Below are 113369 nucleotides of genomic sequence, written 5' to 3' on the forward strand. Positions count from 1 at the left end.
TGAGCCAGGCGCCGTTTTCCAGCAAGCCGACCCACGGCGCCGACAAAAAGCGCATCTTCGAAGCCAGTTGCCCGGCCTGTTTGCAGCGGTAATCGAAGTCCACCGCCAGGTCGTGGTCGAAAAACAGGATCGCTTCGCCCACCGCCATGCCGTTTTTGGTCCCGCCAAAACACAGCACGTCCACGCCCGCTTTCCACGACAGCTCGGCCGGGGTGCAGCCCAGGTAGGCGCAGGCATTGGAGAAACGCGCGCCGTCCATGTGCAGCAACAGGCCGAGTTCTTTGCAGGTGGCGCTGATGGCGCGGATTTCTTCCGGGCTGTAGACACTGCCCACTTCAGTGGCCTGGGTGATGGTCACCACGCGAGGCTTGGGGTAGTGGATGTCTTTGCGCTTGAGGGCGATCTCGCGGATGGATTCGGGGGTGATCTTGCCGTTTTCAGTGCGGGCGATCAGCAGTTTGGAGCCGTTGGAGAAGAACTCCGGGGCGCCGCATTCGTCAGTTTCGACGTGGGCCGTTTCGGAGCAGATGACGCTGTGGAAACTTTGGCACAACGCCGACAGCGCCAGCGAGTTGGCCGCCGTGCCGTTGAAGGCGAAGTACACCTCGCAGTCGGTTTCGAACAGTTTGCGAAAGTCGTCCGCCGCGCGCAGGGTCCATTGGTCATCGCCATAGGAACGCTGGTGGCCGTGATTGGCCTTTTCCATCGCAGACCAGACTTCGGGGCAGATACCGGAGTAGTTGTCGCTGGCGAATTGTTGGCTCTTGTCAGTCATTTCCCGGTTCCATGGTCAAAGTTGTCGTGCACTTTAGCCAAGAAATCTGCGGGTGCACAGGCACTGCTTAAGTCGCGGAAATCTCTTACGCCCAAACCGGCGAATGACCGGTCTGGCTTGTAGGAGCACGCCTGCCTTGCACGGTGCGTCGCGGGTTCGCCAGGCAATCTCACCGGCATGTCGTAAACGCACCACTGCGTGGCGCGCGTGGGCATTTGATCGCCCCGCGCCGGCCCTACCATCGGTCTCACAGGGCAAGCCCTCATCCAGACCAATGGCGCGCTGGCGCCGGGAGAACGCGATGTTCAGCAAGCAGGATCAGATACAGGGGTACGACGACGCCTTGTTAGCGGCCATGAATGCCGAAGATCAGCGTCAGGAAGATCACATCGAACTCATCGCGTCCGAAAACTACACCAGCCAGCGCGTCATGCAGGCCCAAGGCAGCGGCCTGACCAACAAGTATGCCGAGGGCTATCCGGGCAAGCGGTACTACGGTGGCTGCCAGCATGTGGATAAAGTCGAGCAATTGGCCATCGACCGCGCCAAGCAACTGTTCGGCGCCGATTACGCCAATGTTCAGCCGCACTCAGGCAGCCAGGCCAACGCGGCGGTCTACCTGGCCTTGCTCAATGCCGGTGACACCGTGCTGGGCATGAGTCTGGCCCATGGTGGCCACTTGACCCACGGCGCCAGTGTGAGTTTTTCCGGCAAGCTCTATCACGCCGTGCAGTACGGCATCGACACCGCGACCGGGTTGATTGACTACGACGACGTGGAGCGGCTGGCCGTCGAGCACCAGCCCAAAATGATCATTGCCGGTTTTTCGGCTTACTCCAAAACCCTGGATTTTCCACGCTTTCGTGAGATTGCGGACAAGGTGGGCGCGTACCTGTTTGTCGACATGGCCCACGTCGCCGGGCTGGTGGCCGCAGGCTTATACCCCAACCCGGTGCCGTACGCCGACGTGGTGACCACCACCACCCACAAAACCCTGCGCGGGCCACGGGGCGGGCTGATTCTGGCCCGTGGCAATGAAGCCCTGGAGAAAAAACTCAATGCCGCCGTGTTCCCCGGCGGGCAGGGCGGGCCGCTGATGCACGTGATTGCGGCCAAGGCCGTGTGCTTCAAGGAAGCCTTGGAGCCTGCGTTCACCACCTATCAACAGCACGTGATCGACAACGCTCAGGCGATGGCCGAGGTGTTTATCAAACGCGGCTATGACGTCGTGTCCGGTGGTACGGACAACCATTTGTTTCTGGTCAGCCTGATCCGTCAGGGCTTGACCGGCAAAGACGCCGATGCCGCGCTGGGCCGCGCCCACATCACCGTCAACAAGAACGCAGTGCCCAATGACCCGCAGTCGCCGTTCGTGACCTCGGGGTTGCGCATCGGCACCCCGGCGGTCACCACCCGCGGTTTCAAAGTGGCGCAATGCACCGAGCTGGCTGGCTGGATCTGCGACATCCTCGATCACCTCGGCGATGCCGACATTGAGGCGGACGTGGCGCGGCAAGTGACGGCGCTGTGCAAAGACTTCCCGGTTTATCGCTGAGCGCGGTTTTGGAGTAGATCCTATGCAACGGTATTCAGGCTTCGGCCTCTTCAAGCACTCCCTCAGCCACCACGAAAACTGGCAGAAGATGTGGCGCACACCGACGCCGAAAAAGGTCTACGACGTGGTCATCGTCGGGGGCGGCGGGCACGGGTTGGCCACTGCGTATTACTTGGCCAAGGCACACGGCATCACCAATGTGGCCGTGGTCGAGAAAGGCTGGCTGGGGGGCGGCAATACAGCGCGTAACACCACCATCGTGCGTTCCAACTATTTGTGGGACGAGTCGGCGCACTTGTATGAACACGCGATGAAACTCTGGGAAGGCCTGTCCCAGGACCTCAACTACAACGTCATGTTCTCCCAGCGCGGCGTCTACAACCTGTGCCATACCCTGCAAGACATGCGCGACTCGGAACGCCGGGTCAGCGCCAACCGCCTCAATGGCGTGGACGGCGAACTGCTCAACACGCAGCAGGTGGCCGATGAAATCCCGTACCTGGATTGCTCAAAAAACACCCGCTACCCGATCCTGGGCGCCACCGTGCAACGTCGCGGCGGCGTGGCGCGTCACGACGCCGTGGCCTGGGGCTTTGCCCGGGCAGCCGATGCGTTGGGCGTGGACTTGATTCAACAAACCGAAGTGCTGGGCTTTCGCAAGGAAAACGGCGTGTGCATCGGCGTCGAAACCAGCAAAGGCTTTATCGGCGCCAAGCGCGTGGGCGTGGTCACGGCGGGCAATTCGGGGCACATGGCGCGTCAGGCCGGGTTCCGCCTGCCCATCGAGTCGCACCCGCTGCAAGCGCTGGTGTCCGAGCCGATCAAGCCGATTATCGACAGCGTCATCATGTCCAACGCTGTCCACGGCTACATCAGCCAGTCCGACAAAGGCGACCTGGTGATCGGCGCGGGGATTGACGGCTGGGTCGGCTACGGCCAGCGCGGCTCCTACCCGGTGATCGAGCACACGATCCAGGCGATTGTGGAAATGTTCCCGGTGTTGTCCCGCGTGCGCATGAACCGCCAGTGGGGCGGCATCGTCGACACCACGCCCGACGCGTGCCCGATCATCTCCAAAACCCCGGTGCCCAACCTGTTTTTCAACTGCGGCTGGGGCACGGGCGGCTTCAAGGCTACCCCAGGCTCGGGCAACGTGTTTGCCGCCAGTCTGGCCAAGGGCGAGATGCACCCGCTGGCCGCCCCGTTTTCCCTTGAGCGCTTCCACAACGGCGCGCTGATCGACGAACACGGCGCTGCTGCCGTCGCTCACTAACAGGAGAAAGACCTATGTTGCATATCTTCTGTCCCCACTGCGGCGAGTTGCGCTCTGAAGAAGAGTTCCACGCCTCAGGGCAAGCACACATCCCGCGCCCGCTGGACCCCAATAGCTGCACCGATGCCGAGTGGGGCGATTACCTGTTCTTTCGCGACAACCCGCGCGGCCTGCACCACGAGTTGTGGAACCACGTGGCCGGGTGCCGTCAGTTTTTCAACGCGACCCGCAACACCGTGACGTACGAAATTCTTGAGACCTACCGCATCGGCAGCCAGCCGCAGTTCACTGAACAGTCGCCTGCGCCAGCCCCGACAACGGCCCCCCGCGAGCTGGGAGAAAAGGTATGAGCCAGACCCATCGCTTGGCCCATGGCGGCCGTGTTGATCGCACGCGCGTGCTGACCTTCACCTTTAACGGGCACACCTACACCGGTTACGAAGGCGACAGCCTGGCGGCCGCGTTGTTGGCCAATGGCGTACACATCATCGGCCGCAGTTTCAAATATTCCCGGCCACGGGGCATCTATGCCGCAGGCGCCGAAGAGCCCAATGCCGTGCTGCAAATCGGGGCGACCGAGGCCACGCAAATCCCTAACGTGCGCGCCACACAACAAGCGCTGTACCAAGGGCTGGTGGCCACCAGCACCAACGGCTGGCCCAACGTCAACACCGACATGATGGGCATCTTGGGCAAGGTGGGCGGCAAGCTGATGCCGCCGGGGTTCTACTACAAAACCTTCATGTACCCGAAGTCGTTCTGGATGACCTACGAGAAGTACATCCGCAAGGCGGCCGGGTTGGGCCGTTCACCGACGCAAAACGACCCCGACACCTACGACTACATGAACCGTCACTGTGACGTACTGATTGTCGGCGCCGGGCCTGCCGGGCTGGCGGCAGCGCTGGCGGCGGCGCGCAGTGGCGCCCGGGTGATCGTGGCCGATGAACAGGAAGAGTTCGGTGGCAGCCTGCTCGACAGCCGCGAAAGCCTGGACGGCAAACCGGCCATGGACTGGGTCGCCAGCGTGGTGGCCGAGCTGCGCGGCATGCCGGACGTGGTGTTGCTGCCACGGGCCACCGTCAACGGTTATCACGACCACAACTTTCTGACGATTCACGAACGCCTGACCGACCACCTGGGCGACCGCGCGCCGATTGGCCTGGTGCGTCAACGCATCCACCGGGTGCGTGCCAAACGTGTGGTGCTGGCCACGGGCGCCTGCGAACGGCCATTGGTGTATGGCAACAACGACGTACCGGGCAACATGCTGGCCGGTGCGGTGTCCACCTATGTGCGGCGTTACGGCGTGGCGCCGGGGCGCACGTTGCTGCTGAGCACCAATAACGATCATGCCTATCGCGTGGCGCTGGACTGGCTCGACGCCAGCCTGCCAGTGGTGGCCATTGCCGATGCCCGCAGCAACCCGCGCGGCGCGCTGGTGGAAGAAGCCCGCGCCAAGGGCATCCGCATTCTGACCGGCAGCGCCGTGATTGAAGCCCGTGGCAGCAAACACGTGACCGGTGCCCGGGTGGCGGCGATCGACCTCAACACCCACCGCGTCACCAGCCCCGGCGAACTGCTCGATTGCGACCTGATTGCCACCTCGGGCGGCTACAGCCCGGTGGTGCACTTGGCGTCGCACTTGGGCGGCAAACCGGTCTGGCGCGAAGACATCCTCGGGTTTGTGCCCGGTGACGCACCGCAAAAACGTGTGTGCGTGGGCGGGATCAATGGCGTCTATCGCTTGGGCGACTGCCTGGCGGACGGCTTTGAAGGCGGCGTGCGTGCGGCCTGTGAAGCCGGGTTCAACGCCGTGGAAGGCGTGTTGCCCAAAGCCCTCAATCATCACCAGGAACCCACGCTGGCGCTGTTTCACGTGCCCCACGAAAAAGGCACGGCACGGGCGCCGAAACAATTTGTCGACCTGCAAAACGACGTCACGGCGGCTGCCATCGAACTGGCCACCCGCGAAGGGTTTGAGTCGGTCGAGCACGTCAAACGCTACACCGCGCTGGGGTTTGGCACCGATCAGGGCAAGCTCGGCAACGTCAACGGGCTGGCCATTGCGGCGCGTTCGTTGAACGTCAGCATCCCGCAAATGGGCACCACCATGTTCCGCCCCAACTACACGCCCGTGACCTTTGGCGCGGTGGCGGGGCGTCATTGCGGGCACATTTTCGAGCCCGTGCGCTACACCGCATTGCAGGCGTGGCACGTCAAACAGGGCGCAGCGTTTGAAGACGTCGGGCAGTGGAAGCGGCCGTGGTACTTCCCGCGTCCCGGTGAAGACCTGCACGCAGCCGTCAAGCGCGAGTGCCAGGCCGTGCGTGACAGCGTCGGCATGCTGGATGCCTCGACCCTGGGCAAAATTGACATTCAGGGGCCGGACGCGCGGGAATTCCTCAACCGCATCTACACCAACGCCTGGACCAAACTGGACGTGGGCAAGGCGCGCTACGGGCTGATGTGCAAAGAAGACGGCATGGTCTTCGACGACGGCGTGACCGCCTGCCTGGCCGACAACCATTTCGTGATGACCACCACCACGGGCGGCGCGGCGCGGGTGCTGCAATGGCTGGAGCTGTACCAGCAGACCGAATGGCCGGAGCTGAAGGTGTACTTCACCTCGGTCACCGACCACTACGCGACCCTGACCTTGTCCGGCCCTAACAGCCGCAAACTGCTGAGCGAAGTGACCGACATCGACCTGGACCGCGACGCCTTCCCGTTCATGAGCTGGAAAGAAGGCCGGGTGGCCGGCGTGCCGGCGCGGGTGTTCCGCATCTCGTTTACTGGCGAATTGTCGTACGAGGTCAACATCCAGGCCGACTACGCCATGGGTGTGCTGGAAGCCATCGTCGAGGCCGGCAAAGCCTACAACCTGACCCCCTACGGCACCGAGACCATGCACGTGTTGCGGGCCGAGAAGGGGTTCATCATCGTCGGCCAGGACACCGACGGCTCCATGACCCCGGATGACCTGAACATGGGCTGGTGCGTGGGTCGCAACAAGCCATTTTCATGGATTGGCTGGCGCGGCATGAACCGCGAAGACTGCGTGCGCGAGGCGCGTAAACAACTGGTGGGGCTCAAGCCGGTGAACCCGACTCAATGGCTGCCGGAAGGTGCACAACTGGTGTTCGACCCCAAGCAGGCGATCCCCATGAGCATGGTCGGCCACGTGACCTCCAGTTACACCTGCGGCTCGCTGGGGTATTCATTCGCCATGGGCGTGGTCAAGGACGGTCTCAAGCGTATGGGTGAACGGGTATTCGCCCCGTTGGCCGATGGCAGCGTGATCGAAGCGGAAATCGTGTCTTCGGTGTTTTTCGACCCCAAAGGCGAACGGCAGAACATTTGATGGGTGATCACATGACTAGCGCAAACGTATACCAACAGCGTCCGGAGTCGGGCGCTAAAGCTGAGTCATCCTTGCACCACGCCCGGTTGTCGGCGCTCATCGGCCAGGGGCGGCAAAACCCCGGCGTCACGGTGCGTGAGAAAAAGCTGCTGGGCCACCTGACCTTGCGTGGCGACGCGCGCGATCCGGCGTTCAGCGAAGGCGTACACCAGGCCCTGGGCCTCGAACTGCCGGTGGCGCTGAGCCTGGTGGCCAGCGGCGAAACGTCCTTGCAATGGATGGGCCCGGACGAATGGCTCCTGATCGTGCCGGGCGGTGAAGAGTTCAAGGTGGAACAGGCGTTGCGCGAGGCGTTGGCGGGTCAGCACATTGCCGTGGTGAACGTCAGCGGCGGGCAACAACTGCTGGAGCTGCGCGGGCCGAACGTGCGCGAGGTGCTGATGAAATCCACCAGCTACGACGTCCACCCTGACAACTTCCCGGTGGGCAAAGCGGTGGGCACGGTGTTTGCGAAATCGCAGCTGGTGATCCGGCATACGGCCGAAGACACGTGGGAACTGCTGATCCGCCGCAGCTTCTCGGATTATTGGTGGCTCTGGTTGCAGGATGCGGCGGCGCAATATGGGTTAAGTGTTGAGGCCTGAGTCGCGGCTGGCCCTCACCCTAAGCCTCTCCCGTTAGGAAAGGGTTAGGGTGAGGGGCTTTTGCTTTTCACATCAGAACACTAAAAGGAGCCCTTCATGAGCCGCGCCCCGGACACCTGGATTCTCACCGCCGATTGCCCCAGCAGGCTGGGCACGGTCGACGCCGTGACGCGTCACCTGTTTGAACACCAGTGCTATGTCACTGAGCACCATTCCTTCGACGATCAACGTTCCGGCCGGTTCTTTATCCGGGTCGAATTTCGTCAGCCACAAGGTTTTGACGAACCGGCCTTTCGCCGCGGGCTCAGCGAGCGCGGTCAATCCTTCGGCATGGCCTTCGAACTCACCCCGCCGCATTACCGGCCCAAAGTGCTGATCATGGTGTCCAAGTCCGACCACTGCCTGAACGATTTGCTGTATCGCCAGCGCATCGGGCAGTTGTCGATGGACGTGGTGGCCGTGGTCTCCAATCACCCGGACCTGGAGCCGCTGGCGCAGTGGCACGGTATCGCCTATCACCACTTCGCCCTCGACCCCAACGACAAACCCGCGCAAGAGGCGCGGGTCTGGCGCGTGATCGAAGACACCGGTGCCGAACTGGTGATCCTTGCCCGTTACATGCAAGTGCTCTCACCTGAGTTGTGCCGCAAGCTCGATGGCAAGGCGATCAACATTCATCACTCGTTACTGCCCGGCTTCAAAGGCGCCAAGCCGTATCACCAGGCCTACGAGAAAGGCGTGAAACTGGTGGGCGCCACGGCGCACTACATCAACAACGACCTCGACGAAGGGCCGATCATCGCTCAGGGCGTCGAGGTCGTGGACCACAGTTACTACCCCGAAGACTTGATTGCCAGAGGCCGCGACATTGAAGCCCAGACATTGGCCCGGGGTGTGGGTTATCACATAGAGCGGCGCGTTTTCCTAAATGGAGGTCGTACCGTGGTGCTGTGACACGCCAGCGCCCACTAAGCTGCAAGCAGATCGGCGGGCGGCTGGCCGGTCATCCCGCTCCATAACAACAAGGGTGAACTCAATGGCGGACAATCGCGGTGTGGTGTACCTGGGCAACGGCCAGGTTGAAGTGCAGAGCATTCCGTTTCCCAAGATGCAAAACCCTCAAGGCAAGCCCATCCACCACGGGGTGATCTTGCGCGTGGTGTCGACCAATATTTGCGGCTCAGACCAGCACATGGTGCGCGGCCGTACCACGGCGCAAACCGGGCTCGTACTGGGGCACGAAATTACCGGCGAGGTGATCGAGGCCGGGCGTGACGTGGAGCATCTGAAGGTCGGGGATTTGGTATCGGTGCCGTTCAACGTGGCCTGTGGGCGGTGCCGCAGTTGCAAAGAGCAAAACACCGGCGTGTGCCTGACCGTCAACCCGGCCCGTCCCGGCGGTGCTTATGGTTACGTGGACATGGGCGACTGGGTGGGCGGTCAAGCGGAATATGTATTGGTCCCTTATGCGGATTTCAACCTGCTCAAACTCCCGAACCGCGACGCCGCGATGGAGAAAATCCGCGACCTGACTTGCCTCTCTGACATCCTGCCCACCGGTTACCACGGCGCCGTCACGGCGGGCGTTGGCCCCGGCAGCACGGTCTACATTGCGGGCGCCGGGCCGGTGGGGCTTGCGGCGGCGGCGTCCGCGCGTTTGCTGGGCGCCGCCGTGGTGATCGTGGGGGACGTGAACCCGATTCGCTTGGCCCACGCCAAGGCGCAGGGCTTTGAAATTGCCGACCTGTCCAAAGACACCCCGCTGCATGAACAAATCGCTGACTTGCTGGGTGAGCCTGAAGTGGACTGTGCCGTCGATGCCGTGGGCTTTGAAGCCCGAGGCCACGGGCACGACGGCGTCAAGCACGAAGCCCCGGCCACCGTGCTGAACTCACTGATGGGCGTGGTGCGGGTGGCGGGCAAAATCGGCATTCCGGGGTTGTACGTGACCGAAGACCCCGGCGCTGTGGATGCCGCCGCCAAAATGGGCAGCCTGAGCATCCGCTTCGGACTGGGCTGGGCCAAATCCCACAGCTTTCATACCGGGCAAACCCCGGTGATGAAATACAACCGCCAATTGATGCAAGCGATCATGTGGGACCGGATCAAAATTGCCGACATTGTCGGGGTCGAAGTCATCAGCCTCGATGAGGCACCTCGCGGCTACGGGGAGTTTGATGCGGGCGTGCCGAAGAAGTTTGTGATTGATCCGCATCGGTTATTGCGCACCTGCACGTGAACTGAAAATGAAACAGTGGCAATTTAAATTGCCACTGTTTGATATCTCAACTAAAGCAGCTCACCCTCTGATCATAGATACGCTTACAGGAATGCTAGTTGGCGAAGGGCGTGGTAGCGCGGTTGCCGATTGTGAGGCGCTTGAAGTTGCAATGTTAGATGAGACGGGTGAATAAGTGAGTGTTGATGAACCAGCTGAAAGCGTTTTCCGCCCTGCACTGACGGGCCCAAAATACTCGACGGCCCCGCGGGGCATTAGCGTACTCCGAGGGATTCTATTTGGATCTTCAAGGGCGGTTGCCACTTTTGCTAAGTATTTGTTCCGCATAGCCGCATCTATTCCGGAACTACTTTCAAGCTTTGTCAGCGAAGTCTTCATCACTGTAGGTTGCGCGGGCATGCTGGGTTGAGCTGCTTTCGCTGCTTTCGCTGCTTTCGCTGCTTTCGCTGCTTTCGCTGCTTTCGCTGCTTTCGCAGTGCCAGGTGTTCTGGCACCGATTGAATTAAGAAGGCCTTTAAGGCCGCGTCTTAAAAAAACCCAAAAGTGCCCAGTTGGATCTTGCATCATTAAAGGGTTTGTAGGATACGCATACGCATTATTCTCCCCCTCCCCAAACGGGCTCCAACTGTCCGGGCTATTAAAGCGCATTAACACCGGGTTATAAGCCCGATAACCCTGGCCCAACAAATAATGCCCGGTGACGGCTTCCGGGTGCTCGCCATTGAAAGCCAGGAGCCGGGTGATGCCATTTTCGGCCGGGTGATGGCCATAAGGGGTATAGGCATACGCCTGTGTGCCTGCCGCGCTGGCGTGTTGCAGCACCGAGGTTTGCAGGTCGGTGGCCAGCAGGCTAGTGGTCTGCCCTTCTTGCACGGCTAAAGGTTGTGCGTCGAATTCCATGAAGCGGCGGGTGTTGGCCCCTTCAACCTCGGTGGCAATGCGATCGTTTTGATAAAACCGATGCGTGGCGTTGCGGGTGGTCAGGCGGTCCAGTGCGTCGTATTTGTAATTGTCTTGAAGCGTGGCGGGGGACTTTTTCATGCTCAATACCGAATCAGTGGTTGGATACGCTTTGAGCATCCATACGTATTCGGGGGATGTATAGCTGGCAGAAGTGATAGGTATGCGGCCTCACGGGCGGGCTCAAGTGCTGCAGGCGCGTGCGCTGCTCCCGTTCGGGCGAGCAGCAGACATCCCTTATTGCCCGTGCGGCCACCCCTGTCGGCTGTGGCAGTTATAAACATCGTCTGGGCTATTCGTCGTTCAGCGCTTGCTGGTCGAGGGCCAAGGAGTGAGTGTTTTTAATGATCGCTAGAGTGACGTTCTGATTGTATTGAGTGCTGCAATCTGTTCTTTATAACGAGTGACTTTTCTCATAAGGCGACGCTCAAGTAAGTCTTGATAGGCCAAGCCTAGTTGCACTCTGTAATAGAGTTCATCGCTCTGCAACGAGCTGATGGCTTTTTCAGCGTCTGCTTTAATGATCTTCTTTAGGGCGTCGTATTCACGATGGTATTGATCGAGTTTTGCTTGTTGCTTTGGTGTTATACCATCATAGTCGTAGTTCTTAGTATAGGGGCCTTTTATGTCAGGTGATTTGTTTATCCAGTATCTTTGAGAACCCAGATTTTTGTTCAGTTTATTTTGATAATGTTTTATGGCTAGATCATGTCGGCCCCCAAAGTTTTGGGGGGGCTCTGGAGACTGGCGTGGCCTTGTTACGCCTTCATCGAGTAAATATCTTATGTCTCTGCGGTTATAAAACTGATCTGTTAATAAAGCGTTGGTTTTGACTGTTGATTTTTCCATGAGGCCCAACGCCCTTAACAGCGGTTTAAATGAGAAGTGTCCAGAGGGGTCCACTTCGTCCAGCGGCTTATGACTGTACGCATACGCATTAATCCCCCCCTTTCCGAACGGGCTCCAACTGTCCGGGCTAATAAAGCGCATTAACACCGGGTTATAAGCCCGATAACCCTGGCCCAATAAATAATGCCCAGTGACGGCTTCCGGGTGCTCGCCATTGAAAGCCAGTAGCGGGGTGATGCCATTTTCGGCCGGGTGATGGCCATAGGGGGTATAGGCACAGGCCTGTGTGCCCGCTGCGCTGACCTGTTGCAGCACCGAGGTTTGCCGGTCGGTGGCCAACAGGCTAGTGGCCTGCCCTTCTTGCACGGCTAAAGGTTGTGCGTCGAACGCGATGAAGCGGCGGGTGTTGGCCCCTTCAACCTCGATGGCAATGCGATCGTTTTGATAAAACCGATGCGTGGCGTTGCGGGTGGTCAGGCGGTCCAGTGCGTCGTATTGGTAATTGTTTTGAAGCGTGGGAGGGGACTGTTTCATGGTCAATACCGAATCAGAGGTTGGATACGATCCAAGCATCCACACGCATTCGGGGGGTGTATAGCTGGCAGAAGTGATAGGTCAGCAGCGCCCGTTGCCGGGCACTGCCTGAGTCACGGCCTGTCTTGACTCAGGTTGACACGTGCAAACGCCGGCCCAGTACGTCCAGCAGGTCGCAGCCGTCGCGCAGCAAGATGGCGCAGGCGTGGGTGAGGTGTTTGAGGTCGACGCTGTCAGCGTCGTTGAGTTCGAGCCGGTCAAGGCTTTCGAGCGCCTGGGTCACGGCCAGAATGCGCGCCGCCGCGTTGGCATGCAGCACGTCGGGCGGGCTTTGGGTGTCTATCAGCAGGCTGGGGATCAAGCAGTCGATGGCGGTCAGCGGGATGTAGGGGTTCATGGTGAAGCCTCGTTGTAGTGGTTGAGACTGCCACCCAATCGTCGCCAAACGAATAGGTGGCAGCTGCACGCAGGTTGGCGAACCGGCAACGAGACACCCGGCAGACCCGAAGGTCTCCCACGCGCAGCTGCCATAAAGCAACTTCGCGGATACGAATCATCCTGCAAAAAACAGGAGTTTTCGCACTCGTTGGTCAGGTCGCCAAACCCGGTCGTCATGAGGACGACCGGCGGACTATAAGCCGCTGGCCCGCAACCGGCAAACCTCAATTGCTGTAGGCCGTAGCGCTTTTGCATTAAGCTTGCCGGCCGTGGGACCGGCGACGGGCGTTGGGAACAACGGCCGGGGCGGCAGGTCTTACACACAGTTTCACTGCTCCGCCGGGAGTGGTCTTTGGCTTTTAAGAGGTGGACGCAATGAAGAAGTTGAGCGCCGTAGCACTGGCAACATGGATGACCGTGGCCGCGAGCCCGGTGTTTGCAGGGGGCTTTAGCCTGAACGATGCCGCAGGCATTTTGAATCAGGTTCAGGGCGGCAACAGCGCGAAGTCCGACCAGACCGTTCAGGCCCTGGCCCTGCTGAATAAAGCCCAACAGATGGGTGTTAAGCCTGAGCAGGCAGCCGGTGGCGTGGGCGCGATGTTGAGCTTGGCCAAAAACCAGCTCACCACCAATGATTACGCGGCCTTGACGCAGCAAGTACCGGGCATCAACAAAGTCACCGGTGCCGGTGCCTTGACCCAACTGAGCCAGTTCAGCGCCAAGAACCCGCAGATTGAGGCCCTCGTGGGGCAGATCAACCCGGTCAGCAAAGATGCCAAAGTGGCAGTGAGCAACGTGACGAATCAGTCGCAGCTCAACAGCGCGTTCGAAGCGCTGGGCATGAACAGCAGCCTGATTCAGGAGTTCGCACCGTTGATCACTCAGTACTTGGGCCAACAGGGCGTAGCCAGCCCGCTGTTGACCACGTTGAGTACGCTGTGGGGCGCTTAAAGGTCAGTTGCGCTCGGCACGCAAGGTGCTGATGCGCTGGTCCTTCTTGATCCAGAGCTGGTTGACCCAGCTCTGGACAACCTCACGAAACACCGGGTCGTTTTCGTAATCACCCTGCCACAACGCCGGGTCCAGCTCACGGGTCTGGATGTCGACAATCACTTTGGGCACTTGCCCGCTGATCAACTCCCAAAACCCCGGAATCCTGGCCTGTGGGTACACCACGGTCACGTCGAGTACGGCATCCAGTTGTTCACCCATCGCCGCCAGCACAAACGCCACGCCGCCCGCCTTGGGCTTGAGCAGGTAGGTGTAGGGCGAGTGTTGCAGCGCGCTTTTGGCCGGGGTGAAGCGCGTGCCTTCCAGGTAGTTGACCACCGTCACTGGCTGGCGCTTGAACAATTCGCAGGCGGCGCGGGTGATTTTCAGGTCTTGCCCTTTGAGCTCGGGGTGCTTGGCCAGGAACGCTTTGGAATAGCGCTTCATGAACGGGTAATCGAGCGCCCACCAGGCCAGCCCGAGAAACGGCACCCAGATCAGTTCCTTCTTTAAAAAGAATTTGAAGAACGGCGTGCGGCGATTCAGGCCCTGCATCAACGCCGGGATGTCGACCCACGATTGGTGATTGCTGATGACCAGATAAGAGGTGTCGCGGCTCAAGCCCTCGGCGCCGCGGATGTCCCATTGCGTTGGCAGGCACAGGGCGAAAATGCGCTTGTCGATGTCGGACCACGTTTCAGCGATCCACATGACCGCCCGCGAGTTGTAATCGCGCAGACGCCCCGGCGAGATCAGCTTGAGCAGGGCAAACAGCATCAGCGGACCAAATAAAACCAGGGTGTTGCACAGCAGCAAAAACGTGACCAAACAGCCGGTGAGCAGGCGGCGCATAAGCGACTCTTGACGATGTGAGGGTCGCCAATGATAAGCAGCACGTCACAGAACGCCAAACGGGAGTGTGGACAAATGTTTCACAGGCGATGAACTAGGCTGCGCGCACACCCGAACACGTGCCGCCCAAACGCGCTGCGTGCGATCGCCAGCGACCACGCCCAACGACCGGTTGCCCTTTGCCCGCGGGAACCAAGGCGCAAACCGGGGTCTAACCCGCAACCTCTACAGGAAACTGCCACCATGAAATCCGTTTTCGTTTTGTTGTCCGTTCTGGCTTTGCCGGTGATGGCGGCCGAGCCCACGCTGTACGGGCGTTATGAATACATCAAGCTCCCGGAAATCGGTGAAACCTTGCAGGCCAAGATGGACACGGGCGCGCTGACGGCGTCGTTGTCGGCCAAGAACATCGAAACCTTCACCCGCGATGGCGAGCCCTGGGTGCGTTTCCAGCTCGCGACCAAAGGCGCGAGCGACAAGGTGTACGAGCACAAAGTGGCGCGCATCAGCAAAATCAAAAACCGCGCCGATGAAGACGACGACAAGGAAGAGCCCGCGAGCGCCAAGCGCCCGGTGGTTGACCTTGAAATGTGCCTGGGTAGTGTCAAGCGCACCGTGGAGGTCAACCTGACCGACCGCAGCAGTTTCAACTACCCGCTGTTGATCGGCGCCAAGGCACTCAGGGAATTTGGCGCGGCGGTCAACCCGGCCCGTCGCTACACGGCCGATAAGCCGGACTGTTAAACCGATGTCGAGCATTACTGGCGAATGCTCGACGCTAGGCCCTCTGTTTTAACGGTGGGATTGTCAGGCGAAGGTCGGATATTTAGGGTCAATTTTCGTTCTTTTTTTGATTTTTTAGCGGTGAGCTGAAGAACGATTTCTCTTTTTCTATCTAAATTATTGGACTCGACAAACTCAACCAGTAGTGGTTTGTTTTTCCTGATAAACGTATGAAGTTTTAAATTTTGTTTTTGGCTTCGCGGAAAAATCCTCAGGTCTTTTGTCAGTTCAAGTTGGCTTTTATCAATCCTGGTGGTGAAAGATGTCACTGCTTCGTTCTCTGGAATAGCATCCAGGCTGTTGGCAAATGCCCACGTGCGGGGCGGTTTCTTTGCTAAACCATCCGTAATAATCGTAAACGCCCGGCTCAGCATCAGTGCGCTGATATTACCGTCGGGATCGATACGGTTTATAGGGTCGCCCAAGCAATACGCATACGCATTAATCCCGCCTTTGCCAAACGGGCTCCAACGGTCGGGGCTGTTAAAGCGCATCAATATCGGGTTAAACGCCCGGTAGCCGCTGCCCAGCAAGTAATGCCCAGTCAGCGGGTCCGGGCGTTCACCATTAAAGCCGGGCACCCTGTGTGTGCCGGGCGTTAAGGGCTGATGCCCATATGGTGTAAAAGTCACTGATGCCTGTTGGCTGTGGTTCAGAACCGACAGTGTTGAACGTTTAGTGTCCCCGGCGATCAGTGACGTCGTGAGTCCCTCACCCTGATGGACTCTATAAGCCAGTACCGCCTCTTCACACTCAAAGACTTGCGCACGGGTATGGTCTCTGATTTCAGTGGCCACACGTTCACGACAATAAAACAGGTGAGTGGCTGGGTCTTCAGCAGTGCCGGTACTCACATGACGGTCTAGCGGGTCAAAGGCGTACTGGTGCAGTTGCAGGGGCTTTTGCGCTGACATGGCATTTACCGTATTGCTTGCTCAATGAACAGGCAGTGTTAGCGGCTAAATGCCGTGAGCGGTACTGATAGAACGGCTAGGTTTGTGTGCCGTTGGTCGCCAAGCGATAGGGGTAGCGCACCGGTCAACGCTTAAGCAACCCGCGCACGCTGAGCCACACCGGTATGCCCAGGCCGATCCAGCTCAGGACATCCCACGCGCCGTCGTCCAGCAATGCGCTGAACAGGCCCATGGCGCTGAGCAGGCCGATGGCCAGCGGGATGGAGAAGACTTTCCAGAAACTCGACTGACGCGGTTTCATCGCGTGTGCTCCTTCGCGGCGGTGCGTCGTACCCACCATAAATACAGGCCGCTGCCGAGCACGATGACGGTCAACACGTCGAGCGCTGCCCAGAGGATTTTCATCGGCATGCCGCCGTAGTCACCGAAGTGCAAAGGCTGGGACATGCCCATGGCGTCCATGTACCACGGTCGCGTGCCCACGGCCGTTACCTGCAGGGTGCTGGCGTCGATCAACACCGGCGTGAGCAAGTGTGAGGTCAGGTGCGTGCTGCCTTTCATGAACACCGCGTAATGGTGCTCGCTGGAAAAACGCGTGCCGGGGAAGGCGATGAAGTCCGGGCGCATGCCGGGGGCGGCGGAGGCAGCGATGTCCAGCAGGTGCGTGGCCGGGGCCAGTTGGGTCAACGGGGGTGCGTTGCGGTAGGGCTCGACCATGGCCGTGAGGCTGTCGGTGCGCCATGCGGCAATGATCAAGTCGGCGCACGCGCTGATCACGCCCGTGACGCCGACCACCAAGGCCCAGGTCAGCGTCACGACGCCAATCAGGTTGTGCAGGTCGAGCCAGCGCAGGCGTGTGGATTTGTCAGTGCGTACGGTGGCGAAGGTGTGTCGGCGCATGAACGGCAGGTACAACACCGCGCCCGAGACAATCGCCAGCACGAACAGAATGCCCATGAAGGCCAGCAACAGCTTGCCCGGCAGCCCGGCGAACATGTCCACGTGCAGGCGCAACATGACCATCATCAGGCCGCCATTGGCCGACGGCATTTCCAGGGCTTCGCCGGTACGGGCGTCGAGCATGAACGTGTGCGAGGCATTAGGCTCGGTGCCCGCCGTGGGGGCCATGATGGCGATCACCGCGTTGGGTTCGTCGTCTTCACTGCCGAAGTACTGCATGACCTCGCCGGGCCGGTGTGCCTCGGCGGCCTTGACCAGTTGTTGCAGGTTCAGGCGCGGGGTATCGGCGGGCATTTCCCGAAGCTGCGGGCTGTCGCCCAGCAGGTGATCGATTTCATGATGAAAAATCAGCGGCAAACCGGTCAGCGCCAGCAACAGCAAAAACGCGGTGCAAATCAGGCTGGTCCACGTGTGGATAAAGGACCAGCGACGGATGGTTTTGCTTTTCATGACATTCCAAAAATGACGCAGGCTGCGAGGGGGCGCCGGGCAGCCCGTTTATCGAGACTTCAGCCCGGTGAGGGCGGGCGGGGTGATTAGAACTCCAACTGCGCCGAGAACTGTACAGTACGCGGATCACCCAGGTAGTGGCTGTTGAGCCAGTAGTCTTTGTTGGCCAGGTTGCTGACGTTCATGCGCAAGGTCAGGTCGTTCTGCGACACCTTCATGCGGTAGCGCGCACCGGCGTCAAACGTGGTGAACGAGGGCAATTGGTAGTCATTGGCTTCGTCGGTGTATTGCTTGCCGGTGTAGAACGCACCGCCGGTCAGCGCCAGGCCGGGCACCGCGTTGATGTCGTATTCGGCGTAGACCTTGGCCAGTTGTTTGGCCACATCGACCGGGGCATTGCCGTCGTTGGCCTTGACGTTGGCGTCTTTGATTTTCGGGTCCAGCAGGGTGAAGCCGCCGACCACGGTCAGTTCGGGCGTGACCTTACCCGTCACGCTGAACTCCAGGCCGTTGTTCACCTGTTTGCCGCTTTCGCTGTAGACCATCGACTCATTCAGAAAACCGTTGGGCTTTTCAATGTTGAACAGCGCAAGGGTGAGCAAGGTTTCGCCCACGGTCGCTTTGGCGCCCACTTCGTATTGTTTGCTGACTTGCGGCGCGAAAATTTCGCCCACGTTGACGGCGTTGTACGGCGCCGTGCCGCCCGCCTGCAACCCTTCGATGTACGTGGCGTAAGTGGTCAGCCAGGGCACGGGCTTGTAGATCAACGACACACTGGGGGAAGTTTTAGTGGCGTCGTAACGGGTTTTCTTGTCCGTGGCGGAGTACACGAAGTCATTGGCGTAGGACTTGATCTGGGTGCGGGTGACCCCCAGGATGCTCGACCATTGATCGTTGAAGGTGATGATGTCGCCGATCAGGACATTGTTGGTCTCGGAGGTGTTTGCCAACCGCTGGTTGCCATGCCCGATGGAGTAAGCCGGTTTGCCCACTTGCAGGGAGGTGCCAAACGGCAAAGGCCCGCCGCCGACATCGCCGTACTGCGCGCCGTTGGTGGGAATGTGATCCTCGTACATGCGCACGCGCGAGTTGTTGCCCTGATAACCGAGGGTCATCTGGTGGCCGATAGCGCCCGTGTTGAAGGCGGCGTCGAGGAACAGATACCCGGAGTTTTCCTGATGCTCGATGGGCGCGAATGCGTACAACGGCTGGGTGTAAACACCGGCGCTGGACACGGTCGGCCCGGTGTAGGTGTTTTCTTCGGTGAATGTTTGCGCGGCGAAGGCGGCTCGCAGGGTGAAGGTGTCGTTCAAGCGCCATTTGGCGCGAACGCCGCCCTTGTCGGTTTCGTTGTCCGAGAACGACCAGCGCTGGCTGTACAGTTTGTCGTTATCCAGCACTGAAGCCCGAGGGCGCAGCGCCTGGTCGCTGAAGTACCAATAACTGGTCAACCCGCGCACTTGGTTTTTTTTGTGCGAGGCGTCGAACTGGATTTGCAGGTCGTCGCTGACGTTCCAGTCGACCGCCAGGCTGATCAGTTCGCGGCGGCGTTTCTGCATATCGATGGCGGTTTCGCCATCTTGAGTGAGCAGGTTCAAGCGATAGGCAAACTGGCCTTCGTCGTCGAGCTTGCCGCCAAAATCGCCGTGCAGGTAATAGTTATCACCGCCCGCATTGCCCAGCGTCACGCTGCGGTACGTCTGGTAGGTGGGGCGCTTGAGCACGTAGTTGACCAGACCGCCGGGTGACGCAGGCCCATACAGAAACCCGGTGAGGCCGGTGACGACTTCCAGTTGTTCGGTTTCTTCGAGGAAGTTACCGGCGTCGGCCAGGGTCGAAAACCGCAGGCCGTCGTTGGCAATGCTCAAGTTGCCCGGTGCGCTAAACCCCCGAATGTTCACCGCGCTGGCGTATCCCGCGCCCGTGGGGGAAAACACCTGGGTGAAGGGGTTACGTTTAAACACGTCATCCAGTGAGGTGGCCTGCGTGTTTTTCAGAAAGGCCTGTGAGGTCACGCTCATCGAGTAGGGCGCGTCTTGCAATTTCATCCCGCCCAGCGCGCCGACATTGTTGACGTTTTCACTGACATAGCCCGCGGCCTCGGAGCCTTCGGCCGCGGCGGTGGCGTTGATGTTCACATCACCCAGCGTCAGGGTGCCTGTTTCGATGGGCAGCAGGGTGTAGGTGCCGCTGCCACTTTGTTGCAACTGCAAACCGCTGCCTTGTAACGCCTCGCGCAGTGCGGTGGTCGGCTCGAACTGGCCGTTGACCGGCGCCGAGGTTTTGCCTGCCAGTAAGGACGAGTCGATGGCCAGCGTGATCCCCGCCTGACTGGCGATCTGGTTCAGGGTCGAGGCCAGTGGGCCGGCGGGCAGGTTATAGCTGCGGGCGGTTGTGCTGTGTTCGGCGGCCATCAGCACGCTGCTGGTCAACGGGACGCTGAACGCAATGGCGACGGCTAGCAGGCTGGGGCGCAACAACGTGTCGAGGGTACGGGACATTCGGCAGATTCCTGAATGGAAATGTTTCTCAATGCCTGTATGCCGAACGAGTCTGGAAAAGTGATAGGGCTAAGCGAAATAAATGTGCAGGGGGGTCGTGCGCAGCCGCAAACGCTGGCGCAGGCAGTACAGCACCTGCGCCAGCGGATGTGCCTATGGTTTAAGCGCGAGGTCGGCCCGCAGGTCAAGGGCGTTTTGGGTCAGAGGCGCATAGGTCCGCGCACCGGGCAGGATTTTGCTGACGCAGCGAGCCATGTAGCCGTTGCCGCCCAAATCGATGAATAACGGATTGTGGATGGCACGGCTCAGGACGCTCAGGGTGTTGGGCAGGTGGCAGGGTTTGATCGTGTTGTCGGTCATCCCTTCGACCAAGTCATCCTGCGGGGTGTAGGCCCGTTGTTGCACGGTGGAGTAGAGCGCGAGTTTGAGCGGCACTTGGGGAATGCCGGGCATGGTGCGCAACGCAGCCTGTTTGATGGCTATGTGCTGCGGATGGTGGGCGGCATAGCCGATGTTGAGTTCGCGCGGGGGCGGCCCGCCCGCCGGGGTGGCGTCGATCATGGCTTGCAACGCGTCATGGGGGCCGCTGACCACGGTGTGGGTCGGTGAGTTGACGGTGGCGAGCATCAGCTGCGGGTGGTTGATTTCACGCAGCACGGCGCGGGTCTGCTCTTCGCTGGCGCTGACCAGCAGCATGTCGCCTTGATCCAGCACCGCGCGGTACGCGTCGTTCAACGCACACGCCGTTCGGGCGCCATTGATGACCGTTATGTTGCCTGCACATTCGCGGGCGGCGATTTCACCGAAGCTCTCCCCGAGCGCGGCATCCGGTTCAATCCCTGCGCGGCGCAACACCTGGCTCACGGCCACTGCGCTGGTGTAGAGGCCCAGTTGCTTGAGCCCGTAAGGCAGCGTCGTGCCGGTGTCCGGGGTGAGCAACAGCGTGCGCACCATGCCGGGAGCAAGGGCGTGGCCCTGTTGCTGGCGTTCTTCGACCACGCTGTCGACGGCTGTCAGCACGTCGTCGATGGTGTGTCGGATGTCCTCACTCAGGCCATATAACGCTTGCAAGCTCCCTTGTGGGCTCCCGCCTTGGCCAGGGTACAAAAAGACGATGGGTCGACTGCTGATTTCAGGTAATAGCGGCATGGATCCTTCCTCGGCTATTGAGCGTTAGCGCTGCGAATACACAGCGCGCACGAGCTTAGCCGCAGAGGCGAAACCTGCTCTAACGCGTGGCCTTGGGGCGATAGCCGGTAGCCGTTACCCGATCACCGGGCTTCCGGTTTGCCGCTGACCGTGACCCACCACGGGGTGCGTTGGGTGATTTGCACCGGCAGGGTCGGCAGCAGTGCGTTGAGTGCCAGTTCAATGTTGTTCAACGGGAAGCTGCCGGTGATGCGCAGGTCAGCGACGTCCGGGTCAACCCCCAGGTGGCCGCGCCGGTAGCGGTTGAGCTCGCTGACCATGTCACTCAGGCGCACGTTGTCGAGCACCAGCATGCCGCGGGTCCAGGCGTCTGCGCCGGGGTTGAGCGCCAGCCGCTGGCCCAGACCGTCGCGGTGCATCACCACTTGCTGGCCTTCGGCGTAGACAGTTTCGTCGGCGGTGTGTTCGGGGTGCGCAGCCACTCGCGATTGCAGGACGCTGAGGCGGGTGCCGTCGTCTTCGCGCTTGACCATAAACCGGGTGCCCAGGGCGCGCAGGCTGCCGTCGCGGGTTTTGACGATAAACGGGCGGGCGTCGTTGTGGCCGGTTTGCACCATGATTTCACCCTCGTACAGCACGATCAGGCGCGTGGTTTCGTCAAACCGCACGTCCACCGCGCTGTGGGTGTTGAGGTTGAGCCGGGTGCCGTCGGCGAGTGTGACCACGCGTTGCTCGCCCGTGGCGGTGCGTTGATCGGCCATCCAATAATCAATCGGCAGGTGGTTTTTGCCCACCAGTAAGGTCAACCCGACCACCAGCGCAAGGCTGGCCAGCCCGCTGCCGATTTTGCGCATCCGGTGGTGGGCGCTGTCACGGGCCTTGAGCAAGGCATTGCGCGCCGGGACGCTGGCGGTGCTGAAACGGTGGTCGAGCATGCCCAACTGCAGCCATGCGCGGGCGTGTTCTTCACTGGCGGCGTACCACTTGGCGAATTCGGCCTGTTCAACCTCACTGCCGTTGCCGCAGTCCAGGCATAACTGCCAGGCAATGGCGGCGTCGAGCACGCGAGCGGACACCGGTTTGCTGTTGGCCTGGCTCATGTCGGTTCGCCATACAGCGCGATGTAGCACTGGCGAATGCCTTGGGCCAGGTACTGGCGCACCCTGGGCACCGATACGCCCAGGCGCTCAGCGATGTCGGCGTGGGTCAGGCCGTCGAGGCGGCTGTACAAGAAGGCCGCGCGGGACTTGCTCGACAGCTTGCCCAGCAAGCGATCAATGGCCTTGAGGTCTTCGAGGATCAATTGCTGTTCTTCAGGCGAAGGCTGCTCGGCTTCGGGAATCAGCATCAATTCGTTGAGGTAGGCCTGTTCCAGTGCGGCGCGCCGGAAGTAATCGAACAGCAGGCCTTTGGCGATGGCCGCCAAAAAGGCGCGCGGTTCGCGGGGGGCTTGCAATTGGGGTCGGCCCAGCAGGCGCACAAAGGTGTCCTGGCTCAAGTCTTCAGCCCGCTGCGGGCAGGCGACATTGCGCCGCAACCACGCCAGCAGCCAGCTGCGATGGTCGCGATAAAGCGATCCAACCAGCTCACTGTGGGGATTTTGGACTGACGACAAAGGCATCACCGAATGCAAGTTTTAACTAACGATAATTATTCGCGATTGTGTCAGAGCCAAAAGCCATGCGCAATTGACGCTCATCGGATGAACGCCCTCACGCTGACCTTCGCGCAACGGGAAAGAAGAGAGGCGGCGTCAGTGCAAGCGCCCCCGACATCAGGCTTGGGCAGGGGGGTTAGAAGCTGTGCATCTGCTTGCGCCGCTGCCACTGATTGAGCCGCTGTTGCAGGGCCAAGGGGCTGTCGAGGTGTTGAGCGCGGGCGCGGCTGAACAGGATCAGCGCCAGTTCGGCGGTGGCCAGTGCATCGGCACTGGCGTTATGACGGTCTTCAACCTGCAAGTTGAAGTGCCGAACCCAGTGGTCCAGCCCCGCATCCCGCACGTCGGCGTGCGGGCACAACAGGGGCGCCAGGGCCGCCACGTCCATGAACGGGTGCTGTAAGCGATACCCCAGGCTGTCTTTCAAGGCCCGCCCCAGCATGTGCTGGTCAAACGGGGCATGGAACGCCAGCAGCGGGCTGTCGCCCACAAACGTCATGAAGTCGAGCAGGGCATCAGCGGGGTCGCACCCGGCGGCAATCGCTTCGGGGCCCAGGCCATGCAGTAACACGCTGGGGTTCAGCGGGTTGTGGGTGCGCAGCAAGGTGCGCTCAAACGCTTGGCCCAGATCAATTGCGCCATCCTCAATCACCATGGCGCCAATCGACAGCACTTGGTCGCGATTGAGGTTCAGCCCGCTGGTCTCCAGATCCACCACCACCCAACGCTGGCTGCGCAAGGACGCCTCACCCAGCCCCGGCGCGGGCGGCAGTTGCAGCAGGCGCTGTTGCTGGTCAAGGCTCAAGACCGGGGTCTTGCGTGGCAGCAACCAGGAAAACAGGCTCATAGCTGATACCGCAGCGCCAGACTGCTTTGCAGACGCTGGGCCTGACGCAGCGCTTCGCGCAGGATGCGTCGGTCAAGCTGGTTGAGGTTGTCCGGGTCGACCCGGTTGGAGTACGGGCGGTTTTCCCGCGTTTGCAATTGGTGCTGTTGCATGCGCGTTTGCTGAATGAAGTGATACGCCTCTTCGTAGGCCGCGCCGTCCAGCGTTTCGATCACGCCGAGCGTCACCAGCTGGCGCAAACGCTCCAGCGTATTAATGGCCTCGACGCCATGGGCCAGCGCCAGTAGTCGGGCACCGTCCACAAAAGGCGTCAGACCTTGCACTTTAAGGTCGAGGGTGGCTTTGTCGCTGCCTTTGCGCTCCAGCACAAATTCGCGGAAGCGCCCCACGGGCGGGCGATGGCGCAAGGCGTTGTCGGCCATCATGCGCTGGAACAGGCGATTATCAGCCACCTGTTCAAGGATGCCGCGCCGCAGTTGCCGGCAGCCGCTTTCGTCGCCCCACACCACGCGCAGGTCGAAATAGATGCTCGATGCCAGCAGGTTTTCGGGCGTGGCTTCGCGGATAAACGCGGCGAAGCGGCGCGCCCATTCGGCTCGGGATAAACACAGGTCGGGGTTGCCGGCCATGATGTTGCCTTTGCACAGGGTAAAACCGCAGGCCGCCAGGTGCGTGTTGATGAGCTGGGCGATGGGCAGCAAGCGCTGACGTATCTCGGCCGCCTGCGCCGCATCGGCCGCTTCGAACAGGATGCCGTTGTCCTGATCGGTGTGCAGTGTCTGCTCCCGTCGCCCTTCGCTGCCGAAGCACAGCCAGGTAAACGGCACGCCGGGGTCGCCTTTTTCGGCCAGCACCAGCTCGATGACGCGGCACACGGTGTGGTCGTTGAGCAGGGTGATGATGTGGGTGATTTGGGTCGATGACGCACCGTGGGCCAGCATGCGCTCCACCAGTTGACCGATTTCGCCGCGCAGGTTGATCAGGTTGTCCAGTCGCGGGGCATGGCGAATGGTGCGCGCCAGGTGCACCAGGTCGACCCGTTGCAGGGAGAACAGGTCGCGTTCGGACACCACGCCGCACAAACGGTGTTCCTTGACCAGGCACACGTGGGCAATGTGGCGTTCGGTCATGGCGATGGCGGCATCGAACGCGCTGTGGTCGGGGGACAAGTAGAACGGGCCGGGCGTCATGTGCTGTTCGATGGCTTGCTCAAAATCCTGCGTGCCGTCGGCCACCACTTGGCGCAAATCGCGCAGGGTGAAAATCCCCAGCGGCGCTTTGTCCTCGTCCACCACCACGATGCTGCCCACCTGTTGTTCGTGCATCAGCCGCACGGCTTCGCGCAGGGCCGTGCCGGGCAGGCAGGTCACCGGATGGCGCATGGCCAGTTCGCCCAGGCGGGTGTTGAGCGAGTATTGCGTGCCGAGGGTTTCGACGGCCTTTTGCTGAACTTGCTGATTGACCTTGTCGAGCAGGCTGCTGACCCCGCGCAGGGCGAAGTCGCGGAACTCTTCGGACAGGGCGAATAACTTGATAAACGCAGGCTTGTTTAATTGAAGACAAAACGTGTCTTCGGCCGCGCGATGTTCGGTGCGCGTGGCGCGCTCGCCCAGCAACGCGGCGAGGGGGAAACACTCGCCGGCCGTGATTTCAAACGTGGTCTCGGCCTCCTGACGCCCCACATGGGTACGTTCGCCCACCACGCGGCCCTGCTTGACGATGTAGAAGTGTTCGACCGGGCCATCGGCGGGTCGAATGATGCTTTCACCGGGGCCATAGAAGCGCAGTTGGCACTGCTCGACCAGAAACGCCAGGTGAGTGTTTTCCATTTGGTTGAAGGGCGGGAATCGCTGCAAAAACTGCATGGTGCCGTGAATGTTCTGCAACACCGCGGTTTTTCCTGCCTGGAGAAACGCATCCGATTTACTCATTGACCGTTACCGCATGTCTGACCGTTGTTGTTATGGCGGGGTCGTGCCCCCTGTCGTCTTGATGCGCTTCATGCTCGGTTGTCTGCGCCCACGTGCCCATTGGACGTAAGTCTATGGCAGGCCTTACAGGGGTAATGGCCTATTGATATTTTTGAATCACCTCACAGAAAACAGGTCCGTTTATTGTGTTGCAAGACTTGGAAATGCAGCTTTGCGAGTGCACATTGGGCGTAGAGCTTAGGGAAAGCTGACTGCACCGGTGGGATATTTGACTCAACCACGCCGTTTGAGAACCGTATGACCGAACACGACATCTTGAGTGACGCCGAGCGGGAGGCCCTGAGTGAGGTGATGAAAGCGCCTGCTCCGGTACAGCCTGTGCAGTGTGTATTGATTGTCGAAGACGATCAGTTTGCACGCGATCTGCTCAGTGAATTGCTGCAGATGCATGGCATCCCCTCCATCAAGGCGGCCAGTGCCCGACAAGCCATTCGCGCGTTGATGACGGAAAAAACCATTGGCTTGATCCTCACCGATTTACGCATGCCCGAGCGCGACGGTTTGCACCTGATTCGCAAGGTGCGCAGTTCGCAATGGGCCAATTTGCCGGTGATCATCATGTCGGGCGACGCCGAGGTGCGCGACACCATCGCCGCGATGCATTTGAGCGTGGTGGATTTTCTGCTCAAACCCATTGATACCGATCAGTTGCTCAAACTGATCAAGCGCGAGTTGCGCATCGAATGAACGCCCACAAAAACCCCGGCACGTGGCCGGGGTTTTTGATGACGCGCCGTTAACGCTGACTCACAGACCCTGTTTGGCCTTGAACTCGCGACGGCGACGGTGCAGCACCGGCTCGGTGTAACCGTTCGGCTGTTTAGTGCCTTCGATCACCAGTTCGACCGCCGCCTGGAAGGCGATGTTGCTGTCGAAGTCCGGGGCCAGCGGGCGGTACAGCGGGTCGTTGGCGTTCTGACGGTCAACCACCGGCGCCATGCGCTTGAGGCTGGCCATCACTTGCGCTTCGTTGACAATGCCATGACGCAGCCAGTTGGCGATGTGCTGGCTTGAAATACGCAGCGTGGCGCGGTCTTCCATCAGGCCGATGTCATTGATGTCCGGCACCTTCGAACACCCCACGCCCTGGTCGATCCAGCGCACCACGTAACCCAGGATGCCCTGCGAGTTGTTGTCCAGTTCGTTCTGGATCTGCTCGGGCGTCCACTGCGGGTTCACGGCCAGCGGGATGGTCAGAATGTCGTCCACCGACGCTTTGGCGCGCTTGGCCAGTTCGGCCTGGCGGGCGAACACGTCGACCTTGTGATAGTGCAGCGCGTGCAGGGCCGCGGCCGTGGGCGACGGCACCCAGGCGGTGTTGGCGCCTGCCAGCGGGTGAGCGATTTTCTGTTCCAGCATGGCGGCCATCAGGTCCGGCATGGCCCACATGCCTTTACCGATTTGGGCGCGGCCTTGCAGGCCTGTGCTCAAGCCGACATCGACGTTGTTGTTCTCGTAGGCCGAGATCCACTTCTCGGCTTTCATGTCGGCCTTGCGCACGACCGGGCCGGCTTCCATCGAGGTATGAATTTCGTCGCCAGTGCGGTCCAGGAAGCCGGTGTTGATGAACACCACGCGCTCGCTGGCAGCCTTGATGCAGGCCTTGAGGTTGACCGTGGTGCGGCGCTCCTCGTCCATGATCCCGACTTTGAGGGTGTTGCGCGGCAGGTTCAGGACTTCTTCGATACGGCCGAACAGCTCGTTGGTGAACGCGGCTTCTTCGGCACCGTGCATTTTGGGTTTCACGATGTAAACCGAACCGGTGCGGCTGTTGCTGCGCGAGGTGTTGCCGTTGAGGCTGTGGATCGCCGCGAGGCTGGTGATCAGGCCGTCGAGGATGCCTTCTGGCACTTCGTTGCCGTCTTTGTCGAGGATCGCGTCGATGGTCATCAAGTGACCCACGTTGCGCACGAACAACAGCGAGCGGCCATGCAGGTTCACGGTGCCGCCGTTGGGGGCGGTGTACTCGCGGTCCGGGTTCATGGTGCGGGTGAAGGTCTGGCCGCCCTTGGACACTTGCTCGCTGAGGTCGCCTTTCATCAGGCCCAGCCAGTTGCGGTAGATCACCACTTTGTCGTCGGCATCGACGGCGGCCACGGAGTCTTCGCAGTCCATGATGGTGGTCAGCGCGGCTTCCATCAGCACGTCTTTGACGCCCGCGGCATCGGTCTGGCCGACGGGGCTTGAGGCGTCGATCTGGATTTCAAAGTGCAGGCCGTTGTGCTTGAGCAGCACGGCGGTCGGTGCGGCGGCTTCGCCGTGGTAGCCAATCAGTTGCGCCGCGTCGCGCAGGCCGCTGCTGGCACCGCCCTTGAGGGCCACGCGCAGTGCGCCATTGACCACCGCGTAACCCAGCGAGTCCACGTGGGAGCCATTGGCCAGCGGTGCGGCTTCGTCGAGGAAGGCGCGGGCGAAGGCAATCACCTTGTCGCCACGTACCTTGTTGTAGCCTTTGCCCTTTTCGGCGCCATCGGCTTCGCTGATGGCATCGGTGCCGTACAGCGCGTCATACAGTGAACCCCAGCGGGCGTTCGACGCGTTGAGGGCAAAGCGCGCATTCATCACGGGCACCACCAACTGCGGGCCGGCCATGCGAGCGATTTCGTCATCGACGTTTTGCGTCGTTGCCTGGAAATCCGCGGCTTCTGGCTGCAGATACCCAATGTCTTGGAGGAAGGCTTTATAAGCCACGGCGTCATGGGCCTTGCCGGCCTGAGCCTGGTGCCAGGCGTCGATGCGCGCCTGCAAATCATCGCGTTTGGCGAGCAGTGCTTTGTTCTTGGGTGCCAGGTCGTGAATAACCTTGTCGGCACCGGCCCAGAACTGGTCGGCATTCAGACCGGTACCGGGGATAGCTTCGTTGTTTACGAAGTCGAACAGGACTTTGGCGACCTGCAGGCCACCGACGTGAACGTGTTCAGTCATTGCTTGCCTCACTCATTTTTATTTAAAGCCTGGAGCGCTTCTCAAAACACCGCGTGGCTCATGCTTGCGGGGTTGTACGGGGTATTGCAGACGCTTTGGCGAACCGTGTTACGAATTATGTAGTGCTCGCCGAGGCATACTACATGATCAATTGCAGATGTGAAAATCAGACTAATCACGTCGTTCCACGACCATTTTTAAGGGTCTGGTCATGTAGAAGAACAGGATGTTCTCAAGAAACACACAGGTTGTTCCAGATAATTCTAAAAACAGTACACAATTTAATGTGCAAATGCTGTGTTCGCGCCACTGTCGTTCGCGGTCCGCCCGTGTAAACAGCCGCTGCGCAGCCAACTGTAGTCGGCCAGGCGGATGGCGCACGGTTGCCTATACTCAGTCGACCCCTTTTCAGAGTGCTGGCGCCATGAACCATCTCGTGATTACGGTTTTTGCCCCGGACAAACCCGGTCAGGTCGAGCGCATCGCCCAATGCATTGCCGAACATGGCGGCAATTGGCTGGAGAGTCGCATGTCGCGCATGGCCGGACAGTTCGCTGGCATTTTGCGGGTGGGGGTGTCAGCCGAAACCTACGAGGAGTTGGTGGACGCGCTTAAAAGGCTGGAGACCGAAGGCATTCGGGTGCTGGTGGCTGAAAGCGGGATTGAGCAAGCCTGCACCTGGAAACCCATTGCCATGGACCTGGTCGGCAACGACCGCCCTGGCATCGTGCGCGATATCACCAAGGTGCTGACCGATCATGAGGTCAGCCTGGAGCGGCTGGTGACGGAGGTGCGGCCCGCGCCCATGAGCAATGAGCCGTTGTTTCATGCCGAAGCCATTCTGGCCGTGCCGCTGACGCTGTCGCTGGAGGTGCTGCAAGAGCGGCTGGAAAAACTCGCCGATGAGATGCTAGTCGAACTGAAGTTACGCACAGACGAGTAAAGCCAAAGGTTATCCCATGAAACGCTGCACCTGCCTGTGGATAACCGTTGGAAACATCGTTGCAGGCCACAGGGGGTATGGCCTGCATTGAAGTGTACGTTTTTTGATCAGGCGCGACGGCGCAGGTTGACCCACGCATCGATGCTGTAGACCAGCAACCCCGCCCAAATGAACATGAACGCGATCAGTGTGCTTTCAGACAAGTGTTCGCCGTACAGCGTGACGGCCAGAATCAGCACAATGGTGGGCGCCAAGTACTGCATGAAACCCAGTGTGGTGTAGGGCAAATGCCGTGCGGCGGCGTTGAAGCACACCAGCGGGATCAGCGTTGCCGGGCCTGCGGCCACCAGCAACCAGGCTTCGGAGCTTGCCCAGAATTCGGCGTGCGCGCTGTTGGCCTCCGGGTGCATCAGCAGCCAGCCAATGGCAATCGGCACCAGAATCCAGGTTTCAACCACCAGGCCGGGCAATGCCTTGACCGGCGCCTGTTTGCGGATCAGTCCATAAAAGCCGAACGTCAGCGCCAACGCCAGCGACACCCAGGGCAGGCTGCCCACCTGCCACACTTGCTGCGCCACGCCGACCGCCGCCAGCCCGACGGCGACCCACTGCAAGCGACGCAGACGTTCGCCCAGCAGCAACATGCCCAGCAGCACATTGACCAGCGGGTTGATGTAGTACCCGAGGCTGGCTTCGAGCATCCGGTCGTTGTTGACCGCCCACACGTAGGTCAGCCAGTTGGCCGCAATCAGCAGGCCGCTTACGGTCAGTACCGCCAGGCGTTTGGGGTTGTCGCGTAACTCTTGCCACCAGCCGGGGTGTTTCCACACCAACAACAGTAACGAGCCGAAGAGTGCAGACCAGAGCACGCGGTTGACGATGATTTCTGCGGCGGGGACGCTGGCCAGCAGCTTGAAGTAGATCGGGAACAGGCCCCAGATGATGTAGGCGCTCAGGCCCAGAATGTACCCGTGGCGCGGGTTGGCGGCTTGCATGCGGAATCCTTGCGTGAACAACTGTCAGACACTGTGAAGGGCAAGAGTGTAAGCAGGTTTTACGAAGGTGTCGTGTGAAAGGCGGGGGCAGACAGCATTTTTGCGGCCGACGCCCGAGGCCGCGAAAACGTGCTCCCGGGCCTCAGCAACGCGGTGTCAGGGCGTTCAGAACAGCTTCAGCGGTTCTTCATTTAACGCGGACAGTTGCTCGCGCAACGCCAGCACTTGGTCGCCCCAGTAACGTTCGGTGCCAAACCACGGAAAGCTGTGGGGGAAGGCCGGGTCGTCCCAGCGCCTTGCCAGCCAGGCGCTGTAGTGCATCAGGCGCAGGGCGCGCAGCGGCTCGATCAAGGCCAGTTCACGCGGGTTGAAATCATGGAACTCGCTGTAGCCGTCCATCAATTCCGACAGCTGGCCCAAACATTCCTGACGATCCCCGGCGAGCATCATCCACAGGTCCTGCACCGCAGGCCCCATGCGACAGTCGTCCAGGTCGACAATGTGGAACACCTCGTCGCGGCACATCATGTTGCCGGGGTGGCAATCGCCGTGCATGCGGATCGTGGTGTGCGGGGTTGCGGCATAGACATCTTCGACGCGCTTGAGGAGATCGCGTGCCACAGACTCGTAGGCCGGGAGCAAACTGCGGGGTATGAAGTTGCCTTCAAGCAAAGTCGTCAGGGAATCATGGCCAAAGTTCTTTACGCCCAGGGCCTCGCGGTGTTCGAACGGCTTGGTAGCGCCGACCGCGTGCAGACGGCCGAGCAGTTGGCCGAGGCGATAGAGTTGATCGAGGTTGCCCGGCTCCGGCGCACGGCCACCCCGGCGCGGGAACAGGGTGAAGCGGAAACCGGCGTGTTCGAACAGGCTTTCGCCGTTGTGAATCAACGGTGCGACCACCGGCACGTCGCAGTCGGCCAGTTCAAAGGTGAAACGGTGTTCTTCGAGAATGGCTGCGTTGGTCCAGCGCTGTGGACGGTAGAACTTGGCGATCAGCGGTTCCGAGCCTTCGATGCCGACTTGATACACGCGGTTTTCATAGCTGTTGAGCGCGAGCACGCGGGCGTCGCTGAGAAAACCGATGCTTTCAACGGCGTCGAGCACCAAATCTGGGGTAAGTGTTGCAAACGGATGAGACATGCTGACTCCTGCGCGCAGCAGGCTGCCGCGTCCGGCCCCGCATGTTAGCGCAGACAGCTGAGCAGAGGGCGATAGATATCCATCGCCCTGCGGGTGTTGACCTTACGCGCCGACAATTCCTCCGTCTTCGCGGCTGATGGCCATTACCGAGGACCGCGGCTTGCCGCCAGGCAGGTGCTCGGGGAAGGTCGAACCGCCGTTTTCGCCCGGGTGCTGGATGCCCACGAACAGGGTTTTCTGATCCGGGGCAAAGCTGATCCCCGTCACTTCGCAACCGACCGGGCCGACCATGAAGCGACGGATTTCACCCGTGTTGGGGTCGGCGCAGAGCATCTGGTTGTTGCCCATGCCGGCAAAGTCGCCGGTGTTGCTGACGTCGCCGTCGGTCAGAATCCAGAGTCTTCCCGCCTCGTCAAAGCCCATGCCGTCCGGGCTGTTGAACATGTTTTGCGGGGTGATATTGGCCGAACCGCCCTTGGGCTGTTTGGGATGCACGGCCGGGTTGCCCGCGACGACGAACAGGTCCCAGTCAAACGTGGCAGCGCCAGGGTCATTGCCTTGCTCGCTCCAGCGCAGGATTTGCCCGTACACATTTTTCTCGCGCGGGTTGGGGCCGCCGACGGGCTGACCGTCTTCACCGCGTTTAACGTTGTTGGTCAGGGTGCAATACACCTGACCGTCCTTGGGGCTGACGACGATCCACTCCGGGCGATCCATGCGTGTGGCGCCGACCGTGCTGGCGGCCAGGCGGGCGTGGATCAGCACTTCAGCCTGATTGGCGAAGCCGCTGCCCGCGTTGATGCCGTTTTTGCCGTGGGTCAGTTCGATCCATTGGCCTTTGCCCTTGGGCCGGTCGGGGTGACTGTCGCCGTTATCAAAGCGCGCGACATACAAGGTGCCGTGATCCAGCAGGTCGCGGTTGGCCTTGGGGGTTTGGTGGTCGATCTTGTCGCGGCTGATGAACTTGTAAATGAACTCCCCGCGCTCGTCGTCGCCCATGTACACCACGGCATGGCCGTCGCGGGTTTCAGTCAGTGCGGCGTTTTCGTGTTTGAAGCGGCCCAGTGCCGTGCGTTTGACCGGCGTTGATTGCGGGTCGAACGGGTCGATTTCCACCACCCAGCCGTGACGGTTCAATTCGTTGGGGGTGTGCGCCAGGTCGAAACGCGGGTCGTGCAGGTGCCAGTTGATGTCTTTACTGGCGGCGACCACGCCGTAACGCTTTTGCGCGGCATCAAAGGTTTGATTCGGGTCGGTGCTGCCAAAGCAGTCAGTGAAGTTTTCTTCGCACGTCAGGTACGTGCCCCACGGGGTTTTACCGTTAGCGCAGTTTTGAAACGTGCCCAGCGCCCGGGTGCCGGTGCTGTCGGCCTGGGTGCGCAGCAACGCATGGCCAGCGGCGGGGCCGCTCAGGCGAATCGGCGTATTGCCGTGAATGCGCCGGTTGAAGGGCGATCCTTGGACAAACTGCCAGCGGTCGCCCTTGCGCTGAATTTCAATCACCGACACGCCTTCACTGGCCTGCGCCTTGTGCGCGTCTTCGGCCGAGGTCGGCTGTCCACCGTGGGGGTAGAGGTAGCGGTAGTTGGTGTATTCGTTGTTGATGGCCATCAGGGCGCGGTCGGGGTCGTCGGGGAATGCAAACAGGCTCATGCCGTCGTTGTTATCGCCGAATTGCACTTCCTGTTGCGCCGCCGTGCCGCTGCCGTCGGGCATGAAAGCCGGGCCATCGGCGTGCAGCGGTTGGCCCCAGCTGATGAGCACCGAGGCGCGGTAGCCGGGTGGCAGGGTGAGGGTGTCGGTGGTGGCGGCGTCGATGCTGTTAAAGCCCAGTAACGGGCTGGACGCTGCGCGCACCCCGTCGGCCAGCACGCTGCGGCTCAGCAGGCTGCCGCCCAGAAACATCGCCGCGCCGCACAAGGCGCCCGCGCTGATGAAGCCCCGACGGCTGAGGCCGATGATCTGTTCAAGATCGGTGGTTTGGTCTTCTTGTAATAGGTTCATGTCAGGCTGCCCCTCGCAACGGTTTTGGCAGCCACCTTAATCAGAGGGTGTGACAGGGATGTTTCAGAGGGTGGCGGGCGACGTGTTAAAGCGGCGTACCCAACAGCACCAAGGTCGGCGCGAACTGCACCAGGGCTTCACTGCCCTCCACCAAGGCGAGTGTTTCGAGGTGTTGCGCTTCGCTCAGCGCACACAGGGTCTGGCCATTGGGCAGGCTGATGCGCACTTCGCTCGGGCCGTCGTGCGCGTGGAAAATCTGCTCGATCTTGCCGTGTAACCGGTTGTGACCCTCCACCGCAGCTTCGGGTTTAATCAGCTGCAACCAACCGGCCTTGATTAACGCCACCACCGGCGTGCCGGGTTCAAGCTCCAGGCGCTGCGTGCTGTCGCGGGTGATGTGCGCTTGCAGGGTCAGCCCACCTGCCAATTGCAGATCGATCAGGTCGTAATGGCCGTGGCCGTGAATGCTCGCGACGGTGCCGTGCAACTGGTTGCGGGCGCTGGTGCGCAGCATCAGACGGCCCAGCAGCTCAAGGTCTTGGGCTTCTTCGGCGGCGTCCAGTACCTGGCTTTGCAGCACTTGCAGCCGTTGATAAAGCCGCAGCACACGCTCGCCCGCTACTGACAACCGGGCACCGCCACCGCCCTTGCCCCCCACGCTGCGTTCTACCAAGGGGGTTTGGGCCAGATTGTTCAGTTCATCAATGGCCTCCCACGCGGCCTTGTAACTGATGCCGGCGCTTTTGGCGGCTCGGGTGATCGAACCTTGCTCGGCGATGTGCTGCAACAGCGCTATTCGCTGTGGGCGGCGGACGATGTGCTGCGTCAGCAAGGTCGGCAAATGCATGTCGATTGATTCGTTTGGCAGGGGGCTTGGCAAAGTGCCCACTTGCTGGGGCGTCGTCAAGCCGGGCCGTCCGGTTTTGGCGTGCGCGCGAGGCAGTACACATCCACCCGTTTCGCTCCGGCCTTGAGCAACACCAGGGCGAGGCTTTGCGCCGTGGCGCCGGTGGTCAATACGTCATCCACCAACGCCACATGCAGCCCCCGGACCTGCGCGTCGGGCGCCAGCGCGAAGGCGTTGAGCAAGTTGCGTTTGCGGGTTTTGGCGTCGAGCGCCTGTTGTGCCGGGGTGTCCAGGGTGCGCAACAGCCAGTGGGCCTGGCAGGGAATATCAAGCCGGTCACTGAGCCACTGACCCAGCATGGCGCACTGGTTGTAACCGCGTTGACGTTGCCGGGCGGTGGACAGCGGGACGGGTAGCAGCACATCCGGCCGGGGTTGAGCCTGCTGGTAGCTATCGAGCAGCGATTGGCTGAGCAGTGCTGCCAACAGGCGGCCAAAAGGCCAGCGACTGTTGTGTTTGAACCGCAGGATCAGGCTGTCCACCGGAAAGTCATACAGCCACGGCGCATGCACCCCCGCAAACGCGGGCGGGTGTTTAAGGCAGCCCCCGCAGGTCAGGCCCGGCATGGACAACGGCAGGGCACAGCGCTGACAGGGGTTTTGCAGCCACGGCAGTTCGTGTTTGCAGGGCCCGCATACCGGTAGTTGCGTAGCTGAAGGCTCATCACACAGTAAGCAGGTTTGTACATTAAATAACCAGATGTAAACCTCCACTTCTCTCTGGGTTGACAGCGTAGGTAACATCCTTAAACATACCGGCCATCCGTGCCCTGCCTGAAAGACCGAATTCAGGTTTAAACCAAAGCATAAACAAGAGAGACGCCGATGAGCGCCAGCACCTTTAACACCATGCGTCATGATTGGTCTTTAGCCGAAGTGCGGGCGTTGTTTACCCAGCCGTTCAATGACCTGATGTTCGCGGCACAACAGGTGCATCGCGCGCATTTCGACGCTAACCGGGTGCAGGTCTCGACGCTGCTTTCAATCAAAACCGGCGCCTGCCCGGAAGATTGCAAATATTGTCCACAGTCCGGTCACTACAACACCGGGCTGGCGAAAGAAAAGTTGATGCAGGTTCAGGCGGTGCTGGAGGAAGCGGCGAAAGCCAAGGCCATCGGCGCCACGCGTTTCTGCATGGGGGCCGCGTGGAAGCACCCGTCGGCCAAAGACATGCCCTATGTGCTGAAAATGGTTGAAGGCGTGAAAGCGCTGGGGCTGGAAACCTGCATGACATTGGGCAAGCTCGATCAGGAGCAAACCGCCGCGCTGGCCCAGGCAGGGCTCGACTACTACAACCACAACCTCGATACATCGCCCGAGTTCTACACCACCATCATCACCACCCGCACTTACAGTGAGCGCCTGCAAACCCTCAGTTATGTGCGCGAGGCGGGCATGAAGATTTGTTCGGGCGGCATTCTGGGCATGGGTGAGTCGCTCGATGACCGCGCCAATTTGCTGATCCAACTGGCCAACCTGCCGGAACACCCGGAATCCGTGCCGATCAACATGCTGGTGAAAGTGGCGGGGACGCCGCTGGAAAACGCTGACGAAGTGGACCCGTTTGACTTCATCCGCATGTTGGCCGTGGCGCGCATCATGATGCCCAAGAGCCATGTACGGCTGTCGGCCGGACGGGAAACCATGAACGAACAAATGCAGGCGCTGGCCTTCATGGCCGGGGCCAATTCGATTTTTTACGGCGACAAACTGCTCACCACGTCCAACCCGCAGGCGGACAAGGACATGCAGTTGTTCAGTCGCCTGGGCATCCTCCCCGAGGCCCGCGAAGATCATGCTGACGAAGTGCATCAGGCGGCCATCGAGCACGCGCTGATGGATCAAAAATCCAGCGAGCAGTTCTACAACGCTGCGGTTTAACGCTACCCACCGCACAGGTAGGCGCGGGCGCACGCTGCGCTCAGGTCTGTAACGGCCCGGCTTTGCCCGCCGCGCAGCCTGTCGCAGCGTGCGCCGGTGGCTACAAGAGGGCTCGCCCAGCATGTCTTTTGATTTAAGTGCCCGTCTGGCTGCGCGCCGGGCGGACAATCTCTATCGCCATCGCCCTTTGCTTGAAAGCCCGCAAGGCCCTCAAGTGGTGGTCGACGGGCAGCCGTTATTGGCGTTTTGCAACAACGACTACCTGGGCCTGGCCAATCACCCGCAAGTCATTGAAGCCTGGCAGCAGGGCGCTTCGCGCTGGGGCGTCGGGGGCGGTGCATCGCATTTGGTGATCGGTCACAGCCGCCCGCACCACGCACTGGAAGAAGCACTGGCCGAATTCACCGGTCGCCCGCGCGCACTCTTATTCAGCAATGGCTACATGGCCAACCTGGGGGCCGTCACGGCGCTGGTGGGGCAGGGCGATACGGTGCTCGAAGATCGCCTCAACCATGCGTCACTGCTGGATGCGGGCTTGTTGAGCGGGGCGCGGTTCAGTCGTTATCTGCACAACGATGCCGCCAGTTTGGCCACGCGTCTGGAGAAAGCCGTCGGCAATACGCTGGTGGTCACGGACGGCGTGTTCAGCATGGACGGCAATGTGGCCGACGTGCCCGCGCTGGCCCGCGAAGCCAAGGCCAAAGGGGCCTGGCTGATGGTCGATGATGCCCATGGTTTTGGGGCGCTGGGTGCCACGGGTGGCGGGATTGTCGAGCATTTCGGCTTGGGGCTGGACGATGTTCCCGTTCTGATCGGAACCCTCGGCAAAGCTTTCGGCACCAGCGGTGCGTTTGTGGCGGGCAGTGAGGCGTTGATCGAAAGCCTGATCCAGTTCGCCCGCCCTTACATCTACACCACCAGCCAGCCCCCGGCCTTGGCCTGCGCGACGTTAAAAAGCCTTGAGCTGCTGCGCAGTGAACACTGGCGACGTGAGCACTTGAACCGGTTGATTGGTCAGTTCCGTCAAGGGGCCGAGCAGATGGGCCTGCAACTGATGGACAGCTTCACGCCGATTCAACCCATCCTCGTGGGTGACAGCGCGCAAGCGGTGCGTTTATCGCAGCAATTGCGTGCGCGCGGCCTGCTGGTGACCGCCATCCGGCCGCCGACGGTGCCGGCTGGCGGTGCGCGTTTACGCGTCACCTTGTCGGCCGCGCACACCGAGGCCCAGGTACAGCTACTGTTAAACGCATTAAACGACTGCTGGCCAACCGTGGAGTCGAACCATGCGTGACCGCTTGATTCTGTTGCCGGGCTGGGGGCTTGGCGTGTCGCCGCTGGAGCCTTTGGCGGCCGCCTTGCGAGGGCTGAACGAGCACTTGCGGGTTGAGATCGAACCGTTGCCGGTGCTTGCGTCGGCGCAGTTGGACGACTGGCTGGATGAACTGGAGGCTGTTGTGCCTCAAGACGTTTGGCTGGGCGGTTGGTCTTTGGGCGGCATGCTCGCCAGTGAGCTGGCTGCGCGCCGGGCAGAGCGCTGCTGCGGGTTGGTGACGCTGGCCAGTAACCCGCGTTTTGTCCGCACCGACGACTGGCCGGGCGCCATGCCGGGTGCCACGTTTGACGCGTTTATCAACGGGTTTCGGGAGGCGCCCAACACAACGTTGAAGCGTTTTTCTTTGTTGTGCAGTGACGGCAAGGCCATGGCCAGTCGGCTGCTCAACGGCGCACCGCACGCGCAGCCGGATACCCTGCTGGCGGGGCTTGAGCTGCTCGCTACGCTGGACACCCGAGGGGCGCTCAAAGCGTTTAACGGGCCGCAATTTCACGTTTTCGCCGGGCAAGACGGGCTGGTGCCCGCGCAGGCCGCCAGCGATTTGCTGGCGTTATTGCCCGATGTTCAAGTGGGCCTGATGGAACAGGCCTGTCACGCGTTTCTTCTGCAAGCACCCCACGAACTGGCGGCGGCGATCCAGAGTTTTTTAAACGAGTTGGGTGATGACTGATCTGAGTGTGGGCAACCTGCCGGACAAGCGTCTGGTGGCGGTGTCGTTTTCGCGTGCGGCTGCCAGTTATGACAGCGTGGCTGAATTGCAACGGGCAGTCGGTCATGAATTGATCGGGCGATTACCGCCTGATGTGAGCCCCGGACGCTGGCTGGATGTGGGCAGTGGCACCGGGTATTTCAGTCGCGTGCTGGGTCAGCAATTTGCGGGCAGTGAAGGCGTGGCGCTGGATATCGCGCAGGGCATGCTCACCTATGCGCGGCCGCTGGGCGGCGCGCAGCACTTTATTGCCGGGGACGCTGAGTGCTTGCCGCTGCAAGACAACAGCTGCGACCTGATCTTTTCCAGCCTGGCGTTGCAGTGGTGCGAGCATTTTGACGGGGTGCTCAAAGAAGCCCGGCGCGTGCTCAGGCCGGGCGGGGTGTTGGCGTTTGCCAGCCTGTGCGTCGGCACGCTGAGCGAGTTGCGCGACAGTTGGCAGGCGGTTGACGGGCAAGTCCATGTCAACCGTTTCCGGTCGTTCGCCGCGTATCAGCAACGCTGTGCCGACAGTGGTTTTCAAGTGCTCAGCTTGCAGACTCAGCCCCATGTGCTGCACTACCCTCAGGTGCGCCACCTGACCCATGAACTCAAAGCCCTGGGCGCGCATAACCTTAATCCGGGACGGCCCGAAGGCTTGACCGGCAGGGCGCGGCTTCAGGGGTTGATGGCCGCTTATGAACACTTCCGTCAGCCCCAAGGGTTACCGGCGACGTATCAGGTGGTCTACGGCATTTTGGAGAACCCGCGATGAGCCCTGCTTATTTCATTACCGGTACGGACACCGATGTCGGCAAAACCACGGTCGCGGCGGGTCTGTTACAGGCCGCGCGTGCGGCGGGCTTGAGCACGGCGGCGGGTAAACCGGTGGCCTCCGGGTGCGAGGTGACGCCCGAGGGGCTGCGTAACGCAGACGCGCTGGCATTGATGGCTCAATGCACCCTTGCATTGAGCTATGAAGAGGTCAACCCGGTCGCGTTTGAACCCGCCATCGCGCCGCACATCGCGGCCCGTGAGGCAGGCGTGGCCCTGACGGTGCAGGCATTACTCACACCGATGCAGCGCATCCTGCGTCAGCGCGCCGATTTCACCCTTATAGAAGGCGCAGGCGGTTGGCGCGTGCCGTTGTCGGGGCAGGACAGTTTGTCGGATGTGGCTCAGGGTCTGGATTTGCCGGTGATCCTGGTGGTGGGGGTGAGGCTGGGGTGCATCAGCCATGCCTTGCTCACGGCTGAAGCGATTGCTCAGGATGGCCTGCAACTGGCTGGCTGGGTGGCCAATATCATTGACCCGAAGACCTCGCGTCTTGAGGAAAACCTCGCCACCTTGGCCGAACGCTTGCCTGCACCGTGTTTGGGGCGAGTGCCCAAACTCAAGTCACCGACCCCCGAGGCCGTCGCGCAGTACCTTGAACTGGACCTGCTGGACTGAACCTGACGCTATTGCCGGGGCCTATCGACTGGCCAACAGCCATGAGCTTTTTTGACGGGCCTTTTGCCATCAGGTCTGCTTGAATGAAGGTCGACTCCCTCTTCAAAGGATGATGCCGCCATGGAAATCTCAGGAAGCACTGCGTTTTACGCGGGTCTGAGCACCGTTCAGGCCGGGCAGAACCGGGTCGACCAAGCCGCCGGGCAGATCGCCGGTGCGACGGTTGATCGCGCGGTGGGTAGCCAATCCTCCGACACTCAAGTCAACCGCATGCGTGCCGTTGACCGTAGCCAGCTTTCTGATGTTGCCAGTGATGTGGCTGATTTAAGCGTAGGCAAAGCACAAGTCGAACTCGGCGCCAAAGTGGTACGCACGGCTGACGAAATGGTCGGTACGTTGATCGATACCTACGCCTGATCTGCGGGTGTAGACCTCGACGCGGCTTCAGGCCGGGTCGATGTCCACTCTGGATCTTCCCAAGGGCTGCCCGGCGCAGCCTGACGCCACCCCGGCATTGTCGCGCTTAACTGTTTTCAACGCTTTTTCACAGGCAGGTCGCCGTGTGTCCGTCGGGACGAACGGCGTATTGCGGCTGCTTGACAATAAATGGGCGTAAACGTATGTTTCAAACACCTGTTTGACCGCAATAACAAATTCTACGCGGTTGTTCATTCCCGGATTCATCAGCAGAGGTTTATCGCTATGCCTGATTACAAGGCCCCCTTGCGTGATATTCGCTTCGTACGTGACGAACTGCTCGGTTACGAAGCGCACTATCAGAGCCTGCCGGCTTGCCAGGACGCTACTCCAGATATGGTTGACGCCATTCTTGAAGAAGGCGCCAAGTTTTGTGAACAGGTGCTGGCACCTCTGAACCGTGTGGGTGACACCGAAGGCTGCACCTGGAGCGAGTCTGGCGTTAAAACCCCGACCGGCTTCAAAGAAGCCTACAAACAATTCGTTGAAGGCGGCTGGCCAAGCCTGGCTCACGACGTCGCGCACGGTGGTCAGGGTCTGCCTGAGTCGCTGGGTTTGGCGGTCAGTGAAATGGTGGGCGAAGCCAACTGGTCGTGGGGCATGTACCCCGGCCTGTCTCATGGTGCGATGAACACCATCTCCGAGCACGGCACCCCCGAGCAGCAAGAGACGTACCTGAGCAAGCTGGTCACGGGCGAGTGGACCGGCACCATGTGCCTGACCGAGCCGCACTGCGGCACCGACCTGGGCATGCTGCGCACCAAGGCCGAGCCTCAGGTTGATGGTTCGTACAAAGTTTCCGGCACCAAGATCTTCATCTCGGCCGGTGAACACGACATGGCCGACAACATCGTCCACATCGTTCTGGCGCGCCTGCCGGATGCACCGGCTGGCACCAAGGGCATTTCGCTGTTCATCGTGCCCAAGTTCGTGCCCGCTGCCGATGGCACCATCGGTGAGCGCAACGCAGTGAGCTGTGGTTCGCTTGAGCACAAAATGGGCATTCACGGTAATGCCACGTGCGTGATGAACTTTGACGGCGCGACCGGTTTCCTGATCGGCCCGCCGAACAAAGGCCTGAACTGCATGTTCACCTTTATGAACACCGCCCGTCTGGGCACTGCGCTGCAAGGCCTGGCCCACGCTGAAATCGGCTTCCAGGGCGGCCTGAAATACGCCCGTGACCGCCTGCAAATGCGTTCGCTTACCGGCCCTAAATTCCCGGAAAAAGCCGCTGACCCGATCATCGTCCACCCGGACGTGCGTCGCATGCTGTTGACCATGAAGGCCTTCGCCGAAGGCAACCGTGCGATGGTCTACTTCACTGCCAAGCAAGTCGACATCGTGAAATACGGCGTTGATGAAGAAGAGAAGAAAAAGGCCGACGCACTGCTGGCGTTCATGACGCCGATCGCGAAAGCGTTCATGACCGAAGTTGGTTTTGAAGCCGCCAACCACGGCGTTCAAATCTACGGCGGTCACGGTTTCATCTCTGAATGGGGCATGGAGCAAAACGTTCGCGACAGCCGTATTTCGATGCTGTACGAAGGCACCACCGGCATTCAGGCACTCGACCTGCTGGGCCGCAAAGTGTTGATGACCCAAGGCGAAGCCCTCAAAGGCTTCACCAAGATCGTGCACAAGTTCTGCCAGAACAACGAAGGCAACGAAGGCGTTCAGGAGTTCATCGCACCGTTGGCGGCGCTGAACAAAGAATGGGGCGAACTGACCATGAAGGTCGGCATGGCAGCCATGAAGGACCGTGAAGAAGTGGGCGCGGCTTCGGTCGACTACCTGATGTATTCGGGTTATGCCTGCCTGGCGTACTTCTGGGCTGACATGGCGCGTCTGGCGGCTGAGAAACTCGCTGCTGGCACCTCGGAAGAAGCGTTCTACAAAGCTAAATTGCAGACCGCTCGCTTCTACTTCCAGCGCATCCTGCCACGCACTCGCACTCACGTGGCCGCCATGCTGTCGGGTGCCGCCAACCTGATGGACATGAAAGAAGAAGACTTCGACCTGGGCTACTAAGCTCCGCCGCTGTCCCCTTCCAAAAGCCGCTTCTCCTTCGGGGGAAGCGGCTTTTTTTGTGGTTGGCAAAGTGATTCATCGTCTACGCCGTGCGCTGCGCCTTGCCTGTCTCGACCTGCAACATTTAAACCCGACAAATCCTCTAAGACTTTCGCCTTATCAGCCGTTAAAACCTATGGCCGAGGCGAACGGGACGTCGCCAAGTGTGCTTAACTGCGGAAAAAGCAGGCACAATGCCACTACTTGGTTGTTCAGGTTGGAGCCTTACTTTTGTCGCGTCCTTCTGCTGCACGTTTCAGTCACTTTTTGCCGTCTATTCTGCTGCTGACAGCGGGCCTTGCGGCTGCGTATGTCAAAGACCTCAATGTGTTTTTTACCTCATTGTTCAATGTGCTCCCCACCCTGGTGCTGCTGTTGGGCGGTGCTTACTGCGCGGTCTACCGGCGTCAGCGCGAACTGTTTTTGATGCTGACGGTGTACATCGCCTACTTTCTGCTCGATACCCAGACCGATTACTACCGTGACAACGGACAAGTGCGCACCGATGCCGCTGTGGTGTTCCATTTGTGTTCACTGTTATTGCCGCTGTTGTACAGCCTCTACGCGGCCTGGGAGGAGCGCACTCACCTGTTTCAGGATTTAGTGGCGCGCTTTGCTGTGCTGTTGGCGGTCGGCAGTGTCGCGCTGGGGCTGGAGCAAAGTTACCCACAGGTGCTGCTGAACTGGCTGGCAGAAATTCGCTGGCCCGCTTTGCATGGCGCCTGGATGAGCCTGATTCAATTGTCTTATCCGGTGTTTTTTATCGGTTTTGTACTGCTCGGCTGGCAGTACTGGCGCAACCCCCGGCCGCTGCATGCGGCCCAATTGGTGGGGTTGCTGGGGCTGTTCTGGATGTTGCCGCAAACGTTCATCCTGCCGTTCACGCTCAACATCATGTGCAGCCAGGTGATGTTGATGATCGCGGCCGCTGTGGCGCACGAGGCCTATCAAATGGCTTTCCGTGACGAGCTGACCGGCTTGCCAGGGCGTCGCGCACTGAACGAACGCTTGCAACGGTTGGGGCGTAATTACGTCCTGGCCATGAGCGACGTCGATCATTTCAAGAAATTCAACGACACCCACGGTCACGATGTCGGCGATCAGGTCTTGCGTCTGGTTGCCAGCAAGCTGTCCAAAGTCGGTGGCGGCGGCCGTGCCTATCGCTACGGCGGCGAGGAGTTCGCGCTGGTTTTCGCAGGCAAAACCCTGGACGAATGCATGCCGCATCTCGATGAGTTGCGTGAGTCCATTGCCATTTACAACATCCAGTTACGTAATCAGGAAAGCCGCCCGCAAGATGACCAACAAGGTCGACAGCGCCGTGCAGGCACGCGGGCCAGCAGTGTGTCGGTCACGGTGAGTATCGGCGTCGCCGAGCGCATGCCGGAGCAGCGCACGGCCGAAGAGGTGCTCAAGGCGGCGGACAAGGCGCTCTACAGTGCGAAGAGTGCAGGCCGCAATTGCGTCATTGCCTATGGCCAAACCCGGCGGGGCGCCGTCCGGACCACTGAAGTCCCGGCCTGAAGTGACTGTATCTGTCTATTCAGTCACTAGGCGACCCTATGTATCGCTCTCGTTGTTAAGTTAGACTGTGCCACTTCTATCCGTGGCCCGTCCGGGCTTTGACCGTTAGCGATTACGAGGTTTGCTATGGCTGATTACAAAGCGCCCCTGCGCGATATGCGCTTCGTCCTCAATGAAGTGTTCGAGGTCGCCTCCCTTTGGGCAACACTGCCGGCACTGGCCGAGACCGTGGACGCCGAAACGGTTGAAGCCATTCTTGAAGAAGCGGGCAAAGTGACAGCCAAAAGCATCGCGCCGTTGAGCCGTAGCGGTGATGAAGAAGGTTGCCATTGGAACGATACGGTCGTGACCACCCCCGCCGGTTTTGTCGAGGCCTATAAAACGTACGCCGAGGGCGGCTGGGTAGGCGTCGGCGGCGATCCCGAGTTCGGCGGCATGGGCATGCCCAAGGCGGTGTCGGCTCAAGTTGAAGAGATGATCAACTCCTCCAGCCTCGCGTTCGGCCTGTACCCGATGCTGACGGCCGGTGCCTGCGTGTCGATCAACGCCCATGCCAGCGATGCGCTGAAAGCCACCTACTTGCCGAATATGTACGCCGGGGTGTGGGCTGGTTCCATGTGCTTGACCGAGCCACACGCTGGCACCGATCTGGGCATTATTCGGACCAAGGCCGAGCCTCAGGCCGATGGCTCATACCGGGTCAGCGGCACCAAGATTTTCATCACCGGTGGTGAGCACGACCTGACGGAAAACATCATCCATTTGGTGCTGGCCAAACTGCCGGACGCCCCGGCGGGGCCTAAAGGCATTTCGCTGTTTCTGGTGCCCAAGTTCATGGTCAATGCCGATGGCAGCCTCGGCCAGCGCAACCCGGTCACCTGCGGCTCTATCGAACACAAAATGGGCATTCAGGCCTCGGCCACGTGTGTGATGAACTTCGACGAGGCTGTCGGCTACCTGGTGGGCGAGCCGAACCGTGGCCTGGCGGCCATGTTCACCATGATGAACTATGAGCGTCTGGGGGTAGGCATTCAGGGGCTGGCATCGGGCGAACGCTCGTACCAGAACGCGGTGGAATACGCGCGTGATCGCCTGCAAGGCCGGGCAGCCACTGGCGCTCAAGCCAAAGACAAAGCCGCCGACCCGATCATCGTCCACGCTGACGTGCGTCGCATGCTGCTGACCATGAAAGCGTCGAACGAAGGCGGACGTGCCTTTTCCACCTACGTGGCCAATCAGCTGGACATTGCCAAGTTCAGCGATGACCCGGGCGCCCGCGAGCGGGCCGATGCCCTGGTGGCATTGCTGACACCGGTGGCGAAGGCGTTCATCACCGACCTGGGCCTCGAAACAACCGTTCACGGCCAGCAGGTGTTTGGCGGTCACGGTTACATCCGTGAGTGGGGCCAGGAGCAACTGGTGCGGGATGTGCGCATCACGCAAATCTACGAAGGCACCAACGGTATTCAGGCGCTGGACTTGGTCGGGCGCAAGATCGTGGGTAATAACGGCGCGTATTACCGTTTGTACGCCGATGAAATCCGTCAGTTCATTGCGTCGGCTTGCGGCGACCTGCATGAGTTCACGGCGCCTTTGGCGTCAGCTTTGGACACACTTGATGCGTTGACGGCATGGGTTCTGGAACGTGCGAAATCCAACCCTAACGAGATCGGCGCTGCCTCGGTCGAGTACCTGCACGTTTTTGGTTACATAACGTATGCCTACATGTGGGCAATGATGGCCAAAGCCGCTAAGGGCAAGGAGGCGCAAGACGCGTTCTATGTCAGCAAAATGGGCACTGCACGCTTCTATTTCGAGCGTTTGCTGCCCCGTATTCATTCTCTGAGTGCGTCGGTCAAGGCGGGCAGCGAGTCGTTGTATTTGCTGGATGAAGCACATTTTTAACCTGTTTAGGCATATGTAAGCATTTGCTTACACAACGCGCTGCCAATCGTCCATATCGCAGAATTGGATCCAGCGGTAATCTACTTCACATGGACGTCGAGCAGGAAGCTCAAAGCAACAACAGGGACACGTAGGATTCTGCCAGGAAGGCGGAGTGAAAAGGATGTCAGGGAAACAGTCTGCAAAACCCCGCTTCGGCGGGGTTTTCTTTTTGTGGCGCAGAAAAATGTTTACGCCGTGTAGGAGCAAGCCTTCTCGTGGGTCGTAAACGTTAGAGCGGGGTTTCTTCCTGCTGGATCACATCCTCAAGCAACGTGCGCAGTAACCCCAATGTGGCTTGCTGGCGTTGCACATCTCGACACACTAATCCCACTTTCAATGGCACCCTCGGCTCGCTGAGCGGTTTCCAGAGCAGCGCCTTGTCGTCGTGTTCGTGACGCGAACGCCCCGGCAGCACCGTGGCCAATTTGGTGTGCGGCAAACTGTCGAGAATCCCGGCCATGTTGTTGAGCTCCGCCTGGACCTGTGGGCGACGGCCTAGATTGGCCAATTGGCTCTGCCAGATCTGGCGCACCTGAAACTCTTCCCCCAACAGCAGCATCGGCAACTCTGCCGCCTGCGTCAGCGAGACCTTCTTGAATTCCCGCAGTGGGTGATCTGCCGGGATGACCAGTTGCAGCTCATCTTCGTACAGCAGCATGCCGTGTAACCCTGGCTGGCGCGGCGGCAGGTAGCTGATGCCGATGTCGAGTGAGCCATTGAGCAGGCGACGTTCAATCTCAAGGCCTGTCAGCTCATAAATCTGCACCACCAGGTGCGGTTGCGCCTGACGCACTCGCTCCAGCATCTGCGGCACCAAGCTGGTGTGCACGGTTTGCAGCACGCCAATGGCAATGGTGCGCAAGGCTTGGCCCTGAAAGTTGCGCAAGGCTTCTTTCGCCCGCTGCAACCCGTCAAGCAGTGGCAATGCGTGGTTATACAACGTGTGTGCGGCCAGTGTGGGCAGCAAGCGTTTGCTGCTGCGCTCGAACAGGCTGACATCAAGGTTGTGTTCGAGATGGCGGATCTGTTGCGAAAGGGCCGGTTGTGAGATGGAAAGCCGTTCGGCAGCGCGTCCCACATGACCTTCTTCGTACACCGCGACGAAATAACGCAGTTGCTTGAAATCCATAAGTAATACTTATCGAAAATGCTTAAAAAACGAAATGGCTCAAACGCCGTCAGGCGCCTAGTCTACGCCCATTCCACAGGGCTCATAGCGTCACAGAGCCCAATGAAGTGCATGGGCGTAGCGCAATTTTGCATAGGAAAGGCAGAAAACCCCGCAGAGGGATTCACCCTGAATATGCCCCGCCCCCGGTTGCAAATCGAAACGGCTTATGGTCACAAGGTCAGCGTGCATGAACCTGTTTAACCTGCGTCGCCAATCCCCCAGCCTTGATGAGCTGGCGATTGAGCCTCAGTCATTGCCTATGAATAACGCCGTATCCAGAGCGTGTTTGATGCCCAGCGTAGAGCGGCCAGCGCAGGTTTTCGTGCGCGGTCAGGGGTCCTGGATGTGGGACAGCGACAGTCGGGCTTACTTGGATTTCACCCAGGGCGGGGCCGCCAATTGTCTGGGCCACAGCCCGGCCGTGCTGACCCGGGCGATCGCAGAACAGGCGCAGTCATTGATCAACCCCGGCTCCGGTTTTTTCAATCGCGGCATGCTGGACCTGGCTGAACGCCTGTGCCACAGCACGGGCAGCGATCAGGTGCATTTTTTGAACACCGGGGCCGAGGCTAACGAAGGCGCGATCAAGCTGGCGCGCAAATGGGGCCAACTGCATCGCGGCGGCGCTCACCGGATCATCACGGCGACCGGCAGTTGTCACGGTCGCAGCTTTGGCGCGATGTCGGCGTCGGGCAGCGGCACGTTCGATAACCGTTTCGAGCCGCAACTGCCGGGGTTCATCAATGTGCCGTTCAACGATCTACCCGCGTTGCACGCCGCGGTCGATGCGCAAACCGTGGCCATCATGCTGGAACCGGTGCAGAGCGAAGCGGGGGTGATTCCCGCGACCGAGCATTACCTCAAAGGGGTCGAGCGCCTGTGCCGGGAGTTGGGCATTTTGCTGATTCTCGATGAGGTCCACACCGGTATGGGGCGCTGCGGCACCCTGCTGGCGGAACAGAATTACGGCATTCGTGCCGATGTCATCACCCTGGGCAAAGGCTTGGGCGGTGGTGTGCCACTGGCTGCGCTGCTGGCGCGCGGCAAAGCGTGTTGCCTGGAAGCGGACGAGCTGGGCGGCACCCATCACGGCAATGCCTTGATGACGGCAGCGGGCAGTGCCGTGCTGGAAACGCTCGTTGAAAAAGGCTTTTTGCAGCAGGTTCGCGACGCAGGGCAACACTTGCGCGAGGGCCTGGGGCGTTTGGCCAGCCGTTATGCACAGGGGGAATTACGCGGTCAAGGCCTGATGTGGGGCCTGACACTGTCGGATGATTCGGCAGATGAGGTCGTAAAAGCAGCGTTGTATGAAGGCTTGCTGATTACCGCGCCGCAACCCGACTGCCTGCGCTTTACCCCGGCGCTGTGCGTCAGCAAAGGCAATATTGATGAAATGTTGCTGCGTTTGGCCCGCGCGTTTTCCCGGGTCAGAACCGCGCAGTTGCAGTGTCGCCGTGCCGTGTTGGCGTAATCGCTGACACACCGGCACACACAGAATTTAAAGAACCGTCTCGCGGTATAACGCATCGCCCCGTGCCTGTTTCGTTCGGCACGGGGCGTTTTTTTGCCTGTGGAAAAGTACCGACTGAACCTTTTGACAGTGCTCAGAGTCGATTAACCATAGGGCTTGATTGAGCCCACCATTGATTGGGGACTGAACACATGGACATTATTCGAATCATCATCGCCATCCTGCTGCCGCCGCTGGGTGTGTTTTTACAAGTCGGTTTCGGCGGTGCTTTCTGGCTCAATATTCTGTTGACGCTGTTGGGGTATTTCCCGGGCGTGATCCACGCGGTGTACATCATCGCCAAGCGATAACCTTCCTTTCGCCCTGATCGGTCACTGTTGCCGCTCCGTACGAAGCTGCGCCCCACGCAGCTTCGTTACCTGGCAGCGATTCGCCCGACTTATTCAGGGTTTGATTGCATCACTTCCCGATAAAACATCCATTCCTGCTCCAGGGCGTGGGCCTGATTGCTGGCCTTGCGGAACCCGTGGCGTTCGTCGGGGTAGTAATACGCTTTGGCAGGGATACCGTTCGCCTGCAAGGCGCTCAGCATGTCGCGGGTTTGCTGCGGTACCACGACCGCATCCAGCTCCCCTTGAAAGAAAATAACCGGCACGCGGATGTTGGCGGCGTGCAACAAGGGCGTGCGCGCGGCATAACGCTCGGCATCCCGGTCGGGATCGCCAATCAGCCACTCCATGTAATCGCCTTCGAACTTATGGGTATCGCGTGCCAGCGCCACCGGGTCGCTGACCCCGTACAGGCTGGCGCCTGCCCGAAACACGTCCTTGAATGCCAGCGCGCACAGCGTGGTGTAACCGCCTGCGCTGCCGCCACGAATGAAGGCATGTTGGCGATCAATCAACCCCTGATCGGCCAGATAGCTGACCACTGCACAGGCATCCTCCACATCCACGTCACCCCATTTCAGGTGCAGCGCCTGCCGGTACTCGCGGCCATAGCCGGTGCTGCCCCGGTAGTTGAGGTCCGCGACGGCAAAGCCGCGTTGCGTCCAGTATTGAATGCGCGGGTCGAGCATCGGATAACACGCCGAGGTCGGGCCACCATGGATAAACACCACCAGCGGCGGCTGTTTTTCGCCGTGCATCGCCGGGTAGAAAAATCCATGAGCCTCGCCCCCCGCCGTGGGGTAGCGCAGCGTTTGCGGGCGGCTGACGCGATCAGCTGGCAATGGCGCCACCCCACCGGCCAACACCGTCACCTGCCGGCTGTTGCGGGCAATGCGAAGGATGGCCGACGGGCCTACCGGTGAGGCCGCGATGCAATAAAGGGCGTCGTCATCCAGCGCCAGACTGCGGAAACGGCTGTATTCGCCTGTGTAATCCTCAAGGCTGGCGTCGGATGCGCGTATGCCCAAGCGTCCGAAACCGTCTTGCGTCCAACTGGCGACATACGCGTTGTCACTCAGCGGTTGCCAGGTGTTGCCACCTAGCTGCCAGGGCGCAGGCGCATGGTCGGCGCGCTCGCACGGCAAGCGCTTCAAGCCCCCGGACGATTCCACCCACGGTTGCCAGAAACCTTCGCGGTCCGTCAGGCAGTACAGGCGGTTGTGCTCATCGAAACGCGGTTGTTGCAGCGACTCCTCGCCCGCCTCGCCCGCGATGCACTGCGGCGCTTGCCAATGGTTTTCGTGACTGCGCCGGGCGACCATCAAGCGGGTTGAGGTCCACGGCTGATGCGGGCGATACCACTCGATCCACGCCAGGCGCTGGCCGTCCGGGCTGAGCGTCGGCGCCGCATAAAAATCAGCGCCTTCGGCCAGTACGTGGCGCGCCCGCGAAGCGGTGTCAAGGCTGACCAAACGATGCCGGTCGTTGTCTTCTTCGACCGCCAGCACCTGCCCATGGGCAAACTGCACATCGCCATAGCGGCAGTTGCCTTGGGACAGTGCGTGAGGTGCAGTGCCCTCCAGTGTTTGCACATACACCTGTTGATCGGCCTCGTTGACGAACACCACGCCGTCATCGCTCAGGCAAAACGACCCGCCGCCGTACTCATACACACGACTGCGCACGCTGAAGCCGTTGGGTGTCAGGCAGTGCGCCTGACCGTCGCGCCAGTGCCAGAGGCGGCAGGCCGCGTCCTGGGGGCGATATTCGTTCCAGAACAGGCCGTGGCGGCCGAGTTTCAATTCGGCAAAATCCACCCCGGCGGCCACGGCGAGGGCGGCGCTGAACGGTTCAGCCTTTGGCGATGAGTCGTGAGTTTCGGTCATTTCTGAAGGCCAGTTGCTCAATGGTTTGGGTGGCGTGCTCGGCTTCTTCGCGCGCCTTGAGGATCAGGTCGTGGTGCGGTGACTTGCTGCACACCGGGTCGGCGTTGCTGGCGTCGCCCGTGAGCATGAACGCCTGGCAGCGACAGCCGCCGAAGTCCTTTTCCTTCTCGTCGCAGGAGCGGCAGGGTTCGGGCATCCAGTCATACCCGCGGAAACGGTTGAAGCCAAACGAGTCGTACCAGATGTGTTGCATGCTGTGGTCGCGCACGTTGGGGAACTGAACCGGCATCTGCCGCGCACCATGGCAGGGCAACGCGGTGCCGTCCGGGGTGACGGTCAAAAAGATGCTGCCCCAGCCATTCATGCAGGCTTTGGGGCGTTCCTCGTAATAGTCCGGGGTGACGAATATCAGCTTGCAGGGATGCCCTTGGGCCTCAAGTTTGGCGCGGTATTCGTTGGTGATGCGTTCGGCCCGCACCAATTGCTCGCGGGTGGGCAGCAAACCCACGCGGTTGAGCTGCGCCCAGCCGTAGAACTGGCAGGTGGCGAGTTCGACGAAGTCGGCCTCCAGCGCGATGCACAGCTCGATGATGCGGTCGATTTTGTCGATGTTGTGTCGATGGGTCACAAAGTTGAGCACCATCGGGTAGCCGTGAGCCTTGACGGCGCGGGCCATCTCCAGCTTTTGTGCGAAGGCTTTTTTTGACCCGGCGAGCAGGTTGTTCACTTGCTCGTCGCTGGCCTGAAAACTGATCTGGATATGGTCCAGACCGGCTTTTTTGAAGTCGCTGATTTTTTGCTCGGTCAGGCCAATGCCGGAGGTGATGAGGTTGGTGTAGAACCCCAGCGTGCGCGCCTCACCAATCAGTTCGGCCAAGTCCTGACGCACCAAGGGTTCGCCGCCCGAGAAGCCCAGTTGTGCGGCGCCCATTTCGCGCGCTTCGCGAAACACCTTGATCCACTGTTCGGTGGTCAGCTCTTTGCCTTGCTGGGCGAAGTCCAGCGGGTTGGAGCAGTACGGGCATTGCAGCGGGCAGCGGTAGGTCAGCTCCGCCAATAACCACAGCGGCAAGCCGACTTCAGGCGTGGGTGGCACCCGGCTGTCAGGCCAGTTCGATCCAGTGCTCTGCACGAGCGACCTCCATAAATTGCTCGATGTCGTGACCGAGCTCGGGAACGTCGGGGAACTGTGCATCCAGTTCGCCAATGATGGCCGCGACGTCGCGCTGGCCATCGATCAGGCCGCCGATCAGCGCGGCGCTGTCATTGAGTTTGATCATGCCTTCGGGGTAGAGCAGCACGTGGCCTTTTTGCGCGGGCTCGTACTGGAAACGATAGCCGGGGCGCCAGGTCGGGATTTTGCTGCGATCGAAGCTCATAGGGTGATTCCTTTATGCCAGACGCGTTGGTCGGTCACGCTGTGGTACGGCGGGCGGTCCAGCTCGTAAGCCATGGTCATGGCGTCGAGCATGCTCCAAAGGATGTCCAGTTTGAACTGGAGAATTTCCAGCATGCGCTGCTGGCCTTCCCACGTGGTGTAGTGCTGCAACGTGATAGCCAGCCCATGCTCGACGTCGCGGCGTGCCTGGCCCAGACGCGTGCGGAAGTATTCGTAGCCCGCCGGGTCGATCCACGGGTAATGCTGCGGCCAGCTGTCGAGACGCGACTGATGGATCTGCGGGGCAAACATTTCGGTCAGCGAGCTGCTGGCGGCTTCTTCCCAAGTGGCGCGGCGGGCAAAGTTGACGTAGGCATCCACGGCAAACCGGACGCCGGGCAGCACCAGCTCTTGGGAGCGCAGTTGATCCGGGTCAAGGCCGACGGCCTGCCCCAAGCGCAACCAGGCTTCGATACCGCCGTCTTCGCCGGGGGCGCCATCGTGATCGAGCAAGCGCTGAATCCACTCGCGGCGTACTTCGCGGTCAGGGCAGTTGGCCAGAATCGCGGCGTCCTTGAGCGGGATGTTGACTTGATAGTAGAAGCGGTTGGCGACCCAGCCCTGGATCTGTTCGCGCGTGGCGCGGCCTTCGTACATCGCCACCTGATACGGGTGGTAGATGTGGTAATACGCGCCCTTGGCTCGCAATGCGGCTTCGAACTCGGTTTTGGACAGTGGGGCTTGGGTCATCGGGTGCCTCCAGAAAATACAGTGTGTCGTTGCTGCCGCAGGGGGTGACGCCGACCTGAGCGCTGCGTCCGTGAACGCAGCGTGTGGCAGCGACAGGGTGTGGCTTACAGCTCGATGCTCATGCCATCAAAGGCGACTTCTACGCCACGGCGGGCCAGTTCGGCACGTTCGGCGGAGTCTTCGTCGAGGATCGGGTTGGTGTTGTTAATGTGTATCAGCACTTTGCGTTGCTCGGGCAATTGCTCCAGCACTTCGAGCATGCCGCCGGGGCCATTTTGTGCAAGGTGGCCCATCTCACGGCCGGTGCGCGTGCCGACACCGCGGCGCTGCATTTCGTCGTCATCCCACATCGTGCCGTCCACCAGCAGGCAATCGCTGCTGGCCATGATGTCGAGCAAGGGCGCATCCACTTTGCCCAACCCTGGTGCATAGAACAGTTTGCCGCCGGTGCGCAGGTCTTCGACGATCAGGCCGATGTTGTCGCCTGGGTGCGGGTCGAAGCGGTGCGGCGAATACGGCGGCGCAGCGCTGCGTAGCGGCAACGGGCTGAAGCGCAGGTTCGGGCAGGCCGGGATGGTGAACGACCCTTCGAGTTCGATGCGGTGCCAGTTCAGGCCGCCGTTCCAGTGCTTGAGCATGGTGAACAGCGGGAAACCGGTGCTCAGGTCCTCGTGGACCATGCCGGTGCACCAGACATCGTGCGGGCAACCTTCGCGCAGGCTCAACAGGCCTGTGGTGTGGTCGATCTGGCTGTCCATCAGGATGATGGCACTGATCCCGGTGTCACGCAGGGCGCGGCCGGGCTGCATGGGGGCGAAGCTCTGGAGCTGGGCGCGGATGTCGGGCGAGGTGTTGCACAGCACCCAGTTCACGCCGTCATCGGAGATCGCAATGGAAGACTGGGTACGGGCCGTGGCGCGCAAGGTGCCCTCGCGAAAACCGGCACAGTTGACGCAGTTGCAGTTCCACTGCGGGAACCCGCCGCCAGCGGCGGAACCTAGAATCTGGACGAACATGGGAGGCTGTTCTCTTGCAAATCTGAAAATAAAAACGCCCCGGCGAACCGAGGCGTTGGGTTGCTCTGCTCAATAAAAGCGGCAGATCAACGGCTTGCGAAGTACATGGTGACTTCAAAGCCAATGCGCAGATCGGTGTAAGCCGGTTTAGTCCAAGCCATGAGGTGACTCCTTAGCAGTGGGGGTGGGTGGGGTGTCTTTAACTTAGTCCAGCTCCCGAAGGAGATGTTCAGATGCTTAGGTGGCTATGTTACTAAATTTGACTGAGCAGGAACGACCAAAGTCGAAGAAAGCTCATTACGTGGATGGTAAAAATCAGCTTCTACGCTGATAAAACGATTCAGTTTGCGGCTCGGTGGCCATGCACAGCCAGTCGCTGTACGGGTCATTGAGGCACTCAGCTGCCTTGAGTGTAGTGGCTCGGTCCAGGGTCATAAGTGCGTTGTAGAGCACCTTGAGGTAATCCGACGAGTGGCCCGCCTGTTGAGCGTGCCAGAGCAGGTCGGCGGCTTGAGCCAGGCTGAGGGCCTTGGCTGAGAACTGTTGAGCCAGTGCGGTGCGTGCCTCGATGAAAGACGCTTCATCCAGTGCGGCAATCTGCTGCGGCAATTGCCCGAGGAAAGTGCGGACCTGCTCGAAGATGTCTGCCGTCGTGGCTTGAGGCGATTGCACCCCCAGCAGCAGGCCGGTTCTGTCGCCAAGCTGGCGCACGCCGCTGAACACGGCGTAACCCATTTGCAGCTCCACCCGCAGACGCTGATAGAACGGGGTTTGCGCCAGATGGGCCAGCAGTCGCCAGGCGGCTTCTTGCGTGAGGTCGGCCCGCGGTGCCGGGCAGAACAGCAGCAACGCCTGTTCGCTCGACTCGCACGGTTCGGTGTGCCAGTGGCGTGCTGAGGGTGTTTCGACGGCGTGCGTCAGGTGCGGGTCCGGGGTGCCGGGGGCTTTGCTGAGCGCGCTGCTGATCATGGGTTGACTGGCCGAGGAAACGCCCACCGCCAGACCGAGCCATCGGGCGGAGGGCCAGACGTGCTGCACGGTGTCAGCCGCAGGCAGTGCGAAGCGGGTGTGCAGTTCCGGCAGGCGTTTGAGTAACTGGCGGATGGGCATCAGTGGCGTTTGCGGCGTCGCTCCCGGCGCATCATCCGTCAGCGGGGTGAGCAATGGCAGCGCGTGTTCGAGAATGGCAGGCATCGGCTCTTGCAGGCCATGCAACTTCAGCAACCAGTCATTGCCCTGCGCGATGAGCGACATTTCAACGCCCGCTTCGCGCGCATCGTGTTGCAGTGTCAGCAGGCGGTGTTGCAGCGTCGGTAACAGCGAGGGGGCAGGGGTCACGCCCAAGTGCCAGCGCACGTACACAGCGGCTTCGCCATTGGGGTTCGCGAGAGCAGGGCTGAACGTCATGGCCGATACTTCGCGGCGGCTGCGCAAGCGGTCCTGGGCAAACGTGCGCAAGCCGCGATGGGCACTGGTTTGTCCACGAATAAGGCCAGCGGTCACGGGGTGTTTCTCCGATATGAGGAAGGGATTGGGTGTGGGTAATTGCCAGGCGTGCTGCCCGCTCGGGCGGGGCTCGGTTTGCATGTGTTTCAGGATCACCGCCAGTGCTTCAACCCCGTGGTCTGACAGCTCTACCGGACGGTGCTGAACATCGCGGCGGGCCAATTCCAAGGCGCTGCTGACCCGTTGCTGACGCTGCTGTAGGCGTCGGTATTCGTTGCGCAGGCCGGTCCAGGGTTGCTGAGCGCTGAAAAAACACAACCAGTCGTCGACAGCGTCGCGGATCGGTTGAGCCTTGGTTGTCATGTCAGTCGACCCTGTGAACGTCAGGCCGAGCAGGGCCTGGTTCTGAAACTGGTACACCGGCGTGGCACGCAGGCTGTCGGTCAGTTGCTGCTGACGTAAGTGAGCGAGAAGTCCGCCCGGTTTGTCGGCGTTGATCCAGTGACACAGGAATGCCAGCGCTTCTTCTGATGCAGTGGGTAGCTGCTCCAAGGTAAACATCAGGTCCACGTGTAAACCCTCGACCTGCACGTACTGTGACGAACCCTCGCTCATCAGAGGCGGCGGGGGCTGTGGCGTGGCGGCCGTACCCGGTTGAAGCTCAAGGCTGTAACGCTCGGCGAGTGCGATCAGCGTGTCCTGCGATTGCGGGCCTACCAGGCTCAAGGTCATGTGCCCGGTTCGGTAAAACTGCTCATGGAAATGCGTCAAGGCGCGCTGAAAGGCTGCGCGTGGCACGGGCAAGCTGTAGCGATTGCCTGCGTGGAAGCCCCGCAGCGGGTGTGTGGCGTTGAGTGGTTGAAGCCTTTGCAGGTCGCGTTGCGCCGAAGGCTCGCGGGCCCAGGCAATGAATTCCGCGTGCAGCACTTCGCGTTCGCGCCGCTGGTCGTCCGGATCCAGACGCGGATGAGCCAGCATGTCGCACAGGCGATCCAGCCCGCCCGCAAAGGCTTCGGGGGGCAATTCAAAAAAGAAGTCGGTATGGCGTTCGCTGGTGCGCGCGTTGAGGTGCCCGCCATGCTGTTGCACATAGGCCATCAGGCCCTGCGCCGCGGGGAAGCGCTCGGTGCCGAGGAACAACAAATGCTCCAGAAAATGCGCCAGCCCCGGCCAGTCGGCGGGTACGTCATGACTGCCCACGGCCACTCGGACGCAAGCTGCGCTGCGCGTGAGCCGTGGGACATGGCGCACGGTCAGCGTCAGACCATTGCGGGTGGTCAGGCGTAGGACGTCTGGGGTGTTCAACGCGGGCATGGGCACTTCCGTTACAGAGAAGCGCTCATGCTAGCGGATTACTGGCAATCAGCGCGCGCTCAGCGCACCGTAAAGTTCCGGACGGCGGTCGGCCAAGTAGTTGTTTCCCGCCTTCGCGTCCGTCAGTTTTTGTGGATCAAGCTCGGCGGCGATCACCGTTTCGTCCCGTTGAGCCAGTGCTACTTGCTGGCCATCTGGCGCTGCGATGCTGCTTTGGCCGCAATAATGAAGCGTGTCTTCGCGGCCACAGTAATTGGCGTAGGCCACGTAACACTGATTTTCAAACGCACGGCTGCGCACCGTGACATCGGCAATGAAGTCGTAGGGTTGCATGTTGGCGGTGGGCACAACGATCAATTGCGCGCCGGCCAGGGCCAGACGCCGCGTGTTCTCCGGAAACTCCAGGTCATAGCAAATCAGCATGCCGACCTTCCAGCCGTTGAGCTCGACCACGGGGTACGCTTCTTCGCCGGCGCTGAACTGGGCGTGGTCAAGCGTCCCGAACAAGTGGGTTTTGCGGTAGTTGAGCAGGGGTTGGCCGTGGCAATCGATCAGTTGCGCGCTGTTGTAGAGGCGGCCGTCCGCACCCAGCTCCGGGTAACCGTAAGCAATGGCCATGTTGCAGGCTTTGGCTATTTGGGCGATTGCTCGGGCCGCGTCGCCGTCGTGGGGTTGAGCCAATTGCGCCACGGCAGGCTGACCAATGTTGTACCCCGTCAGGAACATTTCGGGCAGCACCAGCAGATCAACCCCGGGGTTGTGCTGGGCAACGAGGCTCAGGCGTTTCAAGTTGCCCGCGATGTCCAGTTGCAGGGGCGGGCATTGGTAAAGGGCGACGCGCATGGGGTTCTCCTGTTCCGGGTGGGTTGGCGCGCGGTTCAATCCGGCAGGGCGATTGGGCCGATGTCGTTAAACACATCGCCCGGCCCGGGATTGTCGGCGTGGGTGCGTCCGCCAAAGTGGGTCATGATGCCCCACACGGCGTTCAAGGAGGTCTGTACCGCTCCTTCCACCCAGGCAGGTGTCCACGACACATCGTCGCCGGCGATGAAAATTCCGCGTTGTTCTGCCGGTATCTCCTGCTGCATAAAGTGCGCGTACATGCGCTGGTTGTAGCGGTAATGACCGGGCAGTGCGCCTTTAAAAGCCCCCAGGAAGTGCGGGTCGGCTTCCCACGAAACGGTGATCGGGTCGCCAATAATCCGGCTGGCGATGTCGACGTTGGGGTAGATCTTTTTCAACGCGTCCAAGGCCAGCTTCACGCGTTTTTCGACGGGATGCGGCAGCATTTTCAGCGCATCGCTCATCCATGAGTACGACAGGCAAATAACGCCTGGTTTGTCGTCGCCGTTATCGAACAAATAAGTGCCACGGGTCAGGCGGTCGGTGAGGGTCATGCTCATCAGGTCGCGGCCGGTTTCCGGGTCTTTGTCTTTCCAGAACGGGCGGTCGACCATGACGAAGGTTTTGGACGATTGCATGTAGCGCGTGCGGTCGAGCGCCATCCACATCTTTTGCGAGAACAGCGCTTCTTCGCACTCGATCTGGGTGGTCAGCAGCCAGCTTTGGCACGTCACCAACACTGCCTCGAACGGGCGGGTCACACCGAGGTTGTCGGTGACAGAAAACAAACCGTCGTCTGTACGGGAAATCGCCTTGACCCCGGTTCGTGGTGCGCCATGGTGCAACGAACTGAGGCTGGTGCCTTCCGGCCAGTGAGCACAGCGCTGCGGCGCGTGGCGCCAGATTCCCAGCGGCACCTGCTCAACCCCGCCCACCACCAGGTGTTGATGGTCATCGCAGTTGGTCATGACCACGCGGAAGATCTCGAGCATTGAATTGGGGAAGTCTGAGTCCCAGCCGCCCGTCCCGAAGCCGACCTGACCGAACACTTCGCGGTGTTGGAACGAGAGTTTGGCAAAGGCTTTGGAGGTCGCGACAAAGTCATAAAACGTGCGGTCGTCCCACAGCGGAACCAGGGTGTTCCACAACGCTTTCAAACGCGGGACATCGCGATCGCGAATGGCCTGCTGGATATCGCCAAATTGCGACCCTGCTTCCAGTGCATCCGCCCACGCGTCAGCCACTTCCTGAAACAGTGCAGGCAGGTCCGACAGTTTTTGCGCGTAGAAGGTTTGTCCTTCGAGATCAATTACGGTGCTGCCAGAAGCGGGTGTCAGCGGGTTGGGGAACGGTTTGGTCTCAAGCCCGAGTTTGTCGACATAGTGATAGAAGGCGGTAGAGGACACCGGAAAGCGCATCCCGCCCAGCTCGGCGATGACGCCTTCACTGCCTTCAAACGCTTGCGAGCGCAAACGTCCGCCCATTTTCGAGGCCTCGTACACCACAGGCTTGAGGCCGAGCTTCATCAACTCATACGCGGCGACCATTCCGGCCATGCCAGCACCGACAATCGCGACCTCTGCGCCCAGTTTATGTGTGGGAATACTCCCCAGACCGGCTGGGTGTTCGATCCAGTCGTCGAAGGCAAAAGGGAAATCGGGGCCGAAAATGGTGATTGGTTTCTTGCCGTCATTCGGGTGGCGATTGTTCTTATTCATGGCTGACCTTGCTGGCGACCCGCGCTTAACGCTGAGTATAGGAAAAGACAGGCACCATGATAGGGAGCACAGAACACGTTATTAAAACGCAAAGTGTCGTCGTTTTGCATTGTCTTTGCGCAGTGTGACGAAAGCGCTGTGCAAAGTGTTGTTCGCGTCGGCCTAGCCGCGGTCGACTTTGCTGCTGAGAATGATGGAGGTCGTGGTTTTTTCAACGCCCTCGACACTGCCGATCTGGTCCAGCAATTGATCAAGTTGCTCGGGGGAATCGCTGCGCAGCCACGCGACGTAATCAAATTCTCCGCTGACGGCGCACAGTTGCTGCACCTGCGCCATGGCACTCAAACGCCTGACCACCTCCTTGCCCGAGCGTGGCTGCACGGTAATCCCGACATACGCTTGCAGCCCGCCATCAATCAGGCGCTGCCCCAGTCGAACGCCATACCCGGTGATGATGTTGTTTTTCTCCAGGCGTGACAGCCGTGACGTCACCGTGGTGCGTGCAATTCCCAACTGACGCGCCAGCATGGCGACGCTTTCGCGTGCATTGAGCTGCAAGGCGGCAATCAACTGACGATCGATTTCATCCAGCACGGGCGGGCGAGAGTCAGGCAAGAGAGGCTCCAGTGGCGTCATCGAAGTGGGCGCTCATGGTACAGCGCTTGAGGGGCGGGGCGTCCAGTGGTGGACGGGATATGGACGATCACGACTTTTCGCAGCACAGCCCTGCAAACGCCAGAAACACAAAAGCCGCGCAGTGCGCGGCTTTCAAAGTGGTGGGCCCAGTAGGACTCGAACCTACGACCAAGGGATTATGAGTCCCCTGCTCTAACCAACTGAGCTATAGGCCCTCAGTAGGTCGCGGATTATAACGATGGTTTCTCGGCAGTGCTATCCGAAAAGTCTGAAATAGAGATACGAAGAAAGGTCGTCGCGAATTCTTCAGCAGATAAAGGCACGCTGATGATGTACCCCTGAATCTGTTCGCAACCGGCGTTGGCCAAGAAGTCTTGCTGGGCCTGGTTTTCCACACCTTCGGCAATGACGGTGAATTGCATGCTGCGACCCAGGGCAATGATGGCCCGTACGATGGCTTCGTCATTGGGGTCGTGGGGTAAGCCGCGCACGAATGACTGGTCAATTTTCAAGGTGTCCAGGGGCAGGCGTTTGAGGTAGCTGAGTGAGGAATATCCGGTGCCAAAGTCATCAATCGCCAGTTGCACGCCTAATCGCTTGAGCTGATGCAGGACGTCCAGTGCTTCTTCAGTCTGGTTCATGATGAAGTTTTCAGTGATCTCAAGTTGCAGGTAACCCGGCTGGAGGTTGTATTTTTTCAGGAGTTGGCGGATGCGGCCGACCAGTCGGGGTTGGTGTAATTGGGCGCCGGCCAGGTTTACGGAGACCGGGCCAAAAGGTGCGTATGTCTGATTCCACTCATTCAATTGCATGCAGGCACGCTCCAGCACCCAGTCACCCACCTGGATAATCATGCCGTTTTCTTCGGCCAGATGAATGAAGCGCTCAGGGGCAATGACGCCCAGCGTGGGGTGGGTCCAGCGAATCAGGGCTTCAGCGCCGACCAGACTCAGGTCGTGCAGGCTGATTTTGGGTTGATAGAACAGCGATAGCTCGTTGCGCTCCAGCGCACGTCGCAGTTCCTGTTCAAGGATCACCCGTTCGCTCGCTTGTGAGGTGAGGTCATGGGTGTAGCGCTCAACCCGGTTGCGGCCTTTGAGCTTGGAGCGGTACATGGCGGCGTCGGCGTTTTTTACCAGTGTGGCCACGTCCGTGCCGTCATGCGGGTACACGCTGATGCCGATGCTGGCGCTGATAAACAGTTCGTGTTCGCCCGCTGGGAACGGTGCGCTGAAACAGGCCAGTAACTTGTTGGCAATCACCTCGGCATCACGGGGTTGCTGAAGGCCGGGCAGCAGGATAATGAATTCATCGCCGCCGAGGCGGGCGACGGTATCAATGTCGCGCAACTGGACCTTGAGGCGTGCGGTGATGCCTTTGAGCAACAGGTCGCCCACCGGGTGGCCCAGGCTGTCGTTGATGTTCTTAAAGCGATCAAGGTCCAGAAACAGTACTGCCGCGTGTTGGTCTTGCGCATTTTGCTGATTGAGGATCTGGTCCAGACGGCTCTCGAACAGCAAACGGTTCGGCAAGCCAGTCAGCGGGTCGTGATGGACCTGATGATCCAGACGCGCCTGTGCGTGCTTGAGGCTGGAAATGTCGGCAAAGACGGCCACAAAGTGAGTGACGATATTTTCGGAGTTGTGTACTGCGCTGATCGTTATCCAGCAGGGATAGACTTCCCCGTTTTTGCGCTTGTTATAAATCTCCCCTTGCCAGTGTCCCTCGCCTGACAACTGATGCCACATGGCGGCAAAGAAGGCGCTGTCGTGCTGATTGGAGGCCAAAATCCGCGGTGTCTGGCCGAGCACTTCGGCCTCGCTGTAGCCCGTGATTTCGGTGAAGGCGCGGTTCACGGCGGTGATGGTTTGCGCCGGGTCGGTGAACAAGATGCCTTCAGCCGTGCTTTCGAACACGGTGGCGGTTTGCAGGAGTTTTTCCTGCATCTGTTGGCGTTCGGTGATGTCCCGCGTGATGGTCAACATGCAGTCTTCATCACCGATTTTCAGCGGTCGGCTAGAGACTTCACAGATGCGTATGCGCCCGCTTTTGTGGCGCAATTTGCACCTGAAATCCCTTACAAACCCGTCCTCACTCAGGCGTGTGAGTAACTCTTGGCGTTGGTGAACATCGGCCCAGATGTTGAGGTCCAGAGAGGATCGATTCAGTGCGCTGGCGCTGTCGTAGCCGGTCAAGCGGCTGAAGCCTTCGTTGATTTCGATCAGCAAGCCATCACTCTGCCGACTCAACAGCAATCCGTCTGGCGATGCATGGAAGGCTTTGGCAAATTTTTCCTCAGAAAGGCGCAGCGCTTCTTCGGTTTGTTTGGTTTCGCTGATGTTGATCATCAATCCGCGCAGTACGGGCGTCTGATTGTGCGTGGAAAGCGTGATGATGTCCCGTAGCCACAGGGTTCTGCCATCGGCGGTTATCACGCGATAGTCGATGCTGTGGTCGCGCCCGGCCTTGATTTCGCTTTCGCAGTACATTTTGGTTCGGGGCAGGTCATCGGGATGGATGATTCGCTCCCAGAACCCAGGGGTCAGCCAGTCGGCCAAGGGGTAGCCGATGAGTGTTTCGGCCTGAGGGGAAACATAGGTGTAGGTGTAATCATCCCGTTGGGCCTCCCATGCGATGGCAGACAGACTTTCGACCAAGCCTCTGTAGCGGTATTCGCTACTGCGCAGTTCCTGTTCGAGGGCAACGCGGCGGGCTATTTCGGAGCTCAAGCGCCTGTTGATGCGCACGACCACGATCAATACGGTGACGAGCAACAAGATGCCCGGCAGTACATACAGCAGTAACCCGCGCCACAACGCCTGATAATCGCCGGTGTTGCCGATCCAGCGCGCTTGAATGGCTTCGATTTCACGGGGTGTCATGTCGGCCATGACTTTATCCAGCAGGCGCAACAGGATGGTTTGGTCTTTGGGTACGGCCATTGCCAGTTGATAGCGATACGGGGTTTCGCCACTGACGTACAACCCGTCCAGCTTGAGCTGGCGCAGGCTCCAGACGCTGGACGCCAGGTCGCCCACCATGGCGTCGACTTGATCGGTAGCCAATGCTTGTAGCGCGGAGCTGACATTGGGCAGGGCGACGAGATTCAGGTCGGGGTGTTGGGCATGCAACAGCTCGTGCGGGGCGTAGTTTTCGACCACGGCGATTTTCAGCCCATAGAGCTCATCAATGTTTTTTGGGGCGGGGCCGCCTTTGTGCGCGAGGATGACAATCGGGAAGTCGAGGTAGGGGCGCGTAAAGGCCAGGGTTTTCTGACGCTCAGGGGTCGACATGATGCCGGGTAGCCAGTCGAGACTGCCATCTTTGGCGAGCTCAAGGACGCTGCTCCAGTCGTAGGGCTCCACCGGTTTGATGCTCACACCCAAACGGTTTTTGATCAGTTCCACGTAGTCCGCGGCCAAGCCGGTATAGAGCCCCTTTTCGTCGCGGAACTCAAAGGGTGGCCATGACGCATCAACCCCAAGGCGTAGCTCGGGATGCTTGTCGAGCCACTGTCGCTCTTCATCGGTCAACGTCAGGGCGTTGGCCGCTGTGGAAAAGGCGATTAGCAGCAAGAGGAGGGTGGCTGGCAGTCGTGGCATGCGGGGCTCGTTCTACTCGCGAATGTGACGAGTGTAGACGGGCTGTGGGATATGGGCGTGAGGCGCTGGAAAGGTTTGGCGGGTACAAAGCAAAACCCCCGGCAGGGCCGGGGGTTTTGGTATCACTCGTCGAGGAAGGAGCGCAGGTGCTCGCTTCTCGTCGGGTGGCGCAGCTTGCGTAACGCTTTGGCTTCGATCTGACGAATCCGCTCACGGGTAACGTCGAACTGCTTACCAACCTCCTCAAGGGTGTGGTCGGTATTCATGTCGATACCGAAGCGCATGCGCAGTACTTTGGCTTCACGTGCTGTAAGGCCGCCAAGTACATCGCGTGTCGCTTCTTTAAGGCTCTCAACGGTGGCAACATCGATTGGCGACTGCATGGTCGAGTCTTCGATGAAATCACCCAGATGGGAGTCTTCGTCATCACCGATCGGGGTTTCCATGGAGATCGGCTCTTTAGCGATCTTCAATACCTTGCGGATTTTGTCCTCAGGCATTTCCATGCGTTCGCCCAGCTCTTCCGGGGTCGGTTCGCGACCCATTTCCTGCAGCATTTGGCGGGAAATACGGTTGAGCTTGTTGATCGTCTCGATCATGTGCACCGGAATACGGATGGTGCGTGCCTGGTCGGCAATCGAGCGAGTGATCGCCTGACGGATCCACCAAGTGGCATAAGTCGAGAATTTGTAGCCGCGGCGGTATTCAAACTTGTCTACCGCTTTCATCAAGCCGATGTTGCCTTCCTGGATCAGGTCGAGGAACTGCAAGCCACGGTTGGTGTACTTCTTGGCGATGGAGATCACCAGACGCAAGTTGGCTTCAACCATCTCTTTCTTCGCGCGGCGGGCCTTGGCCTCACCGATCGACATGCGACGGTTGATGTCCTTGATCTCGGCAATCTTCAAGCCGGTTTCTGCTTCTAGAGCAGACAGCTTTTGCTGGCAACGGATGATGTCCGGTTGCAAGCGGGCAATGGCTTCAGCGTATTTGCTTTTGCCTTTGGCCAGCGCGTCGCTCCAGCTTTCGTCGACTTCATTGCCCGGGAACAGGCGAAGGAAATCAGTACGCGGCATGCGTGCATCACGGACGCACAGCTGCATGATGGCCCGCTCTTGTGCACGCAGACGCTCCAGAGCGCTACGAACACGTTCAACCAGGCCTTCGAACTGCTTGGGCACCAGCTTGATCGGCATGAACAGCTCAGCCAGGGCAACCAGCTCGGCAATCGCCTGCTTGCTGTCGCGACCGTGCTTCTTCAGTGCCTTGCGAGTGATTTCCATCTGATCGGAAACGGCGCCGAAGCGCTGTGCCGCGATGATTGGATCGGGGCCGCTTTCGACCTCTTCCTCGTCATCGGTAGCGTCGTCCTTCTCTTCCTCTTCGTCATCACCTTCGGCCTTGGCCGTTTTAGGATCGACAGGAGGCGGAACCTCGGCTGCAGGCGGCGTAATTCCATCGTCCGGGTCGATATAACCGCTCAGGACGTCAGAAAGGCGACCACCTTCGGTGGTGACGCGAGTGTACTCGGAGAGAATATGGTCAACCGTGCCAGGGAAGTGCGCGATTGCGCCCATCACTTCGCGGATGCCTTCTTCGATACGCTTGGCGATTTCAATTTCGCCTTCGCGTGTCAGCAGTTCTACCGTGCCCATTTCACGCATATACATGCGTACTGGGTCGGTAGTGCGACCAATATCGGTTTCTACTGCCGCCAACGCTGCAGCTGCTTCTTCAGCAGCGGCTTCGTCGGTGTCAGCATCGGCCAACATAAGGGCGTCCGCATCCGGAGCACTCTCGTGTACGGGGATCCCCATGTCATTAATCATGCGGATGATGTCTTCCACTTGCTCCGGATCTGAAATATCTTCGGGCAGGTGGTCGTTGACCTCTGCGTAAGTCAGATACTTCTGCTCACGGCCGAGGGTGATCAACTCTTTGATACGAGACTGCTGTTGCGCTTTTCCGGACATAACACCCTATCCACTGAAGGTCTTGGCGGGCAAAAAACAAGCCGAGGATTATACCTTAGCTATGACCTCACGCGCCAGTTGAGGTCGGGTTTGATGCGGGATTATTGCGACTCAGAAGGTCGCGTAACTGATTTTTCTCCTCGCTACTTAGCTCGCCTTGACGTGCTTTTCGAAGAAGTTGTTCCAGATTTCGCTCGCGTTGGCGAGCTGACAAGCTAGTTATGGTGTCGAAAAACTGTTGTTCAAGGTTGTCGGCGTCAATTAGCCATTCCTTTTCGAGCAGTCTTTGCAGCAAGCGGCCCTGTTCAGTGCCGTGCCAACGGGACAACAACTGAATAGAGCTTAGCTTAGGATTCTTCTGTACGGCCTCGACCAGCGCGATCAAGAGCTGGTTATTCGTCTGGTCTTCTGCCGCAAAGTGGCCCGCATCTTCTACTTTTTTGGCCAGTTGCGGGTGATGCAACAAGGTGCGCAGGGCGGTTAATGTCGGCGGTTCAACGCCGACCGGGATCCAGGCCTGCTCGCGCTCGCCGCCGCGCTTGCCTTTTTTGTCCCACGGCTTGTTTTCCCACTTTTTACCGCCCGTCCCCGACTTTTTCGTGGTCCATTCCTGTTGGGGAACGTACGTTTCCGGCTGCTGAAAGTCACTGTAGTCCGGCATGGCATCGTAATCGATGCCCGGGTCGTAGGCGGGTTGCGAGGGGGGTGGTGCGCTTTGCGCCAGTTGGCTGACCGCTTCGCTGTTGAGGCCCGTAATTTCGCTCAAGCGTTGGCGCATCAGGTTGCGCAGGTTGGCGCCCGGCACTTTGTCGATGAGCGGTGCTGCCAGCGTGGCCATGTGGGCCCTGCCTTCGAGCGAGCGCGGGTCAGTTTCTTCAGTCAGTTGCTGGAAAAAATAATCTGCCAGCGGCTGCGCGTGCTGGTTAATGCGCGCCCTGAACGCATCAGTGCCTTCGGAGCGCACCAGTGTGTCCGGATCCTCGCCTTCTGGCAGAAACAGGAAGCGGGCGCGGCGGCCATCTTGCAGGCAGGGTAGCGTGGCCTCAAGTGCGCGCCAGGCGGCATTGCGGCCAGCCTGATCGCCATCAAAGCAAAACAATACGCTGGGTACGACCCGAAACAGGCGCTTCATGTGCTCTTCGCTGGTCGCGGTGCCCAGCGTGGCCACGGCATTGCGCAAGCCCTGTTGGGCCAAGGCAATGACGTCCATATAGCCTTCAACCACGATGATTTCGTCGAGGCTGCGATTGAACTTGCGCGCTTCGAACAGCCCGTACAATTCCTGTCCTTTGTGGAAGACAGGTGTTTCAGGGGAGTTCAGGTATTTGGGCTTGTCATCACCGAGCACGCGACCGCCAAACGCAATAATGCGGCCACGGCTGTCGCGAATCGGGAACATTACGCGATCGCGAAAGCGGTCATAGCGTTTGCCGGTTTCAGCGTTCTCAACCAATAAGCCCGCATCAATCATGGCTTTTTGCTGCAGGGTGTCGCTGCTCAAATGCTTGTACAGGTTGTCCCAGCCGGGCGGAGCAAAACCCAGGCCGAAATCCCGGGCGATTTCGCCGGTCAGGCCTCGGCCTTTCAAGTAGTCCACGGCGGCCCTGCGCGCCGGGTGGCTTTTCAGGGCCTGCCGATAAAAGTCGGCGGCTGCGGTCAGCAGCGGGTAGAGCGGCGAGTCGGTCGGCTGTCGCGGTTTGTGCGAGCGACCGCTTTCCTCTCTGGGGATCTCCATACCTGCGGCTTTGGCCAGTTCTTCGACAGCTTGGGGGAAGTCCAGGTTGTCGTGGTCCATGATGAAGCCGAGGGCATTACCGCCTGCACCACAACCAAAACAGTAATAAAACTGTTTATCCGGGCTGACACTGAAAGACGGTGTTTTTTCTTTATGGAAGGGGCAGCAGGCGGTGTAGTTTTTGCCTGCTTTCTTCATTTGCACGCGCGAGCTGACGACATCGACGATATCGGTGCGGTTCAGAAGGTCGTCAATAAAGCTCTGGGGGATTAACCCGGCCATGGCGTTCTCGTCATCTCAGCGCAAAAAAAGCCGTATAGAAAGGTTTGGTCATGGCGGCGTGCAGGCGAAAACGCTGCTCGTACGTGTGACGTCTGCTCAATCATGTCGGGAAGTGTATCTGTCGAAGCTCCGCAGACTCGTATTTAAAACAGAGTAAATGGGTTCGAAATATCACGCTCTGAGTCCGGGGCTGACCAATGGCTGGTCTCGGATAGCTCATAAGCAGGCATGGGAGAGATGCCTTGGGCTGATCGTCTTTGAGGAGAATCAGAGGTGTGTGCTCGTCGGTAGCCTTGAAGGCTCGTCAGTAAAGACGTGCACCGCTGGCTTAAAGGCCAGGTCTGACGTGGTGTAGCAGTTTGTCGCAGTCGCATCTGCGGCCTTGACGGTAAAGCGTGTAACTTGCTGCAACTGCCTACGGCCCGGCTTTAGGCCGGGCTTGGCAGAAGCGTGCAACGAACGTCTGTGTATTAGTACAGACGAACGGCGCGGCGCTGCTCGCGCTGAACTTTCTTCGCGTGACGCTTAACAGCGGCTGCTGCTTTGCGCTTACGCTCGGAAGTCGGCTTCTCGTAAAATTCGCGGCTGCGAACTTCAGCCAGTACACCGGCTTTTTCGCAGGAGCGCTTGAAACGACGCAGAGCTACGTCGAAGGGTTCGTTCTCTTTTACTTTGACGGCTGGCATCCAGAGCTACCTTCATTCATTACCGGGGTCAACGTCTCAAGGCAAAATCGCGTTGGAAGACGTCGGTTTTTAAGGGTTGCGGATGTTAACCCCTCATCGCCCGGAATGCAAAGCCTCTGATCGAAAACCGCTGGCCGGGGGCGGTAGTGGCGACTATTATGCGCGCCTTCGAATTTAGCCTCTACAAGGCGCAAACCCATGCTAGTACTGGGATTAGAAACCTCCTGCGACGAAACCGGCGTCGCGCTATACGACAGTGAACGCGGGCTTTTGGCCGATGCACTGTTCAGTCAGATCGATTTGCACCGTGCCTATGGTGGCGTGGTGCCTGAGCTGGCATCACGGGATCACGTCAAACGCATGCTGCCCTTGATTCGTCAGGTGTTGGCCGAGGCAGACTGCGTGCCGACCGAAATCGATGCAATTGCCTACACGGCGGGGCCAGGCCTGGTCGGGGCCTTGCTAGTCGGGGCTTCCTGCGCCCAGGCACTGGCCTTCGCATGGGGCATTCCTGCCTTGGGCGTACACCACATGGAAGGCCATTTGCTGGCCCCCATGCTGGAAGAGCAGCCCCCAGAGTTCCCGTTCGTCGCATTGTTGGTGTCAGGTGGCCATACGCAGCTGGTTCAGGTGGATGGCATCGGTCAATACGCGCTGCTGGGCGAAACGCTGGACGATGCCGCAGGCGAGGCTTTCGACAAAACGGCGAAGATGATGGGACTCAACTATCCGGGTGGCCCTGAAATTGCCCGCCTTGCCGCCCAAGGTGTGGCGGGACGCTTTGTGTTCCCGCGGCCCATGACCGATCGCCCTGGCCTCGATTTCAGTTTCAGTGGCCTCAAGACCTTTGCCTTGAACACTTGGCAGCGCTGCGTGGCGGCGGGTGATGATAACGAACAGGCCCGTTGCGACATCGCGCTGGCGTTTCAGCAGGCCGTGGTTGAGACGCTCACCATCAAGTGCAAGCGCGCCCTGAAGCAGGCAGGTATGAAGCGTCTGGTGATTGCCGGCGGTGTGAGCGCAAACAAGGCGTTGCGGGCTTCGCTGGAGACCATGCTCGGTGGCATGAACGGTCAGGTGTTTTATGCGCGCCCTGAGTTTTGTACGGACAATGGCGCGATGATCGCATTCGCCGGGTGTCAGCGTTTGCAGGCGGGCCAGCATGAAAGCCTGGCGATCAGTGTGCAGGCGCGCTGGCCGATGGAGCAGTTAAAGCCTTTGTGACGGTGGTGTTCAGGCGTTTACTGGCCAGCATGAGGTATTTTCATGCGGGTAAATCAGAAATGCCGTTCGCGCCCGGCCATCAGGTCGCGTAAATTGCCGCGGTGGCGCCAGACAATCAGTGCGGTTAATCCACACATGGGCAGCAGCGCGGCAGGCTCTTGCCAGGCCAGGAGTGGCAGGGTCAAGGGGGTGGCGATCAGCGCGGCGAGTGAGCTGGTGCGGGTCAGCTGGAAGGTCAGCAGCCAGGCCAGGACGGCCAGCAAGGCGGCGGGAGGATAAAGCCCCAGCAGCATGCCGGCAGCCGTGGCGACGCCTTTGCCGCCCCTGAAGCGGAAGTACAGGGGATACATGTGCCCGATGACGGCGCACACACCAATCCAGGCTTGTTGCTGGAGTGGCAGGTTGAGTTGGTTGGCGAGCAGGACGGGCAGCAGGCCTTTGCACAGATCACCGAGCAAGGTCAGAACGGCCAGTTTTTTACCGGCCAGGCGTAACATATTGGTCGCGCCAGCATTGCCTGAGCCACTCATTCGCGGGTCGGGATTACCCGTCAGGCGGCTGAGCAAAATGGCGAAGGACAGCGAGCCAAGCAGGTAGGCGATAATCGCCAGTAACCAAAACATGCTAACTATTCCGGGCGAGGACGCCCTGATTCTAACGGCGCATTGCGCCCTTGTCGTGCTGCGGAGAAAAGTGCTTGGACAGAGTGTTTATCGAAGGCCTGGAAGTTGACACCGTGATCGGTGCCTATGACTGGGAGCGTGGCATCCGTCAGTGTTTGCGCCTTGATCTGAATTTTGCGTGGGATAACCGCCCGGCCGCAGCAGGGGATGATCTGACCCTTGCGCTGGACTACGCCAGCGTCTCGACCAGAATTCAGGCCTTTGCCGAGCAAGCCCACTACCAATTGGTAGAAACCTTTGCCGAGCATCTGACGGAAGTGTTGATGCGTGAATTCAATATTCCCTGGATGCACCTCAAGCTGACCAAGCCGGGCGCCGTCGCGGCCGCCACAGGGGTGGGCGTGGAGATTGAGCGCGGATGTCGCTAACTCAGGTTTTTCTCGGGTTGGGCAGTAATGTCGAGCGCGAAAAGCATTTACAGGCGGGGCTCGATGCGCTGGCTGGCTTCCTGCACGGCATGCAGTGCTCGGCGGTCTTCGAAAGCCAGCCTGTAGGCATCAAGAGTGGGCCTTTTTTCAACCTGGTGGTGGTGGCCAACACGGATCTTCCTTTAGCTGAGTTGAGCCGACGTTTGAAGCTGATCGAAGCCGATAACGGACGATATGCCCAGGATCGCAAGGGTTTGCCGCTGGACATTGACGTTTTGTTTTACGGCGATCTGGTGGGCAACTTTGACGGTTTGATCCTGCCGCGCGCCGAAATTCTCAAGAATGCCTTTGTGCTGTGGCCGCTTTCGCTCATCGCCCCTGACAAATTGCACCCGATTGTGGGTATCACGCTGAGTCAGATGTGGGCTGATGCGCAGATTGACCAAGTGCTCGCCCCGGCTGCGTTTGAATGGCGGGGCGAACCCTTAACACCTAAAGAGATGCTGAGGCACCTCTAAGGCGCTGCCGCTCTAACTTGTTGGACAGCGGCTACGAAGCAGGCCCCGGGTGTTTGCGGGTCTCTTTGTACGTGTGTATAGCCCTGAGCCGTTCGCGCTTGAGGGCTTCTCCCAATTCCGGCCCCTTGAAGCCCTGTTCCAGCAGCGGCTGAACGGCAACGGCCTGTGCCGCTTTTGCGGCGCCGCGCAGGTAATCAGCCTGCGGGTAAGGCCGATCTTCAAGTCCAAGGCGGCCCTTGGCGTCCATCTCGCACGCGACGATAAACTCCTCGAAGCGCTGAGGCCGGCGGTATACGTCAAACCGTTGCAGCAAATCCAGTAAGGTCGAGGCTTTCAGCTCAAAGGCACGATGCCCGTGGGTGTGATATTCACCGACCAGCAATGCAAGTTCCTGGCAATCGCGGGGCGCCTTGAAGCGCTCGTTCACCGCCTTGATCAGGCGCAGCCCTGTGTGTTCATGGGCAATGTGGCGAGGCCATTTATCTACAGGTGTTAGGCCTTTGCCCACATCATGTAGCAGGCACGCCCAGCGGACGGTCAAAGGCTGATGATGTCGCGCAGCTTGTTCAAGCACGCTGAGGGTGTGAATGCCGCTGTCGATTTCCGGGTGATGAGCCGGCGGCTGCGGTACGCCGAACAATGCCTGAACTTCCGGTAACAGCACCTCAAGAGCGCCGCACTGTCTGAGCACGTCGATAAAGACGTGGGGATGATCTTCCATCAGCGCGCGGGAGATTTCCTTCCAGCAGCGTTCCGGTGTCAGCGCCTGCAGTTCGCCCGAAGCCGACAGTTGACGCATCAGTTCAAGTGTTTCGTCTGCAACCTTGAAACCCAGGCCCGCATAACGTGCTGCAAAACGTGCAACGCGCAGCACCCGTAGCGGATCTTCGGCGAATGCCGGGGAAACATGGCGCAGTATGCGCGCTTCCAGGTCCCGTTGGCCGTGGTAGGGATCGGTGATAGTGCCCGCGTCATCTTCGGCCATCGCGTTAATGGTCAGATCGCGGCGGATCAAATCTTCTTCAAGGGTCACGTCAGGGCTGGCATGAAATACAAAGCCCCCATAGCCACGTCCGCTTTTACGCTCGGTGCGGGCGAGGGCGTATTCCTCACCGGTTTTGGGGTGCAGAAAGACCGGGAAGTCGGAACCCACGGGACGAAAGCCCTTGGCCAGCATTTGTTCTGCGCTTGCGCCTACCACGACCCAGTCGATGTCGGTGACGGGCTTGCCCAGCAAGCGGTCTCGGACTGCGCCGCCGACTTTATAAATCTTCATAAAAAACCTCCGTTAGCGCGACAGGATAACCGCTGCGTCGCGCAAACGGAGGTTCACGTGCGTCACAGGTGAATGGCGCTCAAATCCAGGCGCCCATAGTCAGCGTCCCCATGTTCGCCTTTAGGCGGAACATGATGGACTTTCATCACTTGATCTCCTTGCAGCGTCTCCAGATGAATATCGAAGCCCCACAGGCGGTGCAGGTGTTTAAGGACCTCGTCGGTGGAGTCTCCCAGCGGTTTGCGGTCATGTTGTTGATGGCGCAGGGTGAGGGAGCGGTCGCCGCGGCGATCAATGCTCCAGATCTGCACGTTGGGCTCGCGATTACCCAAGTTGTACTGCGCTGCCAGGGTTTCACGAATTATCCTGTAGCCGTTTTCGTCATGGATGGCGGGAACGAGTAAATCGTCCTTCTGATCGTCATCCATGATGCTGAACAACTTGAGGTCGCGCATCACCTTGGGAGACAGGTATTGCAGGATGAAGCTTTCGTCCTTGAAGCTGCTCATGGCGAACTTGATGCTCGATAACCAATCGCTACCGGCCAGTTCCGGGAACCAGCGGCGGTCTTCCTCGGTGGGGTCTTCACACATGCGCCGGATATCGCGGTACATCGCAAACCCCAGGGCATACGGGTTGATACCGCTGTAATAAGGGCTGTCAAAACCCGGCTGAAACACCACGCTGGTGTGCGAGGTCAGGAACTCCATCATGAAGCCTTCCGTCACCAGCCCTTCATCGTAAAGGTCGTTCATCAGGGTGTAGTGCCAGAAGGTTGCCCAGCCTTCGTTCATGACTTGTGTCTGGCGCTGCGGGTAAAAGTACTGTGCGATTTTACGTACGATTCGCACCACTTCCCGCTGCCAGGGTTCCAGCAGCGGCGCGTGTTTCTCGATGAAATACAGGATGTTTTCCTGCGGCTCGTCGGGGAAGCGTGCATTGTCTTTTTCGTTGAATTTGTCAGCGTTCTTGGGAATGGTGCGCCACAGGTCATTGATCTGTTTTTGCAGGTGCTCTTCGCGCTCCTTCTGACGCCGCCGCTCTTCTTCGGCCGAAATCGGGTAAGGCCGTTTGTAGCGGTCTACGCCGTAGTTCATGAGTGCATGGCAAGAGTCCAGCAGGTCTTCCACGGCATCGATACCGTGGCGCTCTTCGCATTGCATGATGTATTGCTTGGCGAACACCAGGTAATCAATGATCGAACTGGCATCAGTCCAGGTCCGGAACAGGTAATTGCCCTTGAAGAAGCTGTTGTGGCCATAGCAGGCATGGGCAACCACCAGGGCTTGCATGCAAATGGTGTTTTCTTCCATCAGGTAAGCGATGCACGGGTCTGAGTTGATGACGATTTCGTACGCCAGCCCCATTTGCCCACGGCTGTAGGATTTCTCGGTACTCAAGAAATGTTTGCCGTAGGACCAATGGTGATACCCCAACGGCATCCCGACAGAGGCATAGGCGTCCATCATTTGCTCGGCGGTAATCACCTCAATCTGGTTGGGGTAGGTGTCCAGTGCATACCGTTCTGCCAGGCGACCGATTTCCCGGTCGTAGGCCTGGATCAGTTCAAAGGTCCACTCGGAGCCAGTGGAGATAGGGTGGCGCTTATTCTCTTTGGCGGTCATGTCACTAACCTGCGCTGGAAGAGTTCACGGAAGACCGGGTAAATATCGCCGGCCGAGACCAGTTGTTGCTGAGCGAAGGTGTCGGGAAAAGCCTCGTTGATACGCTCATATTCGTACCAGAGTGCCTGATGTTCGCGCGGGGTAATTTCCACGTAAGTGTAGTACTGCACGAACGGCATGATCTGGTTGATCAGAATGTCGCGGCAAATGGGTGAGTCGTCGTTCCAGTTGTCACCGTCGGAAGCCTGGGCGGCGTAAATGTTCCATTCATTCGTGGGATAGCGCTCGGCCATGATCTCCTGCATCAACTTGAGAGCGCTGGACACGATGGTGCCGCCGGTTTCCCGTGAATAGAAAAACTCCTCTTCGTCCACTTCCCGTGCGCTGGTGTGGTGGCGAATAAAGACCACCTCGATCTTGTCGTAATTTCGCTTCAGAAACAGGTACAGCAGGATAAAGAACCGCTTGGCGATGTCCTTGGTGGCTTGTGTCATGGAGCCTGAAACGTCCATCAGGCAGAACATCACCGCCTTTGAACTCGGGTTGGGGTGTTTGACCAGCAAGTTGTACTTCAGGTCGAAGGTGTCGAGGAACGGCACGCGATGAATCCGGGCGCTGAGTTTCTCGATTTCAGCTTCGATGTCTTTGATATCACCGAAATTGTCCGGTTCTTCGCGCTTCAAGCGCTCCAGTTCAGTTTTGGCTTCTTTGAGTCGAGCGCGGCTGCTGCCGGTCAGTGCGATGCGCCGGGCATGGGCTGAGCGCAAGGTCCGGATGATGTTGATGCGTGAGGGGTTGCCCTCGTTACTGATCCCGGCACGCACGGTTTTAAAGGTGTCAGTGCCGGTCAGGTGGCGTTTGACCAGGTTCGGCAACTCGAGGTCTTCGAACATGAACTCGAGGAATTCCTCCTGGGTGATTTGAAACACAAACTCATCCATGCCCTCGCCGGAATTGCCTGCTTTGCCCGGGCCGCCTCCGCCCCCGGACCCGCCTTGGGGGCGCTGAATGTGTTCGCCGCTGGTGAACTCCTTATTGCCCGGGTGTACGACGGTCTGTTTGCCGCCGCGACCGTGGTGCAACACCGGCTCATCAATGTCGCGACCGGGAATGCTGATCTGTTCGCCATGCTCCATGTCGGTGATGGAACGCCGGCCCACGGCTTCTTCGACGGCCTTTTTGATGTGGTCGCGATAGCGCCGCAGAAAACGCTGGCGGTTTACCGTGCTCTTGTTCTTGCCATTGAGGCGTCGATCGATCACATAGCTCATAAGCCCTCCGGGCCGCTTCAAGAGGTGAGCTGCACGCCGCAAGCCACTGCGAGCTCCCGGGTCAGGGAGTGTTCGTCAGGCGCGAGCAGCGTGTAGCCGGGCGCTTGCCGCTGCCTCACTGCGATTTTCTGACCCGCAGGTACCACTCAGAGAGCAGTCGTACTTGTTTGTCGGTGTAGCCGCGTTCAACCATTCGGGTCACAAAGTCGTTGTGCTTCTGTTGATCCTCTTTGCTCGCCTTGGCGTTGAAGCTGATGACCGGCAACAGGTCTTCGGTGTTGGAGAACATTTTCTTCTCGATGACCACCCGCAGTTTTTCGTAGCTGAGCCACGTCGGGTTCTTGCCATTGTTGTTGGCGCGGGCACGCAGAACGAAATTGACGATTTCGTTGCGGAAATCTTTCGGATTGCTGATGCCCGCAGGTTTTTCGATTTTTTCCAGTTCCTCATTAAGGGCAATGCGGTTGAGGATTTCTCCGGTTTCGGGGTCGCGGTATTCCTGGTCTTGAATCCAGAAGTCTGCGTAAAGCACGTAGCGGTCGAAAATGTTTTGCCCGTATTCGCTATAGGACTCCAGGTAAGCGGTCTGGATTTCCTTGCCGATGAACTCGATATACCGGGGCGCCAGGTACTCTTTCAAAAAGCGCAGATAACGCTCGCGGGTTTCGGGCTGGAACTGCTCTTGTTCAATTTGTTGCTCAAGCACGTAGAGCAAGTGCACCGGGTTGGCGGCGATTTCGTGCGGGTCGAAGTTAAAGACTTTGGACAAAATCTTGAAAGCAAAGCGGGTCGAGAGACCGTTCATGCCTTCGTCCACACCGGCGCTGTCGCGGTACTCCTGAATGGATTTGGCCTTTGGATCGGTGTCCTTGAGGTTTTCGCCGTCGTAGACCCGCATTTTGGAGTAGATGTTGGAGTTTTCCGGTTCTTTGAGGCGTGACAGTACTGTGAACTGCGCCAGCATCTTCAGGGTGTCAGGTGCGCAATGGGCCTTGGCCAGCGAGCTGTTATACAGCAGCTTGTCGTAGATTTTGACTTCGTCACTGACCCGCAGGCAGTACGGCACTTTGACGATGTAAATTCGGTCGATGAACGCTTCGTTGTTTTTGTTGTTACGGAAGGTGTGCCATTCCGATTCGTTGGAGTGCGCAAGCAAAACCCCGGTAAACGGAATCGCCCCCAGTCCTTCGGTACTGTTGTAGTTACCTTCCTGAGTGGCCGTGAGCAATGGATGCAGCACCTTGATCGGTGCCTTGAACATCTCAACGAACTCCATCAGACCCTGGTTGGCGCGGCACAAAGCGCCGGAATAGCTGTAGGCGTCGGCGTCGTTTTGCGGGAATTCTTCGAGCTTGCGGATATCGACCTTGCCCACCAATGCCGAAATGTCCTGGTTGTTTTCATCACCGGGTTCGGTTTTCGCCACTGCAATCTGGTTAAGGATCGACGGGTAGAGTTTGACCACCCTGAACTGGCTGATGTCGCCGCCAAATTCAGCCAGCCGCTTGGTGGCCCAGGGCGACATGATAGTGCTCAGGTAGCGCTTGGAGATCCCGAAGTCTTCCTCAAGAATCGCGCCATCTTCCGTGGCGTTGAACAGGCCCAGTGGTGATTCGAATACCGGCGAGCCTTTAATGGCGTAGAACGGGACCTTCTCGATCAATTGCTTGAGTTTTTCAGCCAGGGACGACTTACCGCCACCCACCGGGCCGAGGAGGTAAAGGATTTGCTTTTTCTCTTCCAGCCCTTGGGCTGCATGGCGGAAGTAGGAAACGATCTGTTCAATGCACTCTTCCATTCCGTGGAAGTCGGCAAAGGCGGGATACCGGCGAATCACTTTGTTGGAGAAGATTCGCGAGAGGCGAGAGTCTGTCGAGGTGTCCAGCAGTTGCGGTTCACCAATGGCCATCAACAGCCGTTCGGCGGCCGAGGCGTAAGCGCTTTTATCGTTTTTGCACAGCTCAAGGTATTCCTGGAGCGTAAGTTCTTCCTGGCGCGTGGATTCAAAGCGCTGTTGGAAGTGGCTAAAAATACTCATGACGTCACCTCGCTCGATACGTGGAGCCGGCGATTGATCGGTCAGTTCGAGTGCTGGCATGCGGCAACGTTGCTGTTGCTGTGTACCCCCCAGGACACCATCAAAGGGGCTAACCCTTTGAAGTTACTACTGATGATCCTCACGCCGGTGTACCGGCTCTCCCCAGATTCGGATGGCCTGAGCTAAAGGATAGTTGGTTCTGGGAGAGGTCAAGGCGAGATGCGCGAATTGTTGTGTGCGACCGTTGGTCAGGCAGGGCGCCAGCCCACTGAATACGTGGGCTTGGCGTGTTTTAAAAAATTATTCCTCCGGGCTTTGGGCGATTTCGCCCGGATAAGTCGTCCGCCACAACTCGAAACCACCGTCGAGGCTATACACATCGCTGAATCCTTGACCTACCAGGTAAGCCGCCGCGCTCTGACTTGAATTGCCGTGGTAGCAAGCGACGATCAGCGGCGCATCCAGATCGGCCTTGGTAATGAAGTCGTGCAGCGAGTGGTTGTCCAAGTGCTGCGCGTTTTTGATATGCCCGGCGGCATAGGCTTGCGGGTCTCGAATGTCGACCACCACGGCGCCGTGTTCGCGCAGTGCTTGGGCCTGTTCGGGAGGGATACGTTTGAAATCGGTCATGGGAAATTCCTGTGGCCTGACTACGGGCGTGGAGTCGTTACGCCCAAAGGTTGGGAAGGGGGTTGGACGCTGGCGGGGGCTTTAAGGTGCAGATCATCGCAGTCGCAGCTCAAACGCTGGCCGCTGTCGACGTTGAGCAGGGTCATGGCGCCGCCCCAAACGCAGCCGGTGTCGAGGGCGTAGATGCCGGGCTCTTTGCAGTTGCCCTCAAGTGCGGCCCAGTGACCGAAGATAATCTTGAGGTCTTGGGTTTTGCGTTCTTTATAACTGAACCACGGTGCATAACCGGGTGGAGCGCTGCCCACGCCTTCTTTGCTTTTAAGGTCGAGTTTGCCGTCGCGGGTGCAAAACCGCATGCGGGTGAAGTAGTTGGTAATGACGCGCAGGCGTGCAATGCCCGTGAGGTCGCTGTCCCATTTGGCAGGCTCGTTGCCGTACATGCCATCAAGGAATGGGCCCAAGAGGCTGTCATCGCGCAACGCGTGCTCCACTTCGCCAGCATATTTGAGGGCTTTTTTCAGGCTCCATTGCGGGGGAATGCCTGCGTGGACCAGGGCGGTATTTCGCTCGAGGTCGTAATGCAACAGCGGTTGCTGGCGCAGCCAGTCCAGCAGTTGGTCGCAATCCGGTGCCTCAAGGATCTCGCGAAGCGTGTCACCCTTTTTCAGGCGCTCAATGTTGTTGCCCACCGCAAGCAGGTGCAGGTCGTGGTTGCCCAGCACGCAGACCAGTGATTCACGCAGGCCATACAGAAAACGCAGCGTCTCCAGCGACTCAGGGCCACGGTTTACGAGGTCGCCTACCAGCCACAGGGTGTCTTTGGTCGGATCAAAGGCGACCCGCTCCAGCAAGCATTTGAGGGGTTGGAGGCAGCCTTGGAGGTCACCCACGGCATAGACCGCCATCAGTGCAGTGCTCCGGGGACGGCGAGGCGAAAGGGCGCAATGATGGCCTTGAATTCATGATCGTCTTGGGCGTGCATCAGGTAGCTGCCCTGCATGGTGCCGACCTGTGTGGTGATCACGGAGCCGCTGCTGTAGGTGTGTGCCTGACCCGGCTTGATCAACGGTTGTTGCCCGACCACACCGGCACCGCGTACTTCTTCGCTGTGCCCGTCGCCATCGGTGATGATCCAGTGACGCGACAGCAGTTTTGCGGGGATTGAGCCGTTGTTCTTCACCGTGATGGTGTAGGCGAAGGCGAAGCGGTCGTGCTCGGGTTGAGATTGTTCTGGCAAGTAACGGGTGACGACGCTGACGTCAACCTGATAGCGGGGTTCGGACATGCGGTAGGCCTTACTTGAAAGCAGAGACACAGCTCGGGATAAAACTGATGCCTGAGTCTAGGCCAAGTCACGGGTACTAGGCCAGATGCGGCCAGTACCCGATTTGTAAGGACGGTCAGTCGGCAGCGGGCGCTGGGACGGCTTGCTCGCTTAGTTTGTCGGCCAGGCGCACAAAGGCTGCCAGGTCGAGTTGTTCGGGACGCTTGCTGCCATCGACGCCCGCGGCTTCGATTTCAGCGTTGCTCAGCAAGGCTTTGAGGGTGTTGCGCAACGTTTTGCGACGCTGGTTAAAGGCCTCGCGCACGACGCGCTCCAGCAAACGATGGTCCTTGGCCGGGTGCGGCAGGGTCTCGTGTGGCACCAGACGCACAATGGCCGAGTCGACTTTGGGCGGCGGGTTGAAGGCGCCCGGCCCGACGTTGAACAGGTGTTCCACGCGGCAATGGTACTGAACCATGATCGACAGACGGCCCCAGTCGCCACCGCCCGGACCTGCGGCCATACGCTCAACCACTTCTTTTTGCAGCATGAAGTGCATGTCGCGGATCAATTCGGCGTTTTTCAACAGGTGAAAAATCAGCGGCGTGGAGATGTTGTACGGCAGGTTGCCGACCACACGCAGGGTGCGGGGTGCCGCGCCCAGTGTGTTGAAGTCGAACTTGAGGGCGTCGCCCTGATGCAGGTTGAAGTTGCTCATGCCTGCGAACTGTTGGTTCAGGATCGGGATCAGGTCTTTGTCCAGTTCGACCACGTCAAGCTGGCCGCCACTGTGGAGGATGCCTTCAGTCAATGCGCCCTGGCCCGGGCCGATCTCCAGCAGGCGATCGCCTGCCTTGGCATTGATGGCGCGCAGGATGCGGTCGATAACACCAGCATCGTGCAGGAAGTTTTGACCAAAGCGCTTACGCGCCTTGTGTTGGTATTGCTCGTTCATAAACGGGTCTCGGCCATCTGGTAGGCGGTTTCCAGGGCGACTTGCAGGCTGCCGGTGTCGATCTTGCCGCTGCCTGCCAGATCCAGGGCAGTGCCATGGTCAACAGAGGTGCGGATGATCGGCAAGCCCAGGGTGATGTTGACGGCGGCGCCAAACCCTTTGTACTTCAGCACGGGCAGGCCTTGGTCGTGGTACATCGCCAGCACTGCGTCACAGTGCTCCAGATATTTGGGGGTAAACAGAGTGTCGGCAGGCAGCGGGCCACGCAGGTCCATGCCCTCGCTGCGCAGAAGCTCCAGGGTGGGTTCGATAATGTCGATTTCTTCATGGCCCAAATGTCCGCCTTCGCCCGCATGGGGGTTGAGCCCGCACACCAGGATTCGCGGTTGGGCAATGCCGAATTTTTGTTGCAGGTCGGCGTGCAGAATCCGCGTCACCCGCATCAGGCGTTCGGGGGTGATTGCATCCGCGACCTGACGCAGCGGCAAGTGTGTGGTGACAAGCGCCACGCGAAGGCCGCGGGTGGCGAGCATCATCACAACCTGTTCGGTGCGGGTCAGGTCGGCGAGGAATTCGGTATGACCGGAAAACGGGATGCCGGCTTCATTGATAACGCCCTTGTGGACAGGGGCGGTAATCATGCCCGCGAAGTCGCCGTCCACACAGCCTTGGGCGGCGCGGGTCAACGTGTGCAGCACAAAGGCGGCATTGGCCTTGTCCAGTACGCCGGGCGTCACCGCAGCGCTCAGTGGGGTATCCCACACATACAAGCTGCCTGCGGGCGCCGGTTGTTCGGGCCATTGCCCCGGCACGACGGGCAGCAGGTTGACGTCCACCCCCAGCTGGGCGGCCCGCTCAGAGAGCAGGTCGCAGCTGGTGATGGCAATCAGGGGATGGGGCTGGTGTTGCGAAGCGAGCAGCAGGCACAGGTCTGGACCTATGCCTGCCGGTTCGCCGGGTGTCAGTGCAAACCGCTGGGTGTTCACTGAGCCGCCTGGCTTGCGCTCTCGTCCGAGTTCGCGCCGGGCAGTTTGATCTCTACGTAGGCTTCGTCACGGATCTGACGCAACCAGCTTTGCAGCTCTTCGTCGTACTTACGGTTGCGCAAGGCGTTCATGGCCTGTTGCTCACGCGCTTGAGAGGTGCTGTCCGTGGCGCGGCGACCGAGTACTTCCAGCACATGCCAGCCGTATTGAGTCTTGAACGGTTTGGACAATACGCCTTGAGGCGTGTCGGACATGGCGGCACGGAACTCGGGAACCAGTGAGTTGGGGTTGACCCAATTCAAATCGCCGCCGTTAAGTGCCGAGCCCGGGTCTTCGGAGTAGGTTTTTGCCAGGGTGGCAAAATCTTCGCCCGCTTCGATGCGGTCGTGGATTTTGTTGATCAGGGCTTCGGTCTGCGCTTCAGTGCGGATTTCGCTTGGCTTGATCAGGATGTGACGAACATGTACTTCGTCCACTACCACTGACTGGCCGCCGCGCTTGGCATTGAGCTTAAGGATGATGAAGCCGCCCGGTGTACGAATGGGCTCGGTGATTTCGCCAACCGGCATTTTGCTGAGCAGGCTGTCAAACGGAGGTGGCAGTTGAGCTGCTTTACGCCAGCCCATGTCGCCACCTTCCAGAGCAGTGTCGCTGCCCGAACGGGCAATCGCCATCTGGCCGAAGTCGGCGCCTTTCTTCAGTTGGTTGTAGACATCAACCGCTTGCTTGTAGGCGTTCTGGATGGCTTCCGAATTCGCGCTTTCAGGCGTTGGAATCAGGATATTGGCCAACTGGAACTCTTCGGACATCTGCATCTTGCCCAGGTCCGATTTCAGGAAGTTTTGCACTTCCTGATCGGTGACCTGAATGCGCTCGGCCACACGACGCTGGCGCACACGGCTGATCGTCATTTCGCGGCGAATCTGCTCGCGGGCGTCTTCATAAGACAGACCGTCGTGTGCCAGGGCCCTGCGGAACTGATCGATGGTCATGCCATTGCGCTGGGCAATGGTGGCCACGGCATCGTTCAGCTCTTCATCGGTGATACGAATGCCCATGCGCTCGCCGAGCTGCAATTGCAGGTTCTCGACGATCAGGCGCTCCAGCACTTGCTGATCCAACACGCTGGTAGGCGGTACGCCCTGACCGCGTTTGGCGATGGTTTGCTGAACTTCATGAACACGCTGGTCCAGTTGGCTCTGCATGATCACGTCGTTGTCAACGATGGCAACGATTTTGTCGAGAGGTTTAACCGCGGCGTGAGCCGCGGTACCCAGGAACAACGCGCCCAGCACTAGCGGGCGCAAACACTCAGAAAGCTTGATCTTCACGTTCACGATAACCTTGGATGCCTTTGTCGAGGAAGCTCTCTACTTTGGTGCCAACAACGCCACCGAGACCTTTCAGCACAATTTGAAGGAAGAGACCATGGTCGCCCTTTTCGTTGGTCGGGGCTTCTTGGGTGTACTCATCGTTGTCGACCCAGTAACGGTTGATCAGACGAAGTTTCCAGCAGCAGTTGTCGTATTCGAAACCACCGAAGGCTTCCAGCGTGCGGTTACGGTTGTAGTCGTACTGCCAGCGGCTGATGACGTTCCACTGCGGCACGATCGGCCAGATAACCGAGAAATCATGCTGCTGGATCTTGTAGTAGTCCTTGATGTAGCCAGGTTCACCTTTCTTACCGAAGTCACCGCCGCCGATTTCCCACTTACCGGTGTACTGGTTGTAGCGCACCTGGTCATTGCGATAGCGATAGCCAATGTTGACGACTTTGTTCGGATTGTCTTCCGGCTGGTAATGCATCATCGCGCTGCCAGAACGTGGGCTGCGGGTTTCCGGGTCCCAGTTGTAGTCAGCGGTTGCGCGCCAGTCACGGTTGAAACGGTAGGCGTACTCAAGTGCATACGGCGAAACGCTGGAGGTGGAATCGTCGCGGTTCTCCTCAATACCTGGCATTTGCACTTTGCGATCTTTGAAGTAATAGGCTTGGCCCACGCTGATGCGCTGGCGCTCAAAGCCGTTTTCTTCAATCCAGCGGCTGGTCAGGCCCAGCGACAGTTTGTTTTCGTCGCCCACACGGTCGCTGCCCGAGAAGCGGTTGTCCCGCCACAGGGAGCCGTAGCTGAAAGTGCTTTCGCCTGTGTCGAAGACCGGGATATCAGTCTGGTCGCGTTCTGGTACGTACAGATAGAACGCACGCGGCTCGAGGGTCTGACGGTAGTTGGTGCCGAACCATTGAGTGTTGCGATCAAAGTAAAGGCCGCTGTCGATACTGGCAATTGGCACGCTGCGGTTTTGGGAACTGTTAAATTTCTGCCCGGTCTTTGTCAAATAGTCTTTGCCGGTACCATCCAGATCAAGATCGTACTGGGTGTACATGTACTTGAGCGTTGGCGTGACATAGCCATAGCTCGCTGTCATCGGCAGGCTCATGCTTGGAGCAAGATTTAGACGTGTGCCATTTGCTCGAGCCAAACCTGTGACGTTAGTGTCAAGCCGCTTAGCAGGGGTGCCGTCTTCGTTGATGAAGTCACCGTTTTCAAGGTCACGATCAAACCGTACCAGTTCGGTGTTGTAGTTAAAGTTCACACCACCCGGGTGATACGGCAGCGCACCATTGAAAGTGATTTGCGGCAGCTTGTTGTAAGGCGTGATTTGCGTCACGGTGGCCATTTGATAGGCCTGCGCATTCAACTTCGCGTTAAACGTGTCGCCACGGTACGTCACCGAACCCTGCTGGTTCACGTAGTCTTGACTTTCAATACCGATCTGTTCGGTTTCAAGATCCTGGAAGTAATACGGATCGCTGATCTTGGTGTAGTCGACCTCGGTCAGGACGCGCGAGTCCAGGCCACCCTTGTGCTGCCAGTTGAGCATGTAGCGGGTGTCTTTGTAGTCAGTCTGCTCTTTACGCTTGTCGTCCTTGTCGTTCAGGTAAGCAGCACCGAACTGGCCTTCGCTGGACTCGGTGAGGTAGCGGAATTCGCCTTCCATCAACAAGCCGCGTTTGGTCATGTAGCGCGGGTACAACGTGGCGTCGTAGTTGGGCGCCAGGTTGAAGTAGTACGGGGTCACGAGCATAAAGCCGGTGTCGGTGCTGCTGCTGAACGACGGCGGCAGGAAACCGGACTGACGGCGATCGTCGATCGGGAAGTAGATGTACGGGGTGTAGAAGACCGGAATGTCTTTGACCCGTAACGTCACGTTGGTTGCCGTACCGAAACCGGTGGCCGGGTTCAACGTGATGTTGTTGCCCTTGAGTTGCCAGGCGTTGCTGTTCGGTTCGCACGTGGTGTACGTACCATCCTTGAGGCGGATGATCGCGTTTTCGCCGCGCTTGGCGTACAGCGCACTGCCGCGAATGCGCGACTTGTGCAGGATGTATTCAGCGTTGTCGACCTTGGCCGCGCCGGTGTCGAGCTGCACATCGGCGTGATCGCCGACGATCAGTGCACCGTTGTCGCGCAGGCGGACTTTGCCATTGAGCTCGCCGCGGTTTTCAGCCTGATACAGGCTGGCTTCGTCGGCCTCAATCTGCATGCTGCCCTGACGCATGACAACGTCACCGGCCAGCGTTGCGATCTGTTCTTCCTGCTGGTAGCGGGAAGCCTTGGCGCCGATAAAGGTCGGCGCATCGCTTTTGCTGGTCGGGTCGTTCATGCCCGGACGGATCGGCTCGACATACGCGCCTGCGCAATACGGGCCGGTCTCGGCCAGTTGTGCGGGGGTCAGCTTGTCTCGCGGAACCCAGTCGAGGTGACTGTAGTCGGCACTGCGCGCTTTGAGACCACGGCCCTTGGCTTCTGTCACCAAAGGGGTCTGGGCGACCTCCTCGACGGGTTCGCCATTGGCGCCCACCGAGTTGGCGTTGTGAACCGGGCGCGGCGGCAATTGAGCCGTGGTCGCTTTCGGTGCGCAGTCCCAGCCGCCCGAAGCCGACACGGAACAGTCATACTGCTCCTCGGCAACAGCGAAAGGCGTGGCTAGAGGTTGCATGGCCAGCAAACTGCCGGTTACCAGCAACGGAAATTTTTTACGAAACGCGGGGGATTTCAATGCCATCTTATTAGTCCGGGCTTCCTGCGTGCCATCAGCCCGCGGTGGGGGCCGCACGCCTCTCGATGGTCTGGAAAAGATGCTGGATAATAAAGCATGACCCGCTTGACGGCTAGGGCCGTCGGAGACCCACGTAATGCCTGACCAAGATGTACGCTTGCAACACCTTAAAGTTTGGCTCGATGAGCAATTGTCAGCCCTGTATTTAAACAACGGATGGGGCGCCGTGCCCCCGGCCACGTTGACTGCGGCCAGCAGTGACGCAAGTTTTCGGCGGTATTTTCGCTGGGAGGGTGAGGGTCGCAGTTTTATCGTGATGGACGCGCCGCCGCCCCAGGAAAACTGCAAACCTTTCGTCGATATCGCTCAATTGCTGCGTATCAGCGAGATAAATGTGCCGGAAATTTTTGCTCAGGACCTCGATCGCGGGTTTCTTTTGCTCAATGATCTGGGCAATAAAACCTTTCTTGACGTTATTAATGACGATAACGCCGATGAACTGTTCGACGATGCCATCGAAGCCTTGCTGGCTTTTCAGCAATTGCCCATGACCGCCCCGTTGCCCAGTTATGATGTGGCGTTGCTGCGCCGCGAACTGGAATTGTTCCCTGAGTGGTACGTCCGCCGTCATCTGGGGATCGAACTGGACGCGCAACAGCAGGCGCAGTGGCAGCGGGTCAGCGATGTGCTGATCGACAGCGCGCTGGCGCAGCCCAAAGTGCTGGTGCACCGCGACTTTATGCCGCGCAACCTGATGCTGAGCATCCCCAACCCCGGCGTGCTGGATTTCCAGGATGCGGTGTACGGGCCGGTGACCTATGACATCACGTGCCTGTTCAAGGATGCCTTCCTCAGTTGGCCCGAAGAGCGGGTGCTGCAATGGCTGGCCCAGTACTGGGAAAACGCGCGTCATCTGGCGATCCCGGTGCAGCCCGTGCTGCAGGACTTCCTGCGCGCCAGTGACCTGATGGGTGTGCAGCGGCATTTGAAAGTGATCGGCATTTTTGCCCGGATTTGCCATCGCGACGGCAAACCACGTTATCTGGCCGACGTGCCGCGTTTCTTCTCTTATATAGAAGCCGTGTTGGCCCGCCGCCCGGAACTGTCAGAGCTGGGTGAGCTATTTGCCAGTCTGCGTGGGCCGGTCGAGGCTCAGGCATGAAGGCGATGATTCTGGCCGCCGGCAAAGGTGAGCGCCTGCGGCCTTTAACCCTGCATACGCCCAAGCCCTTGATCCGTGCGGGCGGCGTGCCTTTGATCGAGTACCACCTGCGGGCGCTCGCGGCCGCAGGGTTTACCGAGATCGTGATCAATCACGCCTGGCTCGGTCAGCAAATTGAAGATTACCTGGGCGACGGGTCGCGCTTCGGGGTGAGCATTCAGTACTCCGCCGAGGGCGAGCCACTGGAAACCGGCGGGGGGATTTTTAAAGCATTGCCCTTGTTGGGCGATAACCCGTTCGTGGTGGTGAACGGTGATATCTGGACCGACTACGATTTTGCTGCCTTGCGCAAACCTTGCGCCGGTCTGGCGCATCTGGTGCTGGTCGATAACCCGCCTCATCACCCCACGGGTGATTTTTGCCTGATGGGATCGCAGGTTCAGGATGCGCAACCTGATGGCCCCGCGCTGACTTACAGCGGCATTGCCGTGTTGAGCCCGGCGTTGTTCCTCGGGTGTGAGTCCGGCGCGTTCAAGCTGGCGCCTTTATTACGTACAGCCATGGCCGCAGGCCATGTCACAGGAGAGCATTTGCAAGGGCATTGGGTGGATGTAGGCACACACGAGCGTTTGGCTAAGGCCGAAGGCCTGATCAAGGGCGCTCAGTAAGATGCTGTGGCCAGGGACGCTGATCGGCGCCGGAGGCGGGTTTGTGATTGCCAGCATTCCGGGGGCCATGTTGGGTGCGTTGTTGGGGCAGGCGCTGGACCGGCGCCTGAACCTGCAAAGCTGGGCCCATCTGCGCGAACGCCTGGGCGGTCGCGCTGCGCTGCGCAATGACGAACTGTTGTTCGTGTTGCTCGGCCGTCTGGCCAAAAGCGGCGGGCGCGTGGTGGATAAGCACATCGAGCAGGCACGCCAAGAGATGCGCCTGCTCGACATGAGCGCGCCCGCGCAGCAGCGAGCGATTGCTGCGTTTAATCGGGGCAAGTCTGGCAACGACTCGTTACGCGGTTATTTGCGGCGGCTCAAGGCCCAACCCCATGCGGCCGAAGGCGTGTTGCGCGCTTGCTGGCGGATGATCGTGGCGGACGGACGTGTAGATGCTCAAGAGCGAGCCTTGATAGGGGTGTGGGGCAAATGGCTGGGCTGGACCCCGCAACAGATTCAAGCGCTGGGGGCCGATTATGAGCCGCAGAAAAAGCCGCTGGCCACGCGTGGTGGCACCTATCAGGAGTCACTCACGCTACTCGGTGTCACCCATCAGAGCGACCCGGCCTACATCAAACGGGCTTACCGACGTTTGCTCAGTCGTCATCATCCCGACAAGGTGGCCGGTTCAGGCGCCGGTCCGGCTCAGGTGCTCGACGCCACGGAGAAAACCCGCGAGCTGCATCACGCTTACGCGTTAATCCGGCAGCGTCGCGGTTTTTGACCGTTACTTATCCACAGGCTGCGGGCTGAGCCAGCCGCGAATACGGCGATACAACTGTTCTTGACTGGCATCGCGATTGCCCGGCATCGCGGACAACCCGACCTGAGTGAAATTCCCGCCATTGACCCGCTTGCTGGCTTGCAGCCGTTCCAGGGCGGCTTTGCGCGGTTGCGCATTGTCTTTGTAAAACACGTCCAGCAGCGCCACCTTCAGGTTGGGTGTCATCTGGCTCAAGTCCGCCTGTGCCTGAACCGGTGTCTGCGCGGCGACCATGATCAGTTTGCCCACTTGCGCCGGTTGTTTCTCGGCGATATAGCGTGCCGCCCAGTACGCGCCTGTGCCGTGCCCCAGCAGCACAATGCTGCGCACATTCTGTTGCTGCGCGAAGGCAATGCCCGCCTCGATACGGGCGAAAATCCGCTCGGCATCCGCCTTGTTCATGTCTTCCTGCGACGCCACTGGCGTCAGGTCCGGTGTCGGGTTTTCGGTGCCGACACTGGCGGCTTGTTCGATAGGTTTGGCTGTGGTGCTGGCGTCTTTACTGCTACTGTCTGGCGCTTGCGGTGTAGGCAATTTCTCTGGCTCGACGGTGCGTGCCTGACTGGCTTCGCTTTGCATGTCCGGCAAACTGAGGCTCAGACTTGCCCAGCGGGCGTCGGGCAGCTTGCTGCGCAGCGGGCCGACAACGATGGGCCAGTCGGCGGTTTCGCCAGCGCCGGGGACGATAATCACCGCCCCACTGGGGTCGCTGTTATTGGCGGGCTTCCAGAGGGCGAGAAAGCTGACTTCCCCGGCCTGTAGCTGTTGCTGCTCGTGGGGCGGGAGTTGCCGCTCCAGCGCGGCCGCGTCTTCCTGGCTGCGCTCGGGCAGCGGCTCGCGCACCACGGGCTGGGGTTGGGCGGGTTCTGCGGCGGGCGCCGGGTCGTCCGCCTGAACAGGTAACGCCAGGGGCAATAACAACGACAGGCACAGGGCTGGCAGTGCCAGACGGTAAGAAGACATCGTTTTTTCCAGGCCAGAAGTAATCCCGGCAGCCTAAAGGGTTGATCCGTATTTGTCAGGGTGTGAGCGTTCAGATGACACGTTTTTGCTATCTGTTAGTTATCGGCTGGTTCTGGCTGCCCTTGATGAGCCATGCAGCGCCTGTGCCGGCGGCGCAATTGAGTGCCGGGCAACAGCAGTGGCTGTCGCAGCATCGGGAATTGCGCGTGGGGCTGGTGTTGCAAGCCCCTTACGCACGCTTCGACCAGCGTTTGCAGCAGTTGTCCGGGGCCAATGTGGAGCTGATGAAATGGCTGGCGCAGGCACTTAACGTAGAGTTGCGATGGCGCAATTACCCGGACCTGACGCAACTGGAAAAAGCCGCCCAGGCCGGGGAAATTGACCTGGTGCCGGGCCTTTTGCAAACCCCCGCGGGGTTGAGGTTGTGGCAATTCTCCGACCCTTACATGCGCGTCCCGCAGTTGATTGTGGGCGTGCGCGACGGCAGTGGCTCCGTCGATCTGGAGCGGCTCGACAGCCAGACCCGCGTGGCTGTGCGCATGCCTGGCAGCACGGCAGAGTTCTTGCGCACCAGCTATCCGGGCCTGAATGTGCAGGGCGTGCCGTTGGAGCGTCAGGCCCTGCAATTGTTGCTGAGCCAGCAAGCCACTTACGCCGTGATTGATGAAGCGCAGCTCAGTCGCTTGTCCATCGAACCGGAGTTCTCCGGGTTGACCGTGGTGGGTGATATTGGTTTGCCGCTGTTGCTGCGCGTGGCGACCCGGCGTGACTGGCCGGAGTTGGCCAGCATCGTCGAGCGCGGTTTGCACGCCATCCCGGCGCGGGACATGGAGCAATTGCACGCGCGCTGGTTGCAGCCCAAGTATCCCCATGCCGGGCCGTCCCCCGGTTTTTGGCAGAATGTCAGCCTGTTGATCGGTGCCTTGCTGTTGGCGAGCATGGCGATTGTGTTCTGGCAGCGGCGTCAGCAAACCTCGCTGGAGCGTGCCCTGCTTAGCGCGCGCGAAGACATTGCCCTGCGCGCCGCCAGTGCCGAAGCCTTGCGCCTGACCCAGTTTTCAATTGATCGCAGCCCGGTTGGCATCTTGTGGGTCAATTGGGACAGCCACGTGCGCTACGCCAACCTGGCCGCCGAGCACATGCTCGGGTGCGCGCCGGGTGCTGTGCTGGAGCGGCCCTTGAGTGAATTCGAACCGGGGCTGAGCATGGACCGCTGGCTGGGGTTGTGGAAGCGTGCGCGGGCCGGTGAAGAGGGCGCGCAACGGTTTGAAACGCAGTGCGTGCGGGCGGATGGCAGCACCTTTCCGGCCGACGTCACGCTCAGTTTTTTGCGCTTTCAGGCGGCGGAATACCTGGTGGTGTACCTCAATGACATCACCGAGCGCCGCCGCGTGCAGGCCGCGCTGCAAGAAAGTGATGCACGCCTGCAAGGCATTGCGGCCAACGTCCCCGGGCTGGTGTTTCGTCTGGAACGTTCGTTGCTCACGGGCGAGTTGGACTTCCCCTACATCAGCGAAGGCAGTGAAAGCCTGGCCGGGTTCTCGCCCGCGACGTTGCGTAAACGTGAAGTCGGTCTGCGTAGCCTTGTGCACCCGGACGACAAAGCGGATTACCACCGCGTGCAGGACCAGGCGCTCGACAGCGACAGCGATTGGTCTTGGCAGGGCCGGATTGTCACGCGTGAAGGCGAGCAGCGCTGGGCCGAGATCAAGGCCATCACCCGCCGCCTGCAAGATGGCACCGTGGTCTGGGACGGCATCGTGTGGGACATCAGCGAAAGCAAGCGAATCGAGCTGGAGCTGGACAGCTCTCGCGACCAGCTGCGCGAACTGTCCGCGCACCTTGAAAGCGTGCGCGAAGAAGAAAAGGCGCGCATTGCCCGAGAAGTGCACGATGAGCTGGGGCAGATGTTGACCGTGCTCAAACTTGAAACGTCCATGTGCGAGTTGGCCTACGCGGATCTGGACCCCGGCCTGCGTGAGCGCTTGAACAGCATGAAAAAACTCATCGCGCAGTTGTTCCAGTTGGTGCGCGATGTGGCCACAGCACTGCGGCCGCCCATTTTGGATGCGGGCATCAGTTCGGCCATCGAATGGCAAGCACAGCGCTTTGAAGCGCGTACGCACATTCCGTGTCTGGTGCAGGTTCCTGAGCATCTGCCACCGCTGAGTGCAGCCAAGGAAGTCGGGCTGTTCCGAATTTTGCAGGAGGCGCTGACCAACGTGATGCGTCATGCTCAGGCGCAAACCGTAGAGTTAACCCTGAGTGTTGAAGCGCATGCGCTGTGCCTGAGCATCAGCGATGATGGCCAGGGGTTTATTCCCGCTACCGGCAGGCCGACATCCTTCGGGCTGGTGGGCATGCGTGAGCGGGTATTGATGATGGGCGGGACGCTGTCGGTGCACAGTGTGCCGGGCGAAGGCACGACCCTGAGTGTGCGGGTGCCGTTGTGACTTTGAGGAGACGTTGTCTGTGATCCGTGTACTGGTAGCTGAAGACCACACCATTGTGCGGGAGGGGATCAAGCAATTGATCGGCCTGGCCAAAGACCTGCGGGTGGTGGGGGAGGCGAGCAACGGCGAGCAATTGCTGGAAACCCTGCGCCATGTGCCGTGCGAGGTGGTGCTGCTGGACATCTCCATGCCCGGCGTTAACGGGCTGGAAGCGATCCCGCGCATCCGCGCCTTGAATAACCCGCCCGCGATCCTGGTGCTGTCGATGCACGACGAGGCGCAGATGGCGGCGCGGGCGTTGAAGTTCGGCGCGGCCGGATACGCGACCAAGGACAGCGACCCGGCACTCTTGCTCATGGCCATTCGTAAAGTGGCGGCAGGCGGGCGCTACATCGACCCCGAGCTGGCGGACCGCATGGTCTTTGAAGTAGGCCTGACTGACGCGCGTCCGCTGCATGCGCTGCTGTCAGAACGGGAATTCTCGGTGTTTGAACGGCTGGCGCAAGGGGTGAACGTGAATGACATCGCCCAGCAGTTGGCCCTGAGCAGCAAAACCATCAGCACCCACAAAGCGCGGCTGATGCAAAAACTTCACGTCACCTCGTTGGCCGAGCTGGTGAAATACGCCATGGAACATAAGCTGGTGTAACGGCTGACGCGCCGCGAGCATTAGAGCCGCGGCGACAGGGCATGCCTGTTTGCGACGCTTTTTGAGTGGTGCTTCAGCCGTGCGCGGTGTCTTGCGATACCCAGTGTTCTATTCGCGACATCCCTGTAGGGCGTGCCCTACCCACAATCTTCCAGCCTGCTGATGTGAATCTCTCCTGCGCCCCGATTTCTGGGGGCTGACGCCTTCTTTAGTCTTGGACTACAGCAGTCCAAAACAAAAAGGTGTGGCTATGAGTGAGGTCGGTGCAAGCGCTGGGTCGAATGACATTTTGGTCAGCTTTCGTGGTGTGCAGAAAAGCTACGATGGCGAAAACCTGATTGTAAAAGACCTCAACCTGGACATTCGCAAAGGCGAGTTCCTGACCTTGCTCGGGCCTTCCGGGTCGGGCAAAACCACCAGCCTGATGATGCTGGCGGGGTTTGAAACCCCGACCGCGGGCGAGATCCAGCTCGCGGGCCGCGCTATCAACAACGTGCCGCCGCACAAGCGCGACATCGGCATGGTGTTTCAGAACTACGCGTTGTTCCCGCACATGACCGTGGCTGAAAACCTGGGTTTTCCGTTGTCGGTGCGCGGCCTCAATCGCACCGACATCAGCGAGCGGGTCAAACGCGTGCTGAGCATGGTGCAGCTCGATGCCTTCGCCCAGCGTTACCCGGCGCAGTTGTCCGGCGGCCAGCAACAGCGGGTGGCCCTGGCACGGGCGCTGGTGTTCGAGCCGCAACTGGTGCTGATGGACGAACCGTTGGGGGCCCTGGACAAACAACTGCGCGAACACATGCAGATGGAGATCAAGCACCTGCACCAGCGCCTTGGCGTGACGGTGGTCTACGTGACCCACGATCAGGGCGAAGCCCTGACCATGTCGGACCGGGTGGCGGTGTTCCATCAAGGGGAAATTCAGCAGATTGCCCCGCCGCGTTGCTTGTACGAAGAGCCGAAAAACACCTTTGTCGCCAACTTCATCGGCGAGAACAATCGCCTCAATGGCCGCCTGCACAGCCAGGATGGCGAGCGCTGCGTGGTTGAGCTGGGGCGTGGCGAGAAGGTTCAGGCACTGGCGGTGAATGTCGGTCGCCCCGGCGAACCCGTGACCCTGTCGATCCGCCCCGAACGTATCAGCCTTAACGGCGCCAGCGAGGCGTGCGTGAACCGGTTCTCGGGGCGCGTTGAAGAGTTCATCTATCTGGGCGACCACGTGCGGGTGCGGCTGGAAGTCTGCGGCAAGAACGATTTTTTTGTGAAACAGCCGATTGCCGAACTGGACCCGACGCTGGCCGTCGGTGACGTGGTGCCACTCGGTTGGCAGGTTGAACACGTACGTGCGCTGGACCCTCTCTTAGAGGCGAATTAATCGCCCCGGCTTCACCAACCCTGTGGAGAATAAAAATGCATAACACTCTGAAATTCACGGCCCTGAGCTTGGGCCTGATGTGCGCCGCCAATGCGTTCGCCGCCACCGATCTGACCGTGATCTCGTTTGGCGGGGCGAACAAGGCCGCTCAGGTCAAAGCCTTCTACGCGCCTTGGGAAGCCAAGGGCGACGGCAAAATCATCGCCGGGGAATACAACGGCGAAATGGCCAAGATCAAGGCCATGGTCGACACCAAAAGCATTTCGTGGGACTTGGTCGAAGTGGAGTCCCCTGAATTGTCCCGTGGCTGTGACGAAGACATGTTTGAGCAACTGGACCCGGCGCTGTTTGGCAATCCCGATCAGTACGTCTCCGGTGCAATCCAGGCGTGCGGGGCTGGCTTCTTCGTATGGTCGACCGTGATGGCCTACAACGCCGACAAGCTGAAAACGGCGCCGACCAGTTGGGCGGACTTCTGGGACACCAAAACCTTCCCCGGCAAGCGCGGGTTGCGCAAGGGCGCCAAATACACGCTGGAATTTGCCTTGATGGCAGACGGCGTCGCGCCCAAGGACGTGTACAAGGTGCTGGCGAGCAAGGACGGTCAGAACCGCGCGTTCAAGAAACTCGACGAGTTGAAACCCAGCATTCAATGGTGGGAAGCCGGTGCACAGCCGCCGCAGTATTTGGCCTCGGGTGATGTGGTCATGAGTTCTGCTTACAACGGTCGAATTGCTGCCGTGCAGAAAGAAAGCAACCTGAAAATTGTCTGGAACGGCGGGATTTATGACTTTGACGCCTGGGCCATTCCTAAAGGTTTGAGCAAAGACAAGGCCGACGCAGCGAAGAAGTTCATGCAGTTCACGCTGCAACCTGAGCAGCAAAGCGTCTACTCGCAAAACATCGCCTATGGCCCGGCCAACAAAGCGGCAATGTCATTGCTGCCCCCGGCCGTGAAAGCCGACATGCCGACTGCTGCTGAGAACCTCAAGGATCAAGTACAGATCGACGTCAGCTTCTGGGCTGATAACGGCGAGCAACTGGAACAACGCTTCAACGCCTGGGCTGCCAAGTAAGCAGCGCTGACACGCGGCGCGCCCGACCTGGTCGCGCCGCCCCCGTTTAAAGATTTGCGGAGTTCGCCATGGCCATCGCCATCCCCCTGAACGAAGTCGCCAGCCCCAGTTTGAAGAAGCGTCTGGCGCATGCCGAGCGCGTGAATCGCTGGAAAGCGCAGGCGTTGATTGCGCCGCTGGTGATTTTCTTGCTGTTGGTGTTTCTGGTGCCGATAGCGGCGCTGCTTTATAAAAGTGTCGGCAACCCGGAAGTGGTCGAAGGCCTGCCACGCACTGTGGTGGCCGTGCACGGGTGGGATGGCAAAGGCTTACCGGCCGAACCGGTGTATCTGGCACTTAGCGAAGACTTGGCCGAAGCACGCAAGAATCAGGTGCTGGGCGATTTGTCGAAGCGTCTGAACATGGAATTGGCCGGCTATCGCAGCCTGCTGATGAAAACCGCCAAAGCGCTGCCGTTCAAGGTGGCGCCTGACTCTTATAAAGATGCACTGGAAGCCCTCGACGAGCGTTGGGGAGATCCGGCGTATTGGCAGGCGATCAAGCGCAACAGCTCAAGCGTGACCCCGTTTTACCTGTTGGCGGCCGTCGATCACCGTATTGATGACCTGGGTGAAGTGGCCCCGGCCACACCGGACCAGGCGATTTATCTGGATATCTTCGCCCGTACCTTCTGGATGGGGCTGGTCATCACCTGCATCTGTCTGGTGCTGGCGTATCCCTTGGCGTACCTGCTGGCCAATTTGCCTGCACGCCAGAGCAACCTGTTGATGATTCTGGTGTTGCTGCCGTTCTGGACGTCCGTGCTGGTGCGGGTCGCGGCCTGGATCGTGTTGCTGCAATCGGGCGGGTTGATCAACAGCGCGCTGATGAGCATGGGGCTGATCGACAAACCGCTGGAGCTGGTGTTCAACCGCACCGGCGTGTACATCGCCATGGTGCACATCTTGCTGCCGTTCATGATCCTGCCGATTTACAGCGTGATGAAGGGTATTTCTCCGACCTATATGCGTGCCGCCATCTCACTGGGGTGCCATCCATTTACCAGCTTCTGGCGTGTGTACTTCCCACAGACCTACGCGGGTGTGGGCGCCGGTTGCTTGTTGGTATTCATCATTGCGATTGGCTACTACATCACCCCGGCGTTGCTCGGCAGCCCGAACGATCAAATGGTCAGTTACTTCGTGGCGTTCTATACCAACACTAGTATCAACTGGGGCATGGCCACGGCGCTGGGCGGTTTGCTGCTGCTGGCAACCGTCGTGCTGTACCTGATTTACAACTGGCTGGTGGGTGCTACCCGCCTGCGTTTGAGTTAAGGAGATCGCCATGCTGAGCCCTTACATGTCCCCCATTGAGCGGATCTGGTTCTACAGCTTGCGCATTCTTTGCGGGCTGATCCTGTTGTTCCTGATCTTGCCTGTGCTGGTGATCATTCCGTTGTCCTTCAACTCGGGCAGCTTTCTGGTGTACCCGCTGCAAGGGTTTTCCTTGCATTGGTATCAGGACTTCTTCGCCTCTGCCGAGTGGATGCGCGCGCTGAAAAACAGCGTAATCGTGGCCCCGGCGGCCACTGTATTGGCCATGGTGTTCGGCACGTTGGCGGCGATTGGCCTGACCCGCGGCGATTTTCCGGGCAAAGCGCTGGTCATGGCGCTGGTGATTTCGCCCATGGTGGTGCCCGTGGTGATCATCGGTGTGGCCAGTTACTTGTTTTTTGCCCCGCTGGGGCTGGGCAACAGCTTCTTCTCGTTGATCGTGGTGCATGCGGTCTTGGGGGTGCCGTTTGTGATCATCACCGTGTCCGCGACTTTGCAGGGGTTCAATCACAACCTCGTGCGCGCGGCGGCTAGCCTGGGGGCGTCGCCCTTGACCGCGTTCCGCCGGGTGACTTTGCCGCTGATTGCGCCGGGGGTGATTTCAGGTGCGCTGTTTGCCTTCGCCACGTCGTTTGATGAAGTGGTGGTGACGTTGTTTCTGGCCGGGCCCGAGCAGGCGACCTTGCCACGGCAGATGTTCAGCGGCATTCGCGAAAACCTGAGCCCGACCATTGCGGCGGCGGCCACGTTATTGATTGCGTTCTCAGTGGTGCTGCTGCTGACCCTCGAATGGTTGCGCGGGCGCAGCGAGAAGATGCGTACCGCGCAGGTTCAGGCCTAGACCCAGCAGGCGTCCCATAAGGGGTAATCCCCGATTCGTGAGGTCAATTGCGCGCGAATCGGGGTGTTGATCAGGTAGCGGGCGGTGGCCTTGAGGTCATCCTCCTTGCGCAGGGCGCGGTCGTAATAGCCTTTTTGCCAGACACGTTCACTGGAACGGGTCGTCTCGTTGATGCTCCTGCTGCTGCGCGATTTAACCCTGCACATCACCTCACCCATGGTTTTGTGGCGTAACTCAACCAGCCAATGGCAATGGTCAGGCATCACAACCCACGCGATGGACTGGACGATGCCTTCGTCGTGCGCGTGTTTGAGTTGGTTGACCACCAGACGTCCCAGGGTGAAGTCACTGAAGATCGGGCGGCGGTGGTCAGTAACGGTGGTGATCAGGTAAATACGGCCGGGTTCGGGGGAGCGGTCCTTCAAACGTAGCGCGCTGCTATAGGGTCTCGGCATTCCATTGCCTTCCTTGTGGTGATCGTTTTTTAACGCTAGACCGGTTGTCAGCGCATGCCGTTGGCCTTTGTTCGCAAGATATTGCAGCGGGGGGCTTGGGCGCGGATTGCAGCCTTGGAGCGCGATCGGTCGCGTCGCGGTCGTGAGGCGGTGTGCGGGTCGCGGTCGGCGGTATACAATGCGCGCCACCGTGTTTAGCTCACTAAAAGGTGCGTCATGCAGCCCTTCGCTATTGCCCCATCGATTCTTTCCGCCGATTTCGCCCGTCTTGGCGAAGAGGTGGACAACGTTCTCGCAGCGGGTGCTGACATCGTTCACTTCGATGTCATGGACAATCATTACGTGCCCAACCTGACCATCGGCCCGATGGTGTGCGCGGCTTTGCGCAAGTACGGGATCACGGCGCCTATCGATGCGCATTTGATGGTCAGCCCTGTGGATCGCATCATCGGCGACTTCATCGAGGCGGGCGCAACCTACATCACGTTCCACCCCGAAGCCACGCAGCACATCGACCGTTCCCTGCAATTGATCCGCGAAGGCGGCTGCAAGGCCGGTCTGGTGTTTAACCCGGCCACTCCGCTGGACGTGCTCAAGTACGTGATGGACAAGGTCGACATGGTCTTGCTGATGAGCGTGAACCCCGGTTTCGGCGGTCAGAAGTTCATTCCCGGCACCCTCGACAAACTGCGTGAAGCCCGTGCACTGATCGATGCGTCGGGTCGCGACATCCGTCTCGAAATCGATGGCGGCGTCAACGTCGGCAACATCCGTGAAATCGCTGAAGCTGGCGCCGACACATTTGTTGCGGGCTCGGCCATTTTCAACACGCCGAATTACGAGCACGTCATCCAGCAAATGCGCGCCGAGCTTGCGTTGGCTCGCCCATGAGCCGTTTTGAGCAGCTCCTTCAAGGGCAGCTGCCAAAACTGGTGATGTTCGACCTGGACGGCACGCTGATTGATTCGGTGCCGGACCTGGCGGCTGCCGTGGAAACCATGCTGCAGGCGCTGGGCCGACCGCCGGCCGGGCTCGAAAACGTCAAGATGTGGATTGGCAACGGTGCGCCGATGCTGGTGCGACGTGCGCTGGCAGGCAATCTTGATGCGTCGGGCGTCGATGATGCCGAGGCGGAGCGGGCCCTGGAGATTTTCATGGAGGCCTACGACGGCGGCCATGAGCACACCAAGGTTTACCCCGGCGTACGCGAAAGCCTCAAGTGGCTGCAAAAGCAGGGCGTCGAAATGGCGCTGATCACCAACAAACCCGAGCGTTTCGTGGCGCCGCTGCTGGATGAATTGAAGCTGGGCCGGTTTTTCCGCTGGATCATCGGCGGCGACACCTTGCCGCAGAAAAAGCCCGATCCCGCTGCGCTGCAGTTTGTGATGAAAATGGCTGGCGTCACCCCGCAGCAATCGATGTTTATCGGTGATTCGCGCAATGACGTGCTGGCCGCCAAGGCGGCTGGCGTGCGTTGCGTGGCCCTGAACTACGGTTACAACCACGGTCGCCCGATTGAAGAAGAGTCGCCGGACATGGTGATTGGCAATTTGCAGGAGCTGATAGCCGGTTGCTTAGATTCGGCGGCTGAGATACCGTTGGGCTCTTCTGTTCACCCCTCTCGTAGAGATTCCATCGTGGTGGTCACTCGCAAACTCTGGATGAAAGTTATCAAGGCCCTGGCCCGCTGGCGTTGGCGCGCCTGACTTGAATCTGGCCGGAGATCCGGCACGTTTGCATACCTGACTGTTTGACCCTCAGACCACGAGGCACCTCATGATCCGTGAAGAATTCCTGCGTTTGGCCGCTGCCGGCTATAACCGTATCCCGCTTGCCCGCGAAACCCTCGCCGACTTTGACACGCCGCTGTCGATCTACCTGAAACTGGCCGATCAGCCCAACTCCTATTTGCTCGAGTCGGTGCAAGGCGGCGAGAAGTGGGGGCGTTACTCGATCATCGGTTTGCCGTGCCGCACCGTATTGCGCGTACACGACCATCAGGTGCGTGTGACCCACGACGGTGTCGAGATCGAGTCCTGCGAGGCCGAAGATCCGCTGGCGTTTGTCGAAGCCTTCAAAGCCCGCTACAACGTGCCGACCATTGCCGGGTTGCCGCGTTTCAACGGCGGGTTGGTGGGCTACTTCGGTTATGACTGTGTGCGGTACGTGGAAAAACGTTTGGGCCAATGCCCGAACCCGGATCCGCTGGGCGTGCCGGATATCCTGCTGATGGTGTCCGATGCCGTGGTGGTGTTCGACAACCTCGCAGGCAAGATGCACGCGATTGTGCTGGTCGATCCGGCGCAGCCGGGTGCGTACGAAGAGGGGCAGGCGCGACTTGAAGCATTGCTTGAGCAATTGCGTCAGCCGATTGCACCGCGCCGCGGCCTGGATTTCACGGCCCAACAGGCAGCCGACCCGGTATTCCGTTCCAGTTTTACCCAGAGCGATTACGAGAAAGCCGTCGATACCATCAAGGACTACATTCTCGCGGGCGATTGCATGCAGGTGGTGCCGTCGCAGCGCATGTCCATTGATTTCAAGGCCGCGCCGATCGATCTGTATCGCGCGCTGCGCTGCTTCAACCCGACGCCGTATATGTACTTCTTCAACTTTGGCGACTTCCACGTGGTGGGCAGCTCGCCTGAAGTGCTGGTGCGGGTTGAAGATAATTTGATCACCGTGCGCCCGATTGCCGGGACGCGTCCGCGAGGTGCGACCGAAGAGGCGGATCTGGCGCTGGAGCAGGACTTGCTCGGTGATGACAAGGAAATCGCTGAACACTTGATGCTGATCGACCTGGGGCGCAATGACACGGGGCGGGTCTCTGAAATTGGTTCAGTCAAACTCACCGAAAAAATGGTGATCGAGCGTTACTCCAACGTGATGCACATCGTGTCCAATGTCACCGGCCAGTTGAAGAGCGGTCTGACGGCGATGGACGCCTTGCGTGCGATTTTGCCGGCAGGCACGTTGTCGGGTGCGCCGAAAATCCGTGCGATGGAAATCATCGACGAACTGGAGCCGGTCAAGCGCGGCGTGTATGGCGGCGCGGTCGGTTATTTTGCGTGGAACGGCAATATGGACACGGCCATCGCCATTCGTACAGCGGTGATCAAGAACGGTGAATTGCATGTGCAAGCGGGCGGCGGGATTGTCGCCGACTCGGTACCGGCCCTGGAGTGGGAAGAGACGCTGAATAAACGCCGCGCGATGTTTCGTGCCGTAGCGCTCGCCGAACAAACCCCCGCGTCCGACGCCTGAGGAGCTTAGCCATGTTGCTGATGATCGATAATTACGACTCTTTTACGTACAACGTTGTGCAGTACCTCGGCGAGCTGGGTGCAGAGGTCAAGGTGGTGCGCAACGATGAGCTGACCGTGGCCGAGATCGAAGCGCTCAACCCCGAGCGCATTGTGGTCTCGCCCGGCCCGTGCACGCCCAATGAGGCGGGCATCTCACTTGAAGCGATTAAACACTTCGCGGGCAGATTGCCGATTCTGGGCGTGTGCCTGGGGCATCAATCCATTGGCCAGGCCTTTGGCGGCGATGTGGTGCGCGCGCGCCAAGTGATGCATGGCAAGACCAGCCCGGTTTATCACCGCGACACGGGGGTGTTCGAGGGATTGAACAACCCGTTGACCGTTACCCGCTATCACTCGTTGGTGGTCAAGCGCGAGACCCTGCCGGACTGCCTTGAGCTGACGGCCTGGACGCAACATGCCGATGGCTCGGTCGACGAGATCATGGGCGTGCGTCACAAAACCCTCAACATCGAAGGGGTGCAATTTCACCCTGAATCGATCCTGACCGAACAAGGTCATGAACTGTTCGCCAACTTTCTTAAACAAACCGGCGGCACGCGCTAAGGACTTCATATGGATATCAAGACTGCCCTGAACCGTATCGTCGGTCACCTCGACCTGAGCACCGAGGAAATGCGCGATGTAATGCGCGACATCATGACCGGCGAATGCACCGAGGCGCAGATCGGCGCCTTCATGATGGGCATGCGCATGAAGAGTGAGAGCATCGACGAAATCGTCGGTGCGGTCACGGTGATGCGTGAGCTGGCGGACAAAGTCGAGCTCAACACACTCGACGGCGTGGTCGACATTGTGGGCACCGGCGGTGACGGTGCGAATATTTTCAACGTTTCCACAGCGTCCGCTCTGGTGATCGCAGCGGCCGGTTGCACGGTAGCCAAACACGGCAATCGCGCTGTCTCCGGCAAAAGCGGCAGTGCTGACTTGCTGGAAGCCGCAGGCGTTTACCTGAACCTGACCCCGGTGCAAGTGGCTCGCTGCATTGACAGCGTGGGCATTGGTTTCATGTTTGCTCAATCCCACCATGGCGCCATGAAGCACGCGGCCATTGCGCGTCGCGATCTGGGCCTGCGTACCCTGTTCAATATGCTTGGCCCGCTTACGAATCCGGCTGGTGTGTTGCACCAGGTGGTCGGCGTGTTCAATCAGGCGCTGTGCCGTCCTTTGGCCGAAGTGTTGCAGCGTCTGGGCAGCAAGCATGTGCTGGTGGTTCATTCGCAGGACGGCCTGGACGAGTTCAGCCTTGCCGCGCCGACGTATGTCGCTGAGCTGCGCAAAGGCGAGATCACGGAGTATTGGGTTCAGCCTGAAGACCTGGGCATCAAGAGCCAAAGCCTGTTTGGCCTGGTGGTCGACAGCCCCGAGCAATCGCTGGAGCTGATTCGCGATGCGCTGGGGCGCCGTAAGACCGAGGCCGGGCAGAAGGCCGCCGAGATGATCGTGCTGAATGCGGGTGCTGCGTTATACGCTGCTGATCTTGCCTACACTCTGAAAGAGGGTGTGGCGCTGGCGCACGATGCGCTGCACACCGGGCTGGCCCGGGAGAAGCTGGAAGAACTGGGCGCGTTTACCGCGATTTTCAAGCAGGAGAATGAAGCATGAGTGTGCCAACCGTTCTGGAAAATATTCTGGCGCGCAAGGTTCAGGAAGTGGCCGAGCGTAGCGCGCGCATCAGTTTGGCTGAACTTGAACGTCAGGTCGCTCAGGCCGATCCGGTCCGTGGCTTTGCCAAAGCATTGCTGGCGCAGGCCAAGTTGAAGCAGCCGGCGGTAATTGCCGAAATCAAGAAAGCATCACCGAGCAAAGGTGTGATCCGCGAGCACTTTGTGCCTGCTGACATTGCACAAAGCTATGAAAAAGGCGGCGCAACCTGCCTTTCAGTGCTGACGGACATTGATTTTTTTCAGGGCGCAGATGCGTACCTGCAGCAGGCGCGCGCGGCGTGCAAGCTGCCGGTAATCCGCAAAGATTTCATGATCGATCCGTATCAGATCGTTGAAGCCCGCGCACTGGGTGCGGACTGCGTGCTGTTGATTGTTTCGGCGCTGGATGACGTCAAAATGGCCGAACTGGCCAGTGTTGCCAAAAGCGTGGGGCTCGACGTGCTGGTCGAAGTGCATGACGGCGATGAGCTTGAGCGAGCGCTGAAAACCCTTGATACGCCCCTGATCGGCATCAACAACCGCAACCTACACACCTTTGAGGTGAGTTTGGAAACCACACTGGACCTGTTGCCCCGTGTGCCGCGTGATCGACTGGTGATTACCGAAAGCGGAATTTTGAACCGCGCCGATGTCGAGCTGATGGAAATCAGCGAGGTGTATTCGTTCCTGGTCGGTGAAGCATTCATGCGCGCTGAAAGTCCGGGCGCAGAATTGCAACGGTTGTTCTTCCCGGAACGCGGTACACCCATTTCGGGCTCAACAGCGGATTAAACCCGGCCAGCGTTTAGCAAGGACTGCCATGACCCGTATTCAGCGTCTCTGTGTCGAAGCCGGGCTCAAAGCCGAACAAGATTTGCTGGCATCGGTCTGCGCGGGTGAGCGTGAAGCCGGGGTGCTGTTTTGGCAGCCTACCGACCGGGCGTTGGTCATGCCTAAACGCCTGGCTCGACTGCCCGGTTTTGAGAGTGCGAGTGTTGAACTGGCGACCCACGGTTGGCCGATCCTGTTGCGGGAAACAGGCGGCGAGCCAGTTCCTCAATCCGCATCTACGGTCAACATCGCGCTGGTTTACGCCCCGCTTCGCAGCGAGGGGGATCAGGGACGTATCGAAACTGCTTATCAGCGCCTGTGCCAACCCATCTGTGATCTTTTGACCGAACTGGGCGGCGTTGCTTCATTGGGAGAAATTGAAGGGGCTTTCTGTGATGGCCGTTTCAACGTCAACCTCAATGGGCGCAAGTTGGTGGGTACCGCTCAGCGCTGGCGCCAGAGTCAGGGGGGGCAACGGCCGGTGGGGCTGGTTCACGGTGCTCTGCTGCTGGATAACGAGCGCGAATCGATGGTGGCGTCGGTCAACCGATTCAATGAGCTGTGTTCACTGGAGCAGCGTTGCCGTGCGCAGAGTCACATTGCGTTGCATGAGGTGTTTGCGGCGCCCGACTTTTTTGAACAGCTGGCTTCCCGCTATCAAGACCTTCTGGCGCCGTTGCTCAAGCCTTAACGTGTGCCGTACACCACCATGGTCTTGCCTTTAACGCTGACCAGGTTCTGTTCTTCCAGATCCTTGAGCACGCGTCCCACCATCTCCCGCGAACACCCGACGATCCTGCCGATTTCCTGACGCGTCACTTTGATTTGCATGCCGTCGGGGTGAGTCATTGCGTCAGGCTGCTTGCACAGTTCCAACAAGCAACGGGCCACGCGACCAGTCACGTCAAAGAACGCCAGATCACCTACCTTGCGTGTGGTATTGCGCAATCGTTGTGCGATTTGCCCGCTAAGCGCGTAGAGGATTTCAGGTTCTTGATGCGCGTACTCCCTGAATTTGGCGTAAGTGATTTCTGCAACTTCGCATTCGGTCTTGGCCCTGACCCACGCACTGCGCGCCTGTTCCAGGCCCGGCTGTTCGAACAACCCCAGTTCGCCAATAAAATCCCCGGCGTTGAGGTAGGCGATGATCATTTCACGACCGTCGTCGTCTTCGATCACGATGGTCACGGAGCCTTTGACGATGAAGAACAGCGTCTGTGAACGTTCACCGGCGCAGATGATGTTGCTTTTGGCTTGATAACGCCTGCGTTGGCAATGAGTCAGAAATTTGTCGAGGTTCTTGATCTTGGGTATGGGAGTAAGGGCAACCATGGTTGTGTCCCGTAAAGCCTGCACGGTAAGGGGTTTGATCTATTTTTATGTAGAGCGCTTGCCGGCATGGCGCCAGCGAATTGGCGCCAGCTTAACAGACGAATTCTTCACCTAACGCAGAAATTTCCTCATGCGGCGTCAGAGAAACGCTTCTGGCCTGTCGGTCATTGAATTTTGGCCCTGTGATAAGCTGGCGCCCCTTTTAAGACAGTGGAGTCTGAGCGATGAAGGCACGCATTCAATGGGCGGGCGAAGCCATGTTTTTGGGCGAGTCGGGCAGTGGCCACGTCGTCGTCATGGACGGGCCTCCAGAAAGCGGCGGCCGGAACCTGGGTGTGCGTCCCATGGAGATGCTGCTGCTGGGCCTTGGCGGTTGCAGCAATTTTGATGTGGTCAGCATCCTCAAGAAGTCGCGTCAGGCAGTCGAAAGCTGCGAGGCGTTCCTGGAGGCGGAGCGCGCCACTGAAGACCCGAAAGTGTTTACCAAGATTCACCTGCACTTCGTGGTCAAGGGACGTGGGCTCAAAGAAGCGCAAGTTAAACGTGCGATCGAACTGTCTGCCGAGAAGTATTGCTCGGCGTCGATCATGCTGGGCGCGGCCGGCGTCGCCATCAGCCATGACTACGAAATAATCGAACTGGGCTGAGTGGACATTCAATTTTCATAAAAGCATTGCAGACTCTGGCGATCAGTCGCTGACGTCTGCATAATGCGCCACTTTTTTAAGGGTCGTGGCGGGGAATCATCCCGGCGGCGGGTCCGAACAGATAACCAAAATCGCCATCGCGAAGAGGTGTTAACCGTCCTACGCAGGTGCGTCCCACGCACTTGACGGGCATGCTGGATCACGCGGCCGAGCCGCATCGACATAGAGAGTTTTATTACGGTGAAAAGCAAACTCAAGCTCCACGGGTTCAATAACCTGACAAAGACCTTGAGCTTCAACATCTATGACATCTGCTATGCGGAAACCCCGCAAGACCAGCAGGCATACGTTGAGTACATCAATCAAGAGTACGACGCAGAACGCCTGACGCAGATCCTTACAGATGTGGTTGATATCATTGGTGCCAACATCCTGAACATCGCCCGTCAGGATTACGATCCCCAAGGCGCCAGCGTGACTATTCTGATTTCCGAGCAGCCGGTAACACCTACCGAAAGCCAGATCGAAGAATCCCCAGGCCCGCTGCCAGAGACCATTTTGGGTCACCTCGACAAAAGTCATATCACGGTACACACCTATCCGGAGATTCATCCGGTGGACGGAATCGCGACTTTCCGTGTGGACATCGACGTGTCGACGTGCGGCGTTATTTCACCGCTTAAAGCTCTCAACTATCTGATCCATCAATTTGATTCGGATATCGTGACGGTCGACTATCGCGTGCGCGGCTTTACCCGCGACGTGGAAGGTAAAAAGCACTTTATCGATCACGAGATCAATTCGATCCAGAACTACCTCTCCGAAGACACCCGCGACGGTTATCAAATGACCGACGTGAATGTGTATCAAGAGAACCTGTTTCACACCAAGATGCTGCTCAAGGACTTCGAACTGGATAACTACCTGTTCGGCGATGCCACGAGCAATCTGTCGACCGAGCAGCGCGCTCAGGTCACTGAGCGGGTGAAGCACGAAATGCTCGAAATCTTTTACGCACGCAATATGTCGTAAGCAACGAGCAACCAAAAAAGGCGGCTACCGTGAGGTGAGCCGCCTTTTTTGTGTGCATTTTGCGCAGGGGCGATTAAATGCGATAGGTACTTTTGGTCATGACTTTTGCCATCAGGCTCATCCCGAATTTTACGGGTGCCGGGAAACGGTAGCCGCCCGCCTCCAGTGCGGACTCAGCATGGTGTTCTTCATCGATGCGCATTTGTTCGAGAATGGCGCGCGACTTTTCGTCTTCGGGCGGCAGTTGCGCCAGGTGTTCGTTCAAGTGCTTGCACACTTGATCTTCGGTGGCGGCGACAAAACCCAGGCTGACTTTGTCGCTGATCAGGCCGGCCACAGCGCCAATCCCGAAAGACATGCCGTAAAACAGCGGGTTCAGTACGCTCGGGTGGCTACCCAATTGACGAATGCGTTGTTCGCACCAGGCCAGATGATCGATTTCTTCTTCAGCGGCATGTTCCATGGCTTCGCGCACCTGCGGCAGCTTGGCGGTCAGGGCTTGGCCCTGATACAAGGCCTGGGCGCAGACTTCGCCGGTATGGTTGATGCGCATCAGACCCGCCACATGACGCGTGGCCTGTTCCCCCAGAGGGTTTTCAGGTTTGACGATGGCAGGTGAGGGGCGATACGGCTGACCGCTGAAAGGCAGCAAAGTGCGCATTGCGGTATCAGCTTGTAACAGAAGACGGTCAATCGGCGAGTAGTGACGTTGGGTAGTCATGCTTACCTCCGGAAAAAATCACGGCGGCCAGTTTACCCCAATCGGACGGGCAGGGTTTGCGTTGGATCATGAGTCAGCGCAGGAGGTTTTGGCACTCCCGCGCAAACCGATCGATGAATCAGCCCGGTGGCCAGTTCATTTGGCGCTGACCCAGCACGTGCATGTGAATGTGGTAAACCGTTTGGCCGCCCTCTTCATTGCAGTTCATCACGACACGAAAGCCCTTCTCGCAGCCTTGTTCGACCGCCAGACGCTGCGCGGTGAACAAAATATGACCGGCCAGCGCTTTGTCTTCTTCGGTCAGGTCATTGAGGGTGCGGATCGGTTTTTTCGGGATGACCAGAAAGTGCACCGGCGCTTGTGGCGCAATGTCGTGAAACGCCAGAACCTGATCATCTTCATAAATGATCTTTGCGGGTATTTCACGGTTGATGATCTTGGTGAACAGAGTATCCAAAGCTGTATCTCCGTAAGTGAAGTCCGATCTGAGTGTACGCAGGGGATCGTTTGGCGGCCAGCCACCTTAACGTGGGCAGTACGACTTGTTAACCGAGGCGGCAATCTTGCGCGTCATCCAGCGTGTTAGCAGCCGGGGGACGCGGGTCATCCAGCGGTTTCGCCAGCCCGGCATGATAATCGCCTTATTCTTTTCAAGTGCGCGTACGGTGTAAAGCGCGACTTCTTCAGGGCTCAGTGCATGGCGATTGTGTTTGACGGTGTCGGCATTCATGTTCGCCGCTTCAAAAAAACCGGTGCGGGTGATGCCGGGGCAGAGCACTGACACTTTGATCCCGGTTTTCTTGACCTCTTCGCGCAGGCCCTCTGAAAAGTGCAGCACGTAGGCTTTACTGGCGAAGTAGGTGCTCAGCCAAGGGCCCGGCTGATACGCCGCGATCGAGGAAACGTTGAGGATCTGCCCGCCGCCCTGGACCGCCATCATATTGCCGATGGCATGGCACAGCCGCGTGAGGGCCAGCACATTGAGCTCGATCAAATCTTGCTCTGCGCTCCAGTCGTTGGCCAGGAAAGGGCCGCAGGTTCCGATCCCTGCGCAATTGATCAGCAAATCAATCTGCCTGTCACCTTCTTCCAGCTCCAGCAAGAAGCCGGACAAGCGCAGCGGCTCGCCCAGATCGCAGGCGCGAATCAGCACTTCTACGCCAAAGCGCTGGGTGAATTCGAGGGCTATGGCCTCCAGTGCGTCCCGTTGGCGGGCAACCAGAATCAAACTGCGCCCGCGACGGGCAAGGGCTTCTGCCAGGGCCAGGCCAATGCCGCTTGAGGCGCCAGTGATCAAAGCGTAACGGGTCATGCTGTTCTCCATCGCAACGGTTCAGTCCGGTGACAATGATGTCCCTGGCGTTAGCGCGTTTAATAAAGAGCGCAGTCTACAGGCTGTTGGTGCCGGCTGCGTTGATGAACGAGGTTGCAAGGCCCAGTGCAAAGGCGAGGACCGTCACGATTAACGAAACAATCATCAGCGTGATCGCAACCCAAGCCAGAACTTTGACTGCCGGACTGTTAGGCGGCGGTGGCGGGCCATACTGGTTCGGACCGGTCGTACCGGGCATCAGTACCAACATAAAGGACAGGATCAGGGTTGCCACAGGCACTAAATGCAGCAAGAGCATCCACGCTGACCAGTTGAGATCATGCAGGCGCTGTGCGCTGATCCTGATGCTAATGACGAAATAGGCCAGTAGCACCGTCAGGCTACAGGTGAACCCCAGCGTGTATGAGACTTGGGCTAACAGCAGGCACGGGATGAGCAGTGCAGCCGCGATTGCGGTGAGCACCAGTGGCCAGGCCAGCATTCGCATGCGGCCAATTCGACCGTCGAACCCCAGTGGGTCCAGCGTGCCATACGATTCGTGAGATTTTTTATCCAGGCTTACTTCCGGCATTACTGCGTCCTTGTCAGGTATTTAAAAAATGAAGCCCGCTGATTGGGCGGGCTTCGATGTTTCAAAGGTGTGGCCAATGGCTGGATAACCGTTGAATTCGACTTAACGCCTGACGATATTCCTCGTCCAGGCGTGCGATCAGTTCATCCGTTGAAGGCAAGTCGGAGATTTCGCCTACGCCCTGACCGGCCGACCACACGGTTTTCCATGCTTTGGCTTCATCGTTGAGCGGTTTCAGTTTGTTTCCTGATTCCCCCTTGCTTTGCAACGCTGCCAAGTCGTACCCGGCATTTTCAAGGCTTTGCCGCATGAAACTGGCAGGTACGCCTGATACCGCAGGGGTGTGAATGATATCGGCCGCGCGGGATGCTAGCAGCATCTGCTTATAAGCGTCAGGCGCATGGCTTTCGCGGGTGGCGATGAAGCGCGTGCCCATATAGGCCAAGTCGGCGCCAAGCGTTTGAGCTGCCAAGATCTCGTGGCCGTGGTTCAGGCAGCCTGCGAGCAGCAGCGTTTTGTCGAAAAACTGGCGTATCTCAGCCGCGAGAGCGAAAGGGCTCCAGGTGCCCGCATGCCCGCCTGCGCCAGCAGCAACAGCGATCAAACCGTCGACACCGGCTTGCGCGGCTTTTTCGGCGTGACGGCGGGTGGTGACATCATGGAAGACCAGCCCGCCGTAGCTGTGAACCGCGTCGATCACCTCTTTAGCGGCGCCCAGGCTGGTGATCACGATGGGCACTTTGTGCTCAATGCAAATGGCGAGGTCTGCTTCAAGTCGTGGGTTGCTGTTGTGCACGATCAGGTTCACGGCGTAGGGCGCCGGGTTATCCAGTAGCGCCAGACCTGCTTCGATTTCCTCCAGCCAGGCTTTGAACCCTTGGCTGTCGCGCTGGTTCAGTGCAGGGAAACTGCCGACTACGCCGTTACGGCAGCAGGCAAGCACCAGTTGCGGGTTTGAGATCAGAAACATAGGAGCGGCCACCACCGGCAGGCGCAAGCGTTGTTCAAGCAGAGCGGGCAGTGACATCGGATAACCTCGTTGAAAGATGAGTTGCCGTTAGAACGGTTTGACCACCACCAGAATTACGATGGCGATCAGAAACAGGACCGGTACTTCGTTGAACCAGCGGAAGTACACATGGCTGCGGGTATTTTCTCCACGGGCGAAGCGTTTAACTTGAGCCCCGCACATGTGGTGATAGCCGATGAGCAGCACCACGAGTGTCAATTTGGCATGCATCCAGCCCTGGCTAAAATAGCCGCTAGGGTTAAGGCTGATCAGCCAGCCGCCAAAAATGATTGTGGCGATCATCGCGGGGCCCATGATGCCGCGATACAGCTTGCGCTCCATGACGCTGAAGCGCTCTTTGCTGACGGAATCTTCGCTTTGGGCGTGGTAAACGAACAGGCGAGGTAGGTAAAACAGGCCAGCAAACCAGCAGACGATGCTGATGATGTGGAAGGCTTTGAGCCATAGATAAAGCATTTTTAGTTATTCCCAGATTCACGGTAGATCAAATAGTAGTAGTAGAGCGTCCGGGAGTCACCTTGGCGGTTGTCGCAGGGGCGCGCTGTCCCTATTATCGAGGGCTTTCCAGTGGGTTCGTTGAGGGGCAGGTTATGGTCAAGGTCGGTATTGTCGGCGGCACGGGTTACACCGGTGTCGAATTGCTGCGTTTGCTGGCGCAGCATCCGCAGGCAGAAGTGGTAGTGATCACTTCTCGATCCGAAGCAGGCCTGCCTGTTGCTGATATGTATCCCAACCTGCGCGGTCATTACGATGGCCTTGCCTTCAGCGTGCCTGATACTCAGACATTGGCGGCGTGCGATGTGGTGTTTTTCGCGACGCCCCATGGCGTGGCTCATGCCCTGGCGGGTGAATTGCTTGCGGCCGGAACCAAGGTGATCGACCTGTCAGCCGATTTCCGTCTGCAAGATGCAGAGGAGTGGGCCAAGTGGTACGGCCAGCCGCATGGTGCGCCTGAACTGCTAGAAGAGGCGGTTTATGGCCTGCCGGAAGTCAATCGCGAACAAATCAGGAAAGCACGATTGATTGCAGTGCCGGGTTGCTATCCGACTGCTACCCAACTGGGTTTTCTTCCTTTGCTCGAAGCAGGTATTGCCGATACGTCAGTTTTGATTGCTGACTGTAAATCCGGTGTTAGCGGTGCTGGTCGGGGCGCGAGTGTTGGCTCTCTATATGCCGAAACGTCTGAAAGCATGAAGGCTTATGCCGTCAAAGGGCATCGTCACCTGCCTGAAATTCGTCAGGGTTTACGCCGTGCCGCTGGCAAAGAGGTAGGACTGACATTCGTCCCGCATTTAACGCCAATGATTCGTGGGATTCATTCCACGTTGTACGCAACGGTTACTGATCGCTCTGTGGATCTGCAGGCGCTGTTTGAAAAACGTTACGCAAACGAGCCATTTGTGGATGTAATGCCTGCTGGCAGCCATCCCGAAACACGCAGTGTGCGCGGCGCCAATGTGTGCCGCATAGCCATTCACCGCCCGCAGGATGGCGATCTGGTGGTCGTTTTGTCGGTTATCGACAACTTGGTCAAGGGGGCGTCAGGTCAGGCCGTGCAGAATATGAATATCCTGTTTGGTCTGGATGAGCGTCTGGGCCTGTCCCATGCCGGCATGCTGCCTTAAACCTTGCAGATATCCTCAAGCGGTAAGCGTCCACCTTACCGCTGCTACTTATGAATAGTTGACCGCTTTTCTAGGAGAAGCGGATAATGCGCGTCATCACGCATTATGGCGGCATAGCGCCGGGAGATAGTCAGCATGAGCGTCGAATCCTTCACCCCCATGGCTTTGCAATTCACCGAAGGTGCTGCGCACAAGGTGAAGAGCCTGGTCGATGAAGAGGGTAATGATCGTTTGAAGCTGCGCGTATTTGTGACGGGCGGCGGTTGTTCGGGTTTTCAGTACGGTTTCACTTTTGATGAAGAAGTCGCGGACGATGACACTATCGTTGAGCGCGAGGGCGTAAGCCTGGTGGTTGATCCGATGAGCTTCCAGTATCTGGCTGGCGCTGAAGTGGACTATCAGGAAGGTCTCGAAGGGTCGCGTTTTGTGATCAAGAACCCGAATGCCACCACGACCTGTGGTTGCGGTTCGTCCTTCTCGATTTGATTGTCCGCACACACGTTTGACCCTCAACGCCGCGTCGATACGCGGCGTTTTGCTGTCTGCCGTTTATTGAACGGGTGTTCAGGCGGGATAGATAGCGCCAAGGATGCGCAAGCCGCGAGCGCCAGTGACGCTGGGGCGGTTGGTAGGAATGTTTTCCAGGCAGCAATGGGCCAACCACGCAAAAGCCATGGCTTCCACCCAGTCTGGATCCACGCCTTTGACCTGGGTGCTATTGACCCGAGTTTGGGGGAGAAGTGAAGCGAGCCGCGTCATCAGTGCGGTGTTGTGCGCGCCGCCACCGCATACCAGAAGCTCGTCGGTGTGCGGTTGAGCGCTTTGCAGTGAGTCCACGATCGTTAGGGCTGTGAGTTCGAGCAGGGTTGCCTGAATGTCTTCAGCGGGGAAGGCTGGCAGGCTGAAGAGATGGTGCTTCAGCCAATTCAAGTTAAAGACTTCGCGCCCGGTGCTTTTTGGGCCTTGTGTCTTGAAGAAGGGGTCGCTGAGCAACGTGTTCAGCAAGGCAGGTTCTACTCTGCCACTGGCAGCCCATTGGCCACTACGGTCATACAGATCGCCGCGTGCGTCTTGTATCCAGGCATCCAGCAAGACGTTTCCGGGCCCGCAATCGAATCCGGCTACAGGCTCGGCAGGTGTTATCAAACTTAGGTTGCTGAATCCGCCAACATTTAAAACGGCTCGATAGCCACTCTCATGAGTGAACAAGGCTTCGTGAAATGCCGGCACGAGCGGCGCGCCCTGGCCGCCAGCTGCGACATCCCGCCGACGGAAATCGCCCACCACGCAAATCCCTGTCAGCTCGGCCAATAAAGCAGGGTTACCGATTTGAACGGTATAGCCCAGAGCGGGTTCGTGCCGGATGGTCTGGCCGTGGCTGCCTATCGCCCGGATGTCTTGTGGGGAGAGCTGTTGTTGTGTGAGGAGTGCGTTTACGCCTTGTGCGGCCAGCTCAACCCAGTGATTTTCAGCAATGGCGCAGCGGGCAACTTCGTCAGGGCCGCTGGCGCACAGGCTTAGCAATTCGGCGCGTAGTGAGGAGGGCATGGGCGTGTAGTGAGAGGCGAGAAGCTTGATGCTCGCCCCTAACTCGATCAGAGCGATGTCCATGCCATCGAGGCTTGTGCCGGACATCACTCCTATGTAGAGCGCCATGACCTAGCGCTTGCTCGAAGCCAGCATGGTGGCTTTTTCCTGATTCATGCGAGCCATCAATGGCTGGCTTTGTTGCATGAACCGGGCACGCTCGTTTTTGGCAATCGGATCAGCCATCGGGAGTTTTTGCCCCAGCGGATCTACATGGACGCCATTGACTTGAAACTCGTAATGCAGGTGTGGGCCGGTCGACAGGCCGGTCGTGCCAATGTAACCAATAACTTGCCCTTGCTTGACGGCGCCGCCCGTTTTGACGCCCTTGGCGAAGCCCTGCATGTGGCCGTAAAGCGTGCGGTACGTGTTGCCATGTTGAATGATGACGGTGTTGCCGTACCCGCCACGACGGCCTGCAAGTAATACTTTGCCATCACCGGCAGCCTTGATCGGTGTTCCACGTGGTGCCGCGTAATCCACGCCTTTGTGGGCACGGATCTTGTTCAGGATCGGGTGTTTGCGTCCCGAAGAGAAGCGTGAACTGATGCGGGCGAAATCTACTGGGGTGCGGATGAAGGCTTTGCGCATGCTATTGCCGTCAGCGGTGTAGTAATTGCTGATGCCCAGCTTATTGGTGTAACGCACTGCCGTATAGGTTTTGCCTCGGTTGGTGAAGCGAGCAGACAAGATGTTGCCCGTGCCAACCGTTTTGCCGTTGA

At 59.4% G+C, this 113369-nt stretch carries 104 protein-coding genes, 1 tRNA gene and 1 pseudogene (2 of these 106 running past the window's edge); 46 read left to right on the plus strand and 60 right to left on the minus strand.

From position 1 onward, the window contains the following. A protein-coding gene (locus tag BKD70_RS04675) for a low specificity L-threonine aldolase (RefSeq protein WP_047278126.1) crosses the window boundary here: on the minus strand, window positions 1-775 show its 5' portion. It extends 266 nt beyond the left edge of the window; only the first 775 of its 1041 coding nucleotides appear in the window; its start codon is at window positions 773-775; its stop codon lies off the left edge, out of view. A 301-nt stretch (window positions 776-1076) separates the two neighbouring features. Here BKD70_RS04675 and glyA point away from each other — a divergent pair, with 301 nt between their 5' ends. The 7 genes from glyA (at window position 1077) to fdhA (ending at window position 9850) form a co-directional block, all read left to right on the plus strand. Beyond that, window positions 1077-2330, plus strand: a complete 1254-nt coding sequence (gene glyA / locus BKD70_RS04680; RefSeq protein WP_047278124.1) for a serine hydroxymethyltransferase — start codon at window positions 1077-1079, stop codon at window positions 2328-2330. A gap of 22 nt (window positions 2331-2352) precedes the next feature. Next, on the plus strand, window positions 2353-3603 hold the full coding sequence (locus BKD70_RS04685) for a sarcosine oxidase subunit beta family protein (protein WP_047278122.1): 1251 nt from the start codon (window positions 2353-2355) through the stop codon (window positions 3601-3603). 14 nt (window positions 3604-3617) lie between these two features. Next, window positions 3618-3953 carry a sarcosine oxidase subunit delta gene (locus BKD70_RS04690; protein ID WP_047278120.1) on the plus strand — a complete coding sequence of 112 codons (336 nt, stop codon included), beginning with the start codon at window positions 3618-3620 and terminating at the stop codon, window positions 3951-3953. Continuing rightward, complete coding sequence (locus BKD70_RS04695; protein ID WP_047278118.1) at window positions 3950-6967, plus strand: sarcosine oxidase subunit alpha; 3018 nt, start codon at window positions 3950-3952, stop codon at window positions 6965-6967. Before BKD70_RS04690 ends, BKD70_RS04695 begins: the two co-directional genes overlap by 4 nt. Window positions 6968-6978: 11 nt before the next feature. Next, a complete protein-coding gene (locus tag BKD70_RS04700) occupies window positions 6979-7611 on the plus strand; it encodes a sarcosine oxidase subunit gamma (protein WP_047279162.1) in 633 nt (210 codons plus the stop codon). Between the two features lie 96 nt (window positions 7612-7707). Continuing rightward, window positions 7708-8565 (plus strand): formyltetrahydrofolate deformylase, encoded by an 858-nt coding sequence (gene purU / locus BKD70_RS04705; protein ID WP_047278116.1) that lies wholly within the window; start codon window positions 7708-7710, stop codon window positions 8563-8565. Between the two features lie 82 nt (window positions 8566-8647). Then, the gene (fdhA, locus tag BKD70_RS04710; RefSeq protein ID WP_047278115.1) at window positions 8648-9850 is read left to right on the plus strand and encodes a formaldehyde dehydrogenase, glutathione-independent; all 1203 of its coding nucleotides are present in this window, start codon (window positions 8648-8650) and stop codon (window positions 9848-9850) included. Between the two features lie 60 nt (window positions 9851-9910). Here the strand turns inward: fdhA and BKD70_RS24995 are convergent, their stop codons facing one another. The 3 genes from BKD70_RS24995 to BKD70_RS04725 form a co-directional block, all read right to left on the minus strand. Beyond that, window positions 9911-10891, minus strand: a complete 981-nt coding sequence (locus BKD70_RS24995) for an RHS repeat-associated core domain-containing protein (RefSeq protein ID WP_052892217.1) — start codon at window positions 10889-10891, stop codon at window positions 9911-9913. Between the two features lie 270 nt (window positions 10892-11161). Continuing rightward, on the minus strand, window positions 11162-12193 hold the full coding sequence (locus tag BKD70_RS04720; protein ID WP_099421428.1) for an RHS repeat-associated core domain-containing protein: 1032 nt from the start codon (window positions 12191-12193) through the stop codon (window positions 11162-11164). Between the two features lie 130 nt (window positions 12194-12323). Next, a complete protein-coding gene (locus BKD70_RS04725) occupies window positions 12324-12590 on the minus strand; it encodes a hypothetical protein (protein WP_047278113.1) in 267 nt (88 codons plus the stop codon). Between the two features lie 416 nt (window positions 12591-13006). Here BKD70_RS04725 and BKD70_RS04730 point away from each other — a divergent pair, with 416 nt between their 5' ends. Then, a complete protein-coding gene (locus BKD70_RS04730; RefSeq protein WP_047278111.1) occupies window positions 13007-13582 on the plus strand; it encodes a DUF2780 domain-containing protein in 576 nt (191 codons plus the stop codon). Between the two features lie 3 nt (window positions 13583-13585). Here BKD70_RS04730 and BKD70_RS04735 read toward each other — a convergent pair whose 3' ends face one another. Then, complete coding sequence (locus tag BKD70_RS04735) at window positions 13586-14473, minus strand: acyltransferase (protein WP_047278109.1); 888 nt, start codon at window positions 14471-14473, stop codon at window positions 13586-13588. A 243-nt stretch (window positions 14474-14716) separates the two neighbouring features. Between BKD70_RS04735 and BKD70_RS04740 the strand changes: the two genes are divergently transcribed. Next, the gene (locus BKD70_RS04740) at window positions 14717-15217 is read left to right on the plus strand and encodes an ATP-dependent zinc protease (protein WP_047278107.1); all 501 of its coding nucleotides are present in this window, start codon (window positions 14717-14719) and stop codon (window positions 15215-15217) included. Between the two features lie 14 nt (window positions 15218-15231). Here the strand turns inward: BKD70_RS04740 and BKD70_RS04745 are convergent, their stop codons facing one another. From BKD70_RS04745 to BKD70_RS04780, 9 genes are all read right to left on the minus strand, one after another. Further along, window positions 15232-16170 carry an RHS repeat-associated core domain-containing protein gene (locus tag BKD70_RS04745; protein WP_052892215.1) on the minus strand — a complete coding sequence of 313 codons (939 nt, stop codon included), beginning with the start codon at window positions 16168-16170 and terminating at the stop codon, window positions 15232-15234. Between the two features lie 124 nt (window positions 16171-16294). Beyond that, a complete protein-coding gene (locus BKD70_RS25000; RefSeq protein WP_094988178.1) occupies window positions 16295-16471 on the minus strand; it encodes a hypothetical protein in 177 nt (58 codons plus the stop codon). Further along, window positions 16468-17580 carry a PepSY domain-containing protein gene (locus BKD70_RS04750; RefSeq protein WP_047278105.1) on the minus strand — a complete coding sequence of 371 codons (1113 nt, stop codon included), beginning with the start codon at window positions 17578-17580 and terminating at the stop codon, window positions 16468-16470. Before BKD70_RS04750 ends, BKD70_RS25000 begins: the two co-directional genes overlap by 4 nt. Before the next feature lie 86 nt (window positions 17581-17666). After that, window positions 17667-20081, minus strand: a complete 2415-nt coding sequence (locus BKD70_RS04755; protein WP_047278103.1) for a TonB-dependent receptor — start codon at window positions 20079-20081, stop codon at window positions 17667-17669. Window positions 20082-20234: 153 nt separating this feature from the next. Then, window positions 20235-21230, minus strand: coding sequence for an acyltransferase domain-containing protein (locus BKD70_RS04760; RefSeq protein ID WP_047278102.1), 996 nt, complete (start codon window positions 21228-21230; stop codon window positions 20235-20237). Window positions 21231-21352: 122 nt separating this feature from the next. After that, the gene (locus tag BKD70_RS04765) at window positions 21353-22330 is read right to left on the minus strand and encodes a FecR family protein (protein WP_047278100.1); all 978 of its coding nucleotides are present in this window, start codon (window positions 22328-22330) and stop codon (window positions 21353-21355) included. Continuing rightward, entirely contained in the window at window positions 22327-22851 is a 525-nt protein-coding gene (locus tag BKD70_RS04770) for an RNA polymerase sigma factor (protein WP_162493712.1), read from the minus strand. The genes BKD70_RS04765 and BKD70_RS04770 overlap by 4 nt, the downstream gene beginning before the upstream one ends. Window positions 22852-23023: 172 nt before the next feature. Beyond that, window positions 23024-23734, minus strand: a complete 711-nt coding sequence (locus tag BKD70_RS04775; RefSeq protein WP_047278098.1) for a PolC-type DNA polymerase III — start codon at window positions 23732-23734, stop codon at window positions 23024-23026. Beyond that, the gene (locus tag BKD70_RS04780) at window positions 23731-25665 is read right to left on the minus strand and encodes a putative nucleotidyltransferase substrate binding domain-containing protein (protein WP_047278097.1); all 1935 of its coding nucleotides are present in this window, start codon (window positions 25663-25665) and stop codon (window positions 23731-23733) included. The genes BKD70_RS04775 and BKD70_RS04780 overlap by 4 nt, the downstream gene beginning before the upstream one ends. Before the next feature lie 297 nt (window positions 25666-25962). On the opposite strand from BKD70_RS04780, the gene BKD70_RS04785 reads away from it, so the two are divergent. Then, a complete protein-coding gene (locus BKD70_RS04785; protein ID WP_047278095.1) occupies window positions 25963-26412 on the plus strand; it encodes a response regulator in 450 nt (149 codons plus the stop codon). Window positions 26413-26472: 60 nt separating this feature from the next. On the opposite strand, the gene BKD70_RS04790 is transcribed toward BKD70_RS04785, so the two are convergent. Then, window positions 26473-28650: a malate synthase G gene (locus BKD70_RS04790; RefSeq protein WP_047278092.1), complete on the minus strand. Its 2178-nt coding sequence runs from the start codon at window positions 28648-28650 to the stop codon at window positions 26473-26475. A 424-nt stretch (window positions 28651-29074) separates the two neighbouring features. Here BKD70_RS04790 and BKD70_RS04795 point away from each other — a divergent pair, with 424 nt between their 5' ends. Further along, window positions 29075-29593, plus strand: coding sequence for a glycine cleavage system protein R (locus BKD70_RS04795; RefSeq protein WP_047278090.1), 519 nt, complete (start codon window positions 29075-29077; stop codon window positions 29591-29593). Between the two features lie 107 nt (window positions 29594-29700). Here the strand turns inward: BKD70_RS04795 and rarD are convergent, their stop codons facing one another. The 5 genes and pseudogenes from rarD to BKD70_RS04820 form a co-directional block, all read right to left on the minus strand. Continuing rightward, window positions 29701-30588 (minus strand): EamA family transporter RarD, encoded by an 888-nt coding sequence (gene rarD, locus BKD70_RS04800; RefSeq protein ID WP_047278088.1) that lies wholly within the window; start codon window positions 30586-30588, stop codon window positions 29701-29703. 165 nt (window positions 30589-30753) lie between these two features. Then, window positions 30754-31728 (minus strand): serine/threonine protein kinase, encoded by a 975-nt coding sequence (locus BKD70_RS04805; RefSeq protein WP_047278086.1) that lies wholly within the window; start codon window positions 31726-31728, stop codon window positions 30754-30756. 102 nt (window positions 31729-31830) lie between these two features. Beyond that, the gene (locus tag BKD70_RS04810) at window positions 31831-33732 is read right to left on the minus strand and encodes a PhoX family phosphatase (protein WP_047278084.1); all 1902 of its coding nucleotides are present in this window, start codon (window positions 33730-33732) and stop codon (window positions 31831-31833) included. A gap of 85 nt (window positions 33733-33817) precedes the next feature. After that, complete coding sequence (locus BKD70_RS04815; RefSeq protein WP_047278082.1) at window positions 33818-34579, minus strand: TOBE domain-containing protein; 762 nt, start codon at window positions 34577-34579, stop codon at window positions 33818-33820. A 56-nt stretch (window positions 34580-34635) separates the two neighbouring features. Then, window positions 34636-35375, minus strand: a pseudogene (locus BKD70_RS04820) (ComF family protein); the annotation flags it as partial. An 88-nt stretch (window positions 35376-35463) separates the two neighbouring features. On the opposite strand from BKD70_RS04820, the gene bioB reads away from it, so the two are divergent. The 6 genes from bioB to BKD70_RS04850 all read left to right on the plus strand — a co-directional run bounded on the left by bioB (window position 35464) and on the right by BKD70_RS04850 (window position 40412). Next, window positions 35464-36519, plus strand: coding sequence for a biotin synthase BioB (gene bioB / locus BKD70_RS04825; RefSeq protein WP_047278079.1), 1056 nt, complete (start codon window positions 35464-35466; stop codon window positions 36517-36519). 121 nt (window positions 36520-36640) lie between these two features. Next, on the plus strand, window positions 36641-37813 hold the full coding sequence (bioF, locus tag BKD70_RS04830) for an 8-amino-7-oxononanoate synthase (RefSeq protein WP_047278077.1): 1173 nt from the start codon (window positions 36641-36643) through the stop codon (window positions 37811-37813). After that, the gene (locus tag BKD70_RS04835; RefSeq protein WP_047278075.1) at window positions 37806-38525 is read left to right on the plus strand and encodes an alpha/beta fold hydrolase; all 720 of its coding nucleotides are present in this window, start codon (window positions 37806-37808) and stop codon (window positions 38523-38525) included. Before bioF ends, BKD70_RS04835 begins: the two co-directional genes overlap by 8 nt. Then, window positions 38518-39318: a malonyl-ACP O-methyltransferase BioC gene (bioC, locus tag BKD70_RS04840; protein ID WP_047278072.1), complete on the plus strand. Its 801-nt coding sequence runs from the start codon at window positions 38518-38520 to the stop codon at window positions 39316-39318. The genes BKD70_RS04835 and bioC overlap by 8 nt, the downstream gene beginning before the upstream one ends. Next, window positions 39315-39995, plus strand: a complete 681-nt coding sequence (gene bioD, locus BKD70_RS04845) for a dethiobiotin synthase (RefSeq protein WP_047278070.1) — start codon at window positions 39315-39317, stop codon at window positions 39993-39995. Before bioC ends, bioD begins: the two co-directional genes overlap by 4 nt. 120 nt (window positions 39996-40115) lie before the next feature. After that, window positions 40116-40412 (plus strand): hypothetical protein, encoded by a 297-nt coding sequence (locus tag BKD70_RS04850; RefSeq protein ID WP_047278067.1) that lies wholly within the window; start codon window positions 40116-40118, stop codon window positions 40410-40412. 27 nt (window positions 40413-40439) lie between these two features. Here the strand turns inward: BKD70_RS04850 and BKD70_RS24665 are convergent, their stop codons facing one another. Then, window positions 40440-40667, minus strand: coding sequence for a hypothetical protein (locus BKD70_RS24665; RefSeq protein WP_139053276.1), 228 nt, complete (start codon window positions 40665-40667; stop codon window positions 40440-40442). A 30-nt stretch (window positions 40668-40697) separates the two neighbouring features. Here BKD70_RS24665 and BKD70_RS04855 point away from each other — a divergent pair, with 30 nt between their 5' ends. The 3 genes from BKD70_RS04855 to BKD70_RS04865 all read left to right on the plus strand — a co-directional run bounded on the left by BKD70_RS04855 (window position 40698) and on the right by BKD70_RS04865 (window position 45971). Continuing rightward, window positions 40698-42503, plus strand: coding sequence for a phenylacyl-CoA dehydrogenase (locus BKD70_RS04855; RefSeq protein ID WP_047279151.1), 1806 nt, complete (start codon window positions 40698-40700; stop codon window positions 42501-42503). A gap of 270 nt (window positions 42504-42773) precedes the next feature. Next, window positions 42774-44066, plus strand: coding sequence for a diguanylate cyclase (locus BKD70_RS04860; RefSeq protein ID WP_047278065.1), 1293 nt, complete (start codon window positions 42774-42776; stop codon window positions 44064-44066). A gap of 126 nt (window positions 44067-44192) precedes the next feature. Beyond that, window positions 44193-45971 (plus strand): acyl-CoA dehydrogenase C-terminal domain-containing protein, encoded by a 1779-nt coding sequence (locus tag BKD70_RS04865; protein WP_047278063.1) that lies wholly within the window; start codon window positions 44193-44195, stop codon window positions 45969-45971. 271 nt (window positions 45972-46242) lie between these two features. On the opposite strand, the gene BKD70_RS04870 is transcribed toward BKD70_RS04865, so the two are convergent. Continuing rightward, a complete protein-coding gene (locus BKD70_RS04870; protein ID WP_047278062.1) occupies window positions 46243-47142 on the minus strand; it encodes a LysR family transcriptional regulator in 900 nt (299 codons plus the stop codon). Window positions 47143-47371: 229 nt separating this feature from the next. Here BKD70_RS04870 and BKD70_RS04875 point away from each other — a divergent pair, with 229 nt between their 5' ends. Together BKD70_RS04875 and BKD70_RS04880 are read left to right on the plus strand one after the other, a co-directional pair. Then, entirely contained in the window at window positions 47372-48655 is a 1284-nt protein-coding gene (locus tag BKD70_RS04875) for an aspartate aminotransferase family protein (protein ID WP_047278061.1), read from the plus strand. Between the two features lie 191 nt (window positions 48656-48846). Next, window positions 48847-49005 carry a YqaE/Pmp3 family membrane protein gene (locus tag BKD70_RS04880; protein ID WP_047278059.1) on the plus strand — a complete coding sequence of 53 codons (159 nt, stop codon included), beginning with the start codon at window positions 48847-48849 and terminating at the stop codon, window positions 49003-49005. Between the two features lie 89 nt (window positions 49006-49094). On the opposite strand, the gene BKD70_RS04885 is transcribed toward BKD70_RS04880, so the two are convergent. The 15 genes from BKD70_RS04885 to rpsU all read right to left on the minus strand — a co-directional run bounded on the left by BKD70_RS04885 (window position 49095) and on the right by rpsU (window position 68309). After that, window positions 49095-50930, minus strand: coding sequence for a S9 family peptidase (locus BKD70_RS04885; RefSeq protein ID WP_047278057.1), 1836 nt, complete (start codon window positions 50928-50930; stop codon window positions 49095-49097). Further along, entirely contained in the window at window positions 50896-52062 is a 1167-nt protein-coding gene (gene pqqE, locus BKD70_RS04890) for a pyrroloquinoline quinone biosynthesis protein PqqE (RefSeq protein WP_047278055.1), read from the minus strand. The genes BKD70_RS04885 and pqqE overlap by 35 nt, the downstream gene beginning before the upstream one ends. Then, window positions 52034-52309 carry a pyrroloquinoline quinone biosynthesis peptide chaperone PqqD gene (gene pqqD, locus BKD70_RS04895; protein WP_047278053.1) on the minus strand — a complete coding sequence of 92 codons (276 nt, stop codon included), beginning with the start codon at window positions 52307-52309 and terminating at the stop codon, window positions 52034-52036. The genes pqqE and pqqD overlap by 29 nt, the downstream gene beginning before the upstream one ends. Next, a complete protein-coding gene (pqqC, locus tag BKD70_RS04900) occupies window positions 52306-53058 on the minus strand; it encodes a pyrroloquinoline-quinone synthase PqqC (RefSeq protein ID WP_047278051.1) in 753 nt (250 codons plus the stop codon). The genes pqqD and pqqC overlap by 4 nt, the downstream gene beginning before the upstream one ends. A 104-nt stretch (window positions 53059-53162) precedes the next feature. Continuing rightward, window positions 53163-54074, minus strand: coding sequence for a pyrroloquinoline quinone biosynthesis protein PqqB (gene pqqB, locus BKD70_RS04905; RefSeq protein WP_047278049.1), 912 nt, complete (start codon window positions 54072-54074; stop codon window positions 53163-53165). An 86-nt stretch (window positions 54075-54160) separates the two neighbouring features. Further along, the gene (gene pqqA, locus BKD70_RS24095) at window positions 54161-54235 is read right to left on the minus strand and encodes a pyrroloquinoline quinone precursor peptide PqqA (RefSeq protein ID WP_003444522.1); all 75 of its coding nucleotides are present in this window, start codon (window positions 54233-54235) and stop codon (window positions 54161-54163) included. 154 nt (window positions 54236-54389) lie between these two features. Beyond that, a complete protein-coding gene (gene pqqF, locus BKD70_RS04910; protein ID WP_047278047.1) occupies window positions 54390-56834 on the minus strand; it encodes a pyrroloquinoline quinone biosynthesis protein PqqF in 2445 nt (814 codons plus the stop codon). 48 nt (window positions 56835-56882) lie between these two features. Continuing rightward, the gene (locus BKD70_RS04915; protein ID WP_047278044.1) at window positions 56883-57677 is read right to left on the minus strand and encodes a carbon-nitrogen hydrolase family protein; all 795 of its coding nucleotides are present in this window, start codon (window positions 57675-57677) and stop codon (window positions 56883-56885) included. Window positions 57678-57712: 35 nt separating this feature from the next. Beyond that, complete coding sequence (locus BKD70_RS04920) at window positions 57713-59395, minus strand: NAD(P)/FAD-dependent oxidoreductase (RefSeq protein WP_047278042.1); 1683 nt, start codon at window positions 59393-59395, stop codon at window positions 57713-57715. A 162-nt stretch (window positions 59396-59557) separates the two neighbouring features. Then, on the minus strand, window positions 59558-60010 hold the full coding sequence (locus BKD70_RS04925; protein ID WP_047279149.1) for an Lrp/AsnC family transcriptional regulator: 453 nt from the start codon (window positions 60008-60010) through the stop codon (window positions 59558-59560). Window positions 60011-60169: 159 nt separating this feature from the next. Beyond that, a tRNA-Ile gene (locus BKD70_RS04930) sits at window positions 60170-60246 on the minus strand. 15 nt (window positions 60247-60261) lie between these two features. Then, a complete protein-coding gene (locus BKD70_RS04935) occupies window positions 60262-63633 on the minus strand; it encodes a bifunctional diguanylate cyclase/phosphodiesterase (RefSeq protein WP_047278040.1) in 3372 nt (1123 codons plus the stop codon). A 122-nt stretch (window positions 63634-63755) separates the two neighbouring features. After that, window positions 63756-65606, minus strand: a complete 1851-nt coding sequence (gene rpoD, locus BKD70_RS04940) for an RNA polymerase sigma factor RpoD (protein WP_047278039.1) — start codon at window positions 65604-65606, stop codon at window positions 63756-63758. A 67-nt stretch (window positions 65607-65673) separates the two neighbouring features. Further along, window positions 65674-67623, minus strand: coding sequence for a DNA primase (gene dnaG / locus BKD70_RS04945; RefSeq protein WP_047278036.1), 1950 nt, complete (start codon window positions 67621-67623; stop codon window positions 65674-65676). A 470-nt stretch (window positions 67624-68093) separates the two neighbouring features. Further along, window positions 68094-68309, minus strand: coding sequence for a 30S ribosomal protein S21 (rpsU, locus tag BKD70_RS04950; protein ID WP_002551877.1), 216 nt, complete (start codon window positions 68307-68309; stop codon window positions 68094-68096). Window positions 68310-68507: 198 nt separating this feature from the next. On the opposite strand from rpsU, the gene tsaD reads away from it, so the two are divergent. Beyond that, a complete protein-coding gene (gene tsaD / locus BKD70_RS04955) occupies window positions 68508-69533 on the plus strand; it encodes a tRNA (adenosine(37)-N6)-threonylcarbamoyltransferase complex transferase subunit TsaD (RefSeq protein ID WP_047278033.1) in 1026 nt (341 codons plus the stop codon). A 53-nt stretch (window positions 69534-69586) separates the two neighbouring features. Here the strand turns inward: tsaD and plsY are convergent, their stop codons facing one another. Next, window positions 69587-70156: a glycerol-3-phosphate 1-O-acyltransferase PlsY gene (gene plsY / locus BKD70_RS04960; protein WP_047278031.1), complete on the minus strand. Its 570-nt coding sequence runs from the start codon at window positions 70154-70156 to the stop codon at window positions 69587-69589. 74 nt (window positions 70157-70230) lie between these two features. Here plsY and folB point away from each other — a divergent pair, with 74 nt between their 5' ends. Further along, complete coding sequence (gene folB / locus BKD70_RS04965) at window positions 70231-70584, plus strand: dihydroneopterin aldolase (protein ID WP_047278029.1); 354 nt, start codon at window positions 70231-70233, stop codon at window positions 70582-70584. Then, on the plus strand, window positions 70575-71102 hold the full coding sequence (folK, locus tag BKD70_RS04970) for a 2-amino-4-hydroxy-6-hydroxymethyldihydropteridine diphosphokinase (RefSeq protein ID WP_047278026.1): 528 nt from the start codon (window positions 70575-70577) through the stop codon (window positions 71100-71102). Before folB ends, folK begins: the two co-directional genes overlap by 10 nt. A gap of 31 nt (window positions 71103-71133) precedes the next feature. Here the strand turns inward: folK and BKD70_RS04975 are convergent, their stop codons facing one another. The 4 genes from BKD70_RS04975 to BKD70_RS04990 form a co-directional block, all read right to left on the minus strand. Next, window positions 71134-72378: a multifunctional CCA addition/repair protein gene (locus tag BKD70_RS04975; protein WP_047278024.1), complete on the minus strand. Its 1245-nt coding sequence runs from the start codon at window positions 72376-72378 to the stop codon at window positions 71134-71136. A gap of 62 nt (window positions 72379-72440) precedes the next feature. Further along, complete coding sequence (locus BKD70_RS04980; RefSeq protein WP_047278022.1) at window positions 72441-74003, minus strand: SpoVR family protein; 1563 nt, start codon at window positions 74001-74003, stop codon at window positions 72441-72443. Then, a complete protein-coding gene (locus BKD70_RS04985; protein ID WP_047278020.1) occupies window positions 74000-75274 on the minus strand; it encodes a YeaH/YhbH family protein in 1275 nt (424 codons plus the stop codon). Before BKD70_RS04985 ends, BKD70_RS04980 begins: the two co-directional genes overlap by 4 nt. Window positions 75275-75389: 115 nt before the next feature. Next, window positions 75390-77312, minus strand: coding sequence for a PrkA family serine protein kinase (locus BKD70_RS04990; protein ID WP_047278017.1), 1923 nt, complete (start codon window positions 77310-77312; stop codon window positions 75390-75392). On the opposite strand from BKD70_RS04990, the gene BKD70_RS24670 reads away from it, so the two are divergent. Further along, the gene (locus BKD70_RS24670) at window positions 77295-77498 is read left to right on the plus strand and encodes a hypothetical protein (RefSeq protein WP_139048417.1); all 204 of its coding nucleotides are present in this window, start codon (window positions 77295-77297) and stop codon (window positions 77496-77498) included. The genes BKD70_RS04990 and BKD70_RS24670 overlap by 18 nt on opposite strands. 114 nt (window positions 77499-77612) lie before the next feature. On the opposite strand, the gene glpE is transcribed toward BKD70_RS24670, so the two are convergent. The 7 genes from glpE to BKD70_RS05025 form a co-directional block, all read right to left on the minus strand. After that, window positions 77613-77942 (minus strand): thiosulfate sulfurtransferase GlpE, encoded by a 330-nt coding sequence (glpE, locus tag BKD70_RS04995; RefSeq protein ID WP_047278014.1) that lies wholly within the window; start codon window positions 77940-77942, stop codon window positions 77613-77615. A gap of 20 nt (window positions 77943-77962) precedes the next feature. Continuing rightward, window positions 77963-78847: a symmetrical bis(5'-nucleosyl)-tetraphosphatase gene (locus tag BKD70_RS05000; protein ID WP_047278012.1), complete on the minus strand. Its 885-nt coding sequence runs from the start codon at window positions 78845-78847 to the stop codon at window positions 77963-77965. Next, entirely contained in the window at window positions 78847-79227 is a 381-nt protein-coding gene (apaG, locus tag BKD70_RS05005) for a Co2+/Mg2+ efflux protein ApaG (protein ID WP_047278010.1), read from the minus strand. Before apaG ends, BKD70_RS05000 begins: the two co-directional genes overlap by 1 nt. 115 nt (window positions 79228-79342) lie before the next feature. Then, complete coding sequence (rsmA, locus tag BKD70_RS05010) at window positions 79343-80161, minus strand: 16S rRNA (adenine(1518)-N(6)/adenine(1519)-N(6))-dimethyltransferase RsmA (protein ID WP_047278008.1); 819 nt, start codon at window positions 80159-80161, stop codon at window positions 79343-79345. Beyond that, the gene (gene pdxA, locus BKD70_RS05015; RefSeq protein WP_047278005.1) at window positions 80158-81147 is read right to left on the minus strand and encodes a 4-hydroxythreonine-4-phosphate dehydrogenase PdxA; all 990 of its coding nucleotides are present in this window, start codon (window positions 81145-81147) and stop codon (window positions 80158-80160) included. Before pdxA ends, rsmA begins: the two co-directional genes overlap by 4 nt. Continuing rightward, window positions 81144-82484, minus strand: a complete 1341-nt coding sequence (surA, locus tag BKD70_RS05020) for a peptidylprolyl isomerase SurA (protein WP_169859664.1) — start codon at window positions 82482-82484, stop codon at window positions 81144-81146. The genes pdxA and surA overlap by 4 nt, the downstream gene beginning before the upstream one ends. Continuing rightward, complete coding sequence (locus BKD70_RS05025) at window positions 82459-85212, minus strand: LPS-assembly protein LptD (RefSeq protein WP_047278003.1); 2754 nt, start codon at window positions 85210-85212, stop codon at window positions 82459-82461. The genes surA and BKD70_RS05025 overlap by 26 nt, the downstream gene beginning before the upstream one ends. 130 nt (window positions 85213-85342) lie before the next feature. Here BKD70_RS05025 and BKD70_RS05030 point away from each other — a divergent pair, with 130 nt between their 5' ends. Genes BKD70_RS05030 through BKD70_RS05040 form a run of 3 tightly spaced genes read left to right on the plus strand, consistent with a single transcriptional unit; the run spans window position 85343 to window position 87802 of the window. Beyond that, entirely contained in the window at window positions 85343-86368 is a 1026-nt protein-coding gene (locus BKD70_RS05030; protein WP_047278002.1) for an aminoglycoside phosphotransferase family protein, read from the plus strand. Continuing rightward, complete coding sequence (gene murU / locus BKD70_RS05035) at window positions 86365-87036, plus strand: N-acetylmuramate alpha-1-phosphate uridylyltransferase MurU (protein WP_047278000.1); 672 nt, start codon at window positions 86365-86367, stop codon at window positions 87034-87036. The genes BKD70_RS05030 and murU overlap by 4 nt, the downstream gene beginning before the upstream one ends. 1 nt (window position 87037) lies before the next feature. Further along, window positions 87038-87802, plus strand: coding sequence for a TerB family tellurite resistance protein (locus BKD70_RS05040; protein WP_047277998.1), 765 nt, complete (start codon window positions 87038-87040; stop codon window positions 87800-87802). Between the two features lie 3 nt (window positions 87803-87805). On the opposite strand, the gene BKD70_RS05045 is transcribed toward BKD70_RS05040, so the two are convergent. Then, window positions 87806-88804 (minus strand): alpha/beta hydrolase family protein, encoded by a 999-nt coding sequence (locus BKD70_RS05045; protein ID WP_047277997.1) that lies wholly within the window; start codon window positions 88802-88804, stop codon window positions 87806-87808. Window positions 88805-88878: 74 nt separating this feature from the next. On the opposite strand from BKD70_RS05045, the gene BKD70_RS05050 reads away from it, so the two are divergent. From BKD70_RS05050 to BKD70_RS05075, 6 genes are all read left to right on the plus strand, one after another. Further along, complete coding sequence (locus BKD70_RS05050; protein ID WP_047277994.1) at window positions 88879-91257, plus strand: PAS domain S-box protein; 2379 nt, start codon at window positions 88879-88881, stop codon at window positions 91255-91257. Window positions 91258-91276: 19 nt separating this feature from the next. Then, window positions 91277-91906, plus strand: coding sequence for a response regulator transcription factor (locus BKD70_RS05055; protein WP_047277991.1), 630 nt, complete (start codon window positions 91277-91279; stop codon window positions 91904-91906). 250 nt (window positions 91907-92156) lie between these two features. After that, window positions 92157-93281, plus strand: coding sequence for an ABC transporter ATP-binding protein (locus BKD70_RS05060; protein ID WP_047277990.1), 1125 nt, complete (start codon window positions 92157-92159; stop codon window positions 93279-93281). 35 nt (window positions 93282-93316) lie between these two features. After that, window positions 93317-94357 carry an ABC transporter substrate-binding protein gene (locus tag BKD70_RS05065; protein ID WP_047277988.1) on the plus strand — a complete coding sequence of 347 codons (1041 nt, stop codon included), beginning with the start codon at window positions 93317-93319 and terminating at the stop codon, window positions 94355-94357. Window positions 94358-94425: 68 nt separating this feature from the next. Further along, a complete protein-coding gene (locus BKD70_RS05070) occupies window positions 94426-95673 on the plus strand; it encodes an ABC transporter permease (RefSeq protein WP_047277987.1) in 1248 nt (415 codons plus the stop codon). Window positions 95674-95683: 10 nt separating this feature from the next. Continuing rightward, window positions 95684-96514 (plus strand): ABC transporter permease, encoded by an 831-nt coding sequence (locus BKD70_RS05075; RefSeq protein ID WP_047277986.1) that lies wholly within the window; start codon window positions 95684-95686, stop codon window positions 96512-96514. On the opposite strand, the gene BKD70_RS05080 is transcribed toward BKD70_RS05075, so the two are convergent. After that, window positions 96511-96969, minus strand: coding sequence for a transposase (locus tag BKD70_RS05080; RefSeq protein ID WP_047277984.1), 459 nt, complete (start codon window positions 96967-96969; stop codon window positions 96511-96513). The two genes, BKD70_RS05075 and BKD70_RS05080, sit on opposite strands and share 4 nt — an antisense overlap. Window positions 96970-97185: 216 nt before the next feature. On the opposite strand from BKD70_RS05080, the gene rpe reads away from it, so the two are divergent. The 7 genes from rpe to BKD70_RS05115 all read left to right on the plus strand — a co-directional run bounded on the left by rpe (window position 97186) and on the right by BKD70_RS05115 (window position 103460). Further along, the gene (rpe, locus tag BKD70_RS05085; protein ID WP_047277981.1) at window positions 97186-97860 is read left to right on the plus strand and encodes a ribulose-phosphate 3-epimerase; all 675 of its coding nucleotides are present in this window, start codon (window positions 97186-97188) and stop codon (window positions 97858-97860) included. Beyond that, entirely contained in the window at window positions 97857-98675 is an 819-nt protein-coding gene (locus BKD70_RS05090; RefSeq protein ID WP_047277979.1) for a phosphoglycolate phosphatase, read from the plus strand. The genes rpe and BKD70_RS05090 overlap by 4 nt, the downstream gene beginning before the upstream one ends. Before the next feature lie 70 nt (window positions 98676-98745). Next, window positions 98746-100233 (plus strand): anthranilate synthase component I, encoded by a 1488-nt coding sequence (trpE, locus tag BKD70_RS05095; RefSeq protein WP_047277977.1) that lies wholly within the window; start codon window positions 98746-98748, stop codon window positions 100231-100233. An 11-nt stretch (window positions 100234-100244) separates the two neighbouring features. Further along, window positions 100245-100838 carry an aminodeoxychorismate/anthranilate synthase component II gene (locus tag BKD70_RS05100; RefSeq protein WP_047277974.1) on the plus strand — a complete coding sequence of 198 codons (594 nt, stop codon included), beginning with the start codon at window positions 100245-100247 and terminating at the stop codon, window positions 100836-100838. Window positions 100839-100847: 9 nt separating this feature from the next. Beyond that, window positions 100848-101897, plus strand: coding sequence for an anthranilate phosphoribosyltransferase (gene trpD / locus BKD70_RS05105; RefSeq protein ID WP_047277972.1), 1050 nt, complete (start codon window positions 100848-100850; stop codon window positions 101895-101897). Then, window positions 101894-102730 carry an indole-3-glycerol phosphate synthase TrpC gene (trpC, locus tag BKD70_RS05110; RefSeq protein WP_047277970.1) on the plus strand — a complete coding sequence of 279 codons (837 nt, stop codon included), beginning with the start codon at window positions 101894-101896 and terminating at the stop codon, window positions 102728-102730. Before trpD ends, trpC begins: the two co-directional genes overlap by 4 nt. 28 nt (window positions 102731-102758) lie before the next feature. After that, entirely contained in the window at window positions 102759-103460 is a 702-nt protein-coding gene (locus BKD70_RS05115; RefSeq protein WP_047277968.1) for a lipoate--protein ligase family protein, read from the plus strand. Here BKD70_RS05115 and crp read toward each other — a convergent pair. Beyond that, the gene (crp, locus tag BKD70_RS05120; RefSeq protein WP_047277966.1) at window positions 103457-104101 is read right to left on the minus strand and encodes a cAMP-activated global transcriptional regulator CRP; all 645 of its coding nucleotides are present in this window, start codon (window positions 104099-104101) and stop codon (window positions 103457-103459) included. The two genes, BKD70_RS05115 and crp, sit on opposite strands and share 4 nt — an antisense overlap. A gap of 224 nt (window positions 104102-104325) precedes the next feature. On the opposite strand from crp, the gene BKD70_RS05125 reads away from it, so the two are divergent. Both BKD70_RS05125 and speD read left to right on the plus strand, forming a co-directional pair. Next, window positions 104326-104748 carry an OsmC family protein gene (locus BKD70_RS05125; protein ID WP_003444470.1) on the plus strand — a complete coding sequence of 141 codons (423 nt, stop codon included), beginning with the start codon at window positions 104326-104328 and terminating at the stop codon, window positions 104746-104748. A gap of 240 nt (window positions 104749-104988) precedes the next feature. Further along, the gene (gene speD, locus BKD70_RS05130; protein ID WP_047277964.1) at window positions 104989-105780 is read left to right on the plus strand and encodes an adenosylmethionine decarboxylase; all 792 of its coding nucleotides are present in this window, start codon (window positions 104989-104991) and stop codon (window positions 105778-105780) included. Between the two features lie 73 nt (window positions 105781-105853). On the opposite strand, the gene coq7 is transcribed toward speD, so the two are convergent. The 6 genes from coq7 to hemJ all read right to left on the minus strand — a co-directional run bounded on the left by coq7 (window position 105854) and on the right by hemJ (window position 109891). Continuing rightward, window positions 105854-106501 (minus strand): 2-polyprenyl-3-methyl-6-methoxy-1,4-benzoquinone monooxygenase, encoded by a 648-nt coding sequence (gene coq7, locus BKD70_RS05135; protein WP_047277962.1) that lies wholly within the window; start codon window positions 106499-106501, stop codon window positions 105854-105856. 118 nt (window positions 106502-106619) lie between these two features. Continuing rightward, window positions 106620-106958 (minus strand): histidine triad nucleotide-binding protein, encoded by a 339-nt coding sequence (locus BKD70_RS05140; RefSeq protein WP_047277960.1) that lies wholly within the window; start codon window positions 106956-106958, stop codon window positions 106620-106622. A 66-nt stretch (window positions 106959-107024) separates the two neighbouring features. Further along, the gene (locus BKD70_RS05145; RefSeq protein WP_047277958.1) at window positions 107025-107813 is read right to left on the minus strand and encodes an SDR family oxidoreductase; all 789 of its coding nucleotides are present in this window, start codon (window positions 107811-107813) and stop codon (window positions 107025-107027) included. Between the two features lie 76 nt (window positions 107814-107889). Then, the gene (locus tag BKD70_RS05150) at window positions 107890-108405 is read right to left on the minus strand and encodes a DUF805 domain-containing protein (protein WP_047277956.1); all 516 of its coding nucleotides are present in this window, start codon (window positions 108403-108405) and stop codon (window positions 107890-107892) included. Between the two features lie 61 nt (window positions 108406-108466). Further along, the gene (locus BKD70_RS05155) at window positions 108467-109432 is read right to left on the minus strand and encodes a nitronate monooxygenase family protein (protein WP_047277954.1); all 966 of its coding nucleotides are present in this window, start codon (window positions 109430-109432) and stop codon (window positions 108467-108469) included. 30 nt (window positions 109433-109462) lie between these two features. Continuing rightward, window positions 109463-109891: a protoporphyrinogen oxidase HemJ gene (gene hemJ, locus BKD70_RS05160; protein ID WP_047277952.1), complete on the minus strand. Its 429-nt coding sequence runs from the start codon at window positions 109889-109891 to the stop codon at window positions 109463-109465. Window positions 109892-110025: 134 nt separating this feature from the next. On the opposite strand from hemJ, the gene argC reads away from it, so the two are divergent. After that, window positions 110026-111060, plus strand: a complete 1035-nt coding sequence (gene argC, locus BKD70_RS05165; protein WP_047277950.1) for an N-acetyl-gamma-glutamyl-phosphate reductase — start codon at window positions 110026-110028, stop codon at window positions 111058-111060. A gap of 135 nt (window positions 111061-111195) precedes the next feature. After that, window positions 111196-111546: an iron-sulfur cluster insertion protein ErpA gene (gene erpA / locus BKD70_RS05170; protein WP_003444456.1), complete on the plus strand. Its 351-nt coding sequence runs from the start codon at window positions 111196-111198 to the stop codon at window positions 111544-111546. A gap of 78 nt (window positions 111547-111624) precedes the next feature. On the opposite strand, the gene BKD70_RS05175 is transcribed toward erpA, so the two are convergent. Together BKD70_RS05175 and BKD70_RS05180 are read right to left on the minus strand one after the other, a co-directional pair. Further along, complete coding sequence (locus BKD70_RS05175; protein ID WP_047277947.1) at window positions 111625-112716, minus strand: anhydro-N-acetylmuramic acid kinase; 1092 nt, start codon at window positions 112714-112716, stop codon at window positions 111625-111627. 3 nt (window positions 112717-112719) lie between these two features. Continuing rightward, a protein-coding gene (locus tag BKD70_RS05180; RefSeq protein WP_047277945.1) for a peptidoglycan DD-metalloendopeptidase family protein crosses the window boundary here: on the minus strand, window positions 112720-113369 show its end. 751 nt of this gene lie beyond the right edge of the window; 650 of the gene's 1401 nt are visible here — the last part of the coding sequence; its start codon lies off the right edge, out of view — the gene reads right to left on this strand; it ends in the stop codon at window positions 112720-112722.

It is taken from the genome of Pseudomonas sp. BS-2016 (genome assembly GCF_001806145.1).
Taxonomy (GTDB): domain Bacteria; phylum Pseudomonadota; class Gammaproteobacteria; order Pseudomonadales; family Pseudomonadaceae; genus Aquipseudomonas; species Aquipseudomonas lundensis.

What these genes read in the sequence shown, in the direction of transcription:
- glyA (WP_047278124.1), top strand. Translation starts at nt 1,077, where the DNA reads ATGTTCAGCAAGCAGGATCAGATACAGGGGTACGACGACGCCTTGTTA.
- BKD70_RS04685 (WP_047278122.1), top strand. Translation starts at nt 2,353, where the DNA reads ATGCAACGGTATTCAGGCTTCGGCCTCTTCAAGCACTCCCTCAGCCAC.
- BKD70_RS04690 (WP_047278120.1), top strand. Translation starts at nt 3,618, where the DNA reads ATGTTGCATATCTTCTGTCCCCACTGCGGCGAGTTGCGCTCTGAAGAA.
- BKD70_RS04695 (WP_047278118.1), top strand. Translation starts at nt 3,950, where the DNA reads ATGAGCCAGACCCATCGCTTGGCCCATGGCGGCCGTGTTGATCGCACG.
- BKD70_RS04700 (WP_047279162.1), top strand. Translation starts at nt 6,979, where the DNA reads ATGACTAGCGCAAACGTATACCAACAGCGTCCGGAGTCGGGCGCTAAA.
- purU (WP_047278116.1), top strand. Translation starts at nt 7,708, where the DNA reads ATGAGCCGCGCCCCGGACACCTGGATTCTCACCGCCGATTGCCCCAGC.
- fdhA (WP_047278115.1), top strand. Translation starts at nt 8,648, where the DNA reads ATGGCGGACAATCGCGGTGTGGTGTACCTGGGCAACGGCCAGGTTGAA.
- BKD70_RS24995 (WP_052892217.1), bottom strand. Translation starts at nt 10,891, where the DNA reads ATGAAAAAGTCCCCCGCCACGCTTCAAGACAATTACAAATACGACGCA.
- BKD70_RS04720 (WP_099421428.1), bottom strand. Translation starts at nt 12,193, where the DNA reads ATGAAACAGTCCCCTCCCACGCTTCAAAACAATTACCAATACGACGCA.
- BKD70_RS04725 (WP_047278113.1), bottom strand. Translation starts at nt 12,590, where the DNA reads ATGAACCCCTACATCCCGCTGACCGCCATCGACTGCTTGATCCCCAGC.
- BKD70_RS04730 (WP_047278111.1), top strand. Translation starts at nt 13,007, where the DNA reads ATGAAGAAGTTGAGCGCCGTAGCACTGGCAACATGGATGACCGTGGCC.
- BKD70_RS04735 (WP_047278109.1), bottom strand. Translation starts at nt 14,473, where the DNA reads ATGCGCCGCCTGCTCACCGGCTGTTTGGTCACGTTTTTGCTGCTGTGC.
- BKD70_RS04740 (WP_047278107.1), top strand. Translation starts at nt 14,717, where the DNA reads ATGAAATCCGTTTTCGTTTTGTTGTCCGTTCTGGCTTTGCCGGTGATG.
- BKD70_RS04745 (WP_052892215.1), bottom strand. Translation starts at nt 16,170, where the DNA reads ATGTCAGCGCAAAAGCCCCTGCAACTGCACCAGTACGCCTTTGACCCG.
- BKD70_RS25000 (WP_094988178.1), bottom strand. Translation starts at nt 16,471, where the DNA reads ATGAAACCGCGTCAGTCGAGTTTCTGGAAAGTCTTCTCCATCCCGCTG.
- BKD70_RS04750 (WP_047278105.1), bottom strand. Translation starts at nt 17,580, where the DNA reads ATGAAAAGCAAAACCATCCGTCGCTGGTCCTTTATCCACACGTGGACC.
- BKD70_RS04755 (WP_047278103.1), bottom strand. Translation starts at nt 20,081, where the DNA reads ATGTCCCGTACCCTCGACACGTTGTTGCGCCCCAGCCTGCTAGCCGTC.
- BKD70_RS04760 (WP_047278102.1), bottom strand. Translation starts at nt 21,230, where the DNA reads ATGCCGCTATTACCTGAAATCAGCAGTCGACCCATCGTCTTTTTGTAC.
- BKD70_RS04765 (WP_047278100.1), bottom strand. Translation starts at nt 22,330, where the DNA reads ATGAGCCAGGCCAACAGCAAACCGGTGTCCGCTCGCGTGCTCGACGCC.
- BKD70_RS04770 (WP_162493712.1), bottom strand. Translation starts at nt 22,851, where the DNA reads ATGCCTTTGTCGTCAGTCCAAAATCCCCACAGTGAGCTGGTTGGATCG.
- BKD70_RS04775 (WP_047278098.1), bottom strand. Translation starts at nt 23,734, where the DNA reads ATGAGCCTGTTTTCCTGGTTGCTGCCACGCAAGACCCCGGTCTTGAGC.
- BKD70_RS04780 (WP_047278097.1), bottom strand. Translation starts at nt 25,665, where the DNA reads ATGAGTAAATCGGATGCGTTTCTCCAGGCAGGAAAAACCGCGGTGTTG.
- BKD70_RS04785 (WP_047278095.1), top strand. Translation starts at nt 25,963, where the DNA reads ATGACCGAACACGACATCTTGAGTGACGCCGAGCGGGAGGCCCTGAGT.
- BKD70_RS04790 (WP_047278092.1), bottom strand. Translation starts at nt 28,650, where the DNA reads ATGACTGAACACGTTCACGTCGGTGGCCTGCAGGTCGCCAAAGTCCTG.
- BKD70_RS04795 (WP_047278090.1), top strand. Translation starts at nt 29,075, where the DNA reads ATGAACCATCTCGTGATTACGGTTTTTGCCCCGGACAAACCCGGTCAG.
- rarD (WP_047278088.1), bottom strand. Translation starts at nt 30,588, where the DNA reads ATGCAAGCCGCCAACCCGCGCCACGGGTACATTCTGGGCCTGAGCGCC.
- BKD70_RS04805 (WP_047278086.1), bottom strand. Translation starts at nt 31,728, where the DNA reads ATGTCTCATCCGTTTGCAACACTTACCCCAGATTTGGTGCTCGACGCC.
- BKD70_RS04810 (WP_047278084.1), bottom strand. Translation starts at nt 33,732, where the DNA reads ATGAACCTATTACAAGAAGACCAAACCACCGATCTTGAACAGATCATC.
- BKD70_RS04815 (WP_047278082.1), bottom strand. Translation starts at nt 34,579, where the DNA reads ATGCATTTGCCGACCTTGCTGACGCAGCACATCGTCCGCCGCCCACAG.
- bioB (WP_047278079.1), top strand. Translation starts at nt 35,464, where the DNA reads ATGAGCGCCAGCACCTTTAACACCATGCGTCATGATTGGTCTTTAGCC.
- bioF (WP_047278077.1), top strand. Translation starts at nt 36,641, where the DNA reads ATGTCTTTTGATTTAAGTGCCCGTCTGGCTGCGCGCCGGGCGGACAAT.
- BKD70_RS04835 (WP_047278075.1), top strand. Translation starts at nt 37,806, where the DNA reads ATGCGTGACCGCTTGATTCTGTTGCCGGGCTGGGGGCTTGGCGTGTCG.
- bioC (WP_047278072.1), top strand. Translation starts at nt 38,518, where the DNA reads ATGACTGATCTGAGTGTGGGCAACCTGCCGGACAAGCGTCTGGTGGCG.
- bioD (WP_047278070.1), top strand. Translation starts at nt 39,315, where the DNA reads ATGAGCCCTGCTTATTTCATTACCGGTACGGACACCGATGTCGGCAAA.
- BKD70_RS04850 (WP_047278067.1), top strand. Translation starts at nt 40,116, where the DNA reads ATGGAAATCTCAGGAAGCACTGCGTTTTACGCGGGTCTGAGCACCGTT.
- BKD70_RS24665 (WP_139053276.1), bottom strand. Translation starts at nt 40,667, where the DNA reads ATGAACAACCGCGTAGAATTTGTTATTGCGGTCAAACAGGTGTTTGAA.
- BKD70_RS04855 (WP_047279151.1), top strand. Translation starts at nt 40,698, where the DNA reads ATGCCTGATTACAAGGCCCCCTTGCGTGATATTCGCTTCGTACGTGAC.
- BKD70_RS04865 (WP_047278063.1), top strand. Translation starts at nt 44,193, where the DNA reads ATGGCTGATTACAAAGCGCCCCTGCGCGATATGCGCTTCGTCCTCAAT.
- BKD70_RS04870 (WP_047278062.1), bottom strand. Translation starts at nt 47,142, where the DNA reads ATGGATTTCAAGCAACTGCGTTATTTCGTCGCGGTGTACGAAGAAGGT.
- BKD70_RS04875 (WP_047278061.1), top strand. Translation starts at nt 47,372, where the DNA reads ATGAACCTGTTTAACCTGCGTCGCCAATCCCCCAGCCTTGATGAGCTG.
- BKD70_RS04880 (WP_047278059.1), top strand. Translation starts at nt 48,847, where the DNA reads ATGGACATTATTCGAATCATCATCGCCATCCTGCTGCCGCCGCTGGGT.
- BKD70_RS04885 (WP_047278057.1), bottom strand. Translation starts at nt 50,930, where the DNA reads ATGACCGAAACTCACGACTCATCGCCAAAGGCTGAACCGTTCAGCGCC.
- pqqD (WP_047278053.1), bottom strand. Translation starts at nt 52,309, where the DNA reads ATGAGCTTCGATCGCAGCAAAATCCCGACCTGGCGCCCCGGCTATCGT.
- pqqC (WP_047278051.1), bottom strand. Translation starts at nt 53,058, where the DNA reads ATGACCCAAGCCCCACTGTCCAAAACCGAGTTCGAAGCCGCATTGCGA.
- pqqB (WP_047278049.1), bottom strand. Translation starts at nt 54,074, where the DNA reads ATGTTCGTCCAGATTCTAGGTTCCGCCGCTGGCGGCGGGTTCCCGCAG.
- pqqF (WP_047278047.1), bottom strand. Translation starts at nt 56,834, where the DNA reads ATGCCCGCGTTGAACACCCCAGACGTCCTACGCCTGACCACCCGCAAT.
- BKD70_RS04915 (WP_047278044.1), bottom strand. Translation starts at nt 57,677, where the DNA reads ATGCGCGTCGCCCTTTACCAATGCCCGCCCCTGCAACTGGACATCGCG.
- BKD70_RS04920 (WP_047278042.1), bottom strand. Translation starts at nt 59,395, where the DNA reads ATGAATAAGAACAATCGCCACCCGAATGACGGCAAGAAACCAATCACC.
- BKD70_RS04935 (WP_047278040.1), bottom strand. Translation starts at nt 63,633, where the DNA reads ATGCCACGACTGCCAGCCACCCTCCTCTTGCTGCTAATCGCCTTTTCC.
- rpoD (WP_047278039.1), bottom strand. Translation starts at nt 65,606, where the DNA reads ATGTCCGGAAAAGCGCAACAGCAGTCTCGTATCAAAGAGTTGATCACC.
- dnaG (WP_047278036.1), bottom strand. Translation starts at nt 67,623, where the DNA reads ATGGCCGGGTTAATCCCCCAGAGCTTTATTGACGACCTTCTGAACCGC.
- rpsU (WP_002551877.1), bottom strand. Translation starts at nt 68,309, where the DNA reads ATGCCAGCCGTCAAAGTAAAAGAGAACGAACCCTTCGACGTAGCTCTG.
- tsaD (WP_047278033.1), top strand. Translation starts at nt 68,508, where the DNA reads ATGCTAGTACTGGGATTAGAAACCTCCTGCGACGAAACCGGCGTCGCG.
- plsY (WP_047278031.1), bottom strand. Translation starts at nt 70,156, where the DNA reads ATGTTTTGGTTACTGGCGATTATCGCCTACCTGCTTGGCTCGCTGTCC.
- folK (WP_047278026.1), top strand. Translation starts at nt 70,575, where the DNA reads ATGTCGCTAACTCAGGTTTTTCTCGGGTTGGGCAGTAATGTCGAGCGC.
- BKD70_RS04975 (WP_047278024.1), bottom strand. Translation starts at nt 72,378, where the DNA reads ATGAAGATTTATAAAGTCGGCGGCGCAGTCCGAGACCGCTTGCTGGGC.
- BKD70_RS04980 (WP_047278022.1), bottom strand. Translation starts at nt 74,003, where the DNA reads ATGACCGCCAAAGAGAATAAGCGCCACCCTATCTCCACTGGCTCCGAG.
- BKD70_RS04985 (WP_047278020.1), bottom strand. Translation starts at nt 75,274, where the DNA reads ATGAGCTATGTGATCGATCGACGCCTCAATGGCAAGAACAAGAGCACG.
- BKD70_RS04990 (WP_047278017.1), bottom strand. Translation starts at nt 77,312, where the DNA reads ATGAGTATTTTTAGCCACTTCCAACAGCGCTTTGAATCCACGCGCCAG.
- glpE (WP_047278014.1), bottom strand. Translation starts at nt 77,942, where the DNA reads ATGACCGATTTCAAACGTATCCCTCCCGAACAGGCCCAAGCACTGCGC.
- BKD70_RS05000 (WP_047278012.1), bottom strand. Translation starts at nt 78,847, where the DNA reads ATGGCGGTCTATGCCGTGGGTGACCTCCAAGGCTGCCTCCAACCCCTC.
- apaG (WP_047278010.1), bottom strand. Translation starts at nt 79,227, where the DNA reads ATGTCCGAACCCCGCTATCAGGTTGACGTCAGCGTCGTCACCCGTTAC.
- rsmA (WP_047278008.1), bottom strand. Translation starts at nt 80,161, where the DNA reads ATGAACGAGCAATACCAACACAAGGCGCGTAAGCGCTTTGGTCAAAAC.
- BKD70_RS05025 (WP_047278003.1), bottom strand. Translation starts at nt 85,212, where the DNA reads ATGGCATTGAAATCCCCCGCGTTTCGTAAAAAATTTCCGTTGCTGGTA.
- BKD70_RS05030 (WP_047278002.1), top strand. Translation starts at nt 85,343, where the DNA reads ATGCCTGACCAAGATGTACGCTTGCAACACCTTAAAGTTTGGCTCGAT.
- murU (WP_047278000.1), top strand. Translation starts at nt 86,365, where the DNA reads ATGAAGGCGATGATTCTGGCCGCCGGCAAAGGTGAGCGCCTGCGGCCT.
- BKD70_RS05040 (WP_047277998.1), top strand. Translation starts at nt 87,038, where the DNA reads ATGCTGTGGCCAGGGACGCTGATCGGCGCCGGAGGCGGGTTTGTGATT.
- BKD70_RS05045 (WP_047277997.1), bottom strand. Translation starts at nt 88,804, where the DNA reads ATGTCTTCTTACCGTCTGGCACTGCCAGCCCTGTGCCTGTCGTTGTTA.
- BKD70_RS05050 (WP_047277994.1), top strand. Translation starts at nt 88,879, where the DNA reads ATGACACGTTTTTGCTATCTGTTAGTTATCGGCTGGTTCTGGCTGCCC.
- BKD70_RS05060 (WP_047277990.1), top strand. Translation starts at nt 92,157, where the DNA reads ATGAGTGAGGTCGGTGCAAGCGCTGGGTCGAATGACATTTTGGTCAGC.
- BKD70_RS05065 (WP_047277988.1), top strand. Translation starts at nt 93,317, where the DNA reads ATGCATAACACTCTGAAATTCACGGCCCTGAGCTTGGGCCTGATGTGC.
- BKD70_RS05070 (WP_047277987.1), top strand. Translation starts at nt 94,426, where the DNA reads ATGGCCATCGCCATCCCCCTGAACGAAGTCGCCAGCCCCAGTTTGAAG.
- BKD70_RS05075 (WP_047277986.1), top strand. Translation starts at nt 95,684, where the DNA reads ATGCTGAGCCCTTACATGTCCCCCATTGAGCGGATCTGGTTCTACAGC.
- BKD70_RS05080 (WP_047277984.1), bottom strand. Translation starts at nt 96,969, where the DNA reads ATGCCGAGACCCTATAGCAGCGCGCTACGTTTGAAGGACCGCTCCCCC.
- rpe (WP_047277981.1), top strand. Translation starts at nt 97,186, where the DNA reads ATGCAGCCCTTCGCTATTGCCCCATCGATTCTTTCCGCCGATTTCGCC.
- BKD70_RS05090 (WP_047277979.1), top strand. Translation starts at nt 97,857, where the DNA reads ATGAGCCGTTTTGAGCAGCTCCTTCAAGGGCAGCTGCCAAAACTGGTG.
- trpE (WP_047277977.1), top strand. Translation starts at nt 98,746, where the DNA reads ATGATCCGTGAAGAATTCCTGCGTTTGGCCGCTGCCGGCTATAACCGT.
- BKD70_RS05100 (WP_047277974.1), top strand. Translation starts at nt 100,245, where the DNA reads ATGTTGCTGATGATCGATAATTACGACTCTTTTACGTACAACGTTGTG.
- trpD (WP_047277972.1), top strand. Translation starts at nt 100,848, where the DNA reads ATGGATATCAAGACTGCCCTGAACCGTATCGTCGGTCACCTCGACCTG.
- trpC (WP_047277970.1), top strand. Translation starts at nt 101,894, where the DNA reads ATGAGTGTGCCAACCGTTCTGGAAAATATTCTGGCGCGCAAGGTTCAG.
- BKD70_RS05115 (WP_047277968.1), top strand. Translation starts at nt 102,759, where the DNA reads ATGACCCGTATTCAGCGTCTCTGTGTCGAAGCCGGGCTCAAAGCCGAA.
- crp (WP_047277966.1), bottom strand. Translation starts at nt 104,101, where the DNA reads ATGGTTGCCCTTACTCCCATACCCAAGATCAAGAACCTCGACAAATTT.
- BKD70_RS05125 (WP_003444470.1), top strand. Translation starts at nt 104,326, where the DNA reads ATGAAGGCACGCATTCAATGGGCGGGCGAAGCCATGTTTTTGGGCGAG.
- coq7 (WP_047277962.1), bottom strand. Translation starts at nt 106,501, where the DNA reads ATGACTACCCAACGTCACTACTCGCCGATTGACCGTCTTCTGTTACAA.
- BKD70_RS05145 (WP_047277958.1), bottom strand. Translation starts at nt 107,813, where the DNA reads ATGACCCGTTACGCTTTGATCACTGGCGCCTCAAGCGGCATTGGCCTG.
- BKD70_RS05150 (WP_047277956.1), bottom strand. Translation starts at nt 108,405, where the DNA reads ATGCCGGAAGTAAGCCTGGATAAAAAATCTCACGAATCGTATGGCACG.
- BKD70_RS05155 (WP_047277954.1), bottom strand. Translation starts at nt 109,432, where the DNA reads ATGTCACTGCCCGCTCTGCTTGAACAACGCTTGCGCCTGCCGGTGGTG.
- hemJ (WP_047277952.1), bottom strand. Translation starts at nt 109,891, where the DNA reads ATGCTTTATCTATGGCTCAAAGCCTTCCACATCATCAGCATCGTCTGC.
- argC (WP_047277950.1), top strand. Translation starts at nt 110,026, where the DNA reads ATGGTCAAGGTCGGTATTGTCGGCGGCACGGGTTACACCGGTGTCGAA.
- erpA (WP_003444456.1), top strand. Translation starts at nt 111,196, where the DNA reads ATGAGCGTCGAATCCTTCACCCCCATGGCTTTGCAATTCACCGAAGGT.
- BKD70_RS05175 (WP_047277947.1), bottom strand. Translation starts at nt 112,716, where the DNA reads ATGGCGCTCTACATAGGAGTGATGTCCGGCACAAGCCTCGATGGCATG.